104 protein-coding genes (2 of these 104 running past the window's edge) are annotated in these 113,353 nt (G+C 66.6%); 41 read left to right on the plus strand and 63 right to left on the minus strand.

Annotated features, from left to right (window positions below; all coding sequences use genetic code 11):
• Positions 1 to 115, minus strand: partial view of a hydrogen peroxide-dependent heme synthase gene (gene hemQ / locus VVS03_RS01100; RefSeq protein ID WP_368534560.1) — the start only. Its footprint begins 587 nt before the window's first position; only the first 115 of its 702 coding nucleotides appear in the window; it begins with the start codon at positions 113 to 115; its stop codon lies beyond the left edge, outside the window.
• A gap of 141 nt (positions 116 to 256) precedes the next feature.
• On the opposite strand from hemQ, the gene VVS03_RS01105 reads away from it, so the two are divergent.
• Both VVS03_RS01105 and VVS03_RS01110 read left to right on the plus strand, forming a co-directional pair.
• Positions 257 to 901, plus strand: a complete 645-nt coding sequence (locus VVS03_RS01105; RefSeq protein WP_368521211.1) for a DUF3000 domain-containing protein — start codon at positions 257 to 259, stop codon at positions 899 to 901.
• A gap of 27 nt (positions 902 to 928) precedes the next feature.
• Positions 929 to 2,134 (plus strand): HRDC domain-containing protein, encoded by a 1,206-nt coding sequence (locus VVS03_RS01110; protein ID WP_368534561.1) that lies wholly within the window; start codon positions 929 to 931, stop codon positions 2,132 to 2,134.
• On the opposite strand, the gene dxs is transcribed toward VVS03_RS01110, so the two are convergent.
• The 5 genes from dxs to dut form a co-directional block, all read right to left on the minus strand.
• Entirely contained in the window at positions 2,131 to 4,023 is a 1,893-nt protein-coding gene (gene dxs, locus VVS03_RS01115; RefSeq protein WP_368534562.1) for a 1-deoxy-D-xylulose-5-phosphate synthase, read from the minus strand. The genes VVS03_RS01110 and dxs overlap by 4 nt on opposite strands.
• A gap of 57 nt (positions 4,024 to 4,080) precedes the next feature.
• Positions 4,081 to 5,322 (minus strand): class I SAM-dependent RNA methyltransferase, encoded by a 1,242-nt coding sequence (locus tag VVS03_RS01120; protein WP_368521214.1) that lies wholly within the window; start codon positions 5,320 to 5,322, stop codon positions 4,081 to 4,083.
• A complete protein-coding gene (locus VVS03_RS01125) occupies positions 5,322 to 5,933 on the minus strand; it encodes a DUF3159 domain-containing protein (protein ID WP_368534593.1) in 612 nt (203 codons plus the stop codon). Before VVS03_RS01125 ends, VVS03_RS01120 begins: the two co-directional genes overlap by 1 nt.
• A 67-nt stretch (positions 5,934 to 6,000) precedes the next feature.
• The gene (locus VVS03_RS01130; RefSeq protein WP_368533931.1) at positions 6,001 to 7,026 is read right to left on the minus strand and encodes a DUF3710 domain-containing protein; all 1,026 of its coding nucleotides are present in this window, start codon (positions 7,024 to 7,026) and stop codon (positions 6,001 to 6,003) included.
• A gap of 62 nt (positions 7,027 to 7,088) precedes the next feature.
• Positions 7,089 to 7,544 carry a dUTP diphosphatase gene (gene dut, locus VVS03_RS01135; RefSeq protein ID WP_368533930.1) on the minus strand — a complete coding sequence of 152 codons (456 nt, stop codon included), beginning with the start codon at positions 7,542 to 7,544 and terminating at the stop codon, positions 7,089 to 7,091.
• 71 nt (positions 7,545 to 7,615) lie between these two features.
• Here dut and VVS03_RS01140 point away from each other — a divergent pair, with 71 nt between their 5' ends.
• Positions 7,616 to 8,158 (plus strand): DUF3093 domain-containing protein, encoded by a 543-nt coding sequence (locus VVS03_RS01140; RefSeq protein ID WP_368533929.1) that lies wholly within the window; start codon positions 7,616 to 7,618, stop codon positions 8,156 to 8,158.
• Positions 8,159 to 8,174: 16 nt separating this feature from the next.
• Here VVS03_RS01140 and VVS03_RS01145 read toward each other — a convergent pair whose 3' ends face one another.
• A complete protein-coding gene (locus tag VVS03_RS01145; RefSeq protein WP_296206586.1) occupies positions 8,175 to 8,465 on the minus strand; it encodes a DUF4193 domain-containing protein in 291 nt (96 codons plus the stop codon).
• Between the two features lie 179 nt (positions 8,466 to 8,644).
• Between VVS03_RS01145 and ppgK the strand changes: the two genes are divergently transcribed.
• The 3 genes from ppgK to VVS03_RS01160 all read left to right on the plus strand — a co-directional run bounded on the left by ppgK (position 8,645) and on the right by VVS03_RS01160 (position 14,264).
• Positions 8,645 to 9,427, plus strand: coding sequence for a polyphosphate--glucose phosphotransferase (gene ppgK / locus VVS03_RS01150; RefSeq protein WP_368533928.1), 783 nt, complete (start codon positions 8,645 to 8,647; stop codon positions 9,425 to 9,427).
• 153 nt (positions 9,428 to 9,580) lie between these two features.
• A complete protein-coding gene (locus tag VVS03_RS01155) occupies positions 9,581 to 11,029 on the plus strand; it encodes an RNA polymerase sigma factor (protein WP_368533927.1) in 1,449 nt (482 codons plus the stop codon).
• Positions 11,030 to 11,141: 112 nt separating this feature from the next.
• A complete protein-coding gene (locus VVS03_RS01160; protein WP_368534563.1) occupies positions 11,142 to 14,264 on the plus strand; it encodes a hypothetical protein in 3,123 nt (1,040 codons plus the stop codon).
• 111 nt (positions 14,265 to 14,375) lie between these two features.
• Here VVS03_RS01160 and VVS03_RS01165 read toward each other — a convergent pair whose 3' ends face one another.
• The 4 genes from VVS03_RS01165 to VVS03_RS01180 form a co-directional block, all read right to left on the minus strand.
• Complete coding sequence (locus VVS03_RS01165; RefSeq protein WP_368533925.1) at positions 14,376 to 15,380, minus strand: HNH endonuclease signature motif containing protein; 1,005 nt, start codon at positions 15,378 to 15,380, stop codon at positions 14,376 to 14,378.
• Positions 15,381 to 15,629: 249 nt separating this feature from the next.
• Positions 15,630 to 16,295 carry a DUF4190 domain-containing protein gene (locus VVS03_RS01170; RefSeq protein WP_368533924.1) on the minus strand — a complete coding sequence of 222 codons (666 nt, stop codon included), beginning with the start codon at positions 16,293 to 16,295 and terminating at the stop codon, positions 15,630 to 15,632.
• 81 nt (positions 16,296 to 16,376) lie between these two features.
• Positions 16,377 to 18,140 carry a DEAD/DEAH box helicase gene (locus tag VVS03_RS01175; protein ID WP_368534058.1) on the minus strand — a complete coding sequence of 588 codons (1,764 nt, stop codon included), beginning with the start codon at positions 18,138 to 18,140 and terminating at the stop codon, positions 16,377 to 16,379.
• Entirely contained in the window at positions 18,140 to 18,382 is a 243-nt protein-coding gene (locus tag VVS03_RS01180) for a DUF3039 domain-containing protein (protein WP_070768436.1), read from the minus strand. Before VVS03_RS01180 ends, VVS03_RS01175 begins: the two co-directional genes overlap by 1 nt.
• 61 nt (positions 18,383 to 18,443) lie before the next feature.
• Between VVS03_RS01180 and VVS03_RS01185 the strand changes: the two genes are divergently transcribed.
• The 6 genes from VVS03_RS01185 (at position 18,444) to galE (ending at position 23,972) form a co-directional block, all read left to right on the plus strand.
• Positions 18,444 to 18,884 carry a DUF3099 domain-containing protein gene (locus VVS03_RS01185; protein ID WP_368533923.1) on the plus strand — a complete coding sequence of 147 codons (441 nt, stop codon included), beginning with the start codon at positions 18,444 to 18,446 and terminating at the stop codon, positions 18,882 to 18,884.
• A 20-nt stretch (positions 18,885 to 18,904) separates the two neighbouring features.
• Complete coding sequence (locus tag VVS03_RS01190; RefSeq protein ID WP_368519198.1) at positions 18,905 to 20,455, plus strand: methyltransferase; 1,551 nt, start codon at positions 18,905 to 18,907, stop codon at positions 20,453 to 20,455.
• A 69-nt stretch (positions 20,456 to 20,524) separates the two neighbouring features.
• Entirely contained in the window at positions 20,525 to 20,977 is a 453-nt protein-coding gene (gene dtd, locus VVS03_RS01195; protein ID WP_368534564.1) for a D-aminoacyl-tRNA deacylase, read from the plus strand.
• A gap of 89 nt (positions 20,978 to 21,066) precedes the next feature.
• Positions 21,067 to 22,068, plus strand: coding sequence for a sigma-70 family RNA polymerase sigma factor (locus tag VVS03_RS01200; RefSeq protein WP_368519196.1), 1,002 nt, complete (start codon positions 21,067 to 21,069; stop codon positions 22,066 to 22,068).
• Between the two features lie 231 nt (positions 22,069 to 22,299).
• The gene (locus VVS03_RS01205; RefSeq protein WP_368519195.1) at positions 22,300 to 22,980 is read left to right on the plus strand and encodes an iron dependent repressor, metal binding and dimerization domain protein; all 681 of its coding nucleotides are present in this window, start codon (positions 22,300 to 22,302) and stop codon (positions 22,978 to 22,980) included.
• 5 nt (positions 22,981 to 22,985) lie between these two features.
• Positions 22,986 to 23,972 carry a UDP-glucose 4-epimerase GalE gene (galE, locus tag VVS03_RS01210; RefSeq protein ID WP_368533922.1) on the plus strand — a complete coding sequence of 329 codons (987 nt, stop codon included), beginning with the start codon at positions 22,986 to 22,988 and terminating at the stop codon, positions 23,970 to 23,972.
• Positions 23,973 to 23,982: 10 nt separating this feature from the next.
• Here the strand turns inward: galE and VVS03_RS01215 are convergent, their stop codons facing one another.
• Positions 23,983 to 25,074: a DUF4192 domain-containing protein gene (locus VVS03_RS01215; RefSeq protein WP_368533921.1), complete on the minus strand. Its 1,092-nt coding sequence runs from the start codon at positions 25,072 to 25,074 to the stop codon at positions 23,983 to 23,985.
• Between the two features lie 218 nt (positions 25,075 to 25,292).
• Here VVS03_RS01215 and VVS03_RS01220 point away from each other — a divergent pair, with 218 nt between their 5' ends.
• Both VVS03_RS01220 and VVS03_RS01225 read left to right on the plus strand, forming a co-directional pair.
• A complete protein-coding gene (locus VVS03_RS01220; protein ID WP_368533920.1) occupies positions 25,293 to 26,327 on the plus strand; it encodes a proteasome assembly chaperone family protein in 1,035 nt (344 codons plus the stop codon).
• A 54-nt stretch (positions 26,328 to 26,381) separates the two neighbouring features.
• A complete protein-coding gene (locus VVS03_RS01225; RefSeq protein WP_368533919.1) occupies positions 26,382 to 28,925 on the plus strand; it encodes a DEAD/DEAH box helicase in 2,544 nt (847 codons plus the stop codon).
• Between the two features lie 98 nt (positions 28,926 to 29,023).
• On the opposite strand, the gene VVS03_RS01230 is transcribed toward VVS03_RS01225, so the two are convergent.
• Positions 29,024 to 29,548 (minus strand): carboxymuconolactone decarboxylase family protein, encoded by a 525-nt coding sequence (locus tag VVS03_RS01230; protein ID WP_368519190.1) that lies wholly within the window; start codon positions 29,546 to 29,548, stop codon positions 29,024 to 29,026.
• Positions 29,549 to 29,646: 98 nt separating this feature from the next.
• On the minus strand, positions 29,647 to 30,243 hold the full coding sequence (locus VVS03_RS01235; protein WP_368519189.1) for a peroxiredoxin: 597 nt from the start codon (positions 30,241 to 30,243) through the stop codon (positions 29,647 to 29,649).
• 143 nt (positions 30,244 to 30,386) lie between these two features.
• On the opposite strand from VVS03_RS01235, the gene VVS03_RS01240 reads away from it, so the two are divergent.
• The gene (locus VVS03_RS01240) at positions 30,387 to 31,340 is read left to right on the plus strand and encodes a LysR substrate-binding domain-containing protein (protein WP_368533918.1); all 954 of its coding nucleotides are present in this window, start codon (positions 30,387 to 30,389) and stop codon (positions 31,338 to 31,340) included.
• A gap of 92 nt (positions 31,341 to 31,432) precedes the next feature.
• Here VVS03_RS01240 and VVS03_RS01245 read toward each other — a convergent pair whose 3' ends face one another.
• Complete coding sequence (locus VVS03_RS01245) at positions 31,433 to 32,425, minus strand: hypothetical protein (protein WP_368533917.1); 993 nt, start codon at positions 32,423 to 32,425, stop codon at positions 31,433 to 31,435.
• A 163-nt stretch (positions 32,426 to 32,588) separates the two neighbouring features.
• Between VVS03_RS01245 and hrpA the strand changes: the two genes are divergently transcribed.
• The gene (gene hrpA / locus VVS03_RS01250; RefSeq protein ID WP_368533916.1) at positions 32,589 to 36,527 is read left to right on the plus strand and encodes an ATP-dependent RNA helicase HrpA; all 3,939 of its coding nucleotides are present in this window, start codon (positions 32,589 to 32,591) and stop codon (positions 36,525 to 36,527) included.
• 23 nt (positions 36,528 to 36,550) lie between these two features.
• On the opposite strand, the gene nrdR is transcribed toward hrpA, so the two are convergent.
• Complete coding sequence (gene nrdR, locus VVS03_RS01255; protein WP_368519185.1) at positions 36,551 to 37,009, minus strand: transcriptional regulator NrdR; 459 nt, start codon at positions 37,007 to 37,009, stop codon at positions 36,551 to 36,553.
• A gap of 119 nt (positions 37,010 to 37,128) precedes the next feature.
• Positions 37,129 to 37,575: a hypothetical protein gene (locus VVS03_RS01260; protein ID WP_368519184.1), complete on the minus strand. Its 447-nt coding sequence runs from the start codon at positions 37,573 to 37,575 to the stop codon at positions 37,129 to 37,131.
• 210 nt (positions 37,576 to 37,785) lie between these two features.
• On the opposite strand from VVS03_RS01260, the gene lexA reads away from it, so the two are divergent.
• Both lexA and VVS03_RS01270 read left to right on the plus strand, forming a co-directional pair.
• Positions 37,786 to 38,538: a transcriptional repressor LexA gene (lexA, locus tag VVS03_RS01265; RefSeq protein ID WP_409338159.1), complete on the plus strand. Its 753-nt coding sequence runs from the start codon at positions 37,786 to 37,788 to the stop codon at positions 38,536 to 38,538.
• Positions 38,539 to 38,793: 255 nt separating this feature from the next.
• Entirely contained in the window at positions 38,794 to 39,576 is a 783-nt protein-coding gene (locus tag VVS03_RS01270; RefSeq protein WP_368519182.1) for a DeoR/GlpR family DNA-binding transcription regulator, read from the plus strand.
• An 84-nt stretch (positions 39,577 to 39,660) separates the two neighbouring features.
• On the opposite strand, the gene ptsP is transcribed toward VVS03_RS01270, so the two are convergent.
• A complete protein-coding gene (gene ptsP, locus VVS03_RS01275; protein WP_368519181.1) occupies positions 39,661 to 41,442 on the minus strand; it encodes a phosphoenolpyruvate--protein phosphotransferase in 1,782 nt (593 codons plus the stop codon).
• Between the two features lie 451 nt (positions 41,443 to 41,893).
• On the opposite strand from ptsP, the gene VVS03_RS01280 reads away from it, so the two are divergent.
• The 3 genes from VVS03_RS01280 (at position 41,894) to VVS03_RS01290 (ending at position 45,425) form a co-directional block, all read left to right on the plus strand.
• Positions 41,894 to 42,862 (plus strand): 1-phosphofructokinase family hexose kinase, encoded by a 969-nt coding sequence (locus tag VVS03_RS01280; RefSeq protein ID WP_368519180.1) that lies wholly within the window; start codon positions 41,894 to 41,896, stop codon positions 42,860 to 42,862.
• Between the two features lie 39 nt (positions 42,863 to 42,901).
• Positions 42,902 to 45,028, plus strand: coding sequence for a fructose-specific PTS transporter subunit EIIC (locus tag VVS03_RS01285; RefSeq protein ID WP_368533915.1), 2,127 nt, complete (start codon positions 42,902 to 42,904; stop codon positions 45,026 to 45,028).
• A 127-nt stretch (positions 45,029 to 45,155) separates the two neighbouring features.
• On the plus strand, positions 45,156 to 45,425 hold the full coding sequence (locus VVS03_RS01290) for an HPr family phosphocarrier protein (protein WP_368533914.1): 270 nt from the start codon (positions 45,156 to 45,158) through the stop codon (positions 45,423 to 45,425).
• Positions 45,426 to 45,524: 99 nt separating this feature from the next.
• Here VVS03_RS01290 and VVS03_RS01295 read toward each other — a convergent pair whose 3' ends face one another.
• From VVS03_RS01295 to hflX, 4 genes are all read right to left on the minus strand, one after another.
• Positions 45,525 to 47,267 carry an FtsX-like permease family protein gene (locus VVS03_RS01295; RefSeq protein WP_368533913.1) on the minus strand — a complete coding sequence of 581 codons (1,743 nt, stop codon included), beginning with the start codon at positions 47,265 to 47,267 and terminating at the stop codon, positions 45,525 to 45,527.
• A 3-nt stretch (positions 47,268 to 47,270) separates the two neighbouring features.
• Positions 47,271 to 47,912, minus strand: coding sequence for an ATP-binding cassette domain-containing protein (locus tag VVS03_RS01300; protein WP_368533912.1), 642 nt, complete (start codon positions 47,910 to 47,912; stop codon positions 47,271 to 47,273).
• 410 nt (positions 47,913 to 48,322) lie between these two features.
• Entirely contained in the window at positions 48,323 to 49,606 is a 1,284-nt protein-coding gene (locus VVS03_RS01305) for a uracil-xanthine permease family protein (RefSeq protein ID WP_368533911.1), read from the minus strand.
• A 35-nt stretch (positions 49,607 to 49,641) separates the two neighbouring features.
• Complete coding sequence (hflX, locus tag VVS03_RS01310; RefSeq protein WP_368521226.1) at positions 49,642 to 51,138, minus strand: GTPase HflX; 1,497 nt, start codon at positions 51,136 to 51,138, stop codon at positions 49,642 to 49,644.
• 292 nt (positions 51,139 to 51,430) lie between these two features.
• On the opposite strand from hflX, the gene VVS03_RS01315 reads away from it, so the two are divergent.
• Both VVS03_RS01315 and VVS03_RS01320 read left to right on the plus strand, forming a co-directional pair.
• Positions 51,431 to 52,174, plus strand: coding sequence for a hypothetical protein (locus tag VVS03_RS01315; protein WP_368519420.1), 744 nt, complete (start codon positions 51,431 to 51,433; stop codon positions 52,172 to 52,174).
• Positions 52,175 to 52,273: 99 nt separating this feature from the next.
• Positions 52,274 to 52,843 (plus strand): hypothetical protein, encoded by a 570-nt coding sequence (locus tag VVS03_RS01320; RefSeq protein WP_368519176.1) that lies wholly within the window; start codon positions 52,274 to 52,276, stop codon positions 52,841 to 52,843.
• On the opposite strand, the gene dapF is transcribed toward VVS03_RS01320, so the two are convergent.
• The 3 genes from dapF to VVS03_RS01335 form a co-directional block, all read right to left on the minus strand.
• Positions 52,840 to 53,685 carry a diaminopimelate epimerase gene (gene dapF / locus VVS03_RS01325; RefSeq protein ID WP_368519175.1) on the minus strand — a complete coding sequence of 282 codons (846 nt, stop codon included), beginning with the start codon at positions 53,683 to 53,685 and terminating at the stop codon, positions 52,840 to 52,842. The genes VVS03_RS01320 and dapF overlap by 4 nt on opposite strands.
• Before the next feature lie 69 nt (positions 53,686 to 53,754).
• Positions 53,755 to 54,663, minus strand: coding sequence for a tRNA (adenosine(37)-N6)-dimethylallyltransferase MiaA (gene miaA / locus VVS03_RS01330; RefSeq protein WP_409338160.1), 909 nt, complete (start codon positions 54,661 to 54,663; stop codon positions 53,755 to 53,757).
• The gene (locus VVS03_RS01335) at positions 54,663 to 55,319 is read right to left on the minus strand and encodes a hypothetical protein (RefSeq protein ID WP_368519174.1); all 657 of its coding nucleotides are present in this window, start codon (positions 55,317 to 55,319) and stop codon (positions 54,663 to 54,665) included. The genes miaA and VVS03_RS01335 overlap by 1 nt, the downstream gene beginning before the upstream one ends.
• A gap of 197 nt (positions 55,320 to 55,516) precedes the next feature.
• Here VVS03_RS01335 and VVS03_RS01340 point away from each other — a divergent pair, with 197 nt between their 5' ends.
• Entirely contained in the window at positions 55,517 to 56,872 is a 1,356-nt protein-coding gene (locus VVS03_RS01340; RefSeq protein ID WP_368519173.1) for a DUF349 domain-containing protein, read from the plus strand.
• Positions 56,873 to 56,877: 5 nt separating this feature from the next.
• Entirely contained in the window at positions 56,878 to 58,068 is a 1,191-nt protein-coding gene (locus VVS03_RS01345; protein WP_368519172.1) for a GNAT family acetyltransferase, read from the plus strand.
• A gap of 9 nt (positions 58,069 to 58,077) precedes the next feature.
• Here the strand turns inward: VVS03_RS01345 and VVS03_RS01350 are convergent, their stop codons facing one another.
• From VVS03_RS01350 to VVS03_RS01370, 5 genes are all read right to left on the minus strand, one after another.
• Positions 58,078 to 58,782 carry a hypothetical protein gene (locus VVS03_RS01350; RefSeq protein WP_368519171.1) on the minus strand — a complete coding sequence of 235 codons (705 nt, stop codon included), beginning with the start codon at positions 58,780 to 58,782 and terminating at the stop codon, positions 58,078 to 58,080.
• A 24-nt stretch (positions 58,783 to 58,806) separates the two neighbouring features.
• Entirely contained in the window at positions 58,807 to 60,327 is a 1,521-nt protein-coding gene (gene miaB / locus VVS03_RS01355; RefSeq protein ID WP_368519418.1) for a tRNA (N6-isopentenyl adenosine(37)-C2)-methylthiotransferase MiaB, read from the minus strand.
• A 61-nt stretch (positions 60,328 to 60,388) separates the two neighbouring features.
• Positions 60,389 to 60,985, minus strand: coding sequence for a recombination regulator RecX (recX, locus tag VVS03_RS01360; protein ID WP_368519170.1), 597 nt, complete (start codon positions 60,983 to 60,985; stop codon positions 60,389 to 60,391).
• 4 nt (positions 60,986 to 60,989) lie between these two features.
• Positions 60,990 to 62,138: a recombinase RecA gene (gene recA, locus VVS03_RS01365; protein WP_368519169.1), complete on the minus strand. Its 1,149-nt coding sequence runs from the start codon at positions 62,136 to 62,138 to the stop codon at positions 60,990 to 60,992.
• Between the two features lie 237 nt (positions 62,139 to 62,375).
• Positions 62,376 to 62,591 (minus strand): DUF3046 domain-containing protein, encoded by a 216-nt coding sequence (locus VVS03_RS01370; RefSeq protein WP_368519168.1) that lies wholly within the window; start codon positions 62,589 to 62,591, stop codon positions 62,376 to 62,378.
• 174 nt (positions 62,592 to 62,765) lie between these two features.
• Between VVS03_RS01370 and VVS03_RS01375 the strand changes: the two genes are divergently transcribed.
• From VVS03_RS01375 to VVS03_RS01385, 3 genes are read left to right on the plus strand one after another with little or no spacing between them, the layout of a single operon-like run.
• The gene (locus VVS03_RS01375; RefSeq protein ID WP_368519167.1) at positions 62,766 to 63,353 is read left to right on the plus strand and encodes a biotin transporter BioY; all 588 of its coding nucleotides are present in this window, start codon (positions 62,766 to 62,768) and stop codon (positions 63,351 to 63,353) included.
• Positions 63,340 to 64,032, plus strand: coding sequence for an energy-coupling factor ABC transporter ATP-binding protein (locus VVS03_RS01380; RefSeq protein WP_368519166.1), 693 nt, complete (start codon positions 63,340 to 63,342; stop codon positions 64,030 to 64,032). Before VVS03_RS01375 ends, VVS03_RS01380 begins: the two co-directional genes overlap by 14 nt.
• A gap of 19 nt (positions 64,033 to 64,051) precedes the next feature.
• Positions 64,052 to 64,669: an energy-coupling factor transporter transmembrane protein EcfT gene (locus tag VVS03_RS01385; RefSeq protein WP_368519165.1), complete on the plus strand. Its 618-nt coding sequence runs from the start codon at positions 64,052 to 64,054 to the stop codon at positions 64,667 to 64,669.
• A gap of 97 nt (positions 64,670 to 64,766) precedes the next feature.
• Here VVS03_RS01385 and VVS03_RS01390 read toward each other — a convergent pair whose 3' ends face one another.
• The 4 genes from VVS03_RS01390 to pgsA form a co-directional block, all read right to left on the minus strand.
• Positions 64,767 to 65,636: a PspA/IM30 family protein gene (locus VVS03_RS01390; RefSeq protein ID WP_368519164.1), complete on the minus strand. Its 870-nt coding sequence runs from the start codon at positions 65,634 to 65,636 to the stop codon at positions 64,767 to 64,769.
• Positions 65,637 to 65,746: 110 nt separating this feature from the next.
• Positions 65,747 to 66,088 (minus strand): helix-turn-helix domain-containing protein, encoded by a 342-nt coding sequence (locus VVS03_RS01395; protein WP_070768471.1) that lies wholly within the window; start codon positions 66,086 to 66,088, stop codon positions 65,747 to 65,749.
• Positions 66,089 to 66,124: 36 nt separating this feature from the next.
• Positions 66,125 to 66,640: a CinA family protein gene (locus tag VVS03_RS01400; protein ID WP_368519163.1), complete on the minus strand. Its 516-nt coding sequence runs from the start codon at positions 66,638 to 66,640 to the stop codon at positions 66,125 to 66,127.
• Positions 66,633 to 67,178, minus strand: a complete 546-nt coding sequence (gene pgsA, locus VVS03_RS01405) for a CDP-diacylglycerol--glycerol-3-phosphate 3-phosphatidyltransferase (RefSeq protein ID WP_368519162.1) — start codon at positions 67,176 to 67,178, stop codon at positions 66,633 to 66,635. Before pgsA ends, VVS03_RS01400 begins: the two co-directional genes overlap by 8 nt.
• 254 nt (positions 67,179 to 67,432) lie before the next feature.
• Here pgsA and VVS03_RS01410 point away from each other — a divergent pair, with 254 nt between their 5' ends.
• Positions 67,433 to 67,720 carry a YciI family protein gene (locus VVS03_RS01410; protein ID WP_368519161.1) on the plus strand — a complete coding sequence of 96 codons (288 nt, stop codon included), beginning with the start codon at positions 67,433 to 67,435 and terminating at the stop codon, positions 67,718 to 67,720.
• A gap of 149 nt (positions 67,721 to 67,869) precedes the next feature.
• On the opposite strand, the gene VVS03_RS01415 is transcribed toward VVS03_RS01410, so the two are convergent.
• From VVS03_RS01415 to dapB, 7 genes are all read right to left on the minus strand, one after another.
• Complete coding sequence (locus VVS03_RS01415; protein WP_368519160.1) at positions 67,870 to 68,985, minus strand: TerC family protein; 1,116 nt, start codon at positions 68,983 to 68,985, stop codon at positions 67,870 to 67,872.
• 187 nt (positions 68,986 to 69,172) lie between these two features.
• A complete protein-coding gene (locus VVS03_RS01420) occupies positions 69,173 to 72,391 on the minus strand; it encodes a DNA translocase FtsK (RefSeq protein WP_368533910.1) in 3,219 nt (1,072 codons plus the stop codon).
• A 77-nt stretch (positions 72,392 to 72,468) separates the two neighbouring features.
• Positions 72,469 to 73,095 (minus strand): TIGR03085 family metal-binding protein, encoded by a 627-nt coding sequence (locus VVS03_RS01425; RefSeq protein ID WP_368519158.1) that lies wholly within the window; start codon positions 73,093 to 73,095, stop codon positions 72,469 to 72,471.
• 63 nt (positions 73,096 to 73,158) lie between these two features.
• The gene (locus tag VVS03_RS01430; protein WP_368533909.1) at positions 73,159 to 75,321 is read right to left on the minus strand and encodes a ribonuclease J; all 2,163 of its coding nucleotides are present in this window, start codon (positions 75,319 to 75,321) and stop codon (positions 73,159 to 73,161) included.
• Between the two features lie 2 nt (positions 75,322 to 75,323).
• On the minus strand, positions 75,324 to 76,232 hold the full coding sequence (gene dapA / locus VVS03_RS01435) for a 4-hydroxy-tetrahydrodipicolinate synthase (RefSeq protein WP_368533908.1): 909 nt from the start codon (positions 76,230 to 76,232) through the stop codon (positions 75,324 to 75,326).
• A gap of 62 nt (positions 76,233 to 76,294) precedes the next feature.
• Positions 76,295 to 77,047 carry an FAD-dependent thymidylate synthase gene (thyX, locus tag VVS03_RS01440; protein ID WP_368533907.1) on the minus strand — a complete coding sequence of 251 codons (753 nt, stop codon included), beginning with the start codon at positions 77,045 to 77,047 and terminating at the stop codon, positions 76,295 to 76,297.
• 3 nt (positions 77,048 to 77,050) lie between these two features.
• A complete protein-coding gene (gene dapB, locus VVS03_RS01445) occupies positions 77,051 to 77,797 on the minus strand; it encodes a 4-hydroxy-tetrahydrodipicolinate reductase (protein WP_368519154.1) in 747 nt (248 codons plus the stop codon).
• A 202-nt stretch (positions 77,798 to 77,999) separates the two neighbouring features.
• Here dapB and VVS03_RS01450 point away from each other — a divergent pair, with 202 nt between their 5' ends.
• Positions 78,000 to 78,416, plus strand: coding sequence for a VOC family protein (locus VVS03_RS01450; protein ID WP_368533906.1), 417 nt, complete (start codon positions 78,000 to 78,002; stop codon positions 78,414 to 78,416).
• An 85-nt stretch (positions 78,417 to 78,501) separates the two neighbouring features.
• Entirely contained in the window at positions 78,502 to 79,164 is a 663-nt protein-coding gene (locus VVS03_RS01455; RefSeq protein ID WP_368533905.1) for a hypothetical protein, read from the plus strand.
• A gap of 21 nt (positions 79,165 to 79,185) precedes the next feature.
• Here the strand turns inward: VVS03_RS01455 and VVS03_RS01460 are convergent, their stop codons facing one another.
• From VVS03_RS01460 to VVS03_RS01480, 5 genes are all read right to left on the minus strand, one after another.
• Complete coding sequence (locus tag VVS03_RS01460) at positions 79,186 to 79,818, minus strand: DUF1707 domain-containing protein (RefSeq protein WP_368533904.1); 633 nt, start codon at positions 79,816 to 79,818, stop codon at positions 79,186 to 79,188.
• 82 nt (positions 79,819 to 79,900) lie between these two features.
• Positions 79,901 to 82,153: a polyribonucleotide nucleotidyltransferase gene (locus tag VVS03_RS01465; RefSeq protein ID WP_368533903.1), complete on the minus strand. Its 2,253-nt coding sequence runs from the start codon at positions 82,151 to 82,153 to the stop codon at positions 79,901 to 79,903.
• Between the two features lie 259 nt (positions 82,154 to 82,412).
• Complete coding sequence (rpsO, locus tag VVS03_RS01470; RefSeq protein ID WP_070768484.1) at positions 82,413 to 82,682, minus strand: 30S ribosomal protein S15; 270 nt, start codon at positions 82,680 to 82,682, stop codon at positions 82,413 to 82,415.
• Between the two features lie 131 nt (positions 82,683 to 82,813).
• Positions 82,814 to 83,746 carry a nucleoside hydrolase gene (locus tag VVS03_RS01475; protein ID WP_368533902.1) on the minus strand — a complete coding sequence of 311 codons (933 nt, stop codon included), beginning with the start codon at positions 83,744 to 83,746 and terminating at the stop codon, positions 82,814 to 82,816.
• A gap of 34 nt (positions 83,747 to 83,780) precedes the next feature.
• Positions 83,781 to 84,809, minus strand: a complete 1,029-nt coding sequence (locus tag VVS03_RS01480) for a bifunctional riboflavin kinase/FAD synthetase (protein ID WP_368534057.1) — start codon at positions 84,807 to 84,809, stop codon at positions 83,781 to 83,783.
• Between the two features lie 38 nt (positions 84,810 to 84,847).
• On the opposite strand from VVS03_RS01480, the gene truB reads away from it, so the two are divergent.
• Positions 84,848 to 85,741 carry a tRNA pseudouridine(55) synthase TruB gene (gene truB, locus VVS03_RS01485; RefSeq protein ID WP_368533901.1) on the plus strand — a complete coding sequence of 298 codons (894 nt, stop codon included), beginning with the start codon at positions 84,848 to 84,850 and terminating at the stop codon, positions 85,739 to 85,741.
• 59 nt (positions 85,742 to 85,800) lie between these two features.
• On the opposite strand, the gene VVS03_RS01490 is transcribed toward truB, so the two are convergent.
• The 9 genes from VVS03_RS01490 to rimP form a co-directional block, all read right to left on the minus strand.
• Positions 85,801 to 86,469 carry a 4'-phosphopantetheinyl transferase gene (locus VVS03_RS01490; protein WP_368533900.1) on the minus strand — a complete coding sequence of 223 codons (669 nt, stop codon included), beginning with the start codon at positions 86,467 to 86,469 and terminating at the stop codon, positions 85,801 to 85,803.
• Between the two features lie 2 nt (positions 86,470 to 86,471).
• Positions 86,472 to 87,278 (minus strand): metallophosphoesterase, encoded by an 807-nt coding sequence (locus VVS03_RS01495; RefSeq protein ID WP_368533899.1) that lies wholly within the window; start codon positions 87,276 to 87,278, stop codon positions 86,472 to 86,474.
• Between the two features lie 38 nt (positions 87,279 to 87,316).
• A complete protein-coding gene (locus VVS03_RS01500; RefSeq protein ID WP_368533898.1) occupies positions 87,317 to 88,726 on the minus strand; it encodes an MATE family efflux transporter in 1,410 nt (469 codons plus the stop codon).
• On the minus strand, positions 88,726 to 89,694 hold the full coding sequence (locus VVS03_RS01505; protein ID WP_368533897.1) for a bifunctional oligoribonuclease/PAP phosphatase NrnA: 969 nt from the start codon (positions 89,692 to 89,694) through the stop codon (positions 88,726 to 88,728). Before VVS03_RS01505 ends, VVS03_RS01500 begins: the two co-directional genes overlap by 1 nt.
• 4 nt (positions 89,695 to 89,698) lie before the next feature.
• Positions 89,699 to 90,136 carry a 30S ribosome-binding factor RbfA gene (gene rbfA / locus VVS03_RS01510; protein WP_070768491.1) on the minus strand — a complete coding sequence of 146 codons (438 nt, stop codon included), beginning with the start codon at positions 90,134 to 90,136 and terminating at the stop codon, positions 89,699 to 89,701.
• 166 nt (positions 90,137 to 90,302) lie between these two features.
• Entirely contained in the window at positions 90,303 to 93,125 is a 2,823-nt protein-coding gene (gene infB, locus VVS03_RS01515; protein WP_368533896.1) for a translation initiation factor IF-2, read from the minus strand.
• 107 nt (positions 93,126 to 93,232) lie between these two features.
• A complete protein-coding gene (locus VVS03_RS01520) occupies positions 93,233 to 93,592 on the minus strand; it encodes a YlxR family protein (protein WP_368533895.1) in 360 nt (119 codons plus the stop codon).
• 133 nt (positions 93,593 to 93,725) lie between these two features.
• Complete coding sequence (gene nusA / locus VVS03_RS01525) at positions 93,726 to 94,742, minus strand: transcription termination factor NusA (protein ID WP_368533894.1); 1,017 nt, start codon at positions 94,740 to 94,742, stop codon at positions 93,726 to 93,728.
• A 15-nt stretch (positions 94,743 to 94,757) separates the two neighbouring features.
• A complete protein-coding gene (gene rimP / locus VVS03_RS01530) occupies positions 94,758 to 95,315 on the minus strand; it encodes a ribosome maturation factor RimP (protein ID WP_368533893.1) in 558 nt (185 codons plus the stop codon).
• A gap of 37 nt (positions 95,316 to 95,352) precedes the next feature.
• Here rimP and VVS03_RS01535 point away from each other — a divergent pair, with 37 nt between their 5' ends.
• Positions 95,353 to 96,264, plus strand: coding sequence for a DUF4439 domain-containing protein (locus VVS03_RS01535; RefSeq protein ID WP_368533892.1), 912 nt, complete (start codon positions 95,353 to 95,355; stop codon positions 96,262 to 96,264).
• 217 nt (positions 96,265 to 96,481) lie between these two features.
• The gene (locus VVS03_RS01540; RefSeq protein ID WP_368519138.1) at positions 96,482 to 96,811 is read left to right on the plus strand and encodes a transglycosylase family protein; all 330 of its coding nucleotides are present in this window, start codon (positions 96,482 to 96,484) and stop codon (positions 96,809 to 96,811) included.
• On the opposite strand, the gene VVS03_RS01545 is transcribed toward VVS03_RS01540, so the two are convergent.
• Positions 96,808 to 97,164, minus strand: a complete 357-nt coding sequence (locus VVS03_RS01545) for a hypothetical protein (RefSeq protein ID WP_368533891.1) — start codon at positions 97,162 to 97,164, stop codon at positions 96,808 to 96,810. The genes VVS03_RS01540 and VVS03_RS01545 overlap by 4 nt on opposite strands.
• Positions 97,157 to 98,917 (minus strand): proline--tRNA ligase, encoded by a 1,761-nt coding sequence (locus tag VVS03_RS01550; RefSeq protein ID WP_368533890.1) that lies wholly within the window; start codon positions 98,915 to 98,917, stop codon positions 97,157 to 97,159. The genes VVS03_RS01545 and VVS03_RS01550 overlap by 8 nt, the downstream gene beginning before the upstream one ends.
• Positions 98,918 to 98,947: 30 nt before the next feature.
• On the opposite strand from VVS03_RS01550, the gene yaaA reads away from it, so the two are divergent.
• Positions 98,948 to 99,712 carry a peroxide stress protein YaaA gene (gene yaaA / locus VVS03_RS01555; protein WP_368533889.1) on the plus strand — a complete coding sequence of 255 codons (765 nt, stop codon included), beginning with the start codon at positions 98,948 to 98,950 and terminating at the stop codon, positions 99,710 to 99,712.
• A gap of 18 nt (positions 99,713 to 99,730) precedes the next feature.
• On the opposite strand, the gene VVS03_RS01560 is transcribed toward yaaA, so the two are convergent.
• A complete protein-coding gene (locus VVS03_RS01560; protein WP_368533888.1) occupies positions 99,731 to 101,023 on the minus strand; it encodes a DUF4921 family protein in 1,293 nt (430 codons plus the stop codon).
• A gap of 51 nt (positions 101,024 to 101,074) precedes the next feature.
• On the opposite strand from VVS03_RS01560, the gene VVS03_RS01565 reads away from it, so the two are divergent.
• Positions 101,075 to 101,941 (plus strand): PhzF family phenazine biosynthesis protein, encoded by an 867-nt coding sequence (locus VVS03_RS01565; RefSeq protein WP_368534565.1) that lies wholly within the window; start codon positions 101,075 to 101,077, stop codon positions 101,939 to 101,941.
• A 19-nt stretch (positions 101,942 to 101,960) separates the two neighbouring features.
• Complete coding sequence (locus VVS03_RS01570; RefSeq protein WP_368534566.1) at positions 101,961 to 103,427, plus strand: YdiU family protein; 1,467 nt, start codon at positions 101,961 to 101,963, stop codon at positions 103,425 to 103,427.
• A 128-nt stretch (positions 103,428 to 103,555) separates the two neighbouring features.
• Here VVS03_RS01570 and mqo read toward each other — a convergent pair whose 3' ends face one another.
• A complete protein-coding gene (mqo, locus tag VVS03_RS01575) occupies positions 103,556 to 105,058 on the minus strand; it encodes a malate dehydrogenase (quinone) (RefSeq protein ID WP_368534567.1) in 1,503 nt (500 codons plus the stop codon).
• 211 nt (positions 105,059 to 105,269) lie between these two features.
• Between mqo and VVS03_RS01580 the strand changes: the two genes are divergently transcribed.
• The 4 genes from VVS03_RS01580 (at position 105,270) to VVS03_RS01595 (ending at position 108,989) form a co-directional block, all read left to right on the plus strand.
• Positions 105,270 to 106,319, plus strand: a complete 1,050-nt coding sequence (locus VVS03_RS01580; RefSeq protein ID WP_368534568.1) for an alpha/beta hydrolase — start codon at positions 105,270 to 105,272, stop codon at positions 106,317 to 106,319.
• Positions 106,320 to 106,407: 88 nt separating this feature from the next.
• Positions 106,408 to 107,814, plus strand: a complete 1,407-nt coding sequence (mtr, locus tag VVS03_RS01585; RefSeq protein WP_368534569.1) for a mycothione reductase — start codon at positions 106,408 to 106,410, stop codon at positions 107,812 to 107,814.
• A gap of 353 nt (positions 107,815 to 108,167) precedes the next feature.
• Entirely contained in the window at positions 108,168 to 108,548 is a 381-nt protein-coding gene (locus VVS03_RS01590; RefSeq protein WP_368533886.1) for a hypothetical protein, read from the plus strand.
• A 42-nt stretch (positions 108,549 to 108,590) separates the two neighbouring features.
• Entirely contained in the window at positions 108,591 to 108,989 is a 399-nt protein-coding gene (locus tag VVS03_RS01595) for a hypothetical protein (protein WP_368533885.1), read from the plus strand.
• Positions 108,990 to 109,093: 104 nt separating this feature from the next.
• On the opposite strand, the gene map is transcribed toward VVS03_RS01595, so the two are convergent.
• The 4 genes from map to VVS03_RS01615 all read right to left on the minus strand — a co-directional run.
• Positions 109,094 to 109,963 carry a type I methionyl aminopeptidase gene (map, locus tag VVS03_RS01600; protein WP_368519126.1) on the minus strand — a complete coding sequence of 290 codons (870 nt, stop codon included), beginning with the start codon at positions 109,961 to 109,963 and terminating at the stop codon, positions 109,094 to 109,096.
• Between the two features lie 76 nt (positions 109,964 to 110,039).
• Entirely contained in the window at positions 110,040 to 111,899 is a 1,860-nt protein-coding gene (locus VVS03_RS01605) for a penicillin-binding transpeptidase domain-containing protein (RefSeq protein WP_368533884.1), read from the minus strand.
• A gap of 74 nt (positions 111,900 to 111,973) precedes the next feature.
• Complete coding sequence (gene ispG / locus VVS03_RS01610; protein WP_070769459.1) at positions 111,974 to 113,137, minus strand: flavodoxin-dependent (E)-4-hydroxy-3-methylbut-2-enyl-diphosphate synthase; 1,164 nt, start codon at positions 113,135 to 113,137, stop codon at positions 111,974 to 111,976.
• Between the two features lie 175 nt (positions 113,138 to 113,312).
• Positions 113,313 to 113,353, minus strand: the 3' portion of a protein-coding gene (locus VVS03_RS01615) for an RIP metalloprotease (protein WP_368533883.1). The gene runs 1,168 nt beyond the window's last position; the window shows 41 of its 1,209 coding nt (coding positions 1,169-1,209); the start codon falls outside the window, past its right edge; it ends in the stop codon at positions 113,313 to 113,315.

Consider the following 113,353-nt stretch of genomic DNA (forward strand, 5'->3'; position numbering starts at 1 on the left):
CCTGGGCGATGATGTCGTCGCGCTCGCTGCCCAAGGCCCCCGGGATGGCGCGGAACACCGCGTGCTGGGAGTACTGCTGGACCTCGTTGAGCTTCTTAAAATCGAGCTTCGCCATGGACAATCCCCTTTCAAAGGACGTTCGAGTCTGACTAGGACATGACCCCTCCAGTATCCACCATTAGTTGGATACTTGGCCAACTGGGGGCACGGCGCGCCTCCCACCAGTGGCGCCGGGGAAAATATAGCTTGATTCATTGTGAGCATTTCCGAGACTTCCCAGCCGCACAGCGCCTCCCCTGCCGCTAACGATGCCCCCGCCGACGGCGAGACCACCACGCCGGCCACCTTCAACCGTGCCGTGGAGTCCATGCATCAGGCTCGCTTGCGCCCCGAGATTTCCCTAGGATCCATCCGCCCGCCGCAGCGCCTGGCCCCGTATAGCCACGCCATCGGGCTCGAGGTCGACCGCGGCGCGGACGATGCCGACTCCATCCCCACCGACAGCAGCGGCGACGCCTTCGGCCGCCTCATCCTCCTCCACGATCCCGGCGCCGAGGAGGCCTGGGACGGCCCCATGCGCTTGGTCGCCTATATCCAGGCCGACATGGACCCGGACGTCGCCGGCGATCCCCTCCTGCCGGACGTGGCCTGGGAGTGGCTGACCGAGGGCATGGCCCACAGCGATGCCCGCCACACTAATTTGGGTGGCACCGTCACCTCGACCGCCTCGGTGCGCTACGGCGAAATCGGCGGCCCGCCGCGCGCCTACCAGCTCGAGATGCGCGCCTCCTGGACCGCAGAAGACCTGGAACTGGGCCCGCACGTGGAGGCCTTTGCCGCCGTGCTGGCGAACGTGGCCGGCCTTCCGCCGGAGGGTGTTACCCAGTTAGGGCGCGGATAAGCCAGCGCGCGGGTAGCCTGGCATATCATGAGCGAGCTTAGACGAGTACCGGCGCAGGGCATCCCGCCGGTCGCCAGCACCCCGCAGGAGATCGCCGCAGCCGCCACCCGGCTGCTAGGCGGTACCGGGCCGCTGGCCGTCGACACGGAGCGCGCCGGCGCCTACCGCTACAACGACCGCGCCTTCCTCCTCCAGCTGCACCGCGCCGGGGCCGGCACCGTGCTCATCGACCCCGAGGGCAACGCCGAGGCCGTTAGGGACCACGTCGGCGGCGCCATCAACGGCCAGCCCTGGGTGCTGCACGCCGCCAAGACGGATCTTCCCTGCCTGGCCTGGCTGGGGCTTAAGCCCGGCTCGCTGTTTGATACCGAGGTCGCCGCCCGCATGGCCGGTTTCGAGCACCCCAACTTGGGCCACATGGTCGACGAGATTCTGGGCATCGAGCTGGAAAAAGCCCACGGCTACGTGGACTGGTCCACCCGGCCGCTGCCGCAGGACTGGCTGGCCTATGCCGCCCTCGACGTCGAATTCCTCCTCCCCCTGGCCGAGACCCTCAAGGACGTGCTGGCCGAGGAGGAGAAGCTGGACTGGGCGCTGCAGGAATTCGACGCGCTTATCGCCGAGCACGCCGGGACCACCGCCCCGGAGCCGGGCTCTTGGCGCGAGCTCAAGGGCTTGAGCACCCTGCGGCGCGGCGAGCAGCTGGCCGTGGCCAAGGCGCTGTGGATTAAGCGCGACGCGTTAAGCGCGCACCGCGACATCGCCCCGCCGCGGGTTTTGGGAAACAAGGTGCTCATCGATGTCGCCCGCACGCTGCCGGACTCGCCGGCCGAGCTGGCGCGCGTCAAAGGCTTTCCCCGCAGGCGGAAGTCGGCCACGCAGCTGTGGTGGGACGTCGTCGAGCGCGCCCGCGACCTGCCGGCCAGCGACTGGCCGCGCCCCCAGCGCACCCGCCGCGAGGTCCCCGGGAAGGCCGCCTGGCCGGCCGAGCTCTGGGAGCTCTACCAGGCCGCCCGCCAGGACTTCACCGACCTGGGCCAGGATCTGGCCGTCGACGACTCGCTACTCATTAAGCCCGCCACCCTGCGGGCCGCGATTTGGGCCGCCCTCGGGCCCAAGGCGCACCTGACCGACACCGCCGACCTAGTCGACTTTCTGGTAGCCGCGGGCGTACGCCCGTGGCAGCTGGAGTGGGCCGTGCCGATTATCGCGCGGTGCATCACCAGCTTCTAGCGGAGCCACTCCCCAATGGATTCGGCGATGCCCTCCGGCGCCAGCCCGACGTCCTCCAGCAGCTGCCCGCGGGAGGCGTGCAGCGGGAAGTAGTTCGGGAAAGCAAGGCGGCGCAGCGGGGTGTCCACCTGGGCATCGCTGAGCTTTTCGGCTACCAGCGAGCCGATGCCGCCGCGCTTGATGCCGTCTTCCACCGTGACCACCAGGCGGTAGTCCGCCGCCAGGCGCACCACGGCCTCCGGCACGGGCGCGACCCAGCGCGGGTCGACGACCGTCACGCCGACGCCCTGCTCGGCCAGGAGCTTCGCCGCCGCGATGCTGCGCGCCGACATCGCCCCGACCGAGACGATGAGCACGTCGCGGCCGCTGCCGGCATCGTCAGCGCCGGCCACGTTGGTGTAGATGACGTCGGTGCCGTCCTCGAGCGTGTCGACGGCGTCCATGTCGTCGAGCAGGTTGCCTTTCGGGAAGCGCACCACGCTGGGCCCGTCAGAGATTTCCAGGGACTCGTTGAACAGCTCGCGCAGGCGCTTGCCGTCGCGCGGGGCGGCCAGGCGCATGCCCGGGACAATGCTGGTCAAGGCCATGTCCCAGACGCCGTTGTGGCTAGCACCGTCCGATCCGGTCACGCCCGCGCGATCCAGCACCACGGTCACCGGCAGCCCCAGCAGGGCGATATCCATGAGGAGCTGGTCGAAGCCGCGGTTCAGGAACGTCGAGTAGACCGCGACCACCGGGTGGAGGCCGCCTAGGGCCAGCCCGGAGGCCGAGGCCATCGCGTGCGCCTCGGCAATGCCGACGTCGTAGAAGCGGTCCGGGAAGCGCTCCGCGAAAGACATCAGGCCGGTCGGGCCGGCCATGGCCGCGGTGATGGCCACGATGTCGTCGCGGCGCTCGGCAGCCTTAATCAGCTCCTCGGAAAACGCCGCGGTCCAGCCCGGCTGGCTCTTGCCCTTCGGCACGCCGGTGACCGGGTCGATGGCGCCGGTCGAATGCATCTGGTCCTTGGGCTCGTTGACCGCCGGAGCGAACCCGTGGCCCTTCTCGGTGACCACGTGGACGATGATGGGCCCCTCGAAGTCACGCGCGTAGCGGAACGCGTGGTTGAGCGCCTCGAGGTCGTGGCCGTTGATGGGCCCAATGTACTTCATGCCCAGCTCGGGGAACATCTCCGTGGGCAAGACGGAGGACTTGACGCCCTCCTTGAAGGCATGGAGGGCATCGAAGGCGCGCTCGCCGACCCAGCCCATCGACTTGAGTGTCTTCTTGCCGTGGGCCATCAGCTCGTCGTAGCCGTGCTGGGAGCGGATACGCCCCAGGTTCTCCGACAGGCCGCCGATGGTCGGCGCGTAGCTGCGGCCGTTGTCGTTGACCACGATGACGGCGTTGCGGTCCTTGTCCGCCGAGATGTTGTTGAGCGCCTCCCAGCACATGCCGCCGGTCAGGGCGCCGTCGCCCACGATGGCGATGGCGTTGCGGTGCGGCTCGCCTGCCAGGCGGAAGGCCTTGGACAGCCCGTCGACCACGGAGATCGACGCCGAGGCGTGCGAGGACTCCGTCCAGTCGTGCTCGGACTCGGCCCGCCGCGTGTAGCCGGACAGCCCGCCCTTTTGCCGCAGGCTGTCGAAGTCGCCGGCGCGGCCGGTGAGCATCTTGTGTACATAAGACTGGTGCGAGGTGTCGAAGACGATCGCGTCCTGGGGCGAGTTGAACGTGTAGTGCAAAGCGATGCTCAGCTCCACCACGCCCAGGTTCGGCCCCAGGTGTCCGCCGGTGGCGGAGACCTTCTCAATGAGCAGCTGGCGGATCTCCGCAGCTAGTTGTTCCAGCTCATCGCCATCGAGCTTTTTGAGATCCTTCGGCGAGTCAATCGAATCAATGATTCTCATGGAGTGCTCAACTACTCCTTTGCTTAAATCGCAGCGGTACCCCGCTTGTTTTATTTTCTACCGTACATCGTGGCCCGGCCGCGGGGTCAAAAGCACCAGGGTCTCGAAGTGGTGCGTGCCGGGGAAAGCGTTAACGACGACCATCCGGTCAATGCCGTAGCCCGCCTCGACCCAGGCGGACAGGTCGCGGGACAGGGCGGCCGGATCGCAGCCGATGTGCACGACGCGATTCGGGGTGGCCTCGGCAATGCGGGCCACGACCTCGGCCCCGGCGCCGACGCGCGGCGGGTCCAGGACGACGGCATCGGCGGGCGGCAGCTGGCCGATGACCTTGTCGACGCGGGCGGATTTGACCCGCACCGCGTACTCGGCCAGGCCGGGCTGCTGATCCGGGCGGGCGGCCGGCGACAGGTCCACCGAGTAGGTCTCCGCGCCGCCGGTGGCCGCGCTCAACGTGGGCACGAAGAGCCCGACGCCGCCGTACAGGTCCCAGGCCGGCCCGTGGCCGGTGCCCAAAAGCTCCGCGACCAGGCCGGTGTAGGCCTCCGGCGCGCCGCGGTGGGCCTGCCAGAAGGCAGTCGCCGGGAACTCGAAGCGGTGCCCGTCGACCTCCTCGACTACGCCGGCGGTTCCCTCGACGACCTGCTCGATCTTTTCCACCCGCTTGCCGCGCGGGCCCTTGCAGGTCTCAATCACGTGGCGGGCCCCGGTGCTATCCAGCACCGCGATGACTTCTGCGCCCGGCGTGAACGTGCGCGCGCCCGGCCCCACGATGCCGTCTACCAGCCCGGGCGCCAGCTGCGTGCAGGCGACGTCGGTAACCAGGTCGTTGGAGGCGCGCTTGCGGGTGCCGGCCCGCCCGCGGGAGTCGACGCCCAAGCGCACGCGGGTGCGCCAGCCGCGGTGCGGCGGCAGCTCGCGCAGCTCCAGCTCCGGCAGCTCTCCGTCGGCGCCTAGGTGGCCGACGCGGGCCAGCTGGTCGCGCAGGACGTCGGCCTTGATGCCAAGTTCCTGGGCCGGGTCGACCTCCGCGAAGTCGCAGCAGCCCGCCCCCGCCGCGGCGGCCGGGCAGGCCGAGTCCACGCGGGCCGGGCCGGCGGTGGATACCTCGGTGACGGTGCCGCGCAGCAGGGACTTTTTGACCTTGTCGAGGCGCACGACGACCTCGTCGCCGGGGAAACCGCCCCGGGCGAAGACGATGCGCCCGTCGTCCGCGCGGCCGATGCCCTCCCCGCCGTGGGCCATGCGGTCGATGCGCAGGCGGATATCGTCGCCTGCCTGGTAGTTCGCAGTCTCCATTAGTCTCGTTGTCCGTTCGTCTCGAGGGGTGGTTGTTCTTCTTCGGCCTCAATGACCCGGTTGGCCCGGCGCACCAAGAAGATAGTCAGGAGGGTGACCAGGCCGGTCAGCGGCCACCCCATGAGGATGCGGGTAATGCCCAGCGCGGTGGTCTCGCCGGCGTTGTAGATGCCGTTTTGGACCACGAAGCGGGCCAGGAAGACCACGGCCCAGCCGGCGGTCGCGAGCGCATAGGCGCGCCGCGCGGCCGGGATCTGGCGCCAGGCCATGTCCTCGCCGTTGATGCCCTTCCAGATAACGCCCACCGCCGGCCAGCGCACCAGGATGGACACGACCGCGGCGATGCACAGCACCAACGAGGCCCAGATCCCGTACAGGAAGTAGCCCTTCGCGTCGCCGGTGGCATAAGCGATGCCCGCGCAGATCGCCACGCCCAGCAGGCCGGAGATGGCCGGCTGGAGCGACTCCTTGCGCGCCACGCGCCAGATGGCCACCGCCACGGCCACGCCGATGGCGGCCAGCAGCGCGGGAACTAGACCCCACATGCTGTTGACGGGGATGAGCACGACCACCGGCAGCGTCGCCGCCACCAGCCCGGTCACTCCGCCCATCTGCTCGAGCAGGGTCTGGTCCTCGAGGGGTTTGTTTTCAGCCACGTGAGTCTTTCTGGGGTTCTAGCTAGCGGTCGGAGTTGTCGTCGCCGGCGTCCTGCGAGTAAGCGTTGTCGGCGCCGTCAGTGTTGCCGTCGGCGTTGGCCGCGCCGGCGGAGTTGCCGGTGCCGTTACTCAGCAGGCGCCACATCTGCTCGCGCAGTTGCTTCTCGCGCTCTTCGTCGGCGGCGGTGCGCTGGCCGTCCGAGCCGGCGTTGCCCGCGTTGGCGGCGTTGCCCGTGCTGCCTGCATTGGCGTTGGCGTTGCCTGCGTTGGCGTTGCCGGCCTGGCGCTGCTGCATAGCCTTCTGCAGCTGCTCGACCAGCGCCGGCGGCATGACCACGCGCAGGGCGTTGCCGGCGAGGATCGGCTCATCGCCGCGGTAGACGAAGGTGCGGGCGACCAGCTCGCGGCCGATCCGCGCCAGCTCCTCCGACTTGCCCTTCGGCGCGGCCAGGGTCACCCGCAGCATCCAGCGCGGGCCCTCCACGCCGATGATGCGGATCTCGCCGTTGTCGTTCGAACCAACAATCTCGGTGCCCCACGGCCCTTCCTCCAGGCGGGTCGGCAGGCCGTCATTCTCGATGCCCTGGATGAGCTCCTTGGCCGCGGACTCCCACTGCCCGCTCGAGCGCGGGGCGGCGAAGGCCACCGGGGTAATCCGCCCCGCGGTGGTGACGATGTGGAGCATCTTCGGGCCCTTCTCGCCCATTTCCACCTGGACCTGCGAGCCCTTCGGCAGCGCGATCTTCATCGAGCCCAAGTCGAGCGTGCCGGCGGAGAAATCGCTGAAGTCGAAGTCCTCGTAGTTCAGGCTGTCGCCGTCAAAGGGGCCGGTGTCCCCGCCGACGGCGTCGTGCTCGACGACGTTGATGTTAATTCCCGCAGCGCCCGGGAAACCGTTGGCTACCGCGGCATCGCCGGGCGTATCCGGCACGTCATCCAGGCGGTCGACGGGCGCGTTATCCGGCGCCTGGTCCGCCGCCGGTTCTGCCGCGGACGCCGCAGTGTCGTGGTTGTCTTTGTTCTTCTTGCCAAAAGGCCACAAAGCCATGGTTGAAAAGTCCTTTACTGATCGACGTCTATCCGTTCCACTGTAGCCGCTTGCCGCGGGGCCTACACGCCGGTCGAGCCGTAACCGCCGTCGCCGCGGACGGTTTCGTCCAGCTCCGTAACTTCCACGAACTCGGCCAGCTCCACCTTCTGGATCACCAGCTGCGCGATGCGCATCCCGCGCGTTATCTCAATCGGCGTGTCCGGATCGAGGTTAATCAGGCAGACCTTGATCTCGCCGCGGTAGTCGGCATCGATGGTGCCCGGGGTGTTGACAATGGAAAGGCCCAGCTTGGCGGCCAGGCCCGAGCGCGGGTGCACCAGGCCGACGGTGCCCACCGGCAGCGCCAGGGCGATGCCCGTGCCCACCAGCGCGCGCTCCCCCGGGGCGAGGGTCACGTCCTCGGCCGCATAGAGATCGGCGCCGGCGTCGCCGCGGTGGGCGCGGTGCGGCATCGGCAGCTCAGGGTCGAGGCGTTTGATCTGGACGGAGAGGTTTGAATCCGGAGTGCTAGTCACGCCCGCTAGCCTACCTTCCCGGCCCGGCAGCTTTGCCTTGTGCCCCGGGCGGTGCGATAGACTGGCTTACTGTGAAACCTGCGGACAATAGTGGCAACGACCTGAACCCCAGCGCGAATTCCGAGGTCATCTACCAGGAACGCCAGTGGGTGCCTTGGTATTTCTGGGTGCTGGCGGCCATCGTCATCGCCGTAACCACCGCAACGGTCGGGCTAAACCGGTCGGGCATTTGGCCGCTGACCGCCGCCATCGTGCTCATCGCGGTGGCCGTGTGGGTGCTGGTCTCCTGGTCCTCGACCGTCGTGACCGTGGAAAAGGACCCCGACGGCACCCGCTGGCTCAGCGTGAAAGACGCCCAGCTGCCCAGCGATGTCGTGGCCCGTTCGCTGGCCGTTCCCAAGCCGGCCCGCCGCAACGCGCTGGGCCCCCAGCTGGACCCCGCGGCGTTCCTCTCGACCCACGAGTGGGTGAATGAGCTCGCCATGTTCGTCCTCGACGACCCGGATGACCCGACCCCCTACTGGCTCATCGCCAGCAAGGACCCGGCCGCACTCATCGAGGCTTTCGTCCCCGAGCAAGCAGAGCAGGCCCTGCTCAGTTATCGCAGCGCCTAGTAGCGCCTTAAAGCGCCTAGGCGCAGTCCATGCAGACCTTGTCGCCGTCTTCCTCGTAGGACAGGCGCTTGTTGTCCTGGACCAGGAAGCAGACCGAGCAGGTGAACTCGTTGTCCTGGCGCGGCACGACCGTCACGTTGAGTTCCTCACCGCTCAGATCGACTGTCGGCGGCTCGAAGGGCTCGACGATTTCGCCGTCGTCGTCCATGGCGCTGTTTTCGCTCTCGGCGGCCTTCAGCCCCTCCAGGGAATCGGTCTCCAATTCGTCTTCCACGCGCCGCCGCGGTGCGTCGTAATCGGTTGCCATAACTGCACGCTCCAATCGGTTTTTCATGCAAACTTGTGCAGGGAAATCAACTATGTCGATCGCGCATACTAAAGCACAATCGCCCCGCTGTCACACTCGCAGGTAGAACCCACGAAAGTGGGTACCCCCTTAACGCCTTTACCCCTGCGCCCGCGGCGCCATGCGCTACACTTTCCGGCATGCACACGAGTGAGGATTCGACCGCCGGAAATGCCCCGCTAGCCTACGGGATCGACATCGGCGGCTCCGGGATCAAGGGAGCCATCGTGGACCTGGAATCCGGGCAGCTGCACTCCGCCCGGCAGAAGATCGCCACTCCCCAGCCTTCTACCCCCGCGGCTGTGGCCGAGACCGTGGCCGAAGTCGTGGACCACCACGGCTGGGAGGGGCCCGTCGGTATTACGGTGCCGGCCATCGTGCGCGACGGCATCGTCCAGTCCGCGGCCAACATCGACCCCAGCTGGATCGGCGTCGACGCCCAGGCCCTCTTCCGCGACCAGCTCGGCGGGCGCGAGGTCGTCGTGCTTAACGATGCCGACGCCGCCGGCCTCGCCGAAGCCGCCCACGGCGATCCCGTCGCCCGCCAGGGCGCGGCCATCTTCCTGACCATCGGCACCGGCATCGGCTCGGCCTTCCTCCTCGACGGCCGGCTCTTCCCCAACACCGAGCTAGGCCACCTGGAGGTCAAGGGCAAGGAGGCCGAGCACGTGGCGTCGTCAGCCGCCAAAGAGCGCGAGGACTTGAGCTTTAAAAAGTGGGCCAAACGCCTCAACCGGGTGCTGTATACCTACGAAAAGCTGTTTAACCCGCAGGTTTTTATCGTCGGCGGCGGGATCTCGCGCAAATTCGAAAAATGGGGCCCGCACCTGTCCATCGATACCCCGATCGTGCCAGCGCAACTGCGCAACGAAGCCGGCATTATCGGCGCGGCGATGGCCGTTAACGCACACGTGCAACCCTAAGATAAAACTAAGGTGAGGCAGCGGGAGCACGACCCCGCTGTCACAAGAGTCGACCAGAATGCTCTATACTGGGCGGTCGATCGTAACTAGATAAACCGACCGCCACTGCGCGGTATAGGTTTTGACTGTAACAATTAAGGCGAAAGGGCGTACGTGGCAGCCACTGATTCTTCCGACAAGGTACTCGGCGAGGACGCAGAGGCAAATACCCCTGCGGGAAAGCCTGCCGCCAAGACGGCAAAGAAGACGGCCAAAAAGACCGCCAAGAAGACCACTAAGAAGTCGGCGAAGAAGACCGCCAAGAAGACGGCGAAGAAAACGGCCAAGAAGTCGGCTAAAAAGACCGCCAAGAAGTCGACCCGGAAGGCTGCGCCGAAGAAGGCGGCCACCAAGAAGGCCAAGGACAACGAGCAGAACCTCGCCGCCACCGCGGCCGAGGAGCAGAAGCCGGAGACTGACGCCGAGGACGAGTTCGGCGCCAGCGTCACCGACGACGACTTCGAGCCGGACCACGCCGACTTGGAAGAGCACCTCGACGACGAGGAGGACGACCTGGCCGGCGACGTCGAAGAAGAGGACGAGGAAGAAGACGACGGCTCCTCGGTCTGGGACGAGGAAGAATCCGCCGCGCTGCGCCAGGCCCGCAAGGACGCCCAGCTGACCGCCTCCGCGGACTCCGTGCGCGCCTACCTCAAGCAGATCGGTAAGGTCGCGCTGCTGAACGCGGAGCAGGAGGTCTCGCTGGCCAAGCGCATCGAGGCCGGCCTCTACGCCCAGCACCGCATGGACGAGATGCAAAAGGCGCTCGCCGACGGCGACAAGGACGCCAAGCTCTCCCCGTCGCTCAAGCGCGACCTGCGCACCATCTCCCGCGACGGCCGCAAGGCCAAGAACCACCTGCTGGAGGCCAACCTCCGCCTGGTGGTCTCCCTGGCCAAGCGCTACACCGGCCGCGGCATGGCCTTCCTCGACCTCATCCAGGAAGGCAACCTGGGCCTTATCCGCGCCGTGGAGAAGTTCGACTACACCAAGGGCTACAAGTTCTCCACCTACGCCACCTGGTGGATCCGCCAGGCGATTACCCGCGCCATGGCCGACCAGGCCCGCACCATCCGTATCCCGGTGCACATGGTCGAGGTCATCAACAAGCTGGGCCGCATCCAGCGCGAGCTGCTGCAGGACCTGGGCCGCGAGCCCACCCCGCAGGAGCTGGCCAAGGAGATGGACATCACCGAGGAAAAGGTGCTGGAGATCCAGCAGTACGCCCGTGAGCCCATCTCGCTGGACCAGACCATCGGCGACGAGGGCGACAGCCAGCTGGGCGACTTCATCGAGGACTCCGAGGCCGTCATCGCCGTCGATGCCGTCTCCTTCACCCTCCTGCAGGACCAGCTCCAGGACGTGCTGACCACCCTGTCCGAGCGGGAGGCCGGCGTGGTGCGCCTGCGCTTCGGCCTGACCGACGGCATGCCGCGGACTTTAGACGAAATCGGCCAGGTCTACGGTGTTACCCGCGAGCGCATCCGCCAGATCGAGTCCAAGACCATGTCGAAGCTGCGCCACCCCTCGCGCTCCCAGGTCTTGCGGGATTACCTCGACTAAAATGCCCTCCCCGCCACCGAGCCCGAGCCTTGACCGACGTTTAAGGTTCGGGCTCAGTCGTGTCACTGCTACTGCCCACATTCTTGTTTCACCACTTCAGGAGTTTTAACCCGTGGCCTTCCCTGCAGATTTCCCCTCTTGCCTCCAGCATTTTTCCACCGCCGCTGACCGCCTGCGCGCCGCCGACGACGCCCTAGCCGGCCAAGACCCGACCGAGCTGAGCGCCGCCCAGCTCGATTGGCTCAGCACCGAGTTCGGCCGCGCCCTGGCAGCCGCGGAGGACCCCGCCGAGGTCGTGGCCGCGCACCCGCACGTCGTGGCGGCGGTTTTGGCCAACGCCCGCACCCAGCTGGCCGATGCCGCCTCCTTCTGGGACGTCGCCGCCGCCCAGCTGCAGGTCGACGGGGAGGCGCTGGAGGCGGTGCGGCAGGCGGCATCGGCGGCCGGGGCGGACACGGAGCCGCTGGATCTGCCGGTGGTACCTTTTGCGGAGTTCCGCCCGTGGCTGGAGCTCGACCCGGAGGCCGGGCGCCTGAGCCTGGTCCTGCCCGACCCGTCGAGCGCCTGGTCCGTCGACGCCGGCTTCGATACCTTCCGGATTAGCCCGCAGGCCCAGCCGCCCGAGCTGCGCGATGCCCCCTCCCGCGTCGCGCTCGTCCAGCCGACCGCGCGCATTACCGCCACGCACGCCGCCAGCGGCACCAAGCACCGCCTGGGCGTGGTGGCCGAGGACTTCCCCGTCCTGTTTTTCGGCCCGGACTGCCGCCCGCTGCCCGACCAGCACCGCATCACCACCGCGGAGGTCTTTGTCCTGGCGCCGACGCGCACGAAGTTCTCGGCCGAGGGGGCGGCCGTGGAGGTCGCCGACGAGCTGCGCTTTACCACCTGGCCCGAGTGGTCCCTGTTCGAGCTGCGCGACCTAGCCGCCGCGGAGATTGAGACGCTGACGGTTGCGCTGGATCACCCGGCCAGCTTCACCACCCGCCAGGTGCGCGTGTCCACCCCGGAGGATCCGCATTCGCGCCTGCCGGAGTGGCGCAGCGCTGACAACGCCATCCCGGACGTGCGCGGCACGGATGCCGGGCGCATCTACGGCTCCTCGCCGCGGCTGGTGCTGCCGGTCGATCCGGCCCCGGAGTGGTCCGTGGAGCTCTACTACGTCGACCCGTTGGGCGAGCGCGAGCTGGTCGAGCAGCTGCTGGAGCTGGCCGAGTTCCAGGGCCAGGAGCTGGCGCTTTTCGCCGACGCCTACGAGGACGCCTGGGTTGGCCGCTACGAGGTGGACGTGCTGCGCGACGAGACCCTGGTGGACCGCCGGACCTTCAACATGGCCGAGGGCTTTGACCTGCACGTGACCTACAACGGCGCGCAGTTTAGGCACCCCGACCAGGCCGCCGACGCCAACGCCTACACCAAGGCCTATTACTCCCAGCGCAAGGCGGCGGCGAAGTACATCGACGTGCCCTTCGACAAGACTCAGTCCGTGCCCCGCGATGCCGAAACCGCCATGTTCCAGATCTCCAACGCCGTGGACTACTGCCTCGACGTCGTGGTGGTGCCCAAGGCGCTGAAGTACTCGCTGGACCTGCGCGGCGAGCAGCCGGACTGGGACACCCACCCGGGCACCATCCCGCAGGGGTCGCTGGCCCGCAACGGCGAGCTGAAGGTGCGCTTCCCCGTGGCCATCGGCGGGTCGGCGGCCCTGCTGCTGACCCACGAGGTCTCCCGCAAGGTCAAGGTCATCCAGCTCAAGCGCCGTCGCCACGGCCGCGTGTTTACGGTGGGCAACTCCGCCATCCAGCACGCCTTCCCCGAAGCCCACGCCAACCTGGTGGCGACGCTGGCGTGGCACCCGGCATCGGCGGCGCAGACGTGGGCCGAGCTGTCCGATTCCTTCGGCTCGGAGCTCGAGTTCGAGAAGGCGTGGGAGGCGCACGCCACCCCGGACGTGCAGCTGGCTACCCTACTGCGGCTCAATGAGTCGGAGTTTGAGCTGTCGGGGCGGATCGTGGGTGATAGCCTGCGGCTGTCCGGCAACGCGATGGGCCGGCAGCTGACCGGTTTCCTGTGGCCGGTCACGCGCCCGGACATCGCGCCGTGGCGGGTGGAGTTTTCCGCCCAGCTGTCCACGCGCGTGCCGGAGGAGCTGCAGGAGGCGGGTCCGCTGGCCGTCGACGTGGTGGAGGCGCAACCGGGCTACCAGGCCAAGGCGCCGAACCGGCCGTCGATGCGCGCGTTCATCGTCGCCCAGGACGGCTACTTCGACGACGGCCACGGCGACGAGCTGGCCTACAAGCTGTCTGGCGCAAACCCGCGGGCGACCGTCGCCAAGCACGAGCAGCCGGCGCTGTGGCGCCACCTGTTCGCGCTGCGCAACCTGGGCCCGGCCGCTACCCGACCAATGGCCGGCGTGCTGCGCAAGACCATCGATGCCGACCCGCGCCACATGCTCGAAGCACTCGGTCGGTCCAACGTGCGCTCCGGCGACCAGCCGGCCCTGGCTATCGCGCACGGGCTGGCCAACTATGACTTCCACAGCAACGGCGAGCGCGTGGCGGAGTTCCGTGCGCTGCCGTGGATTCGCGTCGTGGAGCAGCTCAACGATCTCGTCGACGGGCACGCCGACTGGGACGATGCCACCGATTTCATCCGCACCGCCGGCGGCGAGGTGCTGCTGGAGCTGCTGCGCGGCGGCGAGGACACCGGCACCGCGGACACGCAGCAGGTGATGAAGGAGGTGCTGGCGGCGGCCAAGGCGAACAACACGCAGCAGGCGCTCGAGGCGCTCTACGATGTCGCCGCCGCCCGCCGCGTCGCCGATGCCTCCGCCCTGCGCCACGGCTGGGCCGAGATCCTGCGCCGGCGCAAGAAGTTCATCGACGTCACGGGCTTCGCGGAGTTCCGGGAGGAGATGATGAAGCAGGAGGCCAACGTGGTCGGCGACGAGATCCGCGCGCACCTGCACCTGCTGCGGCGCTTCGCGCACACCGCTGGCAAGCGCCAGAAGAACCAGTGGGCCTGGGTGCCCTACCTGTCGGCCATGGCCGCGCACATTACGCGCGCCGGCGCCGCTGAGCTCAAGGGCCGGGTCTCCTACTACGTGCCGATGAAGCCGGAACACTTGACCACCTGGGCGGAGCTCGCGCAGCTGGCCCCGACACTGAGCATCTACGATGTCGTCCGCGAGGAGGCCCGCCAGCTCGTCCGCGCCAACGGCCCGGTCGACGGCCTCTAGGCACGCCGAGTAGGCGCTACGGACGTGGTCCGTGGCGCCTTTTCGCGTATTTGGCCGGGTTTGTTCCTTGTGCCTCGGCTGGCTTTATGCCCGCCGCCCCCGTGTCAGCCGTTAGGTCCCGCCGCTCCAGGGCGGGTCCCACGTCACCTTGCCGTGTCTTCGGTTGACCCTGCCATGTCTGGGGGAGGCCGGGTCGTCGTCGTTCCAGGAATTATGAAACTCGCACAACAAGGTCAGGTTCTCTTGGTTGGTCTCACCACCATCGACCCAGGGGTGGATGTGGTGGACCTGGCACTCGTCGGCCGGCTTGCGGCACTTCGGCCAGGCGCAGGTGGTGGTCTCGGCCTTGGCCATGTCCTTCTGCTTCGGTGAGGCATGCCGCTTGTAGCGGTATTGGTTGACCGGCCCGCGCCTCGGGTCCACCAAGGTGGCCAGGCCCGCGTCCAGCAGGCATTGGCGGACGTACTCGGCACCCGTCATGGTGGTCCCGTTGGTCAGCTGCAGGGTGATCTCATCCCCATCACCGGCCAGGATCCTCACCCAGTCCGGCAGGGAAATCACCACGTGCGTGGCCTTGGGCTGCTTCTCCAGCCCGCCGCTGAACAGGGCCTCGACGTCCGGGATGGTTTTGATGCTGGCCCAGAGGTTTTCCACCAACTCCGGGTCACCGGTGATAGAGAAAGTGCTGGGCCCGTCTTTGCGGCGGGTCACGCGCACGCCTTCGGCTGGTGGGGCCGGGCGGTTGAGCTCCAGAACCTTCTTATTGGCCAGGTGGCGTAGTTGTTTGGTGGTGCCGGGTGTGTTGCACAGTTCGATGAGCATGGCCCACGCATCGGGCTTGTGGCGCACCCGGCGGAAAGCGTTGTCCAACGCAATAAGCGTGTCGAGGTGGTGTCCCTGGGCGGAGGCCGCTTTCCTCGCGGCGGCCTGCTTCCTCGTGTAGGTCGTGTGCCCGAAGAACGTCTGGCACGCGCGGTAGTGCGCGGCCGCGGCAACGTCCGACATGACAGCCTTCAAGGCAGGCAGGCTCAACTCGCGGCACAGGCCCAAGTAGGAGATCCCGTCCGCGAAGATTGAGTGTGCTGCTTTCAAAGTGTCCATGGCTGTCGTCGTCATGCCCCACACGCTAGAAGCACGCGTCAACCCCTACAAGGCCCGGAAACCCGATCTGTGGATAACTCGGAGCACAGTAACCATCCTGCACGGGCACCGAAACAACAGAAAACGGCCATTTTTGCGGTGCTACCTGCCCCAAGGGCGAAAAATAGAGCAACGTGCCCAAGTAGCCATAGGTTGGCAAAATTTGGGCACAGGTAGGCACAAAAATGGCCCCCGCACGCGGCGGGGGCCAGAAGGAGTGAGGGCTTAGTTGTTCGAGTTAACCAGTTCCTCGCTCTGACGCTCGACGCACTCGCGCTGCTCCTGCTGATCCTGGAGCTGCATGCACTCCTCGAAGTTCGTCTCGTTGAATACCCAGACGGTAAACGCCACCATGATGGCGGCGATAGCAATGGAAATCACCGACAGGATAAAGCCCACCACCGACATCCAGGTGCGGCGAGCCTCCTTCGGCTTCTTGGCGTTGCGGGCCATCGCGATGATGGAAACCACGACGCCCGCAACACCGACGATGGCGCCCAAGCCGCCGACGATGAGGCCCACCACGGCGACGATACCGAGGATTAAGGCCGTCAGCGCCAGCTTCGACTTCTCGAAGTTCGGGGCGTTTTCGAAGCCACCCTGGTACTGGGAGCCGCCGTAGCCGGCGGCCGGCGCGGCGTAGGCGTTGCCCTCCGGCGAGGCCCCATAGCCCTCCGGCGCGGCCCCATAGGCGCCGCCGTCGAAGCCAGCGTTCGCCTCGCCGGTGCCGCCGTAGCCATAGCCAGAGCCGGTGCCGGCGCCGGCACCGGGATCGGCGGCGTGCTGGCCCTGGGCATCGTTAGCACCCGGGCGGGAATCGCCGTAGGACGGCAGGCCCTGGTTCGGGTCGTTGTTCTGGTCGTTCCCGTAAGGGTTGTTGGGAGTGGTCATTTCTACCCTCTTTCCTAGTGCTATAATTAACTACCCCGCCCCACAATAGCGAATAAGTAACCGGTTTCGCAGCGCGAACTGCTACCACGCGCGCAAGTATTCGATGCGCTCGCGCAGCTGCTCGGCGTTGCACAACGCGGTCGGCGGCCCGCCACAGGCCTTGCGCGCCTCGTTGTGGATGGCCCCGTGCGGCCGCCCCTTGCGCCCGGCGGTGATGGACACGACCGTGTTGAGCTCCTTGCGCAGGCGCGCGATTTCGTCGACGGCGACCTCGTCGGCCCCGCCGCCCTGCAGCTGCTGCTTCTGCTTCGGCGCGCTCGGCATGCCGTAGATCTGCCGCCGATGCTCCTCCGCCGCAGCCTCTGCCCGGCGCGCCTTCTCCCGCGCCTCGCGGGCGTCCATCTCTTCTTCCTGCTTCTTGCGCAGCAAGTCCTTGACCTGCTGGGCGTCCAACAACCCGGGGATGCCGAGGAAATCGGCCTGTTCCGCATCGTCAGTAAAGGCGGCGGTGTTGAAGGAAGAACCGTCGTAGATGAGCGAGGAGAACTCCGCGTCGGCGCCGAGCGACTCGTAGGGCTTGTCCAGGTCCGGCTCCGACTCCTTGCGGTTGGCCTGCTCGAGCAGCTCGTCGTCCCAGCCCTCCTTGGGCCGGTCCGGCTTGCCCAGCACGTGGTCGCGGGATTTTTCCATGTTCTCGGCCAGCCCCAGCAGCACGGGCACCGACGGCAGGAAGACCGAGGCGGTCTCGCCCGGCATGCGCGAGCGCACGAAGCGGCCGATGGCCTGGGCGAAAAACAACGGAGTCGACGCCGAGGTCGCGTACACGCCCACGGCCAGCCGGGGCACGTCGACGCCCTCGGAGACCATGCGGACGGCGACCATCCACTCGTCGTTGCTCTCCGAGAATTCATCGATCCGCTCGGACGAGCCCGGGTCGTCGGACAGGATGACCGAGACCGGCGTGTTCGAAATGCCTTTGAGGATCTTCGCGTAGGCGCGGGCGGTCGTCGAGTCCGTGGCCAGCACGAGGCCGCCGGCATCCGGCATGCTGCGGCGCATCTGCATCAGGCGCGTGTGCGCAGCCTGCAGCACCGCGGGGATCCAGTCGCCCTTCGGGTCCAGGGCCGTGCGCCAGGCACGCGCGGTCTGCTCCGGGTTGAGGATGTCGCCCAGGCGGGCGGCGTATTCCTCGCCCGCGGAGTCGCGCCAGCGGGCCTCGCCGGAATACGCCAGAAAGACCACGGGGCGCACGACGCCATCGGCCAGCGCGTCGCCGTAGTTGTATGCGTGGTCGGATCGGGAGACCAGGTGGCCCTCCCCGTCCTGCTCGTAGCGCACGAAGGGGATCGGGGAATCGTCCGAGCGGAAGGGCGTACCGGTCAGCGCCAGGCGGTGGTTGACGTCGTCGTAGGCCTCGCGCACGCCGTCGCCCCAGCTCTTGGCGTCGCCGGCGTGGTGGATCTCGTCCAGGATGACCAGGGTGCGCCGCGCGGAGGCCACCGCCCGGTGCTTGAACGGGTGCATGCCGACCTGGGCGTAGGTGACCACGATCCCGTCGTAGGCAGGGTTGACCGCCGAGGAGTTGGTGAAGTGCGCGTCCAGGGACATGCCGACGCGGGCGGCGGCGGACGACCACTGGACCTTCAGGTGCTCGGTGGGCACCACCACGATGACGCGTTCGACGGTGCGGTCTTCGAGCAGCTCGGTGGCCACGCGGAGGGCGAAGGTGGTCTTACCGGCGCCCGGCGTCGCCACGGCCATGAAGTCCTGGGGCTTGGTGCGCAAGAACTTCTCCAGCGCCTCCTGCTGCCATTGGCGGAGTTTGCCTTTGTTCTTGCCCGGAATCACTTGCGCCGCAGACCCTTGAAAATCCGCTCACAGTCGGGGCAGACCGGCGAACCGGGCTTGGCTTGCTTGGTCACCGGGAAGGTCTCCCCGCACAGCGCGACAACCATCTTGCCGTTGACCGCGGAGTCGAGGATCTGGTCCTTCTTTACGTAGTGGAAGAATTTCGGGGTGTCGTCATTCGGGGTGGACGTATCCTCCCGGACGTCTGGCCTTTCGATTGTTTTCGTCGTCGTACTCACAGCACCCCATTTTGCCGCAAGAGTGTGGATTAATGCGAGTCCCCAGCTACCCTAGGGAGGCATGGAACCGTACACCGTTGACAATCCGGACGGCGATCCCCCTGTTAAGGGCTCCCGCCGCCTCTTCCGGCGCGCCTCGGTGTCCCTGATTACGGATGCCAAGGTCGGCCCCGGGCAGGATCGCCACCACCGCGAGGTGGTCTACGCGATCCTGCAGTTTATCCGTATCCCCGCGCTGTTTATTTCCATCTACCTGGTCTACGCGCATCAGGCGTGGATCGCGGCGGGGATTGTCTCCGGGCTCACGCTGCCGCTGCCGTGGGCGGCGGTGGTCATCGCCAACGGGCGCGGCCAGCCGAAGGACAAGCGCGAGCGCAACGTCTACAAGCCGGCGCTGGCCCGCCAGATGGCCGCCCAGCAGCGCAAGCAGGTTACCGGCCCCCAGCGCGCGCAGCTCGACCAGCCGGAAACCATCGACCACGACGACCCGAAGAACCCTTAGGACCAAGGAGCCTGCCTGTTATGCCCGCCACCGAACGCTTTTGCCTGCCCCTGCCGGACGATCTCTCCGCCCTGGCGGGTGAGCTCGCGGACGTGTTTACCTCCGCCGGCTTCGATGTGGCCGGTATTGCCGGCTTCTTGGGCCCGGAGGCCACCGAGGCCCTGCACCGCGGCGAGTACGCCCCGGTGGCGCTGCGTTGCCGGGACGACAGCCAGATGGCGTGGCTTACCCGCATCTTTTTGCTGCACGATGCCGTCCCCGCCACCGCCCTGGCCCAGGCCGTGGGCGCGCGGTTGGCCACGCAGCTGGTAGATACCGGCATCGTGCGCGCGGATGAGCACGGGACGGTCTACTGCGCGCTGGAGATTCGGCCGCAGATCATCGCCGGCCGGGAACGCGTGGTCTTCTCTGACGTCGATGCCTCCCTGGTCGACCACGTGCCCGGCTCCCAGCACGTGGTGGGCGTGGGCGCGGCCAGCCTGTCGCTGATGCAGTCCACTCCCCTCTCCCCGGTCGGCACGGTGCTGGATCTCGGCACGGGCTCGGGCGTGCAGGTGCTCGGCCAGCTGGGCTGCGCCGAGTCGGTCACGGCGACCGATGTCAGCGAGCGCGCCCTGACGCTGGCCCGCGCGACGGTGGCCGCGGCCGGTGCTAGCGACCGGGTGGAGCTTGTCGAAGGTTCCTGGTTCGAGCCGGTGGCCGGGCGCCGCTTCGACCGCGTGGTGGCCAACCCGCCGTTCGTGGTGGGCCTGCCGGAGGTAGGCCACGTCTACCGCGACTCCGGGATGGAGCTGGACGGGGCCTCCCAGAAGGTGGTCTCGGAGGTGGCGGACTACCTGAACCCGGGCGGCACCGCGCACCTGTTGGCGGCGTGGGTTCACCGCACGGACGAGAACTGGGCGCAGCGCGTGGCCAGCTGGCTGCCGTCGCACGGGGTGGCAGCGTGGGTCATCGAGCGCGACGTGGCGGACCCGGCGCTGTATGTGTCCACGTGGCTGCGCGACGAGTCCGTCGACGTGCGCACCCGCGCCGGCCGCAAGCGCAGCACGGCCTGGCTGGAGTACCTGGCCGCGCACGACGTGACCGGCATCGGCTTCGGCTTCGTGGCCCTGCAGCGCATTGCTGACGATGCCCCCACCGAGGTCCTGGCGGAGTCGCTGCCCCAGGCCTTTAGCGATCCGCTGGGCCCGGAGGTAGAGGAATACTTCGCCCGCGTGGCCTGGCTCCGCGACCTGGTGCCCGGGGAGATCGAGACCAAGTACTTCGGCCTGCGCCCCGGCGTCGCCTTGGAGGACGTCTCCGTCGCGGACGCCGAAAGCCACCAGGGCTTCGAGCCGGCGGTCAAGCGCCTGACCCGCACGGAGGGCCCGCGGTGGTCGCACGAGGTCGACGACGGGCTGGCCGCGGTGGTGGCCGGCCTCCGGCCAGACGGGCTCAACCTGGGCGAGACCATCGCCCTGTACGCCGCCGCCCACGGGCTGGACGAGGAGGAGCTGGTGCGCTCGGCGGTGCCGGCCATCGTGGACCTGATTCGGCACGGGCTGGTGCTGCCCGCCGAGTTCCTGGACTAAGCACCGGCGCAACAACCACCAGAAAGCCCGCAGTCGGGCAGGCAAAAAGCAGAAAGGCACGAAGAGTTTATGAAGGCAGTGTTGACGCGGGTATCTCAAGCGAGCGTGACCGTGGCGGGTGAGACGGTCGGGCGCATCGATTGCCCGGAGACCGGCGGCGTGCTGGCGCTAGTAGGCGTTTCGCGCGAGGACTGCGAGGACAAGGCCAGGACGGCGGCCGCGGTGGAGAAAATGGCGCGCAAGATCGCCGAGCTGCGGATGCTCGACCGGGAAAAATCCGTGACGGATACCGGCGCGCCCGTCCTGGTGGTCAGCCAGTTCACCCTGTACGGCGCGACGGCCCGCGGGCGGCGGCCCTCGTGGTCGGCGGCGGCACCGGCCGAGATGGCCGAGCCGGTCATCACGGAGTTGGTGCGCCAGCTGCGCTCCCGCGACATCACCGTGGCCGAGGGCCGCTTCGGCGCGATGATGGAAGTCAGCTCAGTCAACCAAGGACCCTTTACTTTGCTGGTGGAGACCTAGGTCGTCACCCCCAAAAGATGGTGCGGGAACTAATCCGCGCCGCGAGCCGTTGAGTAGTTTGTAACCGGCGATACTTTAGGAGGCCCTAGATGACCACTTCCCACGACCAGGATTCATCTAAGCAAGACGCCACGGAGCAGGAGGTTGATCGCGGTTCCCGCCGCGGGCATACCAACGACAACCCTTCGGCCGACCTCGTGCGGGTTTACCTCAACGGCATCGGCAAGACCGCTCTTTTGTCCGCCGAGGACGAAGTCGAGCTGGCACAGGAAATCGAAATCGGCCTGTACGCCGAATACAAACTGAATAACGCGGAAAAGCTCACCCGCGCCGAGAAGCGCGACCTTAAGATTCTCGTCAAGGAAGGCAAGAAGGCCCGCTCCCACCTGCTGGAGGCGAACCTGCGCCTGGTGGTCTCGCTGGCCAAGCGCTACACCGGCCGCGGCATGCCGCTGCTGGATCTCATCCAGGAAGGCAACCTGGGCCTTATCCGCGCGATGGAGAAGTTCGACTACGCCAAGGGCTTTAAGTTCTCCACCTACGCCACCTGGTGGATCCGCCAGGCCATTACCCGCGGCATGGCCGACCAGTCGCGCACCATCCGCCTGCCCGTCCACCTGGTCGAGCAGGTCAACAAGCTCTCCCGCATCAAGCGCGAGATGTACCAGTCCCTGGGCCGCGAGGCCACGAATGAGGAGCTGTCGGAGGAATCCGGCATCGATGAGGACAAGATCGAGATGCTCCTGCGCCAGTCTCGCGACCCGGTCTCGCTGGACATGCCGGTCGGCGCGGACGAGGAGGCCCCGCTGGGCGACTTCATCGAGGACGCCGAGGCTACCGATGCCGAAACGGCCGTCGTCGCCTCCCTGCGGCACTCCGATATCCGCTCGGTAATCGGCTCCCTGGAGCAGCGCGAGCAGGACGTCATCCGCCTGCGCTACGGCCTGGATGACGGCGTGCCGCGCACCCTGGACCAGATTGGCCGCCAGTTTGGCCTGTCCCGCGAGCGCGTGCGCCAGATCGAGCGCGAGGTCATGGCCAAGCTGCGCGACGGCCAGCGCGCCGACCGCCTGCGCGAGTACGCCCAGTAGGACTTTTATCCGCCGCCTTAGCCCGCCGCGACCTGATCATTCAGGCCGGCGGTTTCGTCTTTGTTTGGACGCTTCCTAGACCGTAAATAGCGTTTATAGCCTTTACTGCGACAACGACAGCCCGGCGATATGCGCTAGACTATGGTGTATTAGTTTTGCCGCGGCTTAGGTTTAGCAATCCTGTGCTGCGAGTGAGAATCCACTCCCGGAATCAGAAAGGTGCCAGCCCACGTGAGGGACCTAGTCGATACCACCGAAATGTATCTGCGAACCATCTACGAGCTCGAGGAAGAGGGTATTACCCCGCTGCGCGCCCGCATCGCGGAGCGGCTCGAGCAGTCCGGCCCGACGGTCTCGCAGACCGTGGCGCGCATGGAGCGCGATGGCCTATTGCATGTGCGCACCGACCGGAGCCTGGATCTGACCCCGAGCGGCCGCGAGCTGGCCACCGCCGTGATGCGCAAGCACCGCCTGGCCGAGCGGCTGCTGACCGACGTGCTGGGCCTGGACATCCACCAGGTCCACGACGAGGCCTGCCGCTGGGAGCACGTCATGAGCGAGGACGTGGAGCGCCGCGTCGTCGCCGTGCTGGATGATCCGGCGCGCTCCCCCTTCGGCAACCCGATCCCGGGCCTGGCCCAGCTGGGCACCAACGTGCCGGAGCAGTCGGAGGGCACGCGCGCGATCGACCTGCCGGAGGGCAAGGAGGTCACCGGTACCGTCAGCCAGATTAATGAGATCCTGCAGGTCGACCACCAGCACTTCCGGGAGCTGCACGATGCCGGGATCGTCGTCGGCGCCGAAGTCACCGCCCTCAACAACGGCGGCGCGATTACCCTGACCACTAAGTCCGGGCACGGGGTCGAGCTGCTCAACGACTTGGCCCACGCGGTGCGGATCGAGGAGTCTTAAAACCCATGAAGCTTCTGGTTACCGGCGGCGCCGGGTACGTCGGCAGCGTGTGCGCTGCGGTTCTTATCGAGCGCGGCCACGACGTGACGATCATCGATGATTTTTCCACGGGCAACCGCGAGGCCGTCCCGGCGCAGGCGCGCCTGGTCGAGGGCCGCGTCGACGAGCTGGCCCAGTCCGTGCTGTCCGAGGGCGGCTTCGACGGCGTGGTCCACTTCGCTGCCCGTTCCCTGGTCGGCGAGTCCGTCGAGGTGCCGAACGAATACTGGCACGACAACGTCGGCACCGCCCTGGCCCTGCTGGACGCCATGCGGGACAACGGCGTCAAGAACCTCGTCTTCTCCTCCACGGCGGCCACCTACGGCGAGCCGGAGCAGGTGCCGATTACCGAGGACGCGCCGACGGGTCCCACCAACCCTTACGGGGCGACCAAGCTGTCCATCGACTACATGATCACCTCCTACGCGAAGGCCTTTGACCTGGCGGCGACCTCGCTGCGCTATTTCAACGTGGCCGGCGCTTACGGCTCCATCGGGGAAAACCGCGCGGTGGAAACGCACCTCATCCCCATCATCTTGCAGGTGGCCCTGGGGCACCGCGACAAGATCTTCATCTTCGGCAACGACTGGGACACCAAGGACGGCACCGCGGTCCGCGACTATATCCATATCCGCGACCTAGCCGACGCGCACGTGTTGGCGCTGGAGAGCAACAAGCCGGGCTGCCACCGGATCTACAACCTGGGCTCCGGCGACGGCTACTCCGTCAAGGAGGTCATCGCCGCCTGCCGAAAGGTCACCGGCCACCCGATCCCGGCCGAGGATGCCCCGCGGCGCGCCGGCGACCCAGCGGTGCTCATCGCCTCCTCCGAGAAGATCAAGGAGGAGCTGGGCTGGAACCCGACGCGCACGGACCTAGACACCATCGTCTCGGACGCGTGGGAGTTCACCCGCCAGCTCGGCGACAAGGCGCACTCGGCCCGCCGCGCGTAACCCGCTAGGCCTAGGCGGCCCGCGGCTCGGGGTCGCAGTGGCATCCCCCGTAGACGGCTGCCAGCCGCGCCTTTTCCGAGCCCTGCCGCACGCTATCGATGAGGGCCTCGTGCAGCCCGCAGCGGAACGCGCTGAGTAGCAGCCGCAGGAAGTTGTGCTCGGGGAATTCCTCGCGGCCGACCATCAGCGCCGTGCTGGCCTTGTAGTAGATGCCCATCTCGATTGAGCAGACTGCGTAGACGGCCAGCGCGTTGGCGCGAATGTGGCCGCTGAAGGTCTGCGCCAGCGCCAGCATGAGCGTGCAGGCGGCCGCGGGGTGGGCCAGGCAACCGCCCAAGGCGACGTCGCGGGCCTTGGTGCTGCCCATCCAGACGGCGGCGGTAAACAACAGCTCGGTGTCCCCGGCGACGTCGCCGGGCCCGTCGATATCGCTTAGGACCTCCGAGACGTCGCGGGCGATGGCCACGAGGTCGTAGCCGTAGGTGCGGTGGCCACAGCAGGCATCGTTAGCGCAGTCGGTAGCCAGCCGGTTGAGGGCGGCGAGTTCCGCCGGCTCCCCCAGGCGGTTGCGGCGCTGGAAGGGCTCGAAGCATTCCTGCCGGTCGAGGGCGGGCAACTCGCCCTCAGCGATGCAGGCGCGCATGCTGTCGGACTCCGTAATCGGCGCGACGCGGCCTTCCAGCCAGGCGTCGCCGCCGGGGCCCTGGTGCAGCGCCGGGTCGGCAAAAATCTCCTCGTAGGGCTGGCCGACCTGGATTTCCGGCACCATCCACAGGCCTTCGAGGGAGACGAAGCATTGCTCCTCGTCGTAGAGGAAGTCGATGAGTTCGCTCAGGTGCGACTCCGGGCGGGTGCTGATGATGAACGCGAAGAAGATGTGGTCGGGGTATTGGTGCAGCAGGGCGAGGCCTTCCTCCCAGCCCTCGTCGACGTCGTCGATACTAATGCGCAGGAGGGGTCCGAGAATATAGCTCTCGGGGCAGTCGTGGTCGGGTTGGAAGCTGACGATGACGAGGGATTCGGACGGGTAGAAACCAAGGTTTCCGGGGATGTCGGCAAGGATTTCGGCGGGTGTGTACGTGTGTGCTTGTGAAGTAGTCATGCTGTCATCATCGGCGGAATGCGCGCCGAAATCGAGCGCCGCCGTCCCGCGCCTGTGGATAACTCGCCACATTTATATTCCACGTAATATATCGGCACGTTATCCACAGGCCGGGCCCGCGGCGATGGTCTACAATAGCTCCAATGCGTTCCCGCAAAGGTTAAGGAATAAACCCGGCCGGGGAATCGTTGTTGCAGGTAAAAGAAGGAGGAAAAGACATGCCTGATGAAGATCGCCGCATGTACGAACTGGAGTATCCTGCCCCAGTAGTCGACTCCGCGAATGACGACGGCAACGGCCCCACCCTCGTAGTGGCCATGAGCGGCTACGCGGACGCGGGCCAAGCGGTCGACGCCAGCGCTGCGCACCTGCTCGCCGCGCTCGACTCGCGGCCCGTGGCCGCGTTCAACAACGACGAACTCATTGATTACCGCTCGCGGCGCCCCGCGGTGACCATCGACGCCGATAGCCCGATGGAAATCGAGCAACTCAACCTGAGCATGCGCGTGGTGCGTGACACCCGCGACAAGCCCTTCCTGCTGCTGTCCGGACCCGAGCCCGACCTGCGCTGGGAAGGCTTTACCAACGCGGTGGCGGACCTGGCCGACAAGTTCGACGTCTCGGACACCATCTGCCTCTACGCCGCCCCGATGCCGGTGCCTCACACCCGCCCGCTGGTGATTACCGCCCACGGCAACTCGCGCCGGTTAAAGCAGCGGATGTTCAAGCTGGATTCGACCATGATGGTGCCGGGCTCGGCCCAGCTCTACCTGGAAAAGGAGCTGGCGGACCGCGGCCGCAAGGTCGCCGGCTTCACCGTCCACGTGCCCCACTACCTGGCCTCCTCGCCGTACCCGCACGCCACGCTGCAGCTGCTGGAGTCCGTGGCCACCGCCGCGGGCCTGGACTTGCCGCTCGGCAGCCTGGAGCACGACGTTGAGCGCGTCAACCAACAGCTGGCCGAGCAGGTCGAGGACTCCGAGGAGGTCAACCAGGTCGTGCGCCAGCTCGAGGAGCAGTACGACTCCTTCCTTGAGCACTACCGCGACGAGCACCCGCAGGCCGTGTTGCCGGGCGAGCAGAACATGCCCACCGGCGAGGAAATCAGCGAGGAATTCGAGCGCTTCCTCGCCTACCTCGATGACCAGGACCCCGAGGTCCGCCGGGCCATCGAGCGCAACATGAACCACGGCCGCGACGACAGAGATGTCGACTCCGGGACGGGTCCGGAGGATCGCAGCGACGAGAGCTAGACGGGTCGCGCCCGGCGAACCCGGCGGTGGGGGCGATGGCCTAGAGTGGTAGGCGTGACTTTAACGCAAATGCTGCCCGACCTCGCCGAAGTACCGGAGTCGCTCGTCGACACCGCCATCTGGGACACGTTCACCGCGTGGACCACCGAACGCGGGATTTCGTTGTACCCGGCCCAGGAGGAGGCATCGTTAGGCATCCTCGCCGGGGACAACGTCATCCTGGCCACGCCGACGGGGTCCGGCAAGTCCATGGTGGCCAACGCCGCGCACTTTATCGCGCTGGCCCGCGGGCAGCGCAGCTTCTACACCGCTCCGATTAAGGCCCTGGTGAGCGAGAAGTTCTTCGCGTTGTGCGAAATCTTCGGCGCGGAAAACGTCGGCATGATGACCGGCGATGCCACCGTCAACGGCAACGCCCCCATCATCGCCGCTACCGCGGAAATCGTGGCTAACATCGCCCTGCGCGACGGGCGCGAGGCCAAGATCGACCAGGTAGTCATGGACGAGTTCCACTACTACTCGGACCCGCAGCGCGGCTGGGCCTGGCAGGTCCCGCTCTTGGAGCTCGACCAGGCCCAATTCCTGCTTATGTCGGCCACCCTGGGTGACACCACTTGGCTGGAAAAGGATCTCAGCGAGCGCACCGGCCGCACCACGGACCTCGTGGCGGGTTCCGAGCGCCCGGTGCCGCTGGATTTTAGCTACACCTTCCTGGCCGTCCACGAGACCATCGAGGAGCTGCTGAGCGCTGGCAAGGCGCCCATCTACGTCGTGCACTTCTCCCAGCGCGAGGCCGCCGAGCGCGCGCAGGCGCTGACCTCGCTGAAGGCGATGATCACGCCGGAGGAAAAGGAAGCCATCGCCACCGAGATTGGTAGCTTCCGGTTTACCACCACCTTCGGCAAAGATTTGTCGCGGCTGCTGCGCAAGGGCATCGGTATCCACCACGCCGGCATGCTGCCCAAGTACCGCCGCCTGGTGGAACGCCTCGCCCAGCGCGGCCTGCTGAAGGTCATCTGCGGTACCGATACCCTCGGCGTGGGCATCAACGTGCCCATCCGCACGGTGCTGATGACGGGCCTGGCGAAGTTCGACGGCACGCGCCAGCGCATCCTGAAATCCCGCGAGTTCCACCAGATCGCCGGGCGCGCCGGCCGCGCCGGTTACGACACCGAGGGCACCGTGGTGGTCGAGGCGCCCGAGCACGAGATCGAAAACGCCAAGGCCCGCCGCCGCGTGGGCGACGACCCGAAGCGGCTGAAGAAACTGCGCAAGAAGGCCCCGCGCGACGGCGAGGTCTCCTGGTCGGAAAAGACCTTCGAGCGGCTGACCCACGCCGAACCGGAGCAGCTGACCTCGCAGTTCCGCATGTCGAACTCCATGCTGCTCAACGTCCTGGCCCGGCACGGCAACGGCTACGAACACCTCAAGCACCTGTTGCGCACCAACCACGACACCCGCGCGCAGCAAAACCAGCACATCCTGACCGCGCTGGATCTCTTCAAAGGCTTGCTCAACGCCGGCGTGGTCCAAAAGTCCACCAAGAGGCTGGACATCTACGGCCGGCCCTACCACTTGGTGCGCGAGCTGCCCCGCGACTTCGCGCTGAACCAGCCGCTTTCCCCCTTCGCGCTGGCGGCGCTGACGCTGCTGGACCCCGCGTCCGAGACCTTCACGCTGGACATTATCTCCTGTTTCGAGACCATCCTGGACGATCCCCGGCAGGTGCTGCAGGCCCAGCAGAAGGCCCGCCGCGGCGAGGAGATCGCGGCGCTGAAGGCCGAGGGCGTGGACTACACCGAGCGCATGGCCATCGTCGAGGAGATCACCTGGCCCAAGCCCTTGGAGGAGCTGCTCGACCAGGCCTTCGAGTCCTTCTGCGAGGGCAACCCGTGGGCCAAGGAATTCGACATCGCGCCGAAGTCGGTCCTGCGCGAGATGGTCGAAAAGGCCATGACGTTCTCCGACCTGGTCGCCACTTACGGGCTGGCCCGTTCCGAGGGCGTTATCCTGCGCTACCTGACCGATTGCTGGCGCACGCTCAAGCAGTCGGTGCCGCAGGAGTACATGACCGAGCAGCTCGCCGACATTCTGGAGTGGTTGGGCGAGCTCATCCGCCAGGTCGACAGCTCCCTGGTCGACGAATGGGCGCAGATGGCCGGCGAGGACTCCCCCGTCGACCAGGCCACGGTGGACCGCGAGCTGGCCTTTGGCGTGGAGGACCCGACCGCGCTGACCTCCAACAAGCGGGCGTTTACCATCATGGTGCGCAACTACTTCTTCCGCCTGGTCCAGCTCTTTGCCTTCGAGAAGGAAGACCGCCTTGCCGAGCTCCTCGACTACCTGGACGAGGTGCCCGACTTCGGCGCGGCGCTGGACGATTACTTCGACGAATACGCCGACATCGACTCCGGCCCGGCCGCCCGCGGACCGGAGTACTTCCGCCTGGCAGAAACCCGTCCGCGCGCGTGGACGGTCCGCCAGATCATCAAGGACCCGGACGGCGACAACGCCTACGCGCTGGTCGGCACCGTCGACCTGGATGCATCCGACGAGGCCGGCGAGGTCCGCCTGTCCGATCTGCGCGTCGACTACTAACGGCTTAGCGCGCCTCCCCCCTAAGGACGCGAAAACACCCGCCCGGGCTCGGTTGCGAGCGGCTGGGCGGGTGTCTGCTTTAAAGCGCGGCGCTAGATTTAGCGAGCGGCTTCAATCTGGACGGTCTGGGCGACAGCCTGGATGACGGCGCCGACCTTGACGGCCTCCCAGATCTGCTCCTTGGTCAGGCCGGCTTCCTGCAGCTCGTGCGCGTGGGCGGCCAGGCAGTGCTCGCAGCCGTTGATGGCGGAGACCACGGTGTTCCACAGCTCGAAGTTAGCCTTCTCGACGCCCGGCTTGGAGATGATGTTCATGCGCAGGCCGAACTTGACCTGAGCGTAGTCGTCACCGAGCCAGCCCTTGGCGCGGTAGGCAACGTTGTTCATCGCCATGACGGTGGCGGCACCCAGGGCAGCCTCGACGGCCTCGTCGGACAGGTGCTCCTTGGCCTCTTCCATGATCTCAGACAGGACGGTGTCGTTGCGGGTAGCGGCGGCAGCGGCTAGCAGGGAGCCCCAGAGCTGCTCCTCGTTGAGCTCGGTGCTGCGGGTCAGGGTGCCCAGGTTCAGCTTCTGATCCTTGGCGTACTCGGGCATGGAGCTCTTCAGGTTATCAATAGACAAGACTATTCTCCTTCTGGTTTTTGATAAGTATATTTCAACGGGGTTGAGACAAAGACCCCGCCGGAGCGGACTTCGACGGGGTCCATGACTTTAAGTCTTTACTTCAGGGATTCCTGAACGACGTCCATCTTGTTGATGTTCTTGGTCGGGTCGTTAGCTTCCCAGTTGCAAGCGCAGACCTCTTCGGACTGCAGGGCGTCGAGCACACGCAGAACCTCGTCCACGTTGCGGCCCACAGCGTCCGGGGTGACGGACACGAACTGGATGATGCCGTCCGGGTCGATAATGAAGGTAGCGCGGTCAGCGACACCGTCAGCGTTCTCGACACCCAGCGCACGGATCAGGTCGTGGCGAACGTCGGCGAACATCGGGAACGGAACGGACTTCAGGTCCGGGTGGGTGGCGCGCCAGTTGAAGTGAGCGAACTCGTTATCGGTGGAGCCGCCCAGCACCTGGGTGTCACGGTCCTGGAACTCTTCGTCCAGCTTGCCGAATGCCGCAATCTCGGTCGGGCAGACGAAGGTGAAGTCCTTAGGGTAGAAGAAGACGATCTTCCACTTGCCTTCGTATTTATCCAGCGAAACCTGCTCGAAGTAGTCCTCCGGCTGCTGGGCGTTCACGTCGTGCAGGTCGCCACCGGTGAGCGCGGTCAGGTTGAACTCCGGGAACTTTTCCCCAACGGTCAAGATAGGCATTGTTGACAACATCTCCTTTAATGAGGTTGCTTAGTCCAGATTTGTGGTCTGCGGCCGACTTAGCGGCCAACGACTTCCATTATGCCTATCAGTTTCAAGAACGTCAATAGACCTCCCTATCTATTAATGATATAATGATAAGTATGCATAATAAAGAGTACCGTCCCACCCTCGCTCAGCTGCGCACATTCGTTACCATCGCCGAAAATAAACACTTCGGCACGGCCGCCCAAAAGCTACAAATCTCCCAGCCTTCGCTGTCCCAGGCGCTGGTTGCTTTGGAGCAAGGCCTCGACATCCAACTGATTGAACGCTCCACCCGCCGAGTCATCGTCACCGCCGCCGGCGAGAAGCTGCTGCCCTACGCCAAGGCCACCCTGGAAGCCGCCAACGCCTTCTTCGCCCACGCCCGCGGCGCCCACGGCGACCTGTCCGGGCCGCTGACCATCGGCGCCATACCGACCGTGGCCCCGTACATCCTCCCGGATCTGCTCAAGAACCTGCACAGCAAGTTCGAGGACATGGAGCCCCGCATTGTCGAGGAGCAGACCGAGCACCTGCTCCAGCGCCTGCGCGACGGCCAGCTGGACCTGGCCATCATCGCTCTGCCGTCGGAGGCCTCCGGGCTGGTCGAGGTCCCTCTCTACACCGAGGACTTCGCCGTGGTCGTCCCCAGCGACCACCCGCTGGCCGGCCGCGACGACCTGAAGCTCGAGGACCTGGATTCCCTGGATCTGCTGCTGCTCGACGACGGCCACTGCCTGCGCGACCAGATCATGGACCTGTGCCGCAAGGCGAAGATCAACCCGTCGGAGGCCACCAACTCGGTGACCCGGGCATCGTCGCTGACCACCATCGTCCAGCTGGTCATCGCGGGCCTGGGCGCCACCTTGGTGCCGGAGTCGGCCCTGGCCGCGGAGGCTAACCATCCGGAGCTGGGCATCGCCCGCTTCGATGATTCCGTGACCGCCCAGCGCCAGATCGGCCTGGTCTTCCGCAACTCCGCCGCCCGCGCGGACGAGTTCCGCGAGTTCGGCGAGACCGTCAAGGACGCCTACGACAAGGCCCTGGCCCGTTCCCGCGAGTCCATCCAGTAACCCAAAACAACCTAAAACGCCACAAAGACTTCACCCCGCCGCGGGGCACAACCACGTGCTCCGGGCGGGGTGAAAGCTTTAGTGAGCCGCTTTTAGACGCGGACGGTGGCCGCGCACGAGCGGTACATGTGGGCCTGGGCCAGCAGCACGACGGCCGCCACGATGCTCGCCCCCAGCATGATGAGGATGGACATCAGGATGACGCCCACGATGCCGAAGGAGATAAACAGCAGGCTCACCAGCGCCACGGCCAGCATGAGCCCGAAGGAAATCAGCCCCACCAGCAGGCTGAACAGCAGCAGTTGCAGGTAGTTCTTCTTGCCGGCGGCAAAGCCCGTCGAGAAGGAGGCGCCGAAGCCGGTCTTGCCGTCCGCCGCGAACCACGGCATCAGCGTGAACAGCGGCGACAGGAAGAACATGAGCACGACGAAGGCCATGAAGAAGGCGAAGACTCCCGCCAAGACGCTCGGATCCAGCTGGGCCGGGTCGGTGGTGTTGCTCATCTCGCTGAAGCCGCTCAGCTGCATCCCGCCCAGCATGATGACGGTGATAATCCCCTGGATGACCAGGTAGACGCCCGCGGCGGCCCAGTGCACGTCCTTGCCGAGGGCGCCGATACCCGGCCGCGGCTCGTCGACGTGCCAGGTGGCAAACCGGTACAGCACGGGCGTGACCACGATCGAGATCACCAGGCTGAGCAGGCTGGTGACCACGGAGTTGCCCGAGTAACCTGCCTCGATATCCCCGCCGGTGAGCAAGGAGATGCCCATAGACAGGATCGCGCCGGCCAGGCCCAGGGCTAGCGCCAGCGGCACCAGGGTCTTCCAGTTGCGGCCGAAGGCGGAAAAACCCCAGCCGATGGACCGGACTGCCTGCGGGCGCTGCGGCCCGTGCAGGTATCCATCGTTGCCGCCCGCATAACCCTGCGCGCCCGCGTAACCGTAGCCCGGGGCCTGCTGCCCGCCGGGATTCGGGGAGCCGAAATTCGGGTTGTCCTCCGGGTGGCTCGTCGGCTCGTAACGCGGCAGATCGCCAAAAGAGTCGTTCGGCGACTGCCCGTCGTTCGGATCGTTCGGGGTGGTCATGGTGGGTCCTTTCTGAATTCATCAACAGAATGCGGCGGGGACTGGCTACCCCAGTGACGGTATCACCCGGCGGTCCTATACGTTCGACCTGTTCCGAAAGAGTTTCTCAATAGTTACCGGTTTGAGCCCTCACGCGCCGCCGTGAGTAGAATTAGCTGCGACAATGGCTAATACACACAAGGACCCGCAAGAACCGCGCGAGGCGCGCGACAACTCTCCCGCTGCGCCCAGCCGCGACGATCTGTACGCCCGCCTGGTTAACGTGCGCAGCGCCGACGAACGCGCGTTCCGGCGCCGCCTGAAAAAGGCGCGCTCCCCGCACGCGCTTTCGGCGATCTCCGCCGACATCGACGCCGCCGAAGAGCGCGTGCGTGGCGTCGACCGCCTCGTGCCGGAGATCGTTTACCCGGACAGCCTGCCGGTCAGCGCCCGCCGGGACGACATCGCCGAAGCGATTGACAACAACCAGGTGGTTATCATCGCCGGAGAGACCGGCTCCGGTAAGACCACGCAGATCCCGAAGATTTGCCTCGAGCTGGGGCGCGGCCGCCGCGGGCTGATCGGCCACACGCAGCCCCGGCGCCTGGCGGCCCGCACGGTCGCCGAGCGTATCGCCGACGAACTCGGCCAGAAGATCGGCCAGACCGTCGGCTACGCCATCCGCTTCGACGACCAGGTCTCCAAGTCCACGGCCGTCAAGCTCATGACGGACGGTATCCTGCTGGCGGAGATGCAGCGCGACCGCTTCCTCAACGCCTACGACACCATCATCATCGACGAGGCCCACGAGCGCTCGCTGAATATCGACTTCCTTCTGGGCTACCTCAAACGGCTGCTGCCCAAGCGACCGGATCTCAAGGTGATTATCACCTCGGCGACCATCGATCCGGAGCGTTTCGCCCAGCACTTCGCCAGCCCGGAAGGCCCCGCGCCCATCATCGAGGTCTCCGGCCGCACCTACCCCGTCGAGATCCGCTACCGACCCCTGGAATTCGAGGCTGGCGGCAAGGTGGTCGACCAGGACCCGCTGGACGGGCTCGTCGAGGCCCTGACCGAGCTGATGGCCGAGGGCGACGGCGATATCTTGTGCTTCTTCCCCGGCGAGCGCGACATCCGCGACGCCATGGAGGTCATCGAGGCCAAGAAGTGGAAGGGCGTGGAGGTCACTCCCCTCTTCGGCCGCCTGTCCAACCAGGAGCAGCACCGAGTCTTTAGCCCGCACTCGGGGCGGCGCATCGTGCTCTCGACCAATATCGCCGAGACATCCCTGACGGTGCCCGGCATCCGCTACGTCGTGGACACCGGCACCGCGCGTATCTCGCGCTACTCCACGCGCACCAAGGTCCAGCGCCTGCCTATCGAGCCCATCTCGCAGGCCAGCGCGAACCAACGCTCCGGCCGCTGTGGCCGTGTGGCCGACGGCATCGCCATCCGCCTCTACTCGGAGCAGGACTTCTTGTCCCGCCCGGAGTTCACTGACCCGGAAATCCTGCGCACCAACCTGGCCAGCGTCATCCTGCAGATGATTTCCCTGCGGCTGGGCGATATCTCCCGCTTCCCCTTCGTGCAGCCGCCGGCGGACAAGGCGGTGCGCGACGGCATCGCCCTGCTCAACGAGCTGGGTGCTTTGGGCACGGAGGACAAGAACGGGCTGCCCACGCTGACCAAGACCGGCTCGACGCTGGCGCGCATTCCGGTCGACCCGCGCATGGCGCGGATGCTGGTGGAAGCCCACAAGCTGGGCTGCCTGCACGACGTCATCATCATCGTTGCGGCCATGACCATCCAGGACGTGCGCGAACGCCCCCTGGAAAAGCAGGCCCAGGCGGACCAGGCGCACGCGCGGTTTAAGGACAAGACCTCGGATTTCTTAAGCCAGCTCAAACTGTGGGACTACATTAAAGACTCCCGCAACGAAAAGTCCGGCAACGCCTTCCGCAAGCAGATGAAGGCGGAATTCCTGCACTACATGCGCATCCGGGAGTGGTTCGACCTGGTGCGCCAGCTGCGCGAGGTCGCCAAGCAGCTCAAGTGGACCGCGCAGGAATCCGGCAAGCGGGCCGATGCCGCCATCCACCAGGCGCTCCTGTCGGGCTTGCTGTCCAATATCGGCGCCCGCGACGGCAACTCCAAGGAGTTCCACGGCGCCCGCAACACGCGCTTTATGGTCTTCCCCGGCTCCGCGCTGGCGAAGAAGCCGCCGGAGTTCGTCATGGCCGCCGAGCTGGTGGAGACCTCCCGGCTGTGGGCGCGCGATGTCGCCCAGATCGAGCCCGCCTGGGTGGAGCGCCTGGCCGCCGGCCTGCTCAAGCACAGCTATTCCGACCCGGTCTGGTCCACCAAGCGGGCCACCGCCATGGTCAAGCAGAAGTCGACGCTGTATGGCGTGCCGGTGGTCCACGACCGCTCCGTGCCCTACCACCGCGTCGACCAAGCCGCGGCCCGGGACTTGTTCATCCGCCACGCTCTCATCGGCGGAGAGTGGAATACCCACCATTCCTTCTTCCACGACAACGTCGCCAAGCTCGACAAGGCGGCCGAGTACGAGGACAAGGCGCGCCGGCGCGGCCTGGTCGCGGACGAGGACACCCTCTTCGCCTTCTACGACGAGCGCCTGCCCGCCAATATCACCAGCGGCAAGTACTTCGACTCCTGGTGGAAGAAGGAGCGCCACGCCCACCCCGCGCTGCTGGACTTCGATCCGGAGGCGCTGGTTAACGACGCCGATAACCGCGTGACCGAGGCGGACTTCCCCGATACCTGGCGCGCCGGTTCCGTGGAGCTGGACCTGTCGTACCACTTCAGCCCCGGCGATCCCCTGGACGGCGTGACCATCCAGGTGCCGGTGCCCATGCTGGCCGGGCTGGAGACCACCGGCTTCGACTGGCTGGTGCCGGGCCTGCGCCTGGAGCTGGTCACGGAGCTCATCCGCAGCCTGCCGAAGGCCCTGCGCCGCACGGTGGTGCCCGCCCCGGAGTTCGCCGAGCGCGCCCTAGACAAGCTGGTCCCCTACGCCGGGCCCATTACCGAACAGCTCGCCGACGTCCTGCGGGAGCTGGGCGGCCAGGGCATCAACGCCGTGGATTTCCGCCCGCAGTCGCTGCCCGACCACCTGCGTATGAACTACGCGGCCATCGACAAGCGGGGCAAGATTATCGACTCCGACCGCGATCTCTCCGCGCTGGTCCACCGCCAGGCGGGTTCGATTAAGTCCTCGGTCTCGAAGGTAAGCCGCATCTCGGAGTCCGGGTCAGTCAAGGAATGGCGCGCCGACAACCTCGGCTCCATCGATGACGAGGTCCGCACCACGGTGGACGGCCACGAGGTCACCGCCTACCCGGCGCTGGTCGCCACCAAGGACGGCGTCGAGGTCAAGGTGCACCCCACCAAGGCCGCGGCCGATGCGGCCATGCTGACCACGACGCTGACGTTGCTCATGCGGGAAATCACCGTCAACCCGCGCCCCATGGTCAAGGGCCTGCCCTTGCAGCAGCGCGTGGCCATCGACAACTACCCGCACGGCGGGGCCGAAGGCCTGGTCTCCGACGCCCGGGTGGCCGCCATCCGCGATCTCCTGCTGGAGGCCGGCGGCGCGGTGCGCTCCCCGGAAGAATTCGACCAGCTGCGCAAGAAGGTCGCCCCGGCCGTGCCCGGGCGGGTGCGCCAGATGGTCGTCGCCATCGCCCCGGGACTGGTCGAATACGGACGCATCACGGACGAGCTCGACAAGTGGACCGGCCCAGCCATCGACGACATCCGCGCCCAGCTGGATTTCCTGCTTCCCCCGCAGGCGATCACGAAAAACGGCATCGAACATCTGCGGCATCTGCCGCGCTACCTGCAGGCGGTGCGCATTCGGTTAGAAGAGATGAACCTCGACCCGGACAAGGACGCGGACCGCCAAGCGGAGGTCGACGAGGCGAAGGCCTACCTCAATAATCGCCTGCGTTCGCTGCCAGCCGGGAGATCTAAGACGAAGGCGGTGCGGGATATCTACTGGATGATCGAGGAGCTCCGAGTCTCCCTGTTCGCCCAACGCCTCGGCACCGCGCACGCGGTGTCCCTGCGACGCATCCAGAAGGCTGTCGACAAGCTGGCCTAGCGCCGCGCTGCCGCGGCCGAAGCCTAGAAGTTGCTCCGGTCGCGGCGCTTCATCAGGCGGATCTCCGACTCGAAATCATCCGCGCTGTCGAAGGATTTATACACGGAGGCGAAGCGCAGGTACGCCACCTCGTCGAGGTCGCGCAGCGGGTCGAGGATGGCCAGGCCGATATCGTTGGCGTTGATCTGGGAGCTGCCGTGGCTGCGCACGGTCTCCTCCACTTCCTGGGCCAGGCGCTTCAAGGCGTCGTCCGAGACATCACGGCCCTGGCAGGCCCGGCGCACGCCGCGGATCAGCTTGTCGCGGCTAAACGGCTCGGACAGGCCGTTGCGCTTGACCACGGACAGCACCGCCTTTTCGACCGTGGTGAAACGGCCCCGGCACGAAGAACACTCGCGCCGGCGGCGGATGGAAGCACCCGCGTCAACGACGCGGGAGTCGATGACGCGTGACTGTTCGTGGTGACAAAATGGGCAATACAACTCGGCTCGCTCCCCGTATCTTTCTAGCTTCCCGGTTTCATCCGCACCAGCGGACCACGCGGATGCCTTACCAGTCTACTGCGCGCGGCGATGGGAAAGCCGAGTGCCCGGACCGCGGCCTAGTTCAGGTGAGCCTGCTGGGTGATGGCACTGTCCACGGCTCCCATCGAGCTGGCGGACTCCGGGCCGTCAACAAGCCCCATGCCCGCCGCCAGCGTGCCCAAGAAGACTGCACATCCGAACACAGCGCCGAGCGCGTAGTTGCCCTTCTGGCGCCCCTGCTCGGAGACCATCCCGCGCGGCTGCCCTGCGAAATCCTCGGCGCTCAGCGCGGGCTGCGAACGACGGTCTGTTCGATTATCTAGCGTGAGCGTTCGAGAATAGCGCGACCCCACGCCAGCCGGGCCGTGCCCCGACCAGGCGGGCGCGCCCTGCCGATCCCCGAAATCTCGGACCGATGGCTCCCACACCGCGGCCGCGGGCACCACGGAAGGGGTGCGGGAACCGGTGCGGTAAGCTGCAAATTCGGTGTTAGCGATACGGCGGTCATCAAATGCGAGAGTCATAGTAATCTTTCCTTTCCTTGGTGCCACCGAGTCTAAATCCGGACCCCGACATGGCACCGACTTTCCTTCGTTCGAATGTTCGAATTAGGTTCTGTGTTCGATTTATAGCAGGGTTCCCAAAATTTGTCTAGCGCACGGGCGAAGATCTCGAACATTTGTACATTTCGTGCTAGAAAGGAAGGTAGGAATTTTCGCGGGCCCGCAGCGCCTGTGTCCCCCACTAACCGACCTGCTAGTCAACTTGGAGAGTTAAAGACCATGGCCCGACCCAGCAAATCCTCACAAAAACCGACACTCGACTCCTTAAGCGCCCGCCAGCGGCGCATCCTCGAGGTCATTCACGACGCCGTACTCCTGCGCGGCTATCCGCCGAGCATCCGCGAGATCGGTGACGCCGCCGGCCTGCAGTCGACCTCCTCGGTGGCCTACCAGCTCAAGCAGCTGGAGGAGAAGGGCTTCCTGCGGCGCGATCCCAACAAGCCGCGCGCCGTCGATGTCCGCCACCTCAACACCGAGAAGGAAGACGCGAAGGCCGAGAAGGCCAGCAAGTCCGCGGATCTCCCGCAGACCCCGCCCGATGCCGGCCAGGTCAGCTACATCCCCGTCGTCGGGCGCATTGCCGCCGGGACCCCCATCACGGCCGAGGAAAACATCGACACCTACTACCCCATGCCGGATGAGGTCGTCGGCGGCGGCGATCTCTACATGCTGCAGGTCGTCGGCGACTCCATGCGGGACGCCGGCATCCTGGACGGGGACTGGGTCATCGTCCGCTCGCAGTCCACGGCGGAGGAAGGCGACTTCGTCGCAGCCCTCCTGGAGGGCGAGGAAGCCACCGTCAAGGAGTTCCACCGCGACTCCACCGGGGTGTGGCTGCTGCCCCACAATGACGCCTATTCCCCTATCAACGGGGAGGAATCGGAAATCATGGGCAAGGTCGTCTCCGTGATGCGCAAGCTCTAATTCCCCGGAACATTCCGCGTTATTCCCCCTTTCTGAGGTAGCGGGGCATGCAAAAGGTCACTCCCGCCTCATGGCCGTAGTTCCGATTTGCCCGATCTACCTCAAGAAATACCCAAGCAACCCAAGAACCGGGTGCTTGGGTTTTTCTGTTTGTGTTTGCCCACGCGGTTTTTCTGGAACAATTTGAGTAGACCCATTTCACCGTGTGCGCGCGCCCATCCGCGCGCGTACCCACGGACCGAGGAGAACTACCCAATGTATGCAGAAGAACGCCGTCGGCAGATTGCGTCCCTCACCGCCGTCGAGGGACGCGTCAATGTCACGGAACTCTCCCATAAATTCGACGTCACCGCCGAGACCATCCGCCGCGACCTGGCCGTCCTGGACCGCGAGGGCGTCGTCCACCGCGTCCACGGCGGTGCGGTGGCCTCGCAGACCTTCCAGACCGCCGAGTTCACCCTGGACACGCGCTCGCGCTCGGCCACCGGGGCGAAATCCGCGATCGCCGAGGCGGCCCTCGAATTCCTCCCCGAGACCCCGGGCAGCATCTTCCTGGACGCCGGCACCACCACGAACGCGCTAAGCGATCTCATCGCAGCGAGTCCCCTGGCCAACCAACTGTCGATCGTGTCGAACAGCCTGCCCATTGCCCTGTCACTGGCCAATAATGGCATCAAGGACGTACAACTACTGGGCGGTACGGTGCGCGGCATAACCCAGGCCGTGGTCGGCGATACCGCCCTGCGCACCATGGCGCTGCTGCGCGCCGACGTCGCGTTCATCGGCACCAACGCCCTGACCCTGGATCACGGACTGTCCACCGCAGACGCCCAGGAGGCGGCCATCAAGGCCGCGTTCGTGACCAACGCCCGAAAGGTTGTGGTCCTGTGTGACTCTTCCAAGCTGGGCAACGACTACCTGGTCAGCTTCGCCAAGATTTCGGACATCGACGTCGTCATCACGGACTCGGCGGCACCGCAAAGCTTCGTTGACGCGCTGCGCGAGCGCGAGATCACCGTGGTCATCGTCGACGCTTAACCCCCTCCAATACAAACAACCCGGCACAAGCCCCGCGTTAAGGCGGCGGCTCGGCCGGGTTGTTTAGTTGGACTGCCGGGGCCGTTAGCTTTCGACCTCAGGCTGCGCGAGCTCCTCAATGAGTTCGCGGACCTTGTCGCGCGCCTCCGAGGGGCCTTCGCAGGACACGGCTGCGGCGGCGATCTTGCGGCAGTCCTCGAGGCTGAGCTCGGCCAGCTGCGCGCCCACGCCGGCAACGGCGGTCGAGGCGGCCGACAGGGAGTTAACCCCCAGGCCGGTGAGGACGGCGGCGAGCATCGGATCCGCGGCGGCCTCGCCGCAGACACCTACGGGAACGTTGTTGTCGCCGCCGACCACGCAGGTGTGCTGGATAAGGCGCAGCACGGCGGGCTGCCAGGGGTCGGTCAGGTACGCCAGCTGCGGCGACAGGCGGTCCGCGGCCATGGTGTACTGGGTCAGGTCGTTGGTGCCGATGGAGACGAAGTCCAGGTGCGGCATGATGGTATCGGCCATGAGGGCCGCGGCGGGGACCTCGATCATCGCGCCCGGGATAAGGTTGCGTTCCCGGCACAGGCCGGCGAACCAGCGGGCCTCGTTCGCGGTAGCCACCATCGGGGCCATGACCCAGGTCTGCGCGCCTTCCGGGCGCTGTTCGGCGGCTTGGGCGATGGCGTCGAGCTGCCGGGTCAGCAGCGACTCGTTGTCGCGGGCGATGCGCAGGCCGCGCACGCCCAGCGCCGGGTTCTCCTCATCATCGAGGGTGGCGTAGCTAATCGGCTTGTCCGAGCCGGCGTCCAGCGTGCGCACGACGACCTTGCGGTCGCCGAAGGCGTTGAAGACCTTGGAGTAAATCTGTGCCTGCTCGTCGACGCTCGGTTCCTCCGAGGCGTTGAGGAAGGACAGCTCGGTGCGGTACAGGCCCACGCCCTCGGCCTGGGTGCCAGCGGCCAGCCGGGCGGCGTTGCCGTCGGCGACGTTGGCAAGCAGCTGCACGCGGTAGCCGTCGCTGGTTTGGGCCGGACCCTCCCACTGGGCGATCTTGGCGGCCTTGGCCTGGTACTCGGCCACGGCGGCCTGGGAGCTGTCGGCGTCCGCGCCGGTTTCGACCAGCCCGCGGGAACCGTCCACGAACAGCCACTCGCCCGCGCTGAGCTCGCGCAGCTTCGCGCCCGTGGCCACGATGCACGGGATGTCCAGCTGGCGGGCGATGATGGCGGTGTGGCTGGTGGGCCCGCCTAGCTCGGTCACCAGGGCCTTGATCCGGTCGATGTCCAGCGTCGCAGTATCCGCCGGCGCCAAGTCGTCGGCCAGCAGCACGGCCTCGCCTTCGACGTAGGGCAGGCCCGGCTCGTCCTCGCCGCGCAGCTCCGCGATGACGCGATCGCGCACGTCCTTCAGGTCCGTCGTGCGCTCAGCCATGACACCGCCGGCGGATTCGAACATGTAGACAAACTTGTCCGTGGCGGCGACTACCGCGTATTCCGCGCCGTTGCCGCCGCGCACGTTCTTGCGCACCGTCTTGTGCCAGCCCTTATCCCGCGCCATCGAGGCGGTGGCCTTCAGAACCTCCGCCGCATGCCCCTCGGCGCTTCCCGCACGCCCCTCGAGGCGCTGCGCGACGGTTTCCGCGGCCTCCTGGAAGCGCGCGAACTCGGCCTCGCGCTGGTCTTCTTCGACGATGGCTTCCCCGGACTGCGGCAGCTGCGGGCGGGGACGTACCCACACCGCGGGAGCGTAGGCGACGCCGGCCACCACACCGGTGCCCGCGATGGTGCCCCGCTGCCCGGCGTTCGCTTGAGCCGAGCTAGCTTCAGCGCTCGTCGACCCGGTGGTGGCGGTGCTGCCAGTGTTGTCGGTGTTGGTCATGTAAAACTTCTCCCTACGTCTGAAGACTAAGTAGACAAGATCGGTATACGCGTATTTATGGCAATCCTACTCAGGCTCGCCAGTACTCACTAGAAACGAATTCTGAGCTCTTCCGAAACTAGGTCCAGTGCGCCTCCGGCCCACTGGTGCAGGAGTCGTCAGGCCCCGGCGAGGCTCCGCAAGAGAACAACTTTCTGCCCAGTCTACCGAGACCCACGGAAAACCACATATACCCATTGACATACGGGCATAATCGGGCAACAATACAAAGTAAACGTCTGCAAACGTTGTCACACGTTACAGTTCGTTGACATTGACCCCTCGGCCACTCGGTCCCGGGCACCGTCGGATGTCTCACCCCTGCTGGCACTCAGGCCCGCAGCTAGAGACAACCGGCAAGGAGGCACGGAGCGACTGGCCGAAGCGCCCGCCGGAGGAAGCACCACCCACCATGATTTTGACGCTGACCCCTAACCCCAGCATCGACGCGACCCTATCCCTCGATGAACCGCTGACCACCGGTTTGGTCCACCGCGCCCGGTCTGTCTCCCAAGTCGCCGGCGGCAAGGGCATTAACGTCACCCACGCCGCGTACCTGGCGGAGCACCCCACCGTGGCGCTGTTTCCCGCGGGCCCCTCGGATCTATTCCTCTCCCTGGTCGAGGACGCCGCGCTGCCCTACGAGGCGGTCCCCCTCGACCACACCATCCGCGTAAACACGACGATTACCGACCCGTCCGGCGGCACCACCAAGATCAACGGCCCAGGCCCGTTGGTGGGTCCGGAGGTCCAGCAGGAAATCATCCAGCGGTTGGGCGCCCTCTCGGCGAACGCGGACTGGGTGGTGCTGGCCGGCTCCCTGCCGCCGGGCTGCCCGGCTGACTGGTATTCCTCGCTCATCAAGGCCCTGCGCAGCGCCTCCCCGCAGACCTGGATCGCGGTGGACACCTCCGACCAGCCCATGCTGGAAATCGCCCGCAACCTAGACACCGCGGCCCCGGATCTGCTCAAGCCGAACGGCTTCGAGCTCGGCCAGCTCGCCGGCGAGGACGGGCTCGCGCTCGAGGAACAGGCCGCGCGCGGCGATTATTCTGGAGTCGTGGCTGCGGCCCGCTCCGTGGTCCAGCGCGGGGTCGGCGAAATCCTGGTGACCTTGGGCGGCGCCGGCGCGGTACTCGTCACCGCCGATGGTGCCTGGGTGGCCACGCCCCCGGCTTCCGAGGTCGTCTCCACCGTCGGTGCGGGTGACTCGGCTCTCGCCGGGTACCTGCTGGCGCGCACCGCGGGCACCACCCGCCCGGAGGCGCTGCGCCAGGCCGTCGCCTACGGCACGGCCGCCGCGGGCCTGGCCGGTACCACCCTGCCCCGGCCAGACCAGATCGACCTGGCGGGCACCACGCTCGACGAACTTGATAACTAAATATCCTTTCCCGAAATCCTAAAGAAATGGAGCTGTCTCATGGCTTCTGAGATCATCACCGCCGACCTGGTGGCCCTTGATGCCCACTTCGGCGATTCCGTCGACTCGGTCATCACCGAGCTGGCCACGCTGGTGCACGCCACCGGCCGCGCCACGGAAATCGACGGCCTGGCCCAGCCAGCCATCGAACGCGAGTCCAAGGGGCGCACCGGCGTGGCCGGGCAGGTCGCCATCCCGCACTGCCGCTCCGCCGCGGTCACCGAGCCGACCCTGGCGTTCGCGCGCCTGGCCGACGGCGTCGACTTTTCCGGCCCCGACGGTGACGCGAACTTGGTCTTCCTTATCGCCGCTCCCGAAGGCGGCGGCAAGGCCCATCTGAAGATTCTGTCCAAGCTGGCCCGCGCGCTGGTCCGCCCGGACTTCCTCGAGGTCCTACGTACCGCCCAGCGCCCGGAAGAAGTCGTCGAGGCCGTCCTCGGCGTGGTCAACGCGGAAAAGAAGCCAAAGAAGCCGGCTAGCGAGGCGGCCGGCACCGCCGGGGCCACCGCGGTCACCGGTGCCGCTGCTGCTAACGGCACTGCTGCCACCGGTGCACAGGAGTCGGCGTCCGGGGCCGCGGTCACGCGCATCGTGGCGGTGACCGCCTGCCCGACCGGTATTGCCCACACCTACATGGCAGCCGACGCGCTGACACAGAACGCGGACACCCGCTCCGACATCGAGCTGCACGTGGAGACCCAGGGATCTGCCAACCAAGAGCCGCTGCCCGGCAGCGTCATCCAGGCCGCCGATGCCGTCATCTTCGCCACCGACGTCGGGGTCCGCGACCGCGAGCGCTTCGCCGGCAAGCCGGTGATCGAGTCCGGGGTCAAGCGCGCCATCAACGAGCCCGGCACCATGCTGGATGAGGCCGTGGCGGCCGCGCAGAACCCGAACGCCCGCAAGGTCAGCGGCACCGCCGCAGCCTCCTCCAGCGAATCCGAGGAAGGCGCGAAGCTGGGCTGGGGCAAGCGCATCCAGCAGGCGATCATGACCGGCGTGTCCTACATGGTCCCGTTCGTGGCCGCCGGCGGTCTGCTGCTGGCGCTCGGCTTCCTCTTCGGCGGCGCCGACGTCGCCAACGGCTGGCAGGCCATTACCACCGACTACTCCCCGACCAACCTGCCGGGCAATACCGTTGAGGTCGACGGGGCGATGATGGAATTCCAGCGCTCCGGGATGATGCTCTACCTGGGCGCGGTCCTGTTCGCTACCGGCCAGGCCGCCATGAGCTTCATCGTGGCCGCGCTGTCCGGCTATATCGCCTTCGCACTGGCCGGCCGCCCCGGCATCGCCCCGGGCTTTGCTGGCGGCGCCATCGCCGTGCTGCTGGGCGCCGGCTTCATCGGCGGCCTGGTCACCGGTCTCATCGCCGGCCTGGTCGCCATGTGGATCGGCAGCTGGAAGGTCCCGCGCTGGCTGGGCTCCCTGATGCCGGTGGTCATCATCCCGCTGTTCGCCACCCTGGTCGTCGGCGTACTGATGTACATGCTGCTGGGCGCACCGCTGGCCGGCATCATGGAGGGCCTGCAGAACTGGCTGCGCTCCATGACCGGCTCCTCGGCGGTCCTGCTGGGCCTTATCCTCGGCCTGATGATGTGCTTCGACCTGGGCGGCCCGGTCAACAAGGCGGCCTACCTCTTCGCCACCGCCGGCCTGTCCACCGGCGACCAGGCCTCCATGGAGATCATGGCCGCGGTCATGGCCGCCGGCATGGTGCCGCCCATCGCCCTGTCGCTGGCCACTTTCGTCCGCAAGAACCTGTTCACCCCGGCGGAGCAGGAAAACGGTAAGTCCGCCTGGCTGCTGGGCCTGTCCTTCGTCTCGGAGGGCGCCATCCCGTTCGCCGCGGCCGACCCGTTCCGCGTCATCCCGGCCATGATGGCCGGCGGCGCCGTCACCGGTGCTATCTCCATGGGCATGGGCGTTACCTCCCGCGCCCCGCACGGCGGCATCTTCGTGCCCTTCGCTATCTCCCCAGTCGGCAGCTACTTCCTGGCGATCGTCGCCGGCGTGGTGGTCTCCACCATCTGCGTGCTCGCCCTCAAGCAGTTCTGGCCGAACAAGGCCGTGCGCGAGGCCGCCGCGAAGGACGCCGCTGCCCAGGCGGATCCCGTCACTGCTTAAGGCAGGAACGCCCCGCGGTGCTACCGCGTCCGTCACAGTCGCGCGCCCTCCGGCGCGGGGCGTGGCACGCGGAACTAGCGCGCCGTAGACTGGGGCAGAAAACAACCGATGAAAGGATTGATTAATCATGGCTTCCAAGACCGTCAAGGTAGGTTCCTCCGTGGGCCTGCACGCCCGTCCGGCTTCCATCATCGCTGACGCCGCCGGCGAGTTCGACGAGGACATCTTCCTCAACCTGGTGGGCGAAGACGATGACGACGAGACCGATGCCGCCTCGTCCCTGATGATCATGGCCCTGGGCGCCGAGCAGGGCGACGAGGTCACCGTCACCTCCGAGAACTCCGAAGCCGTCGAGAAGATCGCTGCCCTCATCGAGAAGGATTTGGACGCCGAGTAAAAGGTCCTGAAGCTGCAGGCTGCGGCCTGCAGTAATTAGCAAGGAAATCCCGCCCTCGCGGCGGGATTTTCGCATCTCTAAGCGCCGGGACGCCAGTGTCTAGGGCGCTTCTGCGCCGCGCTCGTTCTTGTCGGGCGTCGGCAAGAAGGCGGTCGCACTCGTGCCTAAGAAGACGAGGACAAAGAGCACCCATAGCCCTGGGGGAAGGTAAGGCAGCAGCGCCCCCGGGTATCCCGAGACCGCGACATGGACGGCGACCGTGTACCAGATGCCCACCATCAGCGCTGCCAGCATGGCAACACAGTACGGGAAGAGGATGGCCCAAAACTCCGCTCGCTGGATCGCGCCTTGGGTACGGCCCAAAAGACGCAGTGGTGAAAAGAACGCATGCAGATTGGCCCGCTTGCCCATCACAGAGACCGCGAGGACCAGGCAGATCGCCAGCAGAGTGTAGGCCGCGGTGGGGACGAAGCCGGCGGTTCCGTCACCGTGAGGCCCGTACATGATCTGGCTATCCATATCTACGTGCCGTACCCAATCCCGCGCGGACTCTACCCGGAGATGATCCGGTACGTTAGCCGATTCTGCGACCACGGGAAGCCCCCATTTCGGTTCGACCGGAGGCTCGTTAGAGATACCAGAGAACGGCACCTTGAAGTCCGGGTAGAAGGGGCTGTGGGCTTTCACCGGCTCCGCGGGCGAGAGTAGTTCTCCTATCACGTGGTCATTCGAACCGGCCAGAGAATAGTCAGACGCCTTCTCCATCGGTACGGAGGCCTCCCCCGCGGCCTCGTAGTCCGAAGGCTGCCAGTAGACCACCCCACGGCAGTCGTCGCCGATCTCCTCGCATACGCTGTCTGCTTCCTGCGCTTCAAGCAGGCGAAAATCTTGGCCAACGACGACTGGAACCGCTTGGAAATTCTGGGAACCTACGAAATTCGCCGCCCATAACGAGGTCTGGGCACCCGTGAAGCCTGCCAGCGGAATGGCCACGAGCGCGGTAGCTAGCCCCACCCTCGAAGTCGTCCCGACAGTTTCGGAGGAGCGGATGCCCAGCGCGGGTGCCGACCATCCGCTCACCTTTTTGATCGCCGCGGCTGCCCAGCGAGCTAGCGCCCGGGCGAGAGGGCCGGCAAGTGCGACAGCGAGGAACGGCAGGGTGAAGACGAAAATCAACACGACAGGCCCTGGCGGAGTCGTCACCATGCACCAGATTCCCGCGGCAACGTTGACCACTGCGAGTACTAGGCGAACCAGCCCCACCAGGGACTTGGACTTGCCTGCTGTCGCAGCTCCTCGATCCCCGGTTTTGACCAGCACCTTGTCGACGTTGAGAATCCCCACGCCTAGGAGGTACAACGGGACCAAGACCAGCAGTGACGACCAGGCGACGTCAATGGGCGAGCCCCAGTGATCTGGGAGCTGCTTGTTGAGCCCGAGGAGAATCACCTTGAAAAGCGGGGTCGCCAACAACCGTCCCAGGACGACCGCCGAAACGCTTGCCAGAAGCGCCAGGCACACCCCTTGCAGCAGCAGGTGCCTGGTGAAAAATCCTCTGCCTATGCCAAGAATCCGCAGCGCTTGCACGGTATCCCGGTGGTCAGCGATAAAATTCTGATGCGCCAACCGGACACCGGCGAATGCCGGGATGATCGCAATCAGGCTCATATTAGTCACGCCGGCCTTGAAGTCGCTGCTTCCGCCAGTCGAGAATGCGACGTAGAGAATGGTGCCGACGAGCGTGCCTATTACTACCGCTGCCAGTACAATTCCTCCGATGAAGGGGCGCGCCGTTACCGACAGCTCTCGCCGGTAGGCAGCGGTGGGAGTCATTGTCTTCATGGGCTATGCCCCCATCTGCAGCAGCGTTTCTGCCTGCCCGTCGAAAAGCTCGCGGTGGGAGCAGTAGACCACTATCGCTCCCCGCTTCGCCGACTGGCGCAGCAAGTCCTCGACCACGGTGACATTCGCGCCGTCAAGCGCACTGACGGGCTCATCCATGAGCACCAGGTCCGGTTGGGAAGCTAGTTCCTGGGCCACCGCAACGCGCTGGCGCTGACCCCCGGAGAGCTCCGCCGGCAGGGCTTCTGCGAAAGGCTGCATGCCCAACGTGCCAAGCAGCTCTTTCCTGCCCTGGGAGTCGAGACCTCGCCCGGCGACGTGAACCGCCAGCTCGAGGTTCTCCCGGCAGTTGAGGCTAGGCAGGAGGGTCGGTGCCTGCGGTGCGTACCCGACGTGCGCGGCGCGCCATGAGGTTAGTTTCTTGGCCGCACCTTTTCCGAACCGTTTACCGTCGATGGTGACCCGGCCTTCACTGGGTGAGCGCAGACCGGCTAACAGGTCCAGAACCGTGGATTTACCGCTTCCCGACGGGCCCCGGACTTCGTAGATGCCAGGCCGCGACAACGACAGCGAGGCATCCCGCAGAATATACGGCCCATATTTTGAGTATCGAAAAGAGACACTGTCCCAGTCGATGTGCGACACCGGATTCTCTCCCTTCCGACAAACACGCGGCATCCCGCCAGCCAGACCCCGGCCCGCGACGAAAGACTCCCTCCGCTACCCCGGTGGCCGTCAGTTCTGCTTGCACAGGCGGTAGCGCTCAGTAGGCCTCACGGTGCTTGTCATCATGAAAATATAAGAACTTAGTCATGCTCTTTTGGCAGACTCCATTCGTACCCGAAAGTCGCCATTGCCTCGCCCTATTCCACCGATATTGAACAGATTTAACGCGAAATTCACTTCATAGTCACATACTTAGTGACGCCACCCGGTGGTCCTATTGATTTTCTCTCCTCGACCGCGCAGCCGTGCGCACGCACTTTAGAGCTTCTAAGATCGCGAAAAGCGCTGTCTAGAAAACCAGACAGCGCTTGAGCTGATTGAGCGGGAGCCTAATACTTCGCGTTCTGCCCTTCCCCGACGTGGTCGTAGAGGCGCTTCATGATGGGGTAACCGACGATAATGCCGACGGAGCCCCAGGCGATGCCTTCGAGGGTGACGCCGAAGACGTCGAGGGTGAGGTTGCCAATTCCGGCGATGAGCGCCACGGCGGCCGCGGTCAGGTTGACCGGGTTGTTGAAGTTGACCTTGTTGTCCATCCAGATGCGCACGCCGAGCATGCCGATGAGCCCGTAGAGCACCAGGGTGGCCCCGCCCAGCACGCCGGTGGGGATGGTGAAGATGAGGGCGCCGAATTTCGGGATGAACGCCAGAGCGATGGCGGTCAGGGCTGCGACGAAATAGGCGGCGGTGGAATACACGCGCGTGGCGGCCATGACGCCGATGTTTTCCGCGTAGGTGGTGGTGCCGGAGCCGCCGAAGCCGCCGGCCAGCGAGGTGGCCAGGCCGTCGGCGAAGAGGGCATCGCCCGCCAGGTCGTCGAGGTCCCGGTTGGTCATCTCCGAGACGGCCTTGACGTGGCCGACGTTTTCGGCGATGAGGACGACCAGCACCGGCAGGGCCACCGCGATGGCCGAGAGGTTGAACTCCGGGGCGTGGAACTGCGGCAGGCCCACCCAGGCGGCCTCCCTAATGGATTCGCCGGCAGACGGATCCAGGTTGCCGGTCAGCGCGGCAAAGGCCCAGCCGACTACGACGCCGATGAGGATGGACAGGCGCGAGACCATGCCGCGGCCGGCCACCGTGGCCAGCAGGATGACCACCAGGGTCACCGCGGCCACCAGCGGCTGGCTGGAGAAGTTCGCAGCCGCGTTCGGGGCCAGGTTCAGGCCGATGAGGGCGACGATGGCGCCGGTCACGGCCGGGGGCATGACGGCATCGATAACGCGCTTGCCCGCGGCCTTGACGATAAGGCCGATGACAACCAGCGCCAGGCCGGTGCACATCACGGCGCCGGCCTGCACGCCGATGCCCTGGGCCTGCGAGGCGGACAGCGGCGCGATGAAGGCAAACGACGAGCCCAGGTAGGACGGCAGGCGGTTGCGGGTGATCGCCAGGAAGAGGATGGTGCCGATGCCGGAGAACAGCAGCGTGGTGTTGACCGGAAAGCCGGTCAGGGTGGGCACCAACAGCGTGGCGCCGAACATGGCCACGACGTGTTGCATGCCGATGCCGATGGTGCGCGGCCAGTTCAGCCGTTCTTCCGGGGCGACCACGGCCCCCGGGGCGATCTTCTTTCCGTCACCGTGGACGGTCCAACCGAAAATATTACTCACGAGTCTTCATTATGGATCACCTGCGCCAGGCGGGGTTAATCCACGCGAAACTCGGTTAACTCCGCCGCGACCTGCTGCGGCACGCGGGCGCTTATCCGCGTGCCCTCTTCCGAGTAATCCTCGCTGCGCACGGTGCCCTCCTCGTGGAGGCGGGCTACGACGTCGCCGCGGGTGTACGGCACGAGGAGTTCGACGTCCGCGTCCAGGGTGTTGAGGAAGAGCTCGACCCGGGTGGTCAGCTCGTCGACGCCCTCGCCGGTCTTCGCCGAGACGAAGACCACGTTGTCGCGGTCCAGGGTGTGGCGGACCTCCGCGAGCACCAGGGGATCGGCCTGGTCGATCTTGTTGATGACGATGATCTCCGGCGGCGGGTTCTCCCCTGTCTCCTTGACGATGTCGTAGATGACCTTGTTGACCGCGGAGATCTGCTTGAGCGGGAAGGGATCCGAGCCGTCGACCACGTGCAGCATGAGATCCGCGCCCAGCACCTCCTCTAGCGTGGACTTGAAGGCCTCGACCAGCTGCGTGGGCAGGTGGCGAACAAAGCCGACGGTGTCGGTGAAGACCACCTGGCGGCCGTCGCCCAGCTGCGCGCGGCGGGTGGTCGGATCCAGCGTGGCGAACAGGGCGTCTTCCACCAGCACGCCCGCCCCGGTCATCGCGTTGATGAGCGAGGACTTGCCGGCGTTCGTGTAGCCGGCAATGGCGATCTGCGCCACCGTGGACGCGGCGCGGCGGGAGCGCTTGACCTCGCGCGCGGTCTTCATGTTCCGCAGCGCCTTGCGCAGGCGGGCCATCTCCGTGCGGATGCGGCGGCGGTCGGTCTCGATCTTGGTCTCACCCGGGCCGCGCAGGCCCACGCCGCCGTTGGAGCCGGCGCGGCCGCCCGCCTGGCGCGACAGGTTGCCGCCCCAGCCACGGGTGTGCGTGTAGAGGTATTCCAGCTGGGCGAGCGAGACCTGCGCCTTGCCCTCCTTCGACTTCGCGTGCTGGGCGAAGATGTCCAGGATCAGCATCGTACGGTCGATGACCTTGGTGTTGAGGGCGCGCTCCAGCGCGGTCAGCTGGCCGGGGTTGAGCTCGCCGTCGCAGATGACCGTGTCCGCGCCGGTGGCCTCCACGATCTCCTTGAGCTCCTTGACCTTGCCGGAGCCGATGAACGTACCGGAGTCCGGCTTGTCGCGCTTTTGGTAGATGAGCTCGACGACCTCGGCGCCGGCGGTCTCGGCCAGGGCGGCCAGCTCGTCCAGGGTGGCCTCGACCTCAGCGATGGTGCCCTCGGTCCACACCCCGACCAGGATGACCTGCTCCAGGCGCAGCTTGCGGTACTCGACTTCGTAGCCATCCGTGGTGTCCTCGGCGCGGATTGTGGTCTCCCGGGTCACGCTGCGCAGGGCGTTGCGCTCTGCCAGGTCCATCTCACCGGTGCTTAGTTCCTCGTCTGCGTGCGCGGGCCGTTGCGGCGCGTTATCGCGGAAGGCGTGGGCGAGCAGCTTTTCGTGCTCGTTACTAAATTGTGAAGATTCAGTCATATTGGTGCTTATTCTTCCACGTCACTGCGCTAAACCCCAAGTGACACCGGCTAGCTACAAACCGCCGCTTCCGTGGGGTGCCACCTGGGGGCAGCGGGCAGGCCCGGCGGGCGGGCGGCGTGAATTTAAGTGCCAGCGTACGGAGGGATAGAATATCGACATGACTACGCATGCCAGCCAGTCCGGCCCGACGCCCGCGGCCGAGAAACCAGACTCTCCCCAGCAGCCGAACCAGGCAGTACCCACCGCCCGCGCCGGGCAACCGGCCGGAGTGGCACACAAGCTGCCGGAAATGGCGGCCTTGGGCTTTAACTTCGACCGCTGGCAACAGGCCGTCGAGGCGGCCATCGCCACCGATCACCTGCAGGTCACCGGCGAGGTCCGCGGCGGGCAGCTCATCCAGTTCACCGACCCGAGCGGCGCGCAGCTCAACATCCTCGCCGTGGAGCCGTTTGCCACCTTCGTCGGCTTCAACGCCGTGACGCAGTCCTTCGCCCACGTCGACATGGTCAACGACGTGCTCGCCCACCTGGAGGTCATCGACCCCTTCGGCACGGTGCTAGCCACGGTGACCGCGAACCTCGCCCAGGGCCCGCTGCTGGCGGAGGAAGAAACCCAGCAGTGGCAGCAGGTCAGCCTGACCGCCTTGGCGCTGGAGACCCGCCGCTACGACTCCGCCGAGGCCTTTGAGGCCGAAACCGGCGAGTTCCCGGCGGTGGCCAAGTCCAGCGGCGCGGAGATCATCGCCTCCGGCTCCGGCGCCCAGGCGCCGACCCCGGCCTTCGAGTTCGCCGGGCGCGTTATGGAAAGCCAGTGGCTGACCAACGAGCTGACCGGCCAGCGCTTTGCCCACGTGGTACTCGACGGCGCCTTCCCGCTGGATGTTTGCCTGCCCGACGACGGCGGCGAGCTGCCGGCAAAGAACACGGTCCTGGCCGGCTCGGCCCTGCTGACGGCTAGCGTGGCCGCCCCTACGGGCGGGTGTGGATCCGGCGGCGGCTGCGGTTGCGGCTCCGGCGGCTGCGGCTGTTCCTAAGCCAAAGACTGTCTCACACGGTAAGATAACCCTCAAAGTACCGACCGTTTATTCGTAGCTTCCGATATTTGACCGCCCTTTTAAGGAGGTGACCTCCCCATGCCACTGCCCTTCCCCCGATCCGCAGGCCAGCGCCGCGCGCTAGCAATCGTGTTGACGATCATCGCCGCCGCCTTCCTCATCGGGCTGCTCAAGGTGGTCGGCCTGATAGTCGCGCTCCTGCTGGCCGGCGCGGTGTGGGTCATGCTCTCCATGCGCCCGGACGCCCACGAGCACCGGGTGCTGCGTTCTTCCATTCAGCTGTCGGCGGAAGACATCACGGACGTCATGGACGAATTCGATCACTTCAGCAACGCCCAGGATGCCGACACCATCGCGGACCGCACCCTGCACCGCCCGGCGCTGCTGGACTACGACTGCGGCGACGAGGCGGTGGAAAGGTTCCACTACCAGTACGCCTCCGCCCGCCGCTTCCTCAACCGGCTCAATGCCCGCTTGGCCAGCACGGAGCTAGAAACCCAAGACCTAGAGTCGCTGCTGCGGGTCACCGACCAGCGCGCGCTCGATATCAAGGAGTCCTGGATTAACGCCCGCCGGTCTGCCCAGCGGCTGGGCACCCGCTACAACGGCGAGGGCCCCGACAACCGCCTGGGGGGCGAGGCCAGCTAGAGGCTCGTCTCCCCGTCGGCGACGATCCGCGACGGGCCGGTCAGTACCGAGCCGCCGTCGGTGATGGTGACCTCCACGGTCCCGCCCGGCACGTGGACGCGCAAGGTGCCTTCCCCGCGGCCGGCATCGGCCAGCGCGGCGCGCGCGGCGGCCACCGTGCCCGTACCGCACGAGCGCGTCTCCCCCACGCCGCGCTCGACCACGCGCATGTGCACCTCGCCGTCTGCCGCCGGGGTGACGATCTCCACGTTGACACCTGCCGGGAAAAACTCCGGGTCCCAGGTCGGGGTGCCCAGTTCCCACTCGGCAAGTTCGGCGGGTTCCAGGCCCGGCACGACCGCGGCCAGGTGGGGGTTGCCCACGTCCACGCCGAGGCCGGCTACCCGGTGGGTGCCCACCTGCGCGGTGGAAAGCCCCAGCACCTTCGCCTCGCCCATCTGCACGCTGACGGTGGCGTCGGTGGCATCGGCAGCATGCACGGTGACCTTCTTGGTGCCGGCGCGGGTGCCGACGTTAAAGGTGGCGCTATCGACCAGCCCGTGGGCGCTGAGCCAGTGCGCGAAGACCCGGGTGCCATTGCCGCACATCTCCGCCACGGAGCCGTCCGCGTTGCGGTAGTCCATGAACCAGTCCTCGCGCTCCAGCCCGGCGGGCAGCGCCTCGATCTCGCCGGCCTCCAGCAGCTGCCCGGCGCGCACCACGCGCAGGATGCCGTCCGCACCCAGCCCGGCGCGCCTATCGCACAGCCGCTGCACGCGCTTTTCGGGCAGGTCCACGAGCTCCTCGAAGCTCGGGATGATGAGGAAATCGTTCTCGGTTCCGTGACCTTTGCTAACTCGCATGGCACCGAGTCTACTGCTTGAGTCCCGCACCCAGCGGGCGGGGTTGGGGCGCCCGGGTCGGCGCGGCTCCTAGCCCAGGCCCAAGGCCTGCTGAGCCTCGGCAAAAGTGTCGCCGGCCGCGTCCAGCCAGTAGATGCGCTTGTCCCGGCGGAACCAGGAGCGCTGGCGGCGCACGTAGCGGCGCGTGCCGAAGGTGGTCTTTTCTTCCGCCTCGGCCAGGGAGAGCTGGCCGTCGAGGTACTGCAGGACCTGCGCGTAGCCGATGGCCCGGCCGGCCGTGGACTCCGCCTGCAGGCCCACCTCCTTGAGGCCTTCGACCTCGCCGACCAGCCCCTGGGCGAACATCTGCCGGGTGCGCAGCTCAATCCGCGGGTTGAGCCACTCGGCCGGGGCGTGCAGGCCCAGCAGCCGGGTCCCCCAGCGGGGCGGGGCGTTCTTGGGCGGCTGGCTGGCCTGGAAGGGCCGGCCGGTCAGCTCGATGACCTCCAGGGCGCGCACGGTGCGCCGCGGGTCCTGGTCCTCGATGGTCTCGGCGGCCTGCGGGTCCCGCTCGGCCAGCAGGTCGTGCAGGGCGGCCGTGCCGATCTCTAGCCGGAGGTCTTCGTATTTCTGGCGGACGTCCGGGTCCGTGGGCGGGAACTGCCAATCGTCGACCAGGGACTGGACGTAGAGCATCGACCCGCCGACCAGGATGGGGGTCTTGCCCCGGGACCGGATGTCTTCCACGTCGGCTACCGCCGCGGCCTGGTAGCGGGCCACGGAGGCGGTCTCCGTGACCTCCCAGACGTCCAGCTGGTGGTGCGGGATGCCTTCGCGCTCTTCGACGGAAAGCTTGGCCGTACCGATGTCCATGCCCTTATACAGCTGCATGGAGTCGACGTTGACCACTTCCCCGTCGAGTGCGTGCGCCAGGGCCACGCCGAGGGCGGACTTGCCGGAGGCCGTCGGCCCCACCACGGCAATGGGGGTCGGCAGCATTAGGCCACCTCCCAGCGCGCGACGTAGCGCCCTACACCCAGGGAGTCGTCCGCGGCGAGAAGCTCCGCCGCCCGCAGGCCCCGGCGGGAGGCGTACTCGGCCAGCTCCAGCCAGGGCTCCGGCTCGACGATGCCGGCCTCGGACAGCTGGCCCGCGTCCCACTCCGGCGGGTAGGTGTTTACGCCGCCGCGAAGCAGCTCGCAGCACCACTGGTGCACCGCGGCTGCTGCGGGCAGCTCGGCCAGCGGGGCGCGGGCGTCTAACCCGGCGCTGCCGTCGACGACGACCACGGTGATGGCCTGCGGATCGGGTGCGGTGAGGTGCTCGCGCACGGCGCGCACCTCTACCCCGTCGACGGGCTCGGTGACGTAGCGGGCCACCAGCTCCGCCAGGTAGTGCCCGGCCGAGACCCGGACGTGTGGGGCACCCCAGGCCGCGAAGGAGCCGGCGTGCTCGGTCCGCCAGCGCGGCGCCTGCGAACAGACCAGGTCGACCGGCACGCGCACGTGCTCCGCCCCGTCGTTCGCGCGGAGCTTAACCGCCGCCTGCCACAGCGCCGTGCGGGCGTGGTCGAGCAACTGGGCTCCGGCGGCATCGCTGGGCGCGAGTTCGCGCACCAAGGCGGGGGAACCGGGGATTATCACGAGGGTAGACATACGCGGATAATCTTAGCCGCTGCCGGGGCTGGCCCACAGTTCGCCCGCCCGGCTGGGAGTCCGCACGTGGCGGGTGAATACCGGGTAAAGTAATGAATCGGCACTTCGCGCATTTTTAGGGCGCGAAATCGCATACTCCCGTTAAAGGCAGCCGTGTCGCGCGGCGGCGATTTTTGCACAAGGATGGTGTTTGACTCATGGCTCCTCAATCACAGGTACCGCACCCGGGCAACATGCCGAAGCCCGGCCCTCGGCCGCAGGCCCCGAAGCCGGGTCAAACCCCGCGGCCTGGGGCAAAGCCGGCCGCGCCGGTAGCACTGTCCCAGACGCCGAAGTCCGACCCGTCTAAGTGGGGCCGCGTGGCGGACGACGGCACCGTCTACGTCACCACCGGTGACGGCGAGCGCGCCGTAGGTTCCTGGCAGGCCGGCACGGCCGCCGAGGGCCTAGCCCACTTCGGCAAGCGCTACGACGACCTGGCCACCGAGGTCGAGCTGCTCGAGGCCCGCCTCCGGGCCAACCCGCAGGAGGCCGACTCCATCAAGGACACCGCCGCCACCCTGCGCGCGGATCTGGCCACCGCCGCCGTGGTTGGCGACCTAGACGCGCTGGACAAGCGCCTGGCCGCCATCATGGACCACTCCGCCGCCGCGCGCGAGAAGGCCCAGGCCGACAAGGCTGAGCGCCGCGCCGCGGCCATCGCGGCTAAGGAAAAGCTCGCGGCCGAGGCCGAGGAGATCGCGGAGAACTCCACCGAGTGGAAAGCCGCCGGCGATCGCATCCGCGCCATCCTGGACGAGTGGAAGACCATCAAGGGCATCGACCGCAAGACCGATGACCAGCTGTGGAAGCGCTACTCCCGCGCCCGCGACGCCTTCAACCGCCGCCGCGGCTCCCACTTCGCGGAGCTGGACCGCTCCCGCGCTGCCGCCCGGAAGAAGAAGGAAGAGCTGGTCGAGCGCGCCGAGGCGCTCCAGAACTCCACCGACTGGGGCCCGACCGCCCGCGCCTACCGCGACCTGATGCAAGAGTGGAAGGCCGCCGGCCGCGCCCCGCGCGAGGTCGACGATCGCCTCTGGGCGCAGTTCCGCGCCGCCCAGGACCACTTCTTCAACGCCCGCAACCAGGTCAACGCGGAGCGCGACAAGCAATTCGCCGCCAATGCCGCGGCCAAGGACGCGCTGCTGGCGGAGTACTCCCCGCAGATCGACCCGGCGGCCAACCTCAACACCGCCAAGGCCAAGCTTCGCGAGCTGCAGGAGAAGTGGGAGGAAGTAGGCTTCGTCCCGCGCAACCAGATCCGCGAGTACGAGGACAAGATCGCCGAGGTCGAAAAGCGCGTCTCCGACGCCGAGGAGTCCCAGTGGCGCCGCACCGACCCGGAGGCCCAGGCGCGCGTGGATCAGTTCCGCTCCCGGGCGCAGGACTTTAACCAGCAGGCGGATGCGGCCGCCGCCAAGGGCAACACGCAGAAGGAAAAGAAGCTGCGCGCCCAGGCCGAGCAGTGGGAGCAGTGGGCCCAGACCGCCGCCGCGGTGCTGGATGAGCAGTAAAACCCGTGCCTGATTTCTCCCACCTGCACCTCGCCCACCTCGCCGCTCCCCGCACCACCGATGGCCGCCCGGTTGCCCCGGGCCAGCCGGCGGTCTTCGCCGCGCCCAGCGACGCCATCCGGACGCTGAGCTTCCTGTCGAACCTGGCCGCCCAGGAGGCCACCGGGGATCCGGCGGCCTCCATGTCCGCGGAGCTGGCGCTGCACGCGCTGTGCGGCACCCCGGAGATGCTCACCGATCTTTTCGCGGTGGTCTCCGGGCCCGTGCCCGTGGGCGAGCTCTCCCCGCTCGGCTACCCGCTACTGGCCAGCACCGGTGAGATCCCGGAGCTGGATTACATGGGCTTTATCCAGCTCAGCCGCCCGCAGCTAGAGGACCTAGACAACGTCGAGCTCGACTGCGTTCTAGACGCGGGCTACCTCCCTCTGCCGGGCACCCCGCTGGAGCCGGAGGCCGCCGATCTCTTGGCCTGGATGCTGGATAACGGCTGCGAGCTCGCCCAGCGCCTGGGCCGTGTCCGGGTGCTCACCGGAATGATGCACGCGCCGGACGACGAAGTCCTGCCCGCCTCCCTCGCGGAGGTCTTCACCCGCAGTCGCTTTAGCCGCCGGCACGCCGAGACCCAACTGGTCACCCGCATAACGGAGGCGGGCGAACTACCCTCCGCGGACTCCCCGGGTCTCCCCGGCCTGCCGGACGGGTGGCAGTTCGCTGCCTTCCACAACTACGACCTGCCCGCCGATATCAAGCCCCAGGTCGTCGAGCTGCTCACGGTGGCCTCCCAGGACGCCGACTACGGGGAGATGACCGTCGAGCCGGTGGATTGGACTGCCGACCGGCTCAACGAGGCGCGCCGGCGCGTGCACGAGCGCCGGTCCGAGACCGTCCTCGTGGCGGCTATCGATGCCACCGGGGCCGCCCGCCGCGTGCGCAACCTCGTCGAATGCGGCCGCCACCACGGCGGGCACGCGGAGATCGCCGAATGGACGCTTATGGTCACCGACCGGGGTTGGCGCCGCCAGGGGCTGGCCACGGCGACCGCGAACGCCGCGCTAGTCATGGCCCGCGACTTCTGGCCGGAGCTCAACCGGGTCTACGGCTCCGCCGCGCTCAGCGACGTGGCCTCCCGGGCGCTGCACGCGCGCCTGGGCAGCCGGCCCATCGCCGTGACCACGGCCTGGCAGCGGGACCTCTAGGGCGCCTGCTTAGTTCGCGTTATTCCCGCAGTGATCGCGGCGGTAGCGGGCCGCGGCCTGCTGGCGGCGGTCATCGACCAGCAGCGGGTTGCTGTCCGGATCCACGGTGGCGCGGATGCGGTTCTGGACCTGCCCGACCTCGTCCATGGTCCCAGCGGCGGCGCGGGCGCGTTCCTGGGCCTCCTGCTGCTCCGGGCTGCGGCGCAGGGCGACCAGGCAGTAGGCGATAAACGTCAGGCCGCAGGCGACCACCCCGCACACGGCGCCGATGCCGACCCCGTACTCCTGGGTGCCGCGCACCCAGAACATGAACAGCGAGACCGCGAAGGCCACCGTCGCCATCATCCAGCCGGCCAGGCCGAATGCGGCCCGGCGGGTAAGCAGCGTCAGGGTGGTCAGCACGCCGACGCCCAGGGTCATCAGCACGGCGAAGACGTATTCCACGATGGAGATTTCCACCTCGCCGGACTGCCCGGTCAGCACTTGGAAACCGCGGGCCGGGCCCGCGTGCGGCAGCAGCAGGTAGGCCACGAACAGGGCCACGGCCACCCAGAGGGTGACGGTCTGGCCGCGCAGGTCCATCGTGCGCGCCGCCCGCTTTTCCGCCGCGGCGGCGGCCTGCTTCTCCTTGCTGTTTTCGATATAGAGCAGCGATTCCGGCTGCTCTACTTCCGAATTGGAGGATGGCGTTTCCGGGCGATTTGAATCAGTCACAGTCTTCGACCTTACTCGGTTTAGTTAGCAGCACCCGCCGTGAGCGGATGCCGGGGTTTCGGCGGGCCGGCCCACCGACGGCAGCCCCAGGCCGACGCCTACCGGCGCAGTGGTCGGGGTCTGGCCCGCAGCCGACATATCGCCGGCCTTGGTGCGGCGGTGGGAGCTCACCCCGGCGTCGGCCACCAGGAAGAAAGAGCCGGAATCCGTCACCGTGGTGTGCACGACGTCGCCGGGACGGATCTCGTCCCGGAGGTCGTTTCCGTCGCCGTCCACGGCCGCGAAGTGGACCAGGCGGCCGTCACGGGCCCGCCCGGACAGGCGGTGGGTCTGGTCGTTCTTGCGCCCGCCGGTGGCCTGCACGAGCAGTTCCACGTCGGTGCCGACCAGCTGGGCGTTTTCCTCGGCCTGGATGGAATCCTGCAGGGCCACCAGGCGCTCGAAGCGGTCCTGGACGACGTCCTTAGGGATCTGCTGTTCCATCTCCGCCGCCGGGGTGCCCGGCCGCGGGGAATACTGGAACGTGAACGCGGAGCTAAACCGCGCCTTACGCACCAGCTCCATGGTCTCCTGGAAGTCCTCCTCGGTCTCGCCCGGGAAGCCGACGATGATGTCGGTGGTAATCGCCGCGTGCGGGATCTTTTCGCGGACCTCATCCAGGATGCGGAGGAATTTCTTCGTGCGGTAGGACCGGCGCATGTCTTTGAGCACCTTGTCCGAGCCCGACTGCAGCGGCATGTGCAGCTGCGGGCAGACCGCCGGGGTCTCCGCCATGGCGTCGATGACGTCGGAGGTAAATTCCGCCGGGTGCGGGGAGGTAAAGCGCAGGCGCTCCAGGCCCTCGATCTGGCCCACCTGGCGCAGCAGCTTGGAAAACGCGTACTTGTCGCGCGGCAGGTCCGGGTCGGCGAAGTGGACGCCGTAGGCGTTGACGTTTTGGCCCAGCAGGGTCACCTCGGACACGCCCTGGTCGACCAGCGCCTGGACCTCGGCGAGGATGTCGCCAGGCCGGCGGTCCTCCTCCTTGCCGCGCAGCGAGGGCACGATGCAGAAGGTGCACGTGTTGTTGCAGCCGACGGAGATAGACACCCAGCCGGAGTAGGCGGACTCGCGCTTGGCGGGCAGCACCGAGGGGAAAGCCTCCAGCGCGTCGACGATCTCGATCTGCGCCTCGTCGTTGTGGCGGGCGCGCTCCAGCAGCGTCGGCAGCGCGAACATGTTGTGGGTACCGAAGACCGCGTCCACCCACGGCGCGTTGGTCAAGACGGTGTCCTTGTCCTTTTGCGCCAGGCACCCGCCCACGGCGATCTGCATGCCGGGGTGGTTCTCCTTCGTCTTCTTCAGCGAGCCCAGAGTGCCGTAGAGACGCTTGTCGGCGTTCTCGCGCACCGCGCAGGTGTTGAAGACGATGAGATCCGGCTCCGCCTCCTGCGGGGCGGCCACGTAACCGGCGTCCTCCAGGAGGCCGGAGATACGCTCCGAGTCGTGCACGTTCATCTGGCAGCCGAACGTGCGCACCTCGTAGGTGCGCGGGTTTTCAGTCATGGGGTTAGTCACGCCGGTTCATTTTAATGATCAACCAGGCCATTTCATAACCGCCCGGGGCCTAGGCTTCCAGCTCGGCCTCGCGCTCGGCCAGCGCCTTCTTGGCCAGATCCAGCGAGTCGGATTCCCGGAAGCCGCGGCGGGCTAGCACGCCCACAATGCGCCGCAGCGCCTTGTCCCGCTCGTGCCGATCCGCCGGCACGGCCTTCACCCCGCGGGCCTTCTTTTGCGCCAGCGACCAGGCCATGGCGCGCTCGTCGGCGGCGTCGATCTGCTCCAACGCCTCCTGGCGCTCCTCGGCGCCGACGCCCTTGCGTTGCAGCTCCTGATCCAGCACGCGGGCGGATTTCCCGCGGGCCTGGTGGCGCTGGCGCACCCACTCGCGGGCAAACGCGGCGTCATCGATAAGCCCCACCCGGGACAAATCGTCCAAGACGTCCCCGACCACGGCTGGGTCGAATTCCAGCTTCTCCAGGCGCTGGGCGAGCTCCTGCCGCGAGCGGGAGCGCTGGTCCAGCAGGCGCAAGGCGCGTTCGCGGACCTTGGACTTGGATTCCTCGGCCTCTTTGTCGAAGAGATCGCTCTCGCCGCTGCCGTGCGCGTAATCGTCCAAGGCGCGCTGCAGCCGCGCGATCTTGTCCGGCGATGGCTGCGGCATCTACCTAGTCCTGATCGTCGTCGTCAAAGTCGACGTTCGGCACCAGGCCCACCGACTCATCCGACAGGTCATCGTCGGCGCCCGGCACGTCCATGGCGACTTCCTCGTCCGCGTTGGCGGCGTCGGCGCCCACGCCCAGCTTCTTGAAGATCTTCTTCTCGATCTCGTTGGCCAGGTCCTGGTTTTCCTTGAGGAAGTTGCGGGCCTTTTCCTTACCCTGCCCCAGCTGGTCGCCTTCGTAGGTGAACCAGGAGCCAGACTTCTTGATGAAGCCGTGTTCGACGCCCAGGTCGATGATGGAGGACTCGCGGGAGATGCCCTCGCCGTACATGATGTCGAACTCCGCGATCTTGAACGGCGGGGAGACCTTGTTCTTCACGATCTTCATCTTGGTGCGGTTACCGATGGCGTCCTGGCCGTCCTTCAAGGTCTGGATGCGGCGGATGTCGCAGCGCACCGAGGCGTAGAACTTCAGGGCCTTACCACCGGTGGTCGTCTCCGGGGAGCCGAACATGACGCCGATCTTTTCGCGCAGCTGGTTAATAAAGATGGCGGTGGTGCCCGAGTTGTACAGGGCGCCGGTCATCTTACGCAGCGCCTGCGACATCAGGCGGGCCTGCAGGCCGACGTGGCTATCGCCCATCTCTCCCTCGATTTCCGCCTTCGGCGTCAGCGCGGCAACGGAGTCCACCACGATGATGTCGATGGCGCCGGAGCGAACCAGCATGTCCGCAATCTCGAGGGCCTGCTCACCGGTATCCGGCTGGGAGACCAGCAGGTTGTCCGTGTCCACGCCCAGCAGGCGGGCGTATTCCGGGTCGAGGGCGTGCTCGGCGTCGATAAAGGCGGCAATGCCCCCGCCCTTCTGGGCCTCCGCGATGGCGTGCAGGGCCACCGTGGTCTTACCGGAAGACTCCGGGCCGTAGATCTCAACCACGCGGCCGCGCGGGAAGCCGCCGATGCCCAGCGCGATGTCGATGGCGGTGTTGCCGGAGGAGATCGCCTGGATGGGCGGGCGGTTGTCATCGCCCAGGCGCATGACCGCGCCCTTGCCATAATCCTTTTCGATCATGGCCATCGCGGCATCTAGCGCCTTCTTGCGGTCATCCGCGCTATTTCCGGTGGCTTTAGCGGACTTCTTCTTAGCAGCCATGGTTCTAACTCACCTTTTCTTTAACAAGTCTTTTGGGGCTTGAGTACTTAGAGCACTTCGCGTTGATAACTCAGCGCACGGATAAACCCGCGGCCTTAACTTTTAGACTCCGCCGGCTAGCCGGTGGGTTCCCGCGCGCTGGCGTTTACACCGTAAAAGCTAATACCACCGACGGACACCGACCCCATAGTACACGCACGCCTGTTCGAATTTCGAATGCGGCACGCCGACTACGAATCATTTGGTCGGATAGTCCACGCCCAGTCGGCGCTCTTCCGGGACACTAAAGTCGTCGCACAACCCGTCCCAGACTTTGCCCGGATCGACGCCGCGTTCGATAAGCGCGTCCGCGGTATCCCCGAACTCGGCCAGGACATGCGAATGGGAAATCCAGGCGGCCTTTTCTGCCCCGAATTCGTCCGTAATAAGCTGGGTGTACTCCGTCAAACGCATGCCCGCCATCCTACCGCGTTATATCTGCGGTCAACCAACCCGGCGGGCGGAGAGAAAAACGTTTGACTCCCTCACTATATGGGGGTAAAGCGGGGGTGCTCCTGTCCTGCATGAACACTGTTCAAAAGTGGTCGTTTCCTGCAGATTGTCTGTTCACTGCTAGGGTTTTCGGGCATGAAGAAGAATACTCTGGCCTCCGGTCTGGCCTACGTGGCGGTCTTTACCGCCCTCGTCATTGTCCTCGCCTTTGTCTCCATCCCCGTCGGCACCGCCGGCGTCCCGATCGTTTTGCAAAACGCCGCCATCATCCTGGCCGGGCTCGTCCTAGGCGGCAAGCGCGGCCTGGCCGTCGGCCTGCTCTTCCTCTTCCTGGGGCTGGCCCTGCCGGTACTGGCCGGCGGCGGCACCACCCTGCGCGCGCTGGCCGGCCCGACCGTGGGCTACATCATCGGCTACGTGATCTCCCCGTGGGTTGCCGGTTCCATCGCCTACCGCGCCCCGCGCGCCAAGGGCGCCCGCATCGGTATCTTCATCCTGGCCGGTGTCGTGGCCCTGCTCATCCAGTACGTTTGCGGCGCGATCGGCCTGATGGTCCGCTCCGGCCTCTCGCTGACCGAGGCCACCGTGGCCCAGTTCGCCTTCGTCCCCGTGGACTCCCTGAAGCTCGTCGTCGCCATCATCATCGCGTACGGCGTGCACGCCGCCTTCCCGGATCTCATGGGCGCTACCAAGCGACGAGCTGACCGCCGTGCCAACAATTAAGTTCGACCACGTCGGCGTTACCTACGACGAGACCGAGGTCTTGCGCGATATTTGCCTGGAGCTTACCGAGCACCGCATCGGCATCATCGGCGCGAACGGCAGCGGCAAGTCCACCCTGACCCGTCTTATCAACGGCCTGGGCGAGCCCACCACCGGGACGGTGACGGTCGACGGACTCAACGTCGAAGAAAACGGCAAAGAGCTGCGCAAGAAGATCGGTTTCGTCTTCTCCGATGCCGAGAACCAGATCGTCATGCCGCAGGTGCGCGACGACGTCGCCTTCTCCCTGCGCCGCTTCAAGCTGTCGAAGGAGGAGCGCAACCGCCGCGTCGACGCCGCCCTGGAGCGTTTCGGGCTGACGGACCTAGCGGAGCAGTCCCCGCACACCCTGTCCGGCGGGCAGAAGCAGATGCTGGCGCTCGCAGCCGTACTCGTCATCGACCCCACGCTGATCCTCGCCGACGAGCCCACTACCCTGCTGGACCTGCGCAACCGCGACCGTATCCGGCGCGAGTTCGCCAGCCTGGAGCAGCAGCTCATCGTCGTCACGCACGACCTGGACTTCCTCACCGACTTCGACCGGGTTATCTGCATCGACGAGCACCAGGTCGCCGCCGACGGCCCGCCGGCGGAGGTATTGAGCTTCTACCGCGACCTCATGGCAGCCCGCCCGCTCTAAGGCAAAGGAGTCAACGCTCGTGCGGCGCAAAAACATACCGCTGAATGTCTACGTCGATAAAGACACCATCGTCCACCGGCCCTCCCCCTCGGTGAAGCTGGCTATCATCATCGTCTTTATCTTGGTTACCAGCATCTTCATCAAGACCATCCCGTGGGCCCTAGCCGCGGTGGTAGTAGGTGCTATCCCCTATGCCCTGGCCCAGGTCCCGCCGTCCATTATCGCCAGCCAGCTCACCCCGCCGTTGTTTATCCTCGTGCCGCTGGCGGCCTTCCAATGGTGGTCCCGCGACTTCGAGTACGCGGCAGTGATGTTCTTGACAATCTTCGCGGCCATGGAGGTCGCCTTCCTGCTCACGCTCACCTCGACGGTGGACGAGATCATGGAGTCGATGGAGCGGACCCTGGCTCCCCTGGCGCGTTTCGGCCTGCCCGTGGAGACCATCAGCTTGGCGATGTCCTTGACCATCCGGCTCATCCCGCTGATGTTCGAGACCGTCGGCGAGGTCTTGGACGCCCGCAAGGCCCGCGGGGCGAACATGTCCGTGATGGCCTTCGCCACCCCGGTCGTCATTCGCTCTATCCGCCGCGCCCAAGCCATGGGCGAGGCGCTGGCCGCCCGCGGCGTCGGCGATTAGTCCGCAACGCACCAAGCCCCCAGCTTCCCTCTTCGGGATGGCTGGGGGCTTGTCTTTGTCAGCGAGCGCTGACGCTAAGCAAAGTAGCTAGTGCGGGTTATTCGCCGCGCAGCTCGCGCAGGCGGGCCTCCACGGCGTCGTTGCTGACCTCCGGCTGGGCTGCCTTGTCGGCCGCCGACTGGGCGTTGCCGCCGGTGCTCTGGCCGGACTCAAGCTGCTGCTTCTTCTGGCCCGACTCGACCGGCTTGGAGTCGTTCATCTCCGCGCGGATCTGCTCCAGGCGGGAGTGTCCGGCCAGCTGCACGCCGGCCTGTTGGACCTCCTGCATGCGGGACTCGACGGAGTTCTCGGCCAGCTCGGCCTGCCCCAGAGCCTTGGAGTAGCGGCGCTCGATCTTGTCACGGACGGCGTCCAGCGACGGGGTCGAGCCGTTGGACAGCTCGTTCATGCTGCTCAGCGACTCGGAGACCTTCTCCTGCATCTTGGCCTGCTCCAGCTGGCTCAGCAGCTTGGAGCGCTCCGCCACCTTCTCGCGCAGCGCCATAGCGTTGCGCTCAACGGCCTTCTTAGCCTGGTCTGCCTGCTGCAGGGCCTGGTCGTGCAGCTTCTTGGTGTCCTCGACGGACTGCTCCGCGGTCACCAGCTGCGCGGCGAAGGCCTCGGCGGCGTTTTCGTACTCGACCGCCTTGGTCTCGTCACCGTCGGCGCGGGCCTTGTCGGCCAGCTGCAGGGCCTGCTTGGTGTTGCCCTGCAGCTTCTCGATCTCGCCTAGGCGGCGGTTCAGCTGCATTTCCAACTGGCGCTGGTTACCGATGACGGCCGCGGCCTGCTGGGACAGTTCCTGGTGCTGGCGCTGAGCGTCCTCGATGGCCTGCTCGATCTGGACCTTCGGATCGGCGTTTTCCTCAATCTTGGAGTCAAACAAAGCCATCAGGTACTTCCAGAGTTTGGAAAATGGGTTAGCCATGAGCCAAGGGCCTCTTTTCTTTAAACATATCGATTGCTCAGTAGTGCTTCGACCCACCATCGTAGCGAAAATAGCGGGCACACGCTGCCAATAGGCGGCGTTAAGGGGAGCTAAAGCTCGGAGGCAGCCGGGGCGGTCTGCGCCAGTTCTTCATCTACCGATGGCAGCGCCATGTAGCCGGCGGCCTCGATGAGTACATCGGCCACCGACACGTCGAGGGCGCCGCAAACCGCCGCGAGCATCTCGGAGGAAACTTCTTTGCGGCCACGCTCGAGCTCGGACAGATAGCCCGGGGAGACGTGGGCGACCGCAGCGAGCTCGCGCAGAGTCACGGACTTGTCCGCGCGGAAAGCACGCAGGCTCAAGCCCAGGGCCTCTCGCAGCAACGGCTCGTTTAACGGCGCGGCATGGGAGCGGGTGGGGGTATCCAGCAGTGCGGTAGTAGTGTTCATCACTAGTTCCAACGGCTCATCAACGTACTTTGTTCCCTATCGGCGGGGAAAATTTCGAATCTTTTCGACCGCTCTGGTCAGCGTCTGGCTCACGGCCGCGGTCCGGATCTCGTCCCGGGTACCCGCAAGGCCAGCAGGACCACCCACCTGCCAGGAATGCTGGGAGCCATCCGGGGCAGCAAGACCCGCCCAGACCTCGCCGACCGAGTGCCCGTCCTGCGGGTCGGGCCCGGCCACTCCGGTCAAGGCCAGACCCCAGTCGGCGCCGCACCGCGCCCGCGCTCCCGCGGCCATCGCCTCCGCCACTGGAGCGGAGATAACCGTGTTTTCTTCGATGAGCGCGGGGTCCACCCCGGCCAGCGTGGTTTTCAGCTCCGTGGCGTAGGTGACCAGTCCCCCGCGCAGCACCGCCGATGCCCCGGGCACCGTGGCGAGCGTGGCCGCGCCCAGGCCCGCGGTCAGGGACTCGCACCAGGCGACGGTCTCGCCGCGTTCCTTCAGCGCGGTCACCGTCTCGCGGGCGGCGGGGTTCGGACCAGCAGGATTAGGCATTGTGCTTCCGGGCATCCGCCAGGTACTGCACGCCCGTAACAACCGTGACGGCCATGGCTAGGAGCATGACGGTCAGCGTCGGGATATTCATCCAGTCGGGCAGCGGGCACAGATACATGGCTACGGCTAGCGACTGCAGAACGGTCTTGAGCTTGCCGCCCTTGGAGGCTGGAACCACCAGACCGCGTCGCAGCATGACCATGCGCCAGATCGTGATGCCAAATTCGCGCACCAGGATGACCACGGTGATCCACCACGGCAGGACCCCGATGATATTCAGGCAGACCAGCGCCGTGGTCATCAGCGCCTTGTCCGCAATCGGATCGGCAATCTTGCCGAAATCCGTGATGAGTCCCTTAGCCCGGGCGATGTCGCCGTCGAGCTTGTCCGTAATCATCAGCAGGACGAAGACGGCAAACGCCCACCACTGGTGTTCAGCCAACACGAGCCAGGCAAAGACCGGAATGAAAAGGATCCGCAGGCTAGTCAGGATGTTGGGCAGGTTCCAATTGGAGGGCTTCTCCCCGCCACGCTTCAAGCCCCCGCCGCCGCTGTGCGCTGGGCCGGGGTTGGATGACCTAGTTCCTGGTTGACTCACGCCTACAATCTTACCTGCTTTAGATCGTTTCCTATTGGCCACGGCCCAAACGGGGTCCCACCGGGCAATCAACGGGGCGGGCTACGCCAAACCGCCGCGAGTTGTGGGAGTAAATCTCGTCCACGATAGACCAGGACAGAATTAGTCCCGCAAGAAAACCGCCGGGGCGGGCGCGGAAAAACTAGGATGAGAGCATGAAGTATTTCGCCACCTTTTACGACTACGCCCCCACCAACCCGCTGGTGTCGGAGCAGCGCCCCGCCCACCGCGAATTCATCAACAGCCTGCACGAGAAGGGCCTCATTGTCGGCTCCGGCCCCCACCCGGATTCAGCCGGCGGAGCGCTCATCATCCTGCAGCTAGACGACGACGCCCAGGTCGCCGACGCCATCAAGATCATGGACGACGACCCGTTCCACACCTCGGGCGTGGTCACCCGCCGCAGCTTCCGCGAGTGGAACCCCGTCACCAAGATTTTCTAGCCTGCGCCTTCTCTTATTCCGGCGCCGCAGCGACAAAAGCCCGACCTAATTCCCCCATCAACTGTGTAAATATTGGCTTTCAAAAGATCGCGCTCGGGACGGTCGGGTGTGAGGCGGTGCGTTAGCGCACCGCCCCATCAAGTTCGGTTTTAAGGCAACTCGGAGCTGGCGACCTCGTCGGCCTTGCCGATGAGGTGGCCGCGCTTGTCGCGGACGATCTTGTTGCCTTCCTCGTCCCAGTCGTAGTGGTTGTGGGAGACCTTGATGCCGCCTTGGGCTTCGTCGCGCTTGTTCTTCCAGATGGACGCCAACACCGTGATGACGAGGACCCCCACGATGATGATCAGCGACCAGATGGTGGAGACCTCCGGCACCGGGACGTCGTCGCCGCCGTTGATGAACGGCAGGTTGTTCTCGTGCAGGGCATGCAGCAGCAGCTTCACGCCGATGAAGCCCAGGATGATGCCCAGGCCGTACGGCAGGTACACCAGGCGGTCCAGCAGGCCGTCGAGCAGGAAGTACATCTGGCGCAGGCCCATCAGGGAGAAGGCATTGGTGGTAAAGACCAAGAACGCTTCCGAGGTGATGCCGTAGATAGCCGGGATGGAGTCGAAGGCGAACATGATGTCAATCAGGCCGATGGCCACCAGCGCCACGAACAGCGGGGTCAGCGCCAGCTTGCCATTCTTGGGGCCGGATTCCTCGCGGTGGATGAGCTTGTCGCCGTGGTAACGCGGGGTGACGTGGATGGCCTTGCGGATCATCTTGATGACCGCCATGTCGTTCGGGTCGGTCTCCGGGGCGTCGCGAACCTCATCCACGATCAGCTTGATGGCCGTGTAGAGCAGGAAGATGGCGAACAGGTAGAACACGTCCGACCAGGCGGCGATGACCGCGGCGCCCAGCAAGATGAAGATCAGGCGGAAGATGAGCGCCAGCACGATGCCGATGAGCAGCACCTTCTGCTGGTATTTGCGCGGGATCTTGAACGCGCCCATAATCAGGGCGAAGACGAAGAGGTTGTCGACCGACAGCGCCTTCTCCGTCACGTAACCGGTGTAGTACTGCACGGCGTGCTCGTGGTCCCACAGGACCCAGATGACCACGCCGAACAACAGTGCCAAACCGACATAGAAGGCGGTCCACAGACCGGATTCTTTCAGGGTGGGCTCGTGCGGAGTACGCACGTGCGAGTAGAAATCAAAGACGAAAAATCCGAGAATGACTGCGCCAGTTAGCAGCCAAATCCATACGGGTACACTCATGGCACTTATCCCTCCGGTCGTTACAGCAAAAAATGGACCGGAGGTCTCCCCCGCCCGGATGACCGGGCCGGCGCGACCGGGAGCGGGCAGTGTGTGCTGCCGCTGCCGTGTTGACGATCAGCGCCGAAGAATGGGGTACTCCCCTCCAAGACTCGATTAATCCTACACGAGTCCGCCCGCGGCGGCCCTAAAACGCCCCCGACGACGGGTTGTAGGTTGCCTGTACGGTGCGGGTATCTTCCCCACCGGCAGGTGCCCCATCCGGGTTGGTGTCCGCCTCACCGGCGGCGCCCGCAGCTTCCTGCTGGGCCATTTCCTCTTGCACCTCCTTGGGTGCCTCGGCCGGGTCGGCGCCCTTGATGTACCACAGCATGGTCTCGAGTTCCTCGGGCTTGGTGAGCACCTCGCGGGCCTTCGAACCCTCCGAGGGCCCCACGACGCCGCGGGATTCCATCAGGTCCATCAGGCGACCGGCCTTGGCGAAGCCGATGCGCAGCTTGCGCTGCAGCATCGACGTGGAGCCCAGCTGGGAAGTGACGACGAGCTCGACGGCCTCCAGGAGGTCGTCCATATCCTTTCCGATATCGTCGTCGATTTCCTTCTTCTTGCTATCCTGCTTCTCCTCGGTAACACCCTCGGTGTAATTCGGCTGGGCCTGCCGCTTGGCGGCATCGACCACGGCCTGGACTTCCTCGTCCGTGACGAACGCGCCTTGCAGGCGCTGCGGCTTGCCGGCGCCCTGCGGGATGAACAGGGCGTCGCCCATGCCGATGAGCTTTTCCGCCCCGCCCTGGTCCAGGATGACGCGGGAGTCGGTCAGCGAGGAGGTGGCGAACGCCAGGCGGGATGGCACGTTGGTCTTGATCAGACCGGTGACGACGTCGACGGACGGGCGCTGGGTAGCCAAGACCAAGTGGATGCCGGCCGCGCGGGCCTTCTGGGTAATACGCACGATGGAGTCCTCGATTTCCTTCGGCGCCGTCATCATCAGGTCAGCCAGCTCGTCGACCACGCAGACGATGTACGGGTACGGGCGCACGTCGCGCTGGGAGCCGGCAGGGGCCTGGTACTCGCCGGAGCGCACCTTGGCGTTGAAGTCCTCGATCTTGCGGACGCGCGCGGATTTCATGTCCAGGTAGCGCTGCTCCATCTCCTCGACCAGCCACTGCAGGGCGGCCGCGGCCTTCTTCGGCTGCGTGATGATCGGGGTGATGAGGTGCGGGATGCCCTCGTACGGGGTCAGCTCGACCATCTTCGGATCGACCAGGATGAGGCGCACCTGTTCCGGCGTAGCGCGGGTAAGCAGGGAAACCAGCATGGAGTTCACGAACGCCGACTTACCGGAACCGGTAGCACCGGCCACCAGCAGGTGGGGCATCTTCTTGACCGAGGCCGAGACGAAGTCGCCCTCGATGTCCTTGCCCAGTCCGATGAGCATCGGGTCGGTCTGCGCACGGGTAGCCGGGGCGTCGAGCACCTCGCGCAGGCGCACCATCTCGCGGTCCGGGTTGGGGACCTCGATGCCCACGGCGGACTTACCCGGGATCGGGGTCAGCAGGCGCAGGTTGTCGGTGGCCACCGCGTAGGCCAGGTTGGACTGCAAGTTGGTCACCTTCGAGACCTTCACGCCCGGGCCCAGCTCGATCTCGTAGCGGGTCACTGTCGGCCCGCGGCTGAATCCGGTCACCTGGGCGTTGACCTTGAACTCCTCGAAGACGTCCGTGATAGCCGCGATGATGTGGTCGTTGACCTCGGTGCGCTCCTTCGCCGGAGTGCCGGCGGTCAGCAGATCCGTCGTCGGCAGGTCGTAGTCGCCGTCCTCGGTCGTCGCCGGGGTCGCCGGAGCAGCCGCTGCGACAGGCTCTTCCGCCGGCTCTTCCTCGTCGGCGGCCTTCCCTCTAGCAGGGTCTTGGCCGGAGCGGGCGATAATCGCCTGGCGCATGGCCTCCCGCGAAGCCGAGACCGCGTCATCGGACTTCGACTGAGCACCAGCCGAGCGCGGCGTGGACTGCGCGCCCGCGTCCAGGGTGCGCGTGGGCTCCGCAGCCCCGGCGTCCTGGGAAGCGCTAAACAGGTCTTCCGGTTCCGGGGTTGCGTCGCGCACGACCGGGATCTCGTTGGTATCCGCCAGCTCGTCGCGCTGGCTGGACTTGCTCCCGGCCGACCGGCCCGGGTTGTTCAGGGCGGTGGTCTCCGCCTCCGAGGAGTTCCAGGCAGAAGCCGGGGACGCGGCGGCACCAGCCGCGCCCGCAGCACCAGCGGCGCCCGCGGCAGCAGAACCAGCGCCCGGGCCCGACTGCGGGGCCGGCTTCGGCTTCTGGGGCAGTAGGCGCCCGGTGGCCCGGCGGGCCGTGGAACGGCGCTCGGTGTTGCGGCCGGCGGCGATATCGTCGATGTGATCGCTGACCTGGCTGTAGGCGTCGTCGTCGGCGTCCTCCTCCGCGGCGTCCTTGCCGCGCAGGCCGGAAATGGTATCAACCAGCAGATCCCACGCCTCGCGCACGGTAATGCCGGTGACCTTCAGCGCGCCGTAGACGATGACTAGGAAGAGCAGCGGCACGGCTACGTAGCCCGAGAAACCCAGGGCCAGCAGCCCGCCGGTCCAAGCGCCCACGGCGCCGCCGGCGCTCATGCGGTCGGCCCACTCAGTGGGGTCGCCGGCGAAGATGTGGATAAGCCCCAGCATGGAGACCACGATGAGGGTCGTGCCGAGGATGACCCGGGGCGGGATGCCGCCCGAGGGCCCGCCGATGCGCAGCATGAGCACCAGCGCCAGGGCAACCAGGGCGACGGGCAGCACGAGGGCGCCCGCGCCGATGACAAGGTGGACCACGGTAGCAATGCCGGCGCCGATGGGGCCGGCGATGTCCAGCCACACGGAGGCACCGATCACCGCGGCCAGGCCCAGCAGGATCAGGCCAACCGCGTCCGGGTTGCCGATGGATATGCCGGCCTCCGCGCCGTCCTCTTCGGTGTCTAGCGCGTCGTGTTCGTCAATCTCTTCTTCCAATTTCGACCTTTTCGACGGGGTGTCCTCAGGCGTAATCTCTGACTTCTTTCTCTTGGCGCGGCGCGGCCGCTTAGTGTTCTGCTCCACCGGCGCCGCAGCGCCGTCGCTATGATCGTTACCGGGGTTGCCCTCGTCCAGCAAGTCTTCGTCGCTCGGCTTCAGGCTTGCCAGGCCCCGGCTCACGCCGCGGGCGGTGGCCGAAAACATCGCCCCCACCCCGTGCCCGACCGCACGGAAAGCGCTGCCGGTGCGAGGATGCTCGCTCTCGGCAGCGCTGGGTACCGCTAAAGTCTCGGGCGCCTTGCCACGGCCCGCCGGACGCGCCCGCTTGGCCGGCGATGGTTTGTTGCGGCCAGGGGAACTACTGCGGCGAGACGAGACATTCTTGACAGACATGCCTGTAACTCTAGCCGCTTATACCCCACTAATCACAGGCGCAACACACAGTTCACGAAGAAAAGTTGCGGTCAAGCCTAAAGACTAGACTTCACGATGGCGGACTTGTCGCCTGCGATCTCCACCTGGGCCGCGTCCCGGCCGTAGACCCACAGCAGCAGCTCGGCCGGCTGCCCGGAGACAGCCACCACGGCGTCGCCGCGCTCGGCCACTCCCCGCTTGTCCGCGGCCACGATCCGGCGCCCGCCGGCCGGGTGCAGGATGACGGGCAGCCGCGACTTCTTCAACATCAGTGGAGCAAAGCGCTGGAGCGTAGCGGAAAATTCGTCGTCGACCACCGCGGAAAATTCCCGCGGCTCGGTCTGGCCGTTGGCCCGGCGCACGTCCTCGTGGTGGATAAAGTTCTCCGCGAAGTTCAGCTTGGAGTCCAGCAAGAAGAACGGGCTCCACTTCGGCGGGCCCGCACGCCAGGCGTTGACCAGTTTCACGTAGTCGCGGCTTTTTACCTGCTTGGTTACCTTGTCCAGGTGGCCGCTCAGCGCCGGGATGAACATTCCGGCGGCCGCGTCGGGGCGGTGCTCGCGCAGCCAGAGATGCGCGGCCATGTCGTGGGTGGTCCAGCCCTCGCACAGGGTATCGGCGTCGGGGCCTAGGTCGATGAAAAGATCGGCTAGTCGGTTTCTTTCAGTACCGGAAAAAGACATGCTCCCCAGCATATCCCTTCAACCATGGGAAGGGAGCTGGGGAGCATGCGCGGCGTTTAAGCGCTACAGGGATTCGCGGGCGCTGTGGACCTCGTCGTCATCAATCAGCGAACCGTCGCCCGAGGTGGGAACGATGGTCGGCAGGATGACCGGCTCACGCTTGTACTTGGAATCCATGAGCTTGGAGACCTTGCGGCGAATCTTCTGCACCATGCGGTAGGTGTCGTTCTCGCCCTCGGCGGCCAGGTCGTTCATGGTGTTTTCAACCAGCTCGGCGACCTCCGGGACCACGGAGCGATCGTCGTCGCTGAAGCCGGTGGTCGCGACCGTCGGGTGCTCCATCAGGCGGGAGGTGCGGTTGTCGATGACACAGGTAATCGACACCACGCCGCCGGAGCCCAGGTTGGTGCGGTCGGCCAGCGTGTCCGCGTCGACCTCGCCCATGTTCACGCCGTCGACGTAGAGGTTGCCGACCTGGATCTGGCCCACGACCTGGGCGCGGCCGTTGTGCAGGTCGACGACGACGCCGTTCTGCGCCAGCACGACGCGATCGCGGTCGACGCCGGTCGAAATGGCCAGCTCCTTGTTGGCGCGCAGGTGGCGCCACTCGCCGTGGACCGGCATGGCGTTCTTCGGGCGCGCGGCGTTGTAGAGGAAGAGCAGCTCGCCGCCGTAACCGTGGCCGGAGGCGTGCACCTTGGCCTCCTTGTTGGTCACGACCTCGGCGCCAATCTGCGACAGCATGTTGATGATGCCGAAGACGGCTTCCTCGTTGCCCGGAATGAGCGAGGAGGAAAAGACGATGAGATCGCCGTCGCGGACGGTGATCTGGCGGTGCTCGCGGCGGGCCATGCGCGACAGCGCGGCCATCGGCTCGCCCTGGGTACCGGTGGTAATCAGCACCGTCTTGTGCGGGGCCATCTTGGCGGCCTCGTCAATCGGCACGATGGTACCGCGCGGGACCTTCAAAAAGCCCATCTTCTCCGCGATTTCCATGTTGCGCATCATGGAGCGGCCGTTGAAGGCGACCTTGCGGCCGGCGGCCACGGCGGCATCGATAGCCGCCTGCACGCGGTAGACGTTGGACGCGAACGAGGCGATGATGACGCGCTGGCGGGCGTTGGCCACCAGGCGCTTGAAGGTCGCCGGGATATCACCCTCCGAGGCGGAAACGCCCGGGACGTTGGCGTTCGTGGAGTCGCACAGCATCAGGTCCACGCCCTCGTCGCCGTAGCGCGACAGCGCCGGCAGGTCGGTCGGGCGACCGTCCAGCGGGGTCTGGTCCATCTTGATGTCGCCAGTGTGGATGATGTTGCCGGCCGGGGTGCCCAGCATGATGCCCAGGGCATCCGGCACGGAGTGGTTGACGGCCCAGAAACGCGCGCGGAACGGGCCGTAGGAAACGTCCGACTTCTCGTTGACCTCGACGAACTTCGGCTTCTGGCGGTGCTCCTTGCACTTGGCCGCAATCAGCGCGATGGTGAAACGGGAGGCGACGATCGGGATATCCGGACGCAGCTTCAGCAGCCACGGGATAGCGCCGATGTGGTCCTCGTGCGCGTGGGTGACCACGAGGGCCTCCACCTTGTCCAGGCGGTCTTCGATCGGGCCGAAGTCCGGCAGGATCAGGTCCACGCCCGGCTCGCCCGAGGACGGGAAGAGCACGCCGCAGTCGATGATCAGCAGGCGGCCGTCGTACTCGAAGACGGTCATGTTGCGGCCGATCTCGGAGATGCCACCCAGCGCGTAGATGCGCAGGGAGCCCTTGGCCTGCTTCGGCGGCTCCGGCAGGCGCTTGGTCAGATCCGCGCCCTGCATGGACTTGGGCACGTTGCGGCGGCCCCGGTTGTTGTTGCGGTTGTTCTTTCCGCCCTTACCGTTGCCTTTGTTGTTGCCGTGGTTGTTATTGCCGTTGTTGCCGCCTCGGCCGCGACCGCGGCCACCGCGGGAACCACGGGAGCGGTTGGAACGGCGGTTGCCGCCATTGTTGTTGCCGTTACCGCCGTTGTTGTCGTTGCCCTGGTTGCCGCCATTGCTCTGATTGTTCTTGTTATCAGAGTTGCCGTTGTTGTCTCCGTTGCCGCCCTCTGCGCCGGCAGAGTCGTTGCCGGTGTTTTGCGGGGCCTGGAATACCGGCGATGCCGCCTCGTTGGAGGCTGCTTCTTGGCCCGTCGGCGGGCCCGCCTTGCGGGTCACTTTCCGGGCACGGTTTCGAGATTCAGTCATACTTATAGGACTCCAGCTTGTTGCATATCGCGGCGGAGTTCGGTCAGCTCATCCTCATTGGCTGCCAGAATAGGCAGCCGCGGTTCGCCGACGTCGATTCCCTGCAGTCGCAGGGCCGCCTTGGCTAAGGTGGCGCCGCCCAGACGCGCTTGGGCGTGAACGAGCGGGGCCAGAGTATTTACGTTTATGTCCCTTGCACGGGCAAGGTTTCCTTCTGAGAAAGAAGTATAAAGCTCCACAAGAGCCCGCGGGGCGGCGTGGCCGATGACCGAGATGAAACCGCTGGCCCCCATGGCAAGCCACGGGAGGTTGAGCGGATCATCGCCGGAGTACCACGCCAGTCCGGTCTCTTGCATTAGTTGGGCACCGAGTGGCAGGTCGCCCTTCGCGTCCTTCACGGCCGCGACGGTGGGCAGCTCAGCCAGCCGGCGTAACGTATCCGCGTGGATCGGGATACCGGAGCGACCAGGAATGTCGTAGACGCAGATTGGCAGATCGGTGGCGCCAGCAATTTCGGTGAAGTGCGCCAGGACTCCCGCCTGCGAAGGCTTAGAGTAATACGGGGTCACGACCAGAAGGCTATCCGCCCCCGCGTTGGCCATGGTGCGGGCAAGCTCTACGGAAGACACCGTATTATTGGTTCCCGCACCAGCGCAAATTCGTGCCCTGTCGCCCACCTCGTCCTTAACGGCCTTTAGCATTTCAGCCTTCTCCGCCACGGTGGTGGTGGGAGACTCACCCGTAGTGCCCCCAACGATGAGGGAATCGATGCCGTTGTCCACGAGGTGCGCAGCAAGCTCTCGAGCCCGGCCCAAGTCCAGGGCGCCGTCCTGGTCAAACGGAGTGACCATGGCGACCCCGACGCGGCCGAACGTCTCGATGCCGGTCTGTGCAGTCATACCTGTGCTCATAGGCGTCAAGGATACCCGCTTATCGACGGGCTGCGGGCATCCGCCCCCGGCATGGCGGTGTTCTAGCCCGCGTAGGGGCTGGCGGCCATCTCCGTGCCGTCGGACAACGTGGTGATGTGAAAATCATCAAAGAGCACGGGCGCCTGCTGGGACAAAAGCCGCAGGCAGGCCACGGCCACCGCCCGCAACTCCGTGTCCGCGTGCTCCGTCGCCCGCGCGGCGATGAACTGCCGCCAAGTGCGGTAGTTGCCCGTGACCACGATCCGGGACTCGGTCGCGTTCGGCAGGATGGCCCGCGCGGCCTGGCGCGCCTGCTTCTTGCGCAGCAGGGCGTTGGGTTCGTCCTCCAGCTTCTCCTCCAGCGCGTGGAGCAGCTCCTCGTAGACAAACCGGCTCTCGTCCACCGCGGACAGCAGCAGCCGGGTCAGTTGCTCGTCGCGGGCGATGGGATCCGGCAGCACGACGGAGGCCCGCTCGGGGTGGACGTAGCGCTGCGAGAGCTGGGAGAAGGAGAAGTGCCGGTGCCGCACCAGCTCGTGGGTGGCCGAGCGGGAGATGCCACGGATGTAGAGCGTCGCCGTGGCGTGCTCGAGCAGGCCGGCGTGGCCGACCTCCAGGATGTGCCGCAAGTAGGCGGCGTTGGTCGCGGTGCGCGGGTTCGGCTTGTCGAAGGACTCATAGCAGGCCCGGCCCGCGAACTCGACCAGCGCCTCGGCATCCGTGGCCGTGGCATCCGCTTCCCACTCCACCCCGGTGGGGGCGTGAAAGGCGGTCGCCGCAATCAGCTCGACCTGCAGGTTACTGACCTCAGCCATGGCCTAGAGCCCCAGGTAGGATTCCAGCCCCACGACCAAGCCCGGGCGGTCGGCGATATTGCGGACGCCGACCAGCACGCCCGGTACGAAGGAGGTGCGGTCGTAAGAGTCCTGGCGGATGGTCAGGCTCTGGCCCTGGGCGCCGAAGATGACCTCCTCGTGGGCCACCATGCCGCGGGTGCGCACCGCGTGGACCGGCACGCCGTCCACGTTGGCGCCGCGGGCGCCGTCCAAGGTCTTCTCCGTGGCGTCGGGCATCGGGCCCATGCCGGCCTCCTGGCGGGCGGCGGCAATCCCCTCGGCGGTGTGCACGGCCGTGCCGGACGGCGCGTCCAGCTTCGTCGGGTGGTGGTACTCCACGACCTCGGCGGTCTCAAAGTACTGGGCGACCTGGCGGGAGAGCACCATGGTCAGCACAGCGGATATAGCGAAGTTAGGCGCGATCAGAACGTGGCCCGCGCCGGAGGCCTGCGTCCACTGCTTGACCTGGGCCAGGCGGTCCTTGTCGAAGCCGGTGGTGCCCACCACGCAGTGAATGCCGTTGGACACGCAGTACTCCAGGTTGCCCATGACGGAATCCGGCGTGGTGAAGTCCACCACGACCTGGACGCCATTGGTCTTGAGCAGCTCCAGGGAGTCGCCGTGGTCGATGGTCGCGGCCAGGTCGAGGTCCTCGGCAGCCTGCACCGCCTCCACGACGGCCTCGCCCACGCGCCCCTTTGCGCCCAGCACACCGACTTGAATATTCATCGCGCTACCTTCTTCCTTTAGTGGTCTCGTCTTGTTCCGCGTCATCCGCCCGCACCTAACCGCGTGGGAAGGCCCGGCCGCTCACAGCGGGAGGCGGTGGCGGAAGACGACGGATACACGGCTGCGGGCCGAAGACCCGCGTTCTGTTACCCCGGCCATTCTACCGCCCGGCCGCACCGCTTTGGCCACTATACTGGCGCCCATGCGCATGTATATCGGTTCTATTCTGGTCGACGATGTAGCCCACGCCCACGATTTCTACGTCGGCACGCTTGGCTTCCAGGTCAAGGACGACGTCACGCACGGCGATTTCCGCTGGCTGACCATCACCAACCCGACACAGCTGGCCGCGGACGGCTCGGTGTTGCCCGGGGCCGGCATGGAAATCGTGCTCGAGCCCAAGGGGCATCCCGCCGCCGGCGAGTTCACCGCCGCCCTGCGCGAGGCCGGGATGCCGCTGACCCAGTTCCTCACCGACGATCTGGACCGGGACTACGCGCAGCTGCAAGACCGCGGCGTGGAGTTCACCATGGAGCCGACAGATGTGGGCCCGTCCCGGATCGCGGTCTTCGACGATACCTGCGGCAACCTGATCCAGATTGTGGAGCTCAAGAACTAGCAACCGCTGTTCACAATTAACAACCGTCACACGCGTTTCGGCTAAACTGGGGATAACCTTTACCTACCCAAGGAGATGACTCCCTATGCGCCAGTGGATCTCTACCCTCGCTCCCCTCGCGGTAGCCGGCCTCGTGCTCACCGGCTGCGCGAATGCCGACAACGCCGACAACGCGAACGACACCTCCTCCCCCAGCACCGTGACGTCTACCTCCGCCGCCCCCGACAACGAAGCCGCGGCGGCCGAATCCTCCACGGTCCAGAAGGGCGCGACCGCCCCTGCGGGCGGGGCATCCGACGGGGTAAAGATGCTGGGCACCCCTTCCCTGGACGACGAGCAGCACATGGCCCAAGGCGCCGGCGAGCTGGTCCCGGTGCGCGTGCGCACCGCCGAACACGACGGCTTTACCCGCATGGTCATCGAATTTAGCGGTAAAGGCCCCGCCAGCTGGTTCGCCAGCTATACCGACGCGCCCACCCAGCAGGCCTCCGGCCATCCCGTCGAGGTAGCCGGCAACGCCTTCTTGGACCTAGGGATCGAGCCCACCCCGTGGCCGTCTACGCCGGAGCTGGAGGAACAATACCTAGATACCGGCAGCTTCCCGGGCGCCGGCGTCATCGAAGAAGTCCAGTTCACCAGCGCCTTCGAGGCCCAGTCCCAGTTCGTGGTGGGCCTGAAAGAAAAGGCCCCCTACTCCGTGACGTATATGGATGGCCCGCCGCGCGTGGTCATCGACTTCGCCGGTTAAGTAGGCGGTCGCCGGAAAGGATTAGTCCTTGCGGCGGCGCACCTCCGGCACGCGGATGATATCGCTGCCGCCCATGAGCGCGTAGTTGACCAGCACGATGGTCGGCGCGTCTTCCGGGACCTCCGAGAGCGGGACGGTCACGCCCGGGCCGTTCTTGACGGTCGCGCCGCCCATAATCCCGAAGCCCTCCAGGCGGATGTTGTAGTTTTCCGGCACGCGGATTTCCGAGCCGCCCATGAGGTCCCAGGCGTTGATGACCACCCGGTTAGCGCCGAGGGTGGCCTCGGAGAAGTCCAGATCGCTGCCGCCCATGATGCTCAGGGCGAAGTGGCTGGGCTCGCAGTGCCAGCCACCGAAGCGCTCGGCACCGCCCATGATGCCGATCGAAAACTTCGAGCCCTCGCGGTTGGGAACCACCACAGGGTGGTTGGCGCTGCGCGCTGGCGCGGGCGAGTCACGCTTGTCTAGGTCATGGCTTAGCCCCAAGTCGTCGACCAGCTCGGTGAGCTGGTCCACGTAGGTTGCCTCCCAGACGCGCTGGGAGCGTTCGTCGAATTCAGCCAAGCTGATCTTGCCCTCGCTGAAAGCCTGGCTGACCAGCTCAGCGGCTGCGTGGCGCTGCTTATCGCCAGCGCGCTGTCGGGGTGTGTCCATACATCTAACGATACAAGAAAAGGGGCCTTCCGGCCCCTTAACTATCGATCGCTAGGTCATTGACTTACCAGCCGCTGGATTATTAGTCCTCGTCGACCGGCACCAGGGAGATCTTGCCGCGGTTGTCGATGTCGGCGATTTCGACCTGGATCTTGTCGCCCACGTTGACCACGTCCTCGACCTTTTCGATGCGCTCGTCGCCACCCAGCTTGGAGATGTGGATGAGCCCGTCGCGGCCCGGGGTCAGGGAGACGAACGCGCCGAAGGCGACGGTCTTGACGACCGTGCCCAGGAAGCGCTCCCCGACCTTCGGCAGCTGCGGGTTGGCAATCGAGTTGATCTTGTCCAGGGCGGCGTCGGCGGCCTCGCCGGACTCGGCGGAGACGTAGACGGTGCCGTCGTCCTCGATGGTGATGTCGGCGCCAGTCTCCTCCGTGATGGAGTTGATGGTCTTGCCCTTCGGGCCGATGAGCTCACCGATCTTGTTGACCGGGACCTGCACGGAGGTGATCTTCGGCGCCAGCGGGGACATCTCGTCCGGGCCCTCGATGACCTCGGCCATGGTGGCCAGGATGGCGGAGCGGGCATCGCGAGCCTGTTCCAGCGCGTCGGCCAGCACGGCGGACGGGATGCCGTCCAGCTTGGTGTCCAGCTGCAGGGCGGTGATGTACTCGGAGGTACCGGCGACCTTGAAGTCCATGTCACCGAAGGCGTCTTCCGCGCCCAGGATGTCGGTCAGGGCGACGAACTTCTCCTTGCCGTCGACCTCGCCGGAGACCAGACCCATGGCGATGCCGGCTACCGGGGCCTTCAGCGGGACGCCGGCGTTGTACAGCGACAGCGTCGAGGCACAGACCGAGCCCATCGAGGTCGAACCGTTCGAGCCCAGTGCCTCGGAGACCTGGCGGATGGCGTAAGGGAAGTCCTCGCGGGACGGGATGACCGGCAGCAGGGCGCGCTCGGCCAGCGCGCCGTGGCCGATCTCGCGGCGCTTCGGGGAGCCGACGCGGCCGGTCTCGCCGGTGGAGTACGGCGGGAAGTTGTAGTGGTGCATGTAGCGCTTCGACTCGACCGGGGTCAGGGAGTCGATGTGCTGCTCCATCTTCAGCATGTCCAGGGTGGTCACGCCCAGGATCTGGGTCTCGCCGCGCTCGAACAGGGAGGAACCGTGGGCGCGCGGGACCAGCTCGACCTCAACACCCAGGTCGCGGATGTCGGTGACGCTGCGGCCATCGATGCGGAAGCCCTCGGTCAGGATCTTGTGGCGGACGATCTCCTTCATCACCGCGTTATAAGCGCTGCGGATCTGCTTGGACGCATCCTCGTCCTCGAAGCGCTCGAGCAGCTCGGCCTCGACCTGCTCCATGTGCTCGTTGGTAGCTTCGTCGCGCTCCTGCTTGCCGGCGATGGTCAGCAGCTTCTCCAGCTTCTTGCTGGCCTTCTTCTCCACGGCCTGGAAGACCTCGTCCGAGTAGGCCGGGAAGAGCGGGAACTCCTGGGTCTCCTTGGCCACGCGCTCGGCCAGGCCGGCCTGCGCCTCGCACAGGGTCTTGATGAACGGCTTGGCGGCCTCCAGGCCCTCGGCCACGGCGGACTCCTGCGGCGCCGGGGCGCCTTCAGCCACGCGCTCGGCGACGTTGATGCCGGCGCCGGCCTCGACCATCATGATGGCCACGTCTTCGACGGTCTTGCGGCCCTTCTTGCGCTGGACAATACGGCCGGCCACGACCATCTCGAACAGCGCGCGGTCGTGCTGCTCAGAGTTCGGGAAGGCCACCCACTGGCCCTCCGGGTGCTTCTGGTCGGCGATAAACGCCATGCGGACGCCGCCCACGGCGCCCGAGACCGGCAGGCCGGACAGCTGGGTCGCGGCGGAAGCGCCGTTGATGGCCACGACGTCGTAGTACTCATCCGGGGCCTGGGACATCACGGTGATGACGACCTGGACCTCGTTGCGCAGCCCATTGACAAAGGTCGGGCGCAGCGGGCGGTCGATCAGGCGGCAGGCCAGGATGGCCTCGGTGGACGGGCGGCCCTCGCGGCGGAAGAACGAGCCCGGGATCTTGCCCGCGGCGTACATGCGCTCTTCCACGTCCACGGTCAGCGGGAAGAAGTCGAAGCCCTCCCGCGGCTGGTTGGAGGCCGTGGTGGTGGCCAGCAGCATGGTGTCGTCGTCCAGGTAGGTGGTCACCGAGCCGTCGGCCTGGCGGGCCAACTGCCCGGTCTCGAAGCGGATGGTGCGGGTACCGAAGTCCCCGTTATCCAGCGTGGCGATAGCTTCGGTGATGCCGAAGTTTTCGTCGTTTACATACTCAACAGCGTTGTTAGCGCTCATTAAAGTTAATTCTCCTCATCATCCGGCAATCGTCGGTGTCGCCGGTAGTCGTACAACGTTGAATTCACACACAACGGTGCTCAATCGTACCAGCACAAACGCCGGACCGATACAACGCCGCCCACGAAAGTCGTGGTACAAACCTCCTGTCCCCGCTGCCACGGCCGCCGGCCGGGCGGGAGAAAAGGTTTAAGAGATCGCAAAAAGGCGCTGAGCACGGCAGGTGCTCAACGCCTTGTGCGACAATCGACGCTGGAAATTAGCGACGCAGGCCCAGACGGGAAATCAGGTCACGGTAGCGGTCGATGTTGGTGGAAGCCAGGTACTTCAGCAGGCCGCGGCGACGGCCGACCAGCAGCAGCAGGCCACGACGGGAGTGGTGATCCTGCTTGTGGTCCTTCAGGTGCTCGGTCAGGTTGCTGATGCGGTAGGTCAGCAGGGCCACCTGGGCTTCCGGGGAGCCGGTATCGGTCTCGTGGAGGCCGTATTCCTTCAGGATCTCGGCCTTCTTCTCAGTGGTCAGTGCCATGAGATAATCTCCTCAAACATATTTCAGTCCGCATGAAATCAAGCGCCCAAAAAGGCGCCGCCGCAACTGCTGCGGACCGCAGTCACAAAGCTATCGGAAAATCTTAGCTGCTAGCGGCGCAAACCACCAAATCACACGAGCACGCGCTCGAGCCGGCGGACGAAGCCGTCGACGAAACGCTCGGCGTCGACATCCAGGGCGACTGCTACCCCGGCGTCCTCCCCGGTCCGGGATTCGTCCCCGATGGTGCGCCCGATAGTGGGCCCGTCCACGTCGACCTTGAGCGGCATCCGTCGGCAGCCGACCAGGTCTGGCTCCGCGGCGACCGCCACGGCCAGCGGGTCGTGCAGGCCGCACCCGCCCAGGTGGGGCGAGTTTTTCGCGTAGGCGTCGATGTAGAAATCCACCATGTCAGCATAGGCCACGCTCGCCGCCGTGCCGGCGGCCCGCCAGGCCCGGGTGGTCGCCCGCGTCAGCAGCGTCTGCAAAGTCACGTCGAGGCCCACCATGGTCAGATCCTGGCAGCCGCGCACGACGGCATCGGTCGCCGCCGGGTCCTGCGAGACGTTTGCCTCGGACCACGCGGTGACGTTGCCCGGCACGGTCAGCGCCCCGCCCATCATGACGACCGGCAGGCTGGCCACCACCGGGTCGCGCTCCAGGGCCCGGGCCAGGGTGGTCGAGGGCCCGGTGAGCACGAAGACGATATCGCCGGTGTCGCGGTTCTGGTGGGCCATGCGGACCAGGAAATCCACCGCCGGTTCCGGCTGCGGCTGACGCCTGGGCGCGGGCAGCTCTACCCCGCCCAGGCCGTTTGCGCCGTGGATGCCGGCCGAGGCGGCGCTGACCGCAAAGCCCGGGCGCTGCGGGCCGACGAAGACCGGCACGTCGTCACAACCGAGCAGTTCTAACAGCGCCAAGGTGTTGCGCACGCCCACCTCGACCTCGACGTTGCCGTAGCTGCCCAGCACCCCGATAAGCTCGAGGTCCTCGTGGGCCACGGCAAGCGCCAGCGCCAGGGCGTCGTCGATGCCGGTGTCTAAGTCCAGGATGATCTTGCGCACTGAGGCGTCCTTCCTTTGCGCTTAGCCGCGCTAGCTAGCTTTGGCTTTCCAGGAAATAGGTGCCCGGCTCCCAGCCGCAGGCCTGGGCGTCTTGAGCTAGCAGCTGGCGGGTTTTCGCCACGTCGTTGCGCATGGCCGCGAGCAGCTCGTCGACGGAATCGAACTTGACCATGTCGCGGACGTGGGCGGTAAATTGCACCGTCGCGTCGTGGCCGTAGAGATCGGCGCTGCGGTCCAGCACGAAGGATTCCACGGAGCGCTGCTCGTCCCCGAAGGTCGGGTTCGTGCCCACAGAAATCGCCGCCGCGTAGGCCACGCCGGCCTCCATGTTGCCCTCGATGGGCGCGGCGGGCTCGTCGATGGTGAACCACCCGGCATAGACGCCGTCGGCGGGGATGGCGATGGAATCCGGGAAGTACTGGTTGGCCGTGGGATAGCCCAGCTCTTTGCCACCGCGCCCGGCCCCGCGGACCACCGGCCCGGAGACCGAGAAGTGCCGCCCCAGCGCCCAATTGGCCCGGTCGACCTGGCCGGCGGCGAGGAACTGGCGCACCGTGGTCGAGGAGATCCGCACGCCCTCGTCGTCGAGCAGCTCAATGACGTCGACCGCAAAGCCCATCTCCTGGCCTAGCTCTTTAAGGACCGCCGGGGTGCCGGCGGCGTCGGCGCCGAAGGTGAAGTTGGCTCCCACGACCACGCCCTGGGCGTGCAGCTTGTCTACCAGGAGCGTCTGGGCGTAGTCCCGCGGGCTCAGGCCGCACAGCTCGTGGGTGAAGTCGATGACGACCACCGCGTCGAGGCCGTAGCGCTCGGCCAGCTGGAAGCGCCGCTGCAGCGTCGTCACCGCCAGCGGGGCGCGCTGCGGCAAGAAGACGGTCACCGGGTGCGGGTCGAAAGTCACCATGACCGCCTTGACGCCCTGGGCGTGGGCCCGGCTCACGGTGCGCTCGATCAGCTGCTGGTGGCCGCGGTGTACGCCGTCGAAGACGCCGATGGTGACCACGCTGGCCGCCAGCTTGTCGCTGATGGCTTCCATTCCATACCAAATATCCACGCCCTCTATGCTAGAACATGGCCGCCCATGCCCTAGACTCGAAGGCCATGACGGATCCTCTCGCTAGCTCTGGACTGGTAATTGTGGACAAGCCCGCGGGCATGACCTCCCACGATGTCGTCGCCCGGCTGCGCCGCTATTTCGGCACCCGCAAGGTCGGCCACGCCGGCACCCTCGACCCGACGGCCACCGGCGTGCTCATCGCCGGGCTGGAGCGCGGCACGAAATTCCTGGCCCACCTCGTCGCGGCCACCAAGGCCTATGAGGCCACCATCCGCCTGGGCGCGGCGACCACCACCGACGACGCCGAGGGCGAAATCACCTCGCGCGGGGCCACCGAGGCAATCGACGACGCCCGCATCCACGCCGCCATCCAGGACCTGCGCGGCGATATCATGCAGCGGCCCGCCAGCGTCTCCGCCATCAAGATCGCCGGCAAGCGCGCCCACGAGCGCGTGCGCGACGGCGAGGACGTGGACATCCCCGCCCGCCCGGTGACCATCCACTCCTTCGAGGTGCACTCCATTACCCGCACCGACGGCTGGATCGATATCGAATGCAGCGTGGAGTGTTCCTCCGGCACCTATATCCGCTCCCTGGCCCGGGACCTGGGCGAAGCTCTGGGCTGCGGCGGGCACCTGACGGCCCTGCGGCGCACGGCCGTGGGCAATTTCGGCCTGTCCGACTCCGCTCCCCTGGCCGAGCTGGAGGATTCTCCCCGGCTGTCGCTCTCCCTCGACGAGGCGCTCACCCGCTGCTACCCCGTCTTGGAGGTCACCGCCGACGAGCAGGCCGCGCTCGCGATGGGACAGTGGCTTGCTCCCCGCGGGCTGGAGGGCACGCACGCCGCCGTCGGCCCGGACGGGCGCGCGGTCGCCCTAGTCAAGGAGAAGGGCAAGCGCCTGGCCACCGTCTTCGTGGCGCGCCCGTCCACGCTCTAGCGCGTTGCTTTCCGTCCTGGATTCTCCAGCCCTGCGCTCCCCCGGCCCGAATTCCGGGTTTAGGGAAAATTGACGTCCACCGTCGTGGCGACCACCACGTAGCCGTCCCGGACCAGCCAGCGCCCGGAGATAAACGGCACGGGGGTGGGCCTAACCAGTAGGTAGGAGATCAGCGTGCCGTCCTCGCGCAGGTCGATCTCAGCCTGCTCGAAACCCAACCAGCGGTCCGTCATGGGGAACCACGCCTTGTAGGTGGCCTCCTTGGCACAGAACAACAGCCGGTCGGCAAACGGGATGCCCGCGGCGCGCAGCCGGTAGAGCTGGGGGATCTCGCCGGAGCGGGCGATCATCGCCAGCACGCCCTCCGGCAGCTCTTCCGCCGGTTCGGCGTCCAGCCCCAGCGAGCGCACCTTCGTGGTGGGTGCCGCCACGGCCGCGCGGAAGCCCTCGGTGTGAGTCATGGAGCCGGTAAACCCCTCCGGCCAGAGCGGCTTGCCCCGCTCCCCGCGCAGGATGGGCTCGCTGCCGGTGTAGCCGGCCTCCCGCAGGGCCTCGTGGGCGCACCAGCGGGCGTCGCCGAACTCGGATTTGCGGACGTTGACCGACCGGGTGACGATGGATTGCTCCAGCGGGTGCAGCGCCTGGAAATTCATCAGGTCGGAATGCTCCGAGCGGGTCCGCACGTAGCAGAACCGGGCGGAGTCCGGAAACAGACTTGGCTCGAGCATGATCAGTCCTCCTCCCGCAAGACCGGGTAGGGCCAGGTTTGCCGGTGGTGGGCGCCCCACTGGCGCCACTGGCGCGGGTAGCCCAGGGAAACCTCGTGGTGCTCCACGCCATCGACCACGGTCGTGCCCGGCATGTGCAGATGGCCGTAAATGACGGCGCTGGCGTCGTAGCGCTTAGCCCAGGAGCGGGTATGGCGCGTCCCACACCACAGGCTGATCTCCGGGATCCCCAACCGCAGCGTCGGCTCCTGGACCAGCGGCCAGTGGTTGACCAGCACCGTCGGGCCGGAAATCCGGGACAGGCGCTTGATGGTATAGGCCAGCCGATCCCAGCACCAGGCGCGGATGTCCACGAAAGGCGCGATGGCGAAGTCGTCCGTCATCACCAGCTGCGCCTCCCGCGCGGCGGCCAATGCCTCCTCCACGCTGACCCCGGGGCGGCGGAAGCTGTAGTCGTAGAGCGTAAACAGGCCCGCCACCGTATGCCCGGCGAAGACCGGGTACGGGTCCTCCGGGGTGTAGATACCTAGGTCCCGGCAGCCGGCGACGAGCTCGTCGTATTTATCGCGGCCGCGGTAGCGATCCCCCGACCGGCTGAACAGCTCGTGGTTGCCGGGGACCCAGATGACCTCGGCGAAGCGGGACTTTAGCTGCCGCAGCACCCGCAGCACGAGCTCGCTACGCTCCGCGACGTCGCCGGCGACGATGAGCCAGTCGTGGGGGTTGTTCGGCGCCAAGCCGTCGATGTGCGGCGTGTTCGCCTTCACGGCGGCGTGCAGGTCCGCGACCGCCCACAGGGTGCGTGGCACCTGGTCCTCCTCGTTGTCGCTGTCGGTTCAGTTGGCTGCTATTCCGCGTCCGCCACTGCGCGGGGCTCGACGACGGCCCAGCGCATGGAGTAGAAACGGTATACCACCGCGATTGTACGCAAAGCGATAAACGCCCCGAGGCCCAACCAAATCCCCAGCAGGCCCCCGTCCGCGGCATAGGCCAACCAGATGCCGGGCAAAAAGCCCACCAGGACCGAACCGATGGTGATGTTGCGCAGGTAGGCAGCGTCGCCCGCGCCCAGCAGGACACCGTCGAAGGCGAAGAGGATGCCGCCGGCAACCACCATCGCGACCATGACCCACCAGGGCCCGCGCATGGCCTCAATCACCGCGTCGGAATTGGTAAAGATCCGCGGGATGACCCCGGCGCCCAGCGCGAAAATCGCGGCGAGCACCGCGGCGAAGCCGGCCGAATAGTGCATGATGCGCCCGCCGGTGCGGCGGGCGGCCTGCGCCGAGCCGGCGCCCAGGGCCGCGCCGATGAGAGTCTGCGCCGCGATCGCCAGGGAATCCAACACGAGCGTCAGGAAGTTCCACAGCTGCAGCATGACCTGGTGCGCGGCCAGGGAGGCCGTGCCGAAGCGGCCCGCCACGGCGGCCGCGGACAGGAAGGCAACCTGGAAGCTCAACGAGCGCAAAATGAGGTCCCGGCCCAGCACCAGCTGGCGGCCGATGACCCGCGGGCGAACCTTCCAAGACCCGCCGTGCTGCCGGGCCAGCTCGATGAGAAAGAGCGTGGCCACGATCCCCATGCCCAGCACGTTGGCCGCCGCCGACCCCGGCAGGCCCCAGAGGTGGACAAAGATGGGCACGCAGATAGCCCCGGGGATGACCCCGGCCAGGGTGAAGACCAGTGGCTTGCGGGTGTTTTGCACGCCGCGCATCCAGCCGTTGCCGGCCATGACCACCAGGGTGATGGGGATAACCAGGGCCGCGATGTGCAGCCACTGGGCCGCCCGCGCGGCGGTGTCGGCATTCCCGGTCATCCACCAGGTGATCTGCTCGGCAAAAAGCCACATGAGAACCGCCAGCGCCGTACCGACGCCGAGGGCCACCCAGGTGGCCTGGATGCCTTCGGCGACGGCCTCGGCGCGCTTGCCCGCCCCGTACAGGCGCGCGCCGCGGGCCGTGGTGCCATAAGACAAAAACGTCAACTGCGTGGTCACTACCGACTGTACCGCGGCCGCCGCGCCCAGCGCTGCCAAATCCTCGGCGCCCAGCCGGCCGACGACGGCGGTATCGAACAGGAGGTAGAGCGGCATCGCCGCCAGCACGCCCAGCGCGGGAAGTGCGAGCCCCAGGATGCGCCGCAGGGTAACCTCCGGGGCCTTCCCGCCGGTCGTGGTGGCCTCCTTCGCGGCGGCATCGCTCGTGGCGGCAGCGCTCGCGTCGGGGGTGGTATCGGCAGAGTTTTCGTCTTTAGTCATTAATACGTGCGTACAACTTCCACTAATTTCTCAGTGATTTCTTCCGGGGTGCCGTGGGCGGTGTAGCCGGCGGCCGGGACGTGCCCGCCGCCGCCGAAGCGCAGGGCGATGGACGAGCAGTCCACAACCGAGGAGCGCAGCGAGGTGGCGAAGACACCCGGCGCCTGCTCCTTGAACACGACGCCGATATCCGTGCCGTCTAGGGCGCGGACGAACTCCACCAGGGACTCCACGGCGGCATCGGAGTGGTCCCCGATATCGGCCAGACGGCCCACCAGCACGCCGAGCGTGTGGGAGCCGGCCTCGACGACCTGCACGCCGGCCAGGACCCGGCCCAGCATCTGCAGATCGGAAGCCGTGGTGCTATCGAGCAGTTCAACCGCGATCTGTTTGGTGTCGAGCCCGTAGTGCATCAGGCGGGCGGCGTATTCGTGCATGGCGGGCCGGCCCCACCTAAAGCTACCGGTGTCCGTGACCAGCCCGGCGTAGAGCGCGTGCGCGATGTCCTTGTTCATCTGCAGGTCGAGCATGTCCAGGATCTGCGTCAGGGCCACGGTGGTGGACTCGCAATCGCAGTCCACCAGGTTGACCGAGCCGAAGCCGGGGTTCGAGGCGTGGTGATCGATGCAGACCACGCGCCCGGCCGCCGCCTGCTCCTCCACCGCTTGGACCAGCGAGCCGGTGCGATCCAGCGAGCCGCAGTCCACGGTGACGTACAGGTCGTAGCCGTCCGGCAGGTCGTCGACGAGCTCGACCGCCTCCGCGCCGGGGATGGTGAGCAGGTTGCGGGAGATCTCCCGGCGCTGCCCGATGACGACGCGGGTGGTTTTGTCGAACTGCCGCAGCGCCATGTTCAATGCGCAGGCCGATCCCACCGCGTCGGCATCCGGTCGCAGGTGGGTGATGATGCACACGCTGTCCGCCGCGCGCATCGCCGCCACTACCCGCTCATAGTCCTGTTCGAGCACAGGTTTACTCGCTTTCCTTCTCCTTATACGGGTTCGCCTCGCCGGCCGGCTGGGCGTTTTCCTTCAGCTTCGCCAGCTCGGCGTCGCGGGCGCGGGCCTTTTCCAGCAGCTGTTCCATGTGCGCCGAGGACTCCGGCACGGTGTCGACCTCGAAGCTCAGCGTCGGGGTGAAACGCACGCCCAGCTGGTCGCCGACCAGCTTGCGCAGCTGGCCGCGGGCGCGGTGCAGGGCCTCGGCGGCGGCGTCGAAGTCCGGCTCGTCGTCGATGTCGCGGCCGCGGACCGTGTAGTAGACCGTCGCGTCGTGCAGATCCCCGGTCACCCGGGTGTCGGTGACCGTCACCAGCTCCACGCGACGGTCCTTGATGTTGTGTTCGAGGGCGTTAGCAACAATTGCCTGAATCCTCTTCGCCATGCGTCCCGCGCGTGCGTGGTCTGCCATTGCTCCTCCTAGACCTGAGTTGGAAAAATCGATCTTCAAGCTAATCTATTCTATCTTCCCCGCGCAACGAAAAATCCCCGCCACGCACGATGGCGCGGCGGGGACAATCGCTTCCGGTAGTAAACCTACCGGTTAGCGCCAGCTAGTTGCTGGCAATTGGCAGGAACTAGTCGCGCGGGACCTCGACCTCTTCGTAGGCCTGGATCTGGTCGCCGACCTGGATGTCCGGGAAGGACAGGACCATACCGCACTCGTAGCCGGCGTTGATCTCGTTGGCGTCGTCCTTCTCGTGACGCAGCGACTCGATGCGGGCATCGCTGGCGATGACGTTGCCATCGCGGACGATGCGCACCTTGCCGTTGCGCTTGACCTGGCCTTCGGTGACCATACAACCAGCGATGGTGCCCACGGCGGAGGACTTGAACAGTGCGCGGATTTCGGCCGCACCGGTCTCGCGCTCCTCGTAGATGGGCTTGAGCATGCCCTTGAGGGCCTTCTCCACATCCTCGATGGCGCGGTAGATGACCGTGTAGTAGCGGATATCCACGCCCTCTTGGTTGGCCTCGTTGGTCGCCTTGCCCTCAGCGCGAACGTTGAAGGCGATGATGACGGCATCGGAAGCCGCTGCCAGGGTGACGTTGGTCTGGGTGACCGCGCCGACGCCGCGGTCGATGACGTTGAGCTGCACCTCGTCGTCGACCTCGATGTCCAGCAGGGCGTCTTCCAGAGCCTCGACCGAACCGGCGTTGTCGCCCTTGAGGATGAGGTTCAGCGTCGAAGTCTCCTTCAGCACCGCGTCCAGATCCTCCAGGGACACGCGCTTGCGGGCCTTGGCCTGCATAGCGGAACGCTTGCGGGCGTCACGCTGGGCGGCGATCTGGCGCGCCACGCGGTCGTCCTCGACCACCAGCAGGTTGTCGCCGGCGCCCGGGACACCGTTGAGGCCCTGGACCTGGACCGGGCGGGACGGGCCCGCCTCTTCCACGTCGTTGCCGAACTCGTCGAGCATACGGCGCACGCGACCGAAGGAGTCGCCCACGACGATGGAGTCACCGATGCGCAGCGTACCGCGCTGGACGATGACCGTAGCCACCGGGCCACGGCCGCGGTCCAGGTAGGCCTCGATGGCCACGCCCTGGGCGTCCATGTCCGGGTTGGCGGTCAGCTCGAGGGCCGCGTCCGCGGTCAGGACGACCGCCTCCAACAGCTCCTCGATGTTCTGGCCGGCCTTGGCGGAGATGTCCACGAACATGGTGTCGCCGCCGTACTCTTCCGGCACCAGGCCGTACTCGGTGAGCTGGCCACGGATCTTGTCCGGCTGAGCCTCCGGCTTATCGATCTTGTTCACCGCCACCACGACCGGGATGTCCGCGGCCTTGGCGTGGTTGATGGCCTCGATGGTCTGCGGCATGACGCCGTCGTCAGCGGCCACGACCAGGATGGCCAGGTCCGTGGACTTGGCACCACGGGCACGCATGGCGGTAAACGCCTCGTGACCCGGGGTATCCAGGAAGGTGATGGCGCGATCGCCGCCGTCGACCTCCACGTCCACCTGGTAAGCACCGATGCCCTGGGTGATGCCGCCGGCCTCACCCTCGCGCTCGTTGGTCTTACGGATGGTGTCCAACAGGCGGGTCTTACCGTGGTCGACGTGACCCATGACGGTGACCACCGGCGGGCGCTTAGCGAGGTCTTCCTCGCTGCCCTCGTCCTCACCGAACTGCAGGTCGAAGGACTCGAGCAGCTCGCGGTCCTCGTCCTCCGGGGAGACGACCTCGACCTTGTAGTTGATCTCGGCGCCCAGCAGCTGCAGGGTCTCCTCCGAGACGGAAGCGGTAGCGGTGACCATCTCGCCCAGGTTGAACAGGGCCTGGACCAGGGCGGCCGGATCCGCACCGATCTTCTCGGCGAAGTCCGCCAGCGAAGCACCGCGGCGCAGACGCACGGTCTTGCCGCCGCCGTCGGGCAGGCGAACGCCGCCGACGACGTGCTTCTGCTGCTCCTCAAACTCGTGCCGCTTCTGACGCTTCGACTTCTTGCCCTTGCGGGGTGCGCCACCCGGCCGGCCGAATGCGCCGGCGGTACCGCCGCGACGACCGCCACGGCCACCGCGGAAACCGCCCGGACCGTGACCCGGGCCGCCACCGCGGCCGCGGCCACCCCGGCCGCCACCGCCGCCATTGGCGGACTTGGACGGCATCGAGGCAGGGTTCGGGTGCGACGGCATCATCGCCGGGGTAGGACGGCGACCGCCGCCCTGACCGCCGGAGGACTGGCCGCCGCGCGGCTTGTTGTCACCACGGCCCTGGCCCGGCTTGTTACCGCCGGACCGCGGGCCCTTGGTGCCGCCCGGACGCGGGCCGCCCTTGCCGCCACCGCGCGGCTCGCTGGAGCCACCAGTGGAAAACGGGTTGTTGGCCACCCGGCGGGTGCCGCCCGGCTTCGGCATCGGGCGCGGCATGGCGTTGCCCGGGGTCGGGCGCTCGCCGCCGCGCAACTTGTTGTCGCCACGGCCCTGGCCCGGCTTCGGGGCAGCCTTGCCCGCACCCGGCTTCGGGGCGGACTTGCCCGTACCCGGCTTCGGGGCCTCCTGGCCCGGCTTCGGGGCCTCCTGGCCCGGCTTCGGGGCGGCCGACTTAGCGGCGCCCGGCTTGGGCGCGCCCGGCCTCGGGGCAGCCTTGCCAGCGCCCGGCTTGGGAGCGGACTTGTTCGCACCCGGCTTCGGGGCAGCCTTGCCCGTACCCGGCTTCGGGGCGGACTTAGCCGCACCCGGCTTGGGCTTGGATTGGTTGGCGGACTTCTGCTCGGCGGCGTTATCGCCGCCGCCCTGCGCCTCGTAGTGGGCGCGCATCTTCTTGACCACCGGCGGTTCGATGGTGGACGAGGCGGTCTTGACGAACTCGCCTTGTTCCTTCAGGGTTGCGAGCAGTTCCTTGCTGGTTACACCGAGCTGTTTAGCCAGCTCGTGAACACGTAGCTTTCCGGCCACTTGTCTCCTCTTGGGTTAGCTAGAGGCCATAAGCGCCGGAAAGGCGGTCATGACCCCTAGGGTTTACGTAGGACTTTCATCGCTGATGCTTCATCGTTGTGCGCTCATCAGTGTTCGGTCTTCCTTACAATCTCAGGGTCTTCCCCACGGCCGTTGCCGGCCGTGGCATGGGGTTCCTTGGCGGTTTCTTCCTCCAAGTACTTTCTAATCTGACCTGTGTCCACAGCTGCAGACACGCGAAGAGCCCGCCCGAAGGCGCGCCTTTTCTCCGCTAGCTCGTAGGCAGCCAGGGTGGGCTGGATCCACGCTCCCCTCCCCGGATGTGCACGCTGCGGATCGGGCACGGCGATGACCGTGCCGTCTGGGGTGGTGGTTGCCACCACGCGCAGCAGTTCCGAGTCAGGATGCGTCGTTCGGTGGGCGATACAAGTGCGAAGCCGGATGGGTCGGGCCCGATTAGCTCGCACTCATTACCTCCGAATCTTGGCTTTGCTCCATGAAACCTGGCCGCGTTAGGGCCTTCCAATAGTTTACGGCAAAGTGGACTAAAAATGAACTTAGGCCCCACACTCCGCGTGTGGGGCCTAGGTCGTCTCGCGCCTATTCGTGGGCGGCGGCGTCCGCGTCCGAATGGATGTCGATCTTCCAGCCGGTCAGGCGCGCGGCCAGGCGGGCGTTTTGGCCTTCCTTGCCGATGGCCAGGGACAGCTGGTAGTCCGGCACGGTCACGCGGGCGACCTGGGCGTCCGGGTCGAGCACCTCAACGCGCACCACCTTGGACGGGGCCAGGGCGTTGCCGACGTAGACCTCCGGGGAATCGTGGTAGTCGATGATGTCGATCTTCTCGCCGCCGAGCTCGCGCATGATGTTGTTCACGCGCTGGCCGCGCGGGCCGATGCAGGCGCCCTTGGCGTTGAGCCCCTTGACGGTGCCGCGCACGGAGACCTTCGAGCGGTGGCCGGCCTCGCGGGCGATCGCCAGGATCTCCACGGCCTTATCCGCGACCTCCGGCACCTCGAGCTCGAAGAGCCCGCGGACGAGCTCCGGGTGGGTGCGCGAGAGGTTGATCTGGACGTTGTTGCCGTTGCGGCTGACCCCTACGACGTAGGCCTTGACGCGGTCGCCGTGCTCCAGCTTCTCGCCCGGGATCTGCTCGGCCGGCAGCAGGATGCCGTCCTGCGGCTCGGCCTCGGTGCCCAGCTGCACGACGATGATGCCGCGGGCGTTCAGCGTGGCCTCGCGCTCGACGATGCCGGAGACCACGGTGCCCTGGATGTGAGAGTAGGAATCGAAAGTGCGGTCGGCCTCGGCCATGCGCAGGCGGCCGTAGATGGCCTCGCGGACTGCCCGGGCCCCGACGCGGCCGAAGTTTTCCGGCGTGTCATCGTATTCGGTGGCCAGCTCCCCCGTCTCCGGGTCCAGCTCGCTGACGATGACGGCGACCGCGCCGGTCTCCGAGTCGATGTCCACGCGGGCCTTGGCGTTGTCCCCGGCCGAGCCGCCGCGGTAGTCCAGGTAGGAGCTCAGCAGGGCGCCCGCGATGGAGCGCAGCAGCTCAGATACCGGAACCTCGCGTTCTTTTTCGATGGCTCGCAGTGCCGCCAGATCAATATTCACTTGTCGATCCTCTCGTTAGGCCGAGACGCGCTCGGCCGCATGTTCAAAGTCTTCGCGCGCTACTTCCAGCTCGGCGGCTGAAGGTTTCGCGAATTCAATTTCTACCACTGCCCGGGCGATATTAGCCAATCGCAGGATCGCCACCTCGAGGTCCTTCTTGACGGTGCGGACCGCAATGACCTCGGTGTTATCCGCGTTGAGAGCTCCCAGCCGCCAGACGGTGCGCTGGCCCGGGGCATCGGCCAGCTCGACGGCCACCTGGCGGCCCTGGTTGCGGCGGAAGTGCCGCGGGGCAGTAAGCGGCAGGTCCACGCCCGGGGTGGAGACCTCCAGGGTGTAACCGGCGCCGAAGTTGAGCTCGCCGGCGTCCTCGGCGGCATCAAAGCGCTGGGAGATGAGATCGGAGACCTCTTCCAGCACGTCCGAGGTCGGCCGCTTATCCCCGTCCACACGGATGATTACCTGTGATTTCTTGCCCGCCCGCGTGGTCTTGATGTCTTCGACGTCGAGGCCGCGGTCCTGGATGAGCGGTTGCACGAATTCAGTCAATGTTGCCGAGTCTGGGAAAGCCATAACCTCTAGCCTAACCCGACCGGGTACAGTCTCTTGCGTGAACCGCCGAAAGCTTGCCGCCCCTGCCGTCGCCGTTATCGCGCTCGTGCCCGCCACGACCGCCTGCCAACCCGTAGTGGACTATTTCGGTCCCCGCCCGGACGCGACCCTGGTGGAGCTGGCCCAGGCCGCGGAAGCTGACGCCCAGGCATTGAATACCACCGATCCCGAAAACGCGGACTTGCGCCAGGGCCAGGCCGACGCCCTCTTCGCGGAGGTCGCCCGCCTGTGTGGCACCCAGGACGGAAAAGTGCCGGAGTCGTGCGAAGTGGAGCACGCCGCCGAAGCCACAGCCGACGGACAAACAGCCACGGGCGAAGGCGCGGAAGACTCCGCGGCCGTGCTCACCCGGGCCCGTGACGAGGTGCTTGGCCAGCTCACCTCCGTGACGGCCGAGTCCCGCCCCCTGGTCACCGACCAGGCCATCGATCTCTCCGCCGCTGTCAATGGACTTGCCGCGGAGGCTGGCGCGGGCGCGGGTTCCGAGTCCGATCCCGCGCCCGAGCTGGCGGTCGATGCCCTCGATCCGGAGCAGGCCGAGGCCGCGCGCGAGCTGTTGGACTGGGAATACCAGCAGTCCTTCGGGCTGGATTTCGCCCGCGCGTTTGCCGAGCCCTGGCTCGAGCCCATCATCGACGCCCGCTTGGACGCCCACGCGCACCTGACCGCCCAGCTCCAGCAGGCGCTGGCGGCCACCGGCGACGTTCCGCAGCCGGCCGCCGGCTACGAGCCGGCCGGGCTGGAGCTGCCCACGGACGCGGCCAGCGCCGAACAGTTCGTGCGGTCCCTGCGCGAATCCAACGCCGAGACCTGGCGGGCTGCCGCCACCGAGGAGGCCGCGCGCTTGAGCGGGCAGTCGGCCTCCACCGAGTGGCGCGACTGGCTCATCGCGGTCGCCGCCCGCTCCTAGCGGGATTGATCGCGGTTGCGGCGGCGTCGCGGGCACCCCGGCGCAGCGGCGAGCTTAACGCCGCCTGAACGGGCGGCCAGAAAACCGTTATCGGTTTTTGCGGAGGTTTTCATTGCATGGCCGCGGGGGACGATCCTAAGTTGGACGGTCGTTGGTTGCCGACGGGCTCGGTAGCTCGCGCAACCAGACAGACCTTGCAGCCTATTTTTAGGAGTTTATGTTTTCCCGGAAGTCTTTCCTGTCCGCCGCAGCCGCTACCGCGATCGGTGTCGCCGGCCTCGCCGCCCCGACCGCGGGCGCCGCTAGCGCCGACGCCTGGCAGCAGGTAGCCGCCTGCGAGTCCGGCGGCGACTGGTCGATCAACACCGGCAACGGCTACTACGGCGGCCTGCAGTTCAACGCCCAGACCTGGGCGGCACACGGCGGCCAGCAGTACGCCCCGCAGGCCGACCAAGCCACCCCGGAACAGCAGATCGCCGTGGCGGAAAACGTCCTGGCCACCCAGGGCCCGGGCGCCTGGCCGAACTGCGGCGGCCCGCTGGGCTAGTTCGCCTGATAGATACGGCGCGCCAGCTGCAGCATGGGAATCTGCAGCGGCAAGCGCACCACGTGATAGCAGCGCTTCGGCACCGAGCCGGAGCGCTCTTTCCATGCGTGGTAGAAGTTGGCCGGCCACACCGCCAGCAGCAAGGCGTACGCGCTGGCCGCGCCCGCCCGGCGGGTGTCCTTGCGCCACAGCAGGCCGGCGGTGGCTAGCTCCCACAGCCCCGAGGCGTAGTTGTACAGCCGCGGGTGGCCGGGCAGCTGCGGCGGGACGATGGACTCGAATGCGTCGCGCGCGGCGAAGTGCAGCACTCCCATGCCGCCCAGGGCCGCGGCGAAAACCTGTGCCCTATTCATTGCCACGCACCCGCTCCACCAGGGTGTCGACAATCTCATCAACCGGGACCTCGAGGGTCTCGCCGCCGCGCACGCGCAGCTCGATGATGCCGTCGGCGAAAGAGCGGCCGAGGATGGCGATAAACGGCATGCCCAGTAGCTCGGCGTCCTTGAACTTCACGCCCGGGGAGACCTTGGGGCGGTCGTCGAAGAGGACCTCGATGCCGCGCTGGTCGAGCTTGTCGACCAGCTCATCGCCGGCGGCCATGGCGGCCTGGTCCTTGTTCGCGACGACCACGTGCACCTGGTAGGGCGCGACCTCCACCGGCCAGTTCAGGCCCTTGTCGTCGTGGCGCTGCTCCGCCAGCACGGCCAGCATGCGGGTAATGCCGATGCCGTAGGAGCCCATGGTGGGCGTGGCGCGCTTGCCGTTTTCGTCGAGGATGGACACGTTGAAGGCCTCGGTGTACTTGCGGCCCAGCTGGAAGATGTGGCCCAGCTCGATGCCGCGCTCCAGGCGCAGGGTGCCCTGGCCTTCCGGCGCCGGATCGCCTTCGCGGATTTCGGCGGCCTCGACGAATTCGTCGACGTTAAAGTCGCGGCCGGCCACCAGGCCGACGGTGTGGCGCTGCGGCGCGTCCGCGCCGGTGATCCAGGAGGTGCCGTTGACCACGCGCGGGTCGGCGAGCACGCGCACGCCGTTGTCGTTGAGCGACTTCGGCCCGACGTAGCCCTTGACCAGGAAGTCGTGGCGGGCGAAGTCGACCTCCTCGGCCAGCTCGAACTCGGCCGGCTCGAGGCTGGCCTCCAGGCGCTTCTCATCCAGCTGGCGATCGCCCGGGATGAGCACGCCGGCCAGCTCCCAGTCCCCGCCCGGCTGGCGGGTCTTGATGACCATGCACTTGAGGGTGTCGGCGGCCTCGACGGCCCGGCCGTCGACCTCGATGCCCGCCTCGCGGGCCCAGTCCACCAGGGCCTCGATGGTGCCGGCCTCCGGGGTCTCGTGGATTTCAGCGGCCGGAGCGCCGGAGAAATCGCGCTCGGCCGGGGCCTGGGTGACCACGGCCTCGACGTTGGCGGCGTAGTCGCCGTCGGTGGCGCGGACGAAGGTGTCCTCGCCCACCGGGGACACGGCCAGGAATTCTTCCGAGGCCGACCCGCCCATCGCGCCCGAGGTGGCCTGGCAGATGGCGTAATCGATCTCCAGGCGGTTGAAGATGTTCTGGTAGGCGCGGCGGTGGCGCTGGTAGCTGTCCTCCAGGCCCTCGTCGGACATGTCGAAGGAATAGGAATCCTTCATGGTGAACTCACGCCCGCGGAGCACGCCCGCGCGGGGGCGCTCCTCGTCGCGGTACTTGGTCTGGATCTGGTACAAGGTCACCGGGAAATCCTTGTAGGACGAGTACATGTCCTTGACCGCAGTGGTGAACATCTCCTCGTGCGTCGGCCCGAGTAGCATGTCCGCGCCCTTGCGGTCCTTCAGACGGAAGAGGTTGTCGCCGTACTCGGTCCACCGGTTGGTGTCCTCGTAGGGCTCGCGCGGCAGCAGCGCCGGGAAGAGCACTTCCTGGCCGCCGATGGCGTTCATTTCCTGGCGCACGACGTCTTCGATCTTGCGCAGCGCCCGCAACCCCAGCGGCAACCACGTGTAGATGCCCGGCGCGGTTCGGCGCACGTAGCCCGCGCGGACCAGCAGCTTGTGGCTAGGGACTTCCGCATCCGCAGGATCTTCGCGGAGGGTACGTAAAAACAGCTCAGACAGGCGAGTAATCATGTCACAAATATACCCCGCTACCCTAAAGCTATGTTCATCATCCTCCCTCCCTCAGAGACGAAGTCGACCGGCGGCGAAGGCGCGCCCCTTAATCTGGATTCCCTGTCCTTTCCGGCGCTGAACGAAATCCGGCAGGACATAGCCGCGGATCTGAGCGCGCTCGAGCCCCGCGAGGCCCTCGGCGTGCTGGGAATTTCCGAAAAGCTCCTGGCGTCGGCGGAGGCGAACCAACAGCTTTTTACCACCCCCACTACCCCGGCGCTCTACCGCTACACCGGCGTGCTCTACGACGCCCTGGAGCCGGCCAGCCTGCCGCCTGCCGCGCTCGAGCGCCTGGCGGTCGGCTCGGCCCTGTTCGGGGTCGTGCGCGCCGGGGACTTCATCCCGCACTACCGCCTGTCGGGCTCGACCAAGCTGCCCCGGCGCGCCCAGCCCGGGCAGGCCGCGCCCACGATGAAGAAGCGCTGGGGCAAGGCCATCACCAACGAGTTGCGCGCTGTGCAGGAAGACGGCGAGCTCATCATCGACCTGCGCTCCGGGGCCTACAAGCAGCTGGGCCCGGTGTCCGGTGCGCTGACGCTGCGCGTGGAATCCGTGCAGCCGGACGGCAGCCGCAAGGTGGTCAGCCACTTCAACAAGCACTACAAGGGCCTGGCCGCGCGCGAGCTCGCCGGCGCTGAGCAGCCCGCCAGCGATGCCGAGGGGGTGGCCGAGCTGCTGGGCAGTGCCGGCTTCACGGTGGAGCTGCCCGCGACCACCGGCCGGCCCGCCGGGGAACTCACGCTCGTGGTCTAGCCCGCCGCCTTCTGTTCCTTACAGGCTGTAGCGCAGGCAGTTGTGCTCGGTGCGGCACTCGTCGCCGAGGCGGATATCCGGGGCTACCCGGCCTTCCGCGTGGGCGGTAGTCAGCGCGTCGAGCACCTTGTCTTTCAGGCCCGACGGGCTGATGGTGTTGATGTAGATCTTGGTGCCGCCCTCGAAGCCGGCCAGCGTCGAGATGCGCAGCTTGATGAGGATCCGCCAGGGCTGCGGCACGGCCACGTCGACGGGCTGGTGGTGCCATTCCTCGTTGCAGGCCACGGCCGGGCCCACCGCCGCGTGGGCCGCGTGGACCAGGTCACTGACCGCCCGCACTTCCTCGGCGCTCTGGCGCCAGGGGCGGCCGATGGCGGACTTGGAGAAGACCTCCAGCGTCGGGTAGCGGTGCCCGAAACCGGCGAAAAGCACCGCGTGCTGGTTCTCCGCGATGACGAGGTTGTGCTTCGCGGCGTATCCCACCGCCCACTCGTTGTACATGTTCGGGTGGGAGCGCAGCAGTTGGGCCTCCCGCTGGGAGGCCATACCGCGGTCGTCGATAGCCACCAGCTGCTTGTGCAGGTGCTCAAACGACGCCCCCGCCGGCGCCAGCCAGTTCTGGAACGCGGCCACGTAGGAGACGTACCGGTTGTGCTCGTAGAGATCCCGCATGGAGTCGATGCACAGCTGCATCATCCGCAGGTGCTCGTCCGGGGTCAGCCGCCCGGAGGACAATAGCCCGCCGGCGGAGTCCACGTGCCGGTCGGCGATGATGACGTCGTGCCCGCCGCCGAAAAACGGCGCGGCCGCGGCCTGGAATTCCTCCTCCCCGCGGGGCAGGTCCTGCCTGCTGGCTTTGGCCTTCGCCGCGATGATGGCCTCGACGTGGCGGCGGCCCTCCGGGTTCGCGAGGTAAGCCTCCTGGTGGGCGGCGGTGGCGGGGTCCATGCGGTAGCCGTAGTTGGCGCGCCAGTAGTCGTAGGAGACGATTTCGAACAGGTTGGGCACGCGCCTAAACAACGGTGCCGTCGCGTCGAGTTCCGCGGGCATGGCGTGCCGGACGATGGTCCCGTCGGCCAGGATCCGTGCCTTTTCCGGCGGGGTTTCCAGCTTTCGCCCAGTACAGAAGGCGCAGCGCTTATCGTCGTCCCCTTCGGCGGGGTGAGGCGTGCCGTTGGTGGTGGCCAAGGGGCGGTTGCCCCGGCCGGGCACCGTCCACACCTCCGTCCCGGAGAAGGGGTTGACCTGTTTGATGGTGCCGTCGACCATGGTCTGGATGGGCTCGACGCGGGAAAACAACGGCAAGTTCATGCCCTCTACCTTAGGCGGGATCGCGCGGGCCGACGCGCTAAGATCGCCGCCATGCGCCACGAATATTGCGAAGCCGATGTCTTTGCCACCACCGCCTTTAGCGGCAACCCGCTCGCGGTCATCGCCGACGCGGACGCTCTAAGCGACCAGCAGATGCAGGCCATAGCCAATTGGACGAACCTGTCCGAGACGGCGTTCCTGCTGCGTCCGACCACCCCGGAGGCGGACTACCGGGTGCGGATTTTCACCCCGCACACCGAGCTTCCCTTCGCCGGACACCCCACCCTGGGTAGCGCGCGGGCCTGGCTCGCCTTCGGCGGCACCCCGCGCCAGCCCGGCCGGCTAACGCAGGAATGTGCCGCGGGCCTTATCCCCATCCGCCAGGAAGCCGCCGGCGACGGCCCCCTCTTCTTCGCCACCCCGCCCCTGCAGAAAAAGGGCCCGCTGAGCGAGGAAGAGCTGGCCGACAGCTGTCGTGCAATCGGCGTGGACCCGGCCGCGGTCATCTCCCACGCCTGGGTGGACAACGGCCCGGGCTGGCGCATGGTCCAGCTCGCCGATGCCGCCGCCGTGCGCGCCATCGATACCTTCCGCCCCACCACCCCGCACAAGCTGGGCGTCGTGGGCATGACTGGACAGGCCAGCGAAAACGTCGACCACAGCGACGACGACAAGGATGATTCCCCGGCCTATGTCATCCGGGCGTTCACGCCCGACCACGAGGATCCCGTGACCGGCTCGCTCAACGGCGGGGCAGCCCAGTTCCTGCGCTCCCAAGGGGCAGTGGGACCGGAGTACTGGGTCAGCCAGGGCACGTGCCGCGGCCGCGCCGGGCGGGTGGAGATCCGCGACACCGGCGAGGACCTCTGGGTGGGCGGCCGCGCCACGGTGCGGATCGCCGGCCACGTGGATATTTAAATCCCGTTAGGCTGGGCCCATGACCTTTGATCTAGGCAACGGCACCGAACTAACCGCCGACTTCGCCCAGGCGCTGCCCGACTTCGTGCGCGCTAGCTGGGGCGAAGAGCAGCCCGACCCGCGCCTGGTGCTGCTCAACCGGCCGCTGGCAGTTCGTCTCGGCCTCGACCCGGAGTGGTTGGCCAGCCCGGAGGGCATTACCTTCCTGTGCGGCCGCGGCAACCCCGCGGACCAGCCCCCGCAGGCGATGGCTTACGCCGGCTTCCAGTTCGGGCAGTTCAACCCGCACATGGGCGACGGGCGCGCCCTGCTGCTGGGCGAGGTCCGCGACGCGGACGGGGTCCTGCGGGATCTGCACGTCAAGGGCTCGGGCCGGACGCCGTTTTCCCGGCCGGGCGCGGATGGGCGCGCCACCCTGCCGGCCATGCTGCGCGAGTACGTTTTCTCCGAGGCCCTGCACGCCATGGGGATCCCCACCACGCGCTGCCTGGCGGTCATCTCCACCGGCCGGCCCGTGGCCCGGGAGCGCGCCCTGCCCGGCGGCATTTCCGTCCGCGTGGCGGCCAGTCACCTGCGGGTGGGCACGTTCCACTACGCGCAGCTGCGCGGCCCGGAGGCCACCCGCTCGCTGGCGGACTACGCCATCCGGCGACACTACCCCGCCCTGGCGGATACCACCGAGCCCTACCGGGACTTCTTCCGCGCGGTCATGGACGCCCAGATAGCCACCGTCGTCCGCTGGCAGGAGACCGGCTTCATCCACGGCGTGATGAACACGGACAACACGACGATCTCCGGCGAAAGCATCGACTTCGGCCCCTGCGCTTTCGGGGAGCGCTTCGACCCGCACGCGGTCTTTTCCTCCATCGACCGCTTCGGCCGCTATGCCTTCGGGCACCAGCCCAACATCCTGGGTTGGAACCTGACTCGCCTGGCCGAGTCCCTGCTTCCCATCTTGGGCGACGACGCCAACCGCGCGGCCGAGGTAGCCCAGCAGGAAGTCGATAGCTTCGGCGAGCGCTTCGGCGAGTACGTCACCGCCTACACCCGGCGGAACACGCTGGGACTTTCCGATAACACCCCGGACGCGCTGGTGCGCCGCTGGCGCGAGCTGCTCGCCGAGAGCCAGCCGGATCTGTGCACCTGCCACCGCGAGCTTGCCGCGGCCGCCGGCGGGGATGCTGCGGTCACCCGGCGCCTAGCCGACACTCTGGGCGAGACGGAATGGGTAAACGAGTGGCTGGCCGCCGGCCCGGATGCCGCGCGCCTCGACCGGCACCACCCGCGTTTCATCCCGCGGCCGCGCGCGGTGGAAAATGCCCTGGACGCCGCCGCGGACGGGGACTTCGCCCCCACCGAGCGCCTCGTGGCCGCCCTGACCGACCCGGGCGAGGGCGTGGACGCGCTGCCGGATAACGAGCGCGAGCTGCTCACCCACCCGGACCCGGGTGGCTTGGAGAACTACCTGACCTACTGCGGGACCTAGCGCCGCCGTATCCCCGCCGCCCCCACGGGCGTGACGGTCACTGTCTTAAAAACGCACCAAGCCCCGCCGAACGGCGTAGCGCCGTGGCGGGGCTTGGTGTTGAAAGAAACCGTCTTTAGCTAGCAGGCTTAGGCCTGGTCCAGCTTCAGGGTCTTCTGGGTGAACTCCCACATCTCGTCGAAGAGCTTCTGGTTCTTGGTCAGCTTCTCGCCGTAGGACGGGATCATCTCGTAGATCTTCTCGGACCACTGGATCATGTGCTCACCGAAGCAGCGCTCCAGCAGCTCCAGCATGACGGCCGGGGCGATGGAAGCGCCCGGGGAGGCGCCGAGCAGGCCGGCGATGTTGCCCTCCGGGTTGTTGATCAGCGTGGTGCCGAATTCCAAGGAGCCGAAGCGCGGGGCCGGGGCCGGCTTGATGACCTGGACGCGCTGGCCGGCCACGATGGTCTCCCAGTCGTTCGGGTCGGCGGACGGCACGTACTCGCGCAGGGACTTCATGCGGTCGTCGAAGTCCTTCATGACCTCCTGCACCAGGTACTTGGTCAGGCCGAACTCCTGGGCGGCCACGCCCAGGTAGGACGGGATGTTGTCCGGGCGGATGGACTTGAACAGGTCCAGGTTGGAGCCCTTCTTCAGGAACTTCGGGGTCCAGCCACCGTACGGGCCGAACAACAGGCCCTTCTCGCCGTCGATGACGCGGGTGTCCAGGTGCGGCACGGACATCGGCGGGGCGCCGACGCTGGCCTTGCCGTAGACCTTGGCCTGGTGCTGCTGGATGAGCTCCGGGTTGGTGGCGCGCAGCCAGAGGCCGGAGACCGGGAAGCCCGCGTAGCCGGCAACCTCGCGGACGCCGGCCTTGCGCAGCAGGCCGAGGGCGTAGCCGCCCGCGCCGACGAAGACGAACTTCGCCTTGGTCATCTGGGTATCACCGGTGTGGCGGTTCTTGGAGTAAATCTTCCACACGCCGCCGTCGCGCTTGAGGTCGTAGACCTCCTGGCCGTAGCGGACCTCGGTGCCGGCAGCCTTGGCGGCGGTGAGGAACTGCTTGGTCAGGGCGCCGAAGTTGACGTCGGTTCCCACGTCGGTCCAGGAGATAGCGACCTTCTGGGAGTTGAAGTCGCGGCCCTGGGCCATGAGCGGAAGCTTCTCTGCGAAGACGGAATCATCCGCGGAGAACTGCATCTCGGGGAACATGTGGTTCTGGTTGAGCAGTTCGTAGCGGCGGCGCAGGTAGTCCACCTGGATCTCGCCCTGGGCGAAGGACATGTGGGGAACCTGGTTGATGAATTCCCGCGGGTCCGTCAAGATGCCGTTGTTGAGCTGGTGGGACCAGAACTGGCGGGAGACCTGGAACTTCTCATTGATATTCATCGCCTTGGAGGCGTCAATGCGGCCGTTCTTCTCCGGGGTGTAGTTAAGCTCACACAGCGCGGAGTGACCGGTACCGGCGTTGTTCCACGGGGAGGAGGACTCCTCGGCGGGAGCGTCAAGACGCTCGAAGACCATCTGGGTCCAGCTGGGCTCAAGTTCGCGGAGCATCGCACCCAGGGTGGCGCTCATAATGCCGGCGCCGACGAGTGCTACGTCTACCTCGTCTACTGCTTGGACGACGTTTTTTGCGGGGGACACCTTGTTACTTACCTCTTCATATTCAACATGATTGTGGTCAAAGTTTCGCAAAAGGGGCTATCCGATCCTTTCGCAGCGCAGTGCCTGGGTCACCGGCTTCGCGGCCCCAGGCAAACGCGTTGTCTACAACCCTACGCTGGTAGCCCGGCGATTTGTACTGACGCCCCGCCAATCGCGCGATTGGCGCCCAGTTGTGCCTAAAGTTGGGGGCATGAGTGTGAACCAATCCGACCACTGGCACCCGGACCGCTTGGGCGCGGGATTTTCCGCCCGCACCCTCGAATTAGGCCCCGATCCGCTGGGCGAAGGCGACCTGTGCGCCACCCTCGTGCGGTACTACCCCGGCCCGGATGGAGAAGCCACGGACGGCGGCGCCGCTACCCCTGCGGGGGCCGAAAAGGACGAAGAGTTCACTGCCCGCCCAGCCCTTTTGTGGGTACACGGCATGACCGACTACTTCTTCCAGGCACACGTGGCGCGCTATTTCCACGACCGCGGCTATGCCTTCTACGCCATTGATCTACACAAATGTGGCCGCTCCCGCCGGGAGGGCCAGACGTGGCATTATGCCGCGGCGATGGAAGAATACTTCGCCGATCTCGACGCGGCCTTGGAAGAAATCTGCGGCCCGCACCCGGATGTCACTCCTATCGCGCACTCGACGGCCGGGGTCATCGTGCCACTCTGGTTGGACCGGCTGCGCACGTCCCAGCCCGCCGCACACGCGCGGGTGTCCTCCGCGATCTTCAATAGCCCGTGGCTCGACATCATGGGCGTGCCGCGGCCCGCCCTGCGGGCCGCCAAGCCGGTCATCAACGCCATCGGCAAGGCCTTCCCCAAGGTGGCCTTCCCCGGCGGGGGCTTGAGCGCTTTCGGCGACTCCATCCACGCCTCCCGCTACGGCGAGTGGGACTACGACACCACCTTGAAGCCGCTGTCCGGGCACAAGAAGTACCTGGGCTGGCTGCGCGGGGTCATTGCCGGCCAAGACCAGATCCACCAAGGGGCCATCGATATCGGTGTGCCGGGTCTAGTGCTGTGCTCGACCCGCTCGCGGCTGGGCAAGCCCTATTCGCCGGAGACGGATACGGCCGATGCCGTCGTGGATGTCTCCCAGACCGTCCACTGGGCTCCCCGCTTGGGCCAAGACATTACCGTCTGTCCGATCCTGGGCGCCCGGCACGAAGTCTTTTTGTCGCTGCCACCCGCGCGCCGCGAAGCCTTTGAGATTAGCTCCCGCTGGCTAGCACAGGCACACTAGTACTTAAGAGGACTTTCCGTCCCAGGCTCCCCGTAGCCCCGGCCCTGCAAGGCCCCTCTTCCCCACTATTTATATAAGGAGAAAACCCATGACCCAGTCCGCCGCCCCGGCTGTCGATGCCCACTACGACCTCATCATCATCGGCGCCGGTTCGGGTAACTCTATCCCTACCCCGGAATTCGACGACAAGTCCATCGCCATCGTCGAGTCCGGCCGCTTCGGGGGAACCTGCATGAACGTCGGCTGCATCCCGACGAAGATGTACGTCTACGCCGCCGATACCGCCTACGGCGCCCGCACGGCCGACAAGCTGGGCATCCAGGCACACGTGGACAACGTCGACTGGGGCTCCATCGTGGACCGAGTCTTCCACCAGCGCATCGATAAGATCGCCGAGGGCGGCGAGGCCTACCGCCGCGGCGACGAGACCCCGAATATTACGGTCTACGACCAGCACGCCAGCTTCATAGGCCCCAAGACCATCCGCACCGGCCAGGGCGAGGAGGCCAAGACGATTAGCGGCGAGCAGATCATCATCGCTACCGGCTCGCGCCCGCTTATCCCCGAGGTATACGCGAACTCCGGAGTTCGCTACCGCACCAACGAGGACATCATGCGCCTGGAGCGGCAGCCGAAGTCGCTGATCATCGTCGGCGGCGGCTTCATCGCCATGGAATTTGCCCACGTCTTCGATGGGCTGGGCACGAAGGTCACCATCGTCAACCGCTCGGAGGAACTGCTGCGCTTCCTCGACAAGGACCTGTCTGCCCGCTTTAACGAGCAGGCCAAGGAACGCTTCGAGGTCATCACGGGCGCCAACGGCACCGCGCTGCGCGAAGGCGGCGAGGGCGTGGAGCTAGAGCTGGACAACGGCCAGACCATCACCGCCGAGGAGATCCTCATCGCCACCGGCCGCGTGCCCAACGGCGACCAGATGAACCTGGACTCTGCCGGGATTGAGATGCGCGAGGACGGGCGCATCGCCGTCGACGACTACGGCCGCACCACCGCGGAGGGCGTGTGGGCACTGGGCGACGTCTCCTCGCCCTACATGCTCAAGCACGTCGCCAACGCGGAGACCAAGGCCGTGCGCCACAACATCTTGCACCCGGACGGCATGCGCCCGATGCCCCACGACTTGGTGCCCTCCGCCATTTTCACGCACCCGCAGATTGCCACCGTGGGTCTTACCGAGGAGGCCGCCCGCGAGCAGGGCTACGACGTGACCGTCAAGGTCCAGGACTACGGCGATGTGGCCTACGGCTGGGCTATGGAAGACCACACCGGCATCTGCAAGCTGATTGCGGACAAAGCCACCGGCCAGCTGCTGGGCGCACACTACTACGGCCCGCAGGCCTCCACCCTCATCCAGCAGATGATCACCGTGATGACCTTCGGCTTGGACGTGCGTGAGGTCGCCACGAAACAGTATTGGATCCACCCGGCCCTGCCGGAGCTCACCGAGAACGCACTTCTGGGGCTAGATTTTTCCTAAATTCTCCCAAAATATTCATCCGGGGCCTCGGTGTCACTACTTTTTCTCTAGTCACAGTAGTAACACCGACCCCGGCCTAACAGGACTTTAGGGTGGAACAGTTGTCCTTAATTGAATTTAAGTTTATTAAGCTTGGAGAAGACTGATAGTTTTTCCTCCCCCAATTAGTGTGAACAAGCTGCATTTGCGCACCATATCCGTTAGCATTTCTATTTGACACCGGCTCCAGCCACTGTCCGGGGACCGAGTGTAATCTGGCAATTTGCTGGAATTGTCACAAAACACAATGGGTTTCCACGAGGGAAGCCTTGCACATTACGACCTCTCTTAAGGAATTAACTTAAGGAATTAATATGCGTATTCGCAAAGCAGCCATCGCTGGCGCCACTGCCGTTGCTGTAGCCTTCAGCGGCACCTCCATTGCTACCGCTGAGACCACCGTTGACCAGGACGGCAACCAGATCGTCGTCGATGACCACACCAACCAGGTCGATCACCCGGAAGACAAGGGCGAGCAGAGCCTGTCCTCCAAGATCAACATCGGTCTGAACCTTGAGGCCGACAAGCCGGCCAACGGTGTTGCCATCTTCGGCTCCTCCAAGGACTTCGGCGATGTTCCGAACTGGGCCAAGGCTCTCTACGGCCTGCTGATCGCCGGCGGCATCGGCACCGCCCTGGGCATGATCGTTGGCCCGCTGGATAACTTCATCAAGTACGGCCCGTTCTCCCGCTAAGACAGCACTCAGCTCAACTCGTTTCCCTGAAAGGTAACTAAAATGCGTAACTTCCGCACCGCAGCTGTTGCTGCCGCCACCGCCCTGACCGTCGCCTTCTCCGGCACCGCCATCGCCTCCGCCGAGGACAACGTCTCCAAGGAGACCAAGTCCAGCTCCATCGGCTCCCTGTCCTCCCAGTGGGGCAAGGACCTGGGCGCTTGGACCGAGGGCGAGGACGGCAAGCCCGTCGTCAAGGACGAGAACCAGGTTACTGGCGACGCCCTCTTCGGCGAGCACCAGGCTGACCGCGAGGACATCGTCGACTGGGGCAACCTGTTCAAGGATGCTACCATCGCCGGCGGCGTTCTGACCCTGGTTGGCGGCCTGATCGCTGCTTACAACTACGCCGTGTTCAACGGCATCCTGCCGGGCCACATCTTCGACGGCCTGTTCAAGTAAAGCGTTAACTCGAATACGCTAAAGCGCCGGTCCCCTTGTGGGGCCGGCGCCTTTTTTATGTCTTCTCCCCGCTCGGCGTGGGCGCCGGCGGGGATGAAGGGTGCCTAGTTCTCGTCCGGGAGGGTGAGGATCTCGTTGCCGTCCTCGGTAATGACCAGGGTGTGCTCGAACTGGGCGGTGAACTTGCCGTCCTTGTTCTGCACGGTCCAGCCGTTGGACCAGATGTCGTAATCCAGGGAGCCCAGGTTGATCATCGGCTCGATGGTCAGGGTCATGCCCGGCTCCAGGACGTTGCGGTAGGCCATGGAGTCGTAGTGCAGCACGACCAAGCCGTTGTGGAAGGTCGGGCCCACGCCGTGGCCGGTGAAGTCCTCGACGACGTTGTAACCGAAGCGCTTGGCATAAGACTCGATGACGCGGCCGATGACGTTGACCTCGCGGCCCGGCTTGGCGGCCTTGATGCCGCGCATCATCGCTTCCTTGGTGCGCTCGACCAGCAGCTTGTGCTCCTCGGAGACGTTGCCGGCGAGGAAGGTGGCGTTGGTGTCGCCGTGCACGCCGTTCTTGTACGCGGTGACGTCGATGTTGACGATGTCGCCGTCCTCAATCACGGTGCTATCCGGGATGCCGTGGCAGACAATCTCGTTGAGGGAAATGCAGCACGACTTCGGGAAGCCCATATACCCCAGGGTCGACGGGTAAGCGCCGTGGTCGCACATGTACTCGTGCGCCACGCGATCGACCTCGTCGGTGGTGACACCCGGGGCGACCGCCTTGCCGGCCTCCTGCAGGGCGTTGGCCGCGATCTTGGAGGCCTCACGCATGGCCTCGATGGTCTCCGGGGTCTGGACGAACGGCTCCCCGATATTTTCTTGGACCGTGTCCTTCCAGACGTATTCGGGGCGCTCGATGGACTCATCGACCGTGCGCACGGGAGTTTCTTTACCAGGTTGCAGTTTTCCGCGGTTAGTCATGGTCTCCATCGTAGTCCCCATGACGCCTGCGCGACCCGCCGGGTTCCGGCGTCGTGGGCGCTGTCGGCGGCGCGCGCTAGTTCTCGGCCGGGGCCGGCGGGGTGTCCGGATCCGGCTCGGCGCGGTACTGGTCCAGTTTCTGGAAGAAGCTGTCCGTCATCGCCACGGAGACCTCCGAGCCGCCGCCCAGGACCACCAGGGTGGCAAAGGCGATATCGTCGTCGGCGCGGTAACCGGTGAACCAGGCGTGCGAGCCCTCGTTGATCTCGGCCTCGCCGGTCTTGCCGTGGATTTCCCCTCCGGCCTGCATGCCGGAGGCCGTACCGTTGGTCACCGTCGCCCGCATCATCTGCCGCAGCTTCTCGATGACCTCCGGGGTGGGACCGTTGACGTCCTCGCTGGCCTTGGTCTCCCGGCCGGCCAGCAGGGTGGGCACCGGTCGCTTGCCGGCCGCCACCGTCGCCGAGACCAGCGCCATACCGAACGGGCTGGCCAGGTCGTGGCCCTGGCCGTAGCCGGCCTCCGTGCGTTCCAGCGGCTCCTCACCCACCGGGACCGAGCCGGTGATGGTGTTTAGCCCCGGCACCTCGTAGTCGATGCCCAGGCCGAAGGACTTGGACATGTCTTTCAGTTCGCCCGGATCCAGCTTGGTGGAGATATCGGCGAAGGTCGTGTTGCACGACTGGGCGAAAGCCCGCTCGAGCGGGACATCGCCCAGCGCGAAGCCGTTGTAGTTGGTCACCACGCGGCCGTAGATATCCATCGTGCCGGGGCACGGCACGATCGTGCTGGGGTCCAGGCCCTGGTGGACAACGCCCGCCCCGGCGGTGATGATCTTGAATACCGAGCCCGGCGGGTACTGGCCCTGCAGGGCCAAATCGCCCTTCTTGTCGGCCTCCGGGGTCTGGGCGACGGCGAGAATCTCGCCCGTCGAGGGGCGCATCGCCACCATCATGGCTTCCTGCCCCGAGCGGGCGTTGACGGCTTCCTGGGCGGCGCGCTGGACGTCGTAGTCGATGCCCACCTTCAGCGCTGGAGCCGGCTCCGGGGCGTGCCGCTCGACGTCGCTGAGCGCCGCGCCGTGCTCGTTGACCACGGCGATACTCCAGCCGTTGTTGCCGTCCACGTCGTCCTGGACCAGGGAACGCACGCGCGACATAATGTCGGGCGCAAAGCCGGGGTCTTTGGTCACCAGCGCCGGTTCCTCGTTGAGCCGGACCGCGTCCACCCCGGCCAGCTCTTCCTGCAGGATCTTGCCGGCCGCCTCGCTGTACATCCCCACCGAATAGGTGCCGGTGTTGTCCTCCAGCGTCTTGGCCAGCTCCTTGGCGTCGATATCGCCGACGGTCTCATCCTCGGCCTGGGCCCGGGAGGCCGCGTCGGAAATCCGCGCGGCCAGGCCGCGGGGCGAGGTGGTCTTCTCCCCGTCCACCAGGAGGCGGAACTCCGTGCCCGGCCTGAGCAGCTCCACCCCGTCCGAGCTGATCACCCCGGCCCGCTCGGCCTCGATGGCGCGCAGCTCCAAGTGCTGGTTCGCCCCCAGCTTGGGATGGATCATCGACGGCTGCCAACGCACGGTCCATTCGTCGTTGGACTTGGTCAGCGCCATCTGGGTGTCGTAATGCAGCTGCCGGTCCCGCGGCAGCGTCCACGTCACCGAGTAATCCACCGTCGCGTAGCCGGGATCGTGGCTGTTGACGCCGGCCAGCTCGAAGTCCACGCCCTCGGCCTGAAGACCGTCGTAGCTTTCCTGGAAGACCTGTTGCGTGGCCGCGGCGTTGTCGACCAGCCCATCCAGGGACTGCGGATCGCCTTCCTCGAGGGCCGTGAAGACCTCCTCGGCGACCGGCTCGACTGAGGGAGGCTTCGGCGTGCAGGCCACTACCCCGCTACTACCTAACGCTGTTACGCACAGCAAAGCCACCGCCTTTTTCATATGTGCAAACATTACTCAAGCGGTGGCTGCGGGCCGTGACCAACACATCTTTCGCGCCGGCCTAGGCCAATTTGTTACTTAGTGACGCGGACCTCGGCCTTGGCGCCCTCGACGGCTTCCATGCCCTCTTCCTCAGCGATGCGCTGAGCTTCCTCGATCAGCGTTTCGACGATCTTGTCCTCCGGCACGGTCTTGATGACCTCGCCCTTGACGAAGATCTGGCCCTTGCCGTTGCCGGAGGCAACGCCCAAGTCGGCATCGCGAGCCTCGCCCGGGCCGTTGACCACGCAGCCCATGACGGCCACGCGCAGCGGGAATTCCATCCCGTCGAGGCCGGCGGTGACCTCTTCGGCCAAGGTGTAGACATCCACCTGGGCGCGGCCACACGACGGGCAGGAGACGATCTCCAGCTTGCGCGGGCGCAGGTTCAGCGACTGCAGGATCTGGTCGCCCACCTTGATCTCTTCCACCGGGTCGGCCGACAGGGACACGCGGATGGTGTCGCCGATGCCCTGGGACAGCAGCGAACCGAAGGCCACCGAGGACTTGATGGTGCCCATGAACTTCGGGCCGGCCTCGGTAACGCCCAGGTGCAGCGGGTAGTCGGTCTGCTCGGCCAGCTGGCGGTAGGCCTCCACCATGAGAACTGGGTCGGAGTGCTTAACGGAGATGGCGATGTCGCCGAAGCCGTGCTCCTCGAACAGGCCGGCCTCCCAGATGGCGGACTCAACCAGAGCCTCCGGGGTGGCCTTACCGTACTTTTCCAGCAGGCGCTTGTCCAGGGAGCCGCCGTTGACGCCGATACGGATCGGGATGCCGGCGTCCCCGGCCGCCTGCGCGACCTCCTTGACGCGGCCGTCGAACTCCTTAATGTTGCCGGGGTTCACGCGCACCGCGGCACAGCCGGCCTCGATGGCCTGGAAGATGTACTTCGGCTGGAAGTGGATGTCCGCGATGACCGGGATCGGCGACTTCTTCGCGATGGCCGGCAGCGCCTCGGCGTCGATGGGCTTCGGGCAGGCCACGCGCACGATGTCGCAGCCGGACGCGGTCAGCTGTGCGATCTGCTGCAGCGTGGCGTTGATGTCGTGCGTTTTGGTGTTGGTCATCGACTGGACCGAGATCGGGTGCTCCGAGCCCACGCCGACGGGGCCGACGGAAAGCTGGCGGGTCTTACGCCGCGGGGCCAGGGTAGGCGGCGGTCCTTCGGGGATGCCGAGACCAATAGAGGTTGACATGCACGCTCCTTGCTTGTCTGATTTGCCGGCCTGTCCTCGCCCCTCCGCGGGTGCCCGCCCGCTGCGGGCCGGCACTTGCGAAGGAAAAGTAGGGACAGGTTGTGCGGTACTACCGATAACGCCCCCACTTTAGCACTGCCGGGCGCGCTCCGACGCCTGCGCTGGGGCGGTCCGGTCAGCCGAAGAGCCGGATGGGGTTGACCACGTCCGCGACGA

Source organism: Corynebacterium sp. LK2537, from assembly GCF_040946485.1.
Lineage (GTDB): Bacteria > Actinomycetota > Actinomycetes > Mycobacteriales > Mycobacteriaceae > Corynebacterium.

What these genes read in the sequence shown, in the direction of transcription:
- truB (WP_368533901.1), top strand. Translation starts at nt 84,848, where the DNA reads ATGACGGATCCTCTCGCTAGCTCTGGACTGGTAATTGTGGACAAGCCC.
- VVS03_RS01240 (WP_368533918.1), top strand. Translation starts at nt 30,387, where the DNA reads ATGCATAATAAAGAGTACCGTCCCACCCTCGCTCAGCTGCGCACATTC.
- VVS03_RS01595 (WP_368533885.1), top strand. Translation starts at nt 108,591, where the DNA reads ATGCGTAACTTCCGCACCGCAGCTGTTGCTGCCGCCACCGCCCTGACC.
- VVS03_RS01295 (WP_368533913.1), bottom strand. Translation starts at nt 47,267, where the DNA reads ATGAAGACAATGACTCCCACCGCTGCCTACCGGCGAGAGCTGTCGGTA.
- VVS03_RS01190 (WP_368519198.1), top strand. Translation starts at nt 18,905, where the DNA reads ATGCCCGCCACCGAACGCTTTTGCCTGCCCCTGCCGGACGATCTCTCC.
- VVS03_RS01220 (WP_368533920.1), top strand. Translation starts at nt 25,293, where the DNA reads ATGCCTGATGAAGATCGCCGCATGTACGAACTGGAGTATCCTGCCCCA.
- VVS03_RS01400 (WP_368519163.1), bottom strand. Translation starts at nt 66,640, where the DNA reads ATGCCTAATCCTGCTGGTCCGAACCCCGCCGCCCGCGAGACGGTGACC.
- VVS03_RS01460 (WP_368533904.1), bottom strand. Translation starts at nt 79,818, where the DNA reads ATGGACACACCCCGACAGCGCGCTGGCGATAAGCAGCGCCACGCAGCC.
- hflX (WP_368521226.1), bottom strand. Translation starts at nt 51,138, where the DNA reads ATGACTGAATCTTCACAATTTAGTAACGAGCACGAAAAGCTGCTCGCC.
- VVS03_RS01395 (WP_070768471.1), bottom strand. Translation starts at nt 66,088, where the DNA reads ATGAACACTACTACCGCACTGCTGGATACCCCCACCCGCTCCCATGCC.
- VVS03_RS01145 (WP_296206586.1), bottom strand. Translation starts at nt 8,465, where the DNA reads ATGGCAACCGATTACGACGCACCGCGGCGGCGCGTGGAAGACGAATTG.
- rbfA (WP_070768491.1), bottom strand. Translation starts at nt 90,136, where the DNA reads ATGGCAGACCACGCACGCGCGGGACGCATGGCGAAGAGGATTCAGGCA.
- VVS03_RS01185 (WP_368533923.1), top strand. Translation starts at nt 18,444, where the DNA reads ATGGAACCGTACACCGTTGACAATCCGGACGGCGATCCCCCTGTTAAG.
- dapA (WP_368533908.1), bottom strand. Translation starts at nt 76,232, where the DNA reads ATGAGCACAGGTATGACTGCACAGACCGGCATCGAGACGTTCGGCCGC.
- VVS03_RS01120 (WP_368521214.1), bottom strand. Translation starts at nt 5,322, where the DNA reads ATGGAGACTGCGAACTACCAGGCAGGCGACGATATCCGCCTGCGCATC.
- VVS03_RS01245 (WP_368533917.1), bottom strand. Translation starts at nt 32,425, where the DNA reads ATGACCACCCCGAACGATCCGAACGACGGGCAGTCGCCGAACGACTCT.
- VVS03_RS01370 (WP_368519168.1), bottom strand. Translation starts at nt 62,591, where the DNA reads ATGCGTTTGACGGAGTACACCCAGCTTATTACGGACGAATTCGGGGCA.
- map (WP_368519126.1), bottom strand. Translation starts at nt 109,963, where the DNA reads ATGACTAACCGCGGAAAACTGCAACCTGGTAAAGAAACTCCCGTGCGC.
- VVS03_RS01165 (WP_368533925.1), bottom strand. Translation starts at nt 15,380, where the DNA reads ATGACGACGACAGCCATGGACACTTTGAAAGCAGCACACTCAATCTTC.
- recX (WP_368519170.1), bottom strand. Translation starts at nt 60,985, where the DNA reads ATGCCGCAGCCATCGCCGGACAAGATCGCGCGGCTGCAGCGCGCCTTG.
- hrpA (WP_368533916.1), top strand. Translation starts at nt 32,589, where the DNA reads ATGGCTAATACACACAAGGACCCGCAAGAACCGCGCGAGGCGCGCGAC.
- VVS03_RS01540 (WP_368519138.1), top strand. Translation starts at nt 96,482, where the DNA reads ATGTTTTCCCGGAAGTCTTTCCTGTCCGCCGCAGCCGCTACCGCGATC.
- VVS03_RS01320 (WP_368519176.1), top strand. Translation starts at nt 52,274, where the DNA reads ATGCCACTGCCCTTCCCCCGATCCGCAGGCCAGCGCCGCGCGCTAGCA.
- VVS03_RS01375 (WP_368519167.1), top strand. Translation starts at nt 62,766, where the DNA reads ATGAAGAAGAATACTCTGGCCTCCGGTCTGGCCTACGTGGCGGTCTTT.
- VVS03_RS01490 (WP_368533900.1), bottom strand. Translation starts at nt 86,469, where the DNA reads ATGCTCGAGCCAAGTCTGTTTCCGGACTCCGCCCGGTTCTGCTACGTG.
- VVS03_RS01390 (WP_368519164.1), bottom strand. Translation starts at nt 65,636, where the DNA reads ATGGCTAACCCATTTTCCAAACTCTGGAAGTACCTGATGGCTTTGTTT.
- yaaA (WP_368533889.1), top strand. Translation starts at nt 98,948, where the DNA reads ATGTTCATCATCCTCCCTCCCTCAGAGACGAAGTCGACCGGCGGCGAA.
- recA (WP_368519169.1), bottom strand. Translation starts at nt 62,138, where the DNA reads ATGGCTGCTAAGAAGAAGTCCGCTAAAGCCACCGGAAATAGCGCGGAT.
- VVS03_RS01170 (WP_368533924.1), bottom strand. Translation starts at nt 16,295, where the DNA reads ATGACCACTCCCAACAACCCTTACGGGAACGACCAGAACAACGACCCG.
- VVS03_RS01605 (WP_368533884.1), bottom strand. Translation starts at nt 111,899, where the DNA reads ATGAAAAAGGCGGTGGCTTTGCTGTGCGTAACAGCGTTAGGTAGTAGC.
- VVS03_RS01130 (WP_368533931.1), bottom strand. Translation starts at nt 7,026, where the DNA reads ATGGCTTTGTGGCCTTTTGGCAAGAAGAACAAAGACAACCACGACACT.
- VVS03_RS01455 (WP_368533905.1), top strand. Translation starts at nt 78,502, where the DNA reads ATGCGCCAGTGGATCTCTACCCTCGCTCCCCTCGCGGTAGCCGGCCTC.
- rpsO (WP_070768484.1), bottom strand. Translation starts at nt 82,682, where the DNA reads ATGGCACTGACCACTGAGAAGAAGGCCGAGATCCTGAAGGAATACGGC.
- rimP (WP_368533893.1), bottom strand. Translation starts at nt 95,315, where the DNA reads ATGGCTTTCCCAGACTCGGCAACATTGACTGAATTCGTGCAACCGCTC.
- VVS03_RS01110 (WP_368534561.1), top strand. Translation starts at nt 929, where the DNA reads ATGAGCGAGCTTAGACGAGTACCGGCGCAGGGCATCCCGCCGGTCGCC.
- ptsP (WP_368519181.1), bottom strand. Translation starts at nt 41,442, where the DNA reads ATGACCAACACCGACAACACTGGCAGCACCGCCACCACCGGGTCGACG.
- VVS03_RS01270 (WP_368519182.1), top strand. Translation starts at nt 38,794, where the DNA reads ATGTATGCAGAAGAACGCCGTCGGCAGATTGCGTCCCTCACCGCCGTC.
- VVS03_RS01570 (WP_368534566.1), top strand. Translation starts at nt 101,961, where the DNA reads ATGACCTTTGATCTAGGCAACGGCACCGAACTAACCGCCGACTTCGCC.
- VVS03_RS01500 (WP_368533898.1), bottom strand. Translation starts at nt 88,726, where the DNA reads ATGACTAAAGACGAAAACTCTGCCGATACCACCCCCGACGCGAGCGCT.
- miaB (WP_368519418.1), bottom strand. Translation starts at nt 60,327, where the DNA reads ATGACTGAAAACCCGCGCACCTACGAGGTGCGCACGTTCGGCTGCCAG.
- VVS03_RS01565 (WP_368534565.1), top strand. Translation starts at nt 101,075, where the DNA reads ATGCGCCACGAATATTGCGAAGCCGATGTCTTTGCCACCACCGCCTTT.
- VVS03_RS01235 (WP_368519189.1), bottom strand. Translation starts at nt 30,243, where the DNA reads ATGCCTATCTTGACCGTTGGGGAAAAGTTCCCGGAGTTCAACCTGACC.
- VVS03_RS01315 (WP_368519420.1), top strand. Translation starts at nt 51,431, where the DNA reads ATGGCGGCCTTGGGCTTTAACTTCGACCGCTGGCAACAGGCCGTCGAG.
- dxs (WP_368534562.1), bottom strand. Translation starts at nt 4,023, where the DNA reads ATGAGAATCATTGATTCGATTGACTCGCCGAAGGATCTCAAAAAGCTC.
- VVS03_RS01280 (WP_368519180.1), top strand. Translation starts at nt 41,894, where the DNA reads ATGATTTTGACGCTGACCCCTAACCCCAGCATCGACGCGACCCTATCC.
- VVS03_RS01285 (WP_368533915.1), top strand. Translation starts at nt 42,902, where the DNA reads ATGGCTTCTGAGATCATCACCGCCGACCTGGTGGCCCTTGATGCCCAC.
- VVS03_RS01580 (WP_368534568.1), top strand. Translation starts at nt 105,270, where the DNA reads ATGAGTGTGAACCAATCCGACCACTGGCACCCGGACCGCTTGGGCGCG.
- VVS03_RS01415 (WP_368519160.1), bottom strand. Translation starts at nt 68,985, where the DNA reads ATGAGTGTACCCGTATGGATTTGGCTGCTAACTGGCGCAGTCATTCTC.
- miaA (WP_409338160.1), bottom strand. Translation starts at nt 54,663, where the DNA reads ATGCTGCCGACCCCCATTGCCGTGGTGGGGCCGACGGCCTCCGGCAAG.
- VVS03_RS01125 (WP_368534593.1), bottom strand. Translation starts at nt 5,933, where the DNA reads ATGGGCGGAGTGACCGGGCTGGTGGCGGCGACGCTGCCGGTGGTCGTG.
- VVS03_RS01545 (WP_368533891.1), bottom strand. Translation starts at nt 97,164, where the DNA reads ATGAATAGGGCACAGGTTTTCGCCGCGGCCCTGGGCGGCATGGGAGTG.
- VVS03_RS01260 (WP_368519184.1), bottom strand. Translation starts at nt 37,575, where the DNA reads ATGACTCTCGCATTTGATGACCGCCGTATCGCTAACACCGAATTTGCA.
- VVS03_RS01290 (WP_368533914.1), top strand. Translation starts at nt 45,156, where the DNA reads ATGGCTTCCAAGACCGTCAAGGTAGGTTCCTCCGTGGGCCTGCACGCC.
- VVS03_RS01560 (WP_368533888.1), bottom strand. Translation starts at nt 101,023, where the DNA reads ATGAACTTGCCGTTGTTTTCCCGCGTCGAGCCCATCCAGACCATGGTC.
- VVS03_RS01340 (WP_368519173.1), top strand. Translation starts at nt 55,517, where the DNA reads ATGGCTCCTCAATCACAGGTACCGCACCCGGGCAACATGCCGAAGCCC.
- galE (WP_368533922.1), top strand. Translation starts at nt 22,986, where the DNA reads ATGAAGCTTCTGGTTACCGGCGGCGCCGGGTACGTCGGCAGCGTGTGC.
- VVS03_RS01425 (WP_368519158.1), bottom strand. Translation starts at nt 73,095, where the DNA reads ATGTCTTTTTCCGGTACTGAAAGAAACCGACTAGCCGATCTTTTCATC.
- VVS03_RS01420 (WP_368533910.1), bottom strand. Translation starts at nt 72,391, where the DNA reads ATGTCTGTCAAGAATGTCTCGTCTCGCCGCAGTAGTTCCCCTGGCCGC.
- VVS03_RS01450 (WP_368533906.1), top strand. Translation starts at nt 78,000, where the DNA reads ATGCGCATGTATATCGGTTCTATTCTGGTCGACGATGTAGCCCACGCC.
- ispG (WP_070769459.1), bottom strand. Translation starts at nt 113,137, where the DNA reads ATGTCAACCTCTATTGGTCTCGGCATCCCCGAAGGACCGCCGCCTACC.
- ppgK (WP_368533928.1), top strand. Translation starts at nt 8,645, where the DNA reads ATGCACACGAGTGAGGATTCGACCGCCGGAAATGCCCCGCTAGCCTAC.
- VVS03_RS01590 (WP_368533886.1), top strand. Translation starts at nt 108,168, where the DNA reads ATGCGTATTCGCAAAGCAGCCATCGCTGGCGCCACTGCCGTTGCTGTA.
- VVS03_RS01200 (WP_368519196.1), top strand. Translation starts at nt 21,067, where the DNA reads ATGACCACTTCCCACGACCAGGATTCATCTAAGCAAGACGCCACGGAG.
- thyX (WP_368533907.1), bottom strand. Translation starts at nt 77,047, where the DNA reads ATGGCTGAGGTCAGTAACCTGCAGGTCGAGCTGATTGCGGCGACCGCC.
- VVS03_RS01465 (WP_368533903.1), bottom strand. Translation starts at nt 82,153, where the DNA reads ATGAGCGCTAACAACGCTGTTGAGTATGTAAACGACGAAAACTTCGGC.
- dapB (WP_368519154.1), bottom strand. Translation starts at nt 77,797, where the DNA reads ATGAATATTCAAGTCGGTGTGCTGGGCGCAAAGGGGCGCGTGGGCGAG.
- dapF (WP_368519175.1), bottom strand. Translation starts at nt 53,685, where the DNA reads ATGCGAGTTAGCAAAGGTCACGGAACCGAGAACGATTTCCTCATCATC.
- VVS03_RS01335 (WP_368519174.1), bottom strand. Translation starts at nt 55,319, where the DNA reads ATGTCTACCCTCGTGATAATCCCCGGTTCCCCCGCCTTGGTGCGCGAA.
- VVS03_RS01430 (WP_368533909.1), bottom strand. Translation starts at nt 75,321, where the DNA reads ATGACTGAATCTCGAAACCGTGCCCGGAAAGTGACCCGCAAGGCGGGC.
- VVS03_RS01410 (WP_368519161.1), top strand. Translation starts at nt 67,433, where the DNA reads ATGAAGTATTTCGCCACCTTTTACGACTACGCCCCCACCAACCCGCTG.
- mtr (WP_368534569.1), top strand. Translation starts at nt 106,408, where the DNA reads ATGACCCAGTCCGCCGCCCCGGCTGTCGATGCCCACTACGACCTCATC.
- dtd (WP_368534564.1), top strand. Translation starts at nt 20,525, where the DNA reads ATGAAGGCAGTGTTGACGCGGGTATCTCAAGCGAGCGTGACCGTGGCG.
- VVS03_RS01550 (WP_368533890.1), bottom strand. Translation starts at nt 98,917, where the DNA reads ATGATTACTCGCCTGTCTGAGCTGTTTTTACGTACCCTCCGCGAAGAT.
- VVS03_RS01215 (WP_368533921.1), bottom strand. Translation starts at nt 25,074, where the DNA reads ATGACTACTTCACAAGCACACACGTACACACCCGCCGAAATCCTTGCC.